The sequence below is a fragment of the Nonomuraea monospora genome (assembly GCF_039531895.1).
Taxonomy (GTDB): domain Bacteria; phylum Actinomycetota; class Actinomycetes; order Streptosporangiales; family Streptosporangiaceae; genus Nonomuraea; species Nonomuraea monospora.
In genome coordinates, this window is record NZ_BAAAQX010000009.1 from 1 (window position 1) to 110166 (window position 110166).

114 protein-coding genes, 2 tRNA genes and 1 pseudogene (1 of these 117 only partly in view) are annotated in these 110166 nt (G+C 70.7%); 54 read left to right on the forward strand and 63 right to left on the reverse strand.

The annotated features are described in order from the left end of the window. The first annotated feature begins 208 nt into the window (after positions 1-208). Positions 209-673 carry an SAM-dependent methyltransferase gene (locus ABD331_RS19125; protein ID WP_344476527.1) on the forward strand — a complete coding sequence of 155 codons (465 nt, stop codon included), beginning with the start codon at positions 209-211 and terminating at the stop codon, positions 671-673. A gap of 54 nt (positions 674-727) precedes the next feature. Here ABD331_RS19125 and ABD331_RS19130 read toward each other — a convergent pair whose 3' ends face one another. The 4 genes from ABD331_RS19130 to ABD331_RS19145 all read right to left on the reverse strand — a co-directional run bounded on the left by ABD331_RS19130 (position 728) and on the right by ABD331_RS19145 (position 5750). Next, complete coding sequence (locus ABD331_RS19130) at positions 728-1357, reverse strand: carboxymuconolactone decarboxylase family protein (protein WP_344476529.1); 630 nt, start codon at positions 1355-1357, stop codon at positions 728-730. Next, entirely contained in the window at positions 1354-1980 is a 627-nt protein-coding gene (locus ABD331_RS19135) for an HXXEE domain-containing protein (RefSeq protein ID WP_344476531.1), read from the reverse strand. Before ABD331_RS19135 ends, ABD331_RS19130 begins: the two co-directional genes overlap by 4 nt. 76 nt (positions 1981-2056) lie before the next feature. After that, the gene (locus tag ABD331_RS19140) at positions 2057-4831 is read right to left on the reverse strand and encodes an ATP-binding protein (protein ID WP_344476533.1); all 2775 of its coding nucleotides are present in this window, start codon (positions 4829-4831) and stop codon (positions 2057-2059) included. A gap of 28 nt (positions 4832-4859) precedes the next feature. Further along, a complete protein-coding gene (locus ABD331_RS19145; protein ID WP_344476535.1) occupies positions 4860-5750 on the reverse strand; it encodes an alpha/beta hydrolase in 891 nt (296 codons plus the stop codon). A gap of 83 nt (positions 5751-5833) precedes the next feature. Between ABD331_RS19145 and ABD331_RS19150 the strand changes: the two genes are divergently transcribed. Next, positions 5834-6538 carry a TetR family transcriptional regulator gene (locus tag ABD331_RS19150; RefSeq protein ID WP_344476537.1) on the forward strand — a complete coding sequence of 235 codons (705 nt, stop codon included), beginning with the start codon at positions 5834-5836 and terminating at the stop codon, positions 6536-6538. A gap of 4 nt (positions 6539-6542) precedes the next feature. Here the strand turns inward: ABD331_RS19150 and ABD331_RS19155 are convergent, their stop codons facing one another. Together ABD331_RS19155 and ABD331_RS19160 are read right to left on the reverse strand one after the other, a co-directional pair. Then, on the reverse strand, positions 6543-7304 hold the full coding sequence (locus tag ABD331_RS19155) for a class I SAM-dependent methyltransferase (RefSeq protein ID WP_344476539.1): 762 nt from the start codon (positions 7302-7304) through the stop codon (positions 6543-6545). Between the two features lie 12 nt (positions 7305-7316). Next, positions 7317-7913 (reverse strand): TetR/AcrR family transcriptional regulator, encoded by a 597-nt coding sequence (locus tag ABD331_RS19160; RefSeq protein ID WP_344476540.1) that lies wholly within the window; start codon positions 7911-7913, stop codon positions 7317-7319. Positions 7914-7995: 82 nt separating this feature from the next. Between ABD331_RS19160 and ABD331_RS19165 the strand changes: the two genes are divergently transcribed. Then, positions 7996-9156 (forward strand): DUF418 domain-containing protein, encoded by a 1161-nt coding sequence (locus ABD331_RS19165; RefSeq protein WP_344476542.1) that lies wholly within the window; start codon positions 7996-7998, stop codon positions 9154-9156. Positions 9157-9412: 256 nt separating this feature from the next. Here ABD331_RS19165 and ABD331_RS19170 read toward each other — a convergent pair whose 3' ends face one another. Next, positions 9413-10039 (reverse strand): FMN-binding negative transcriptional regulator, encoded by a 627-nt coding sequence (locus tag ABD331_RS19170; protein ID WP_344476544.1) that lies wholly within the window; start codon positions 10037-10039, stop codon positions 9413-9415. Between the two features lie 35 nt (positions 10040-10074). Here ABD331_RS19170 and ABD331_RS19175 point away from each other — a divergent pair, with 35 nt between their 5' ends. Further along, positions 10075-11403 carry an aminotransferase class I/II-fold pyridoxal phosphate-dependent enzyme gene (locus ABD331_RS19175; RefSeq protein ID WP_344476546.1) on the forward strand — a complete coding sequence of 443 codons (1329 nt, stop codon included), beginning with the start codon at positions 10075-10077 and terminating at the stop codon, positions 11401-11403. A gap of 134 nt (positions 11404-11537) precedes the next feature. Here the strand turns inward: ABD331_RS19175 and ABD331_RS19180 are convergent, their stop codons facing one another. The 4 genes from ABD331_RS19180 to ABD331_RS19195 form a co-directional block, all read right to left on the reverse strand. Next, positions 11538-12707, reverse strand: coding sequence for a Dyp-type peroxidase (locus ABD331_RS19180; RefSeq protein ID WP_344476548.1), 1170 nt, complete (start codon positions 12705-12707; stop codon positions 11538-11540). Next, on the reverse strand, positions 12704-13225 hold the full coding sequence (locus ABD331_RS19185) for a copper chaperone PCu(A)C (RefSeq protein ID WP_344476550.1): 522 nt from the start codon (positions 13223-13225) through the stop codon (positions 12704-12706). The genes ABD331_RS19180 and ABD331_RS19185 overlap by 4 nt, the downstream gene beginning before the upstream one ends. A gap of 100 nt (positions 13226-13325) precedes the next feature. Next, a complete protein-coding gene (locus tag ABD331_RS19190; protein ID WP_344476552.1) occupies positions 13326-13865 on the reverse strand; it encodes an MFS transporter in 540 nt (179 codons plus the stop codon). 112 nt (positions 13866-13977) lie between these two features. Next, a complete protein-coding gene (locus ABD331_RS19195; protein ID WP_344476554.1) occupies positions 13978-15666 on the reverse strand; it encodes an MFS transporter in 1689 nt (562 codons plus the stop codon). A 131-nt stretch (positions 15667-15797) separates the two neighbouring features. On the opposite strand from ABD331_RS19195, the gene ABD331_RS19200 reads away from it, so the two are divergent. Next, positions 15798-16514, forward strand: a complete 717-nt coding sequence (locus tag ABD331_RS19200; protein WP_344476556.1) for a hypothetical protein — start codon at positions 15798-15800, stop codon at positions 16512-16514. On the opposite strand, the gene ABD331_RS19205 is transcribed toward ABD331_RS19200, so the two are convergent. The 3 genes from ABD331_RS19205 to ABD331_RS19215 form a co-directional block, all read right to left on the reverse strand. Continuing rightward, on the reverse strand, positions 16511-19090 hold the full coding sequence (locus ABD331_RS19205) for a LuxR C-terminal-related transcriptional regulator (RefSeq protein ID WP_344476558.1): 2580 nt from the start codon (positions 19088-19090) through the stop codon (positions 16511-16513). The genes ABD331_RS19200 and ABD331_RS19205 overlap by 4 nt on opposite strands. Positions 19091-19142: 52 nt before the next feature. Further along, positions 19143-19304, reverse strand: a complete 162-nt coding sequence (locus ABD331_RS19210; protein ID WP_187415129.1) for a hypothetical protein — start codon at positions 19302-19304, stop codon at positions 19143-19145. Positions 19305-19401: 97 nt separating this feature from the next. Next, on the reverse strand, positions 19402-22599 hold the full coding sequence (locus ABD331_RS19215; protein WP_344476562.1) for an AfsR/SARP family transcriptional regulator: 3198 nt from the start codon (positions 22597-22599) through the stop codon (positions 19402-19404). A gap of 108 nt (positions 22600-22707) precedes the next feature. Between ABD331_RS19215 and ABD331_RS19220 the strand changes: the two genes are divergently transcribed. Next, the gene (locus ABD331_RS19220) at positions 22708-23226 is read left to right on the forward strand and encodes a universal stress protein (protein ID WP_222871934.1); all 519 of its coding nucleotides are present in this window, start codon (positions 22708-22710) and stop codon (positions 23224-23226) included. Here ABD331_RS19220 and pdxR read toward each other — a convergent pair. Then, positions 23182-24570 (reverse strand): MocR-like pyridoxine biosynthesis transcription factor PdxR, encoded by a 1389-nt coding sequence (pdxR, locus tag ABD331_RS19225; RefSeq protein WP_344476566.1) that lies wholly within the window; start codon positions 24568-24570, stop codon positions 23182-23184. The genes ABD331_RS19220 and pdxR overlap by 45 nt on opposite strands. Before the next feature lie 67 nt (positions 24571-24637). On the opposite strand from pdxR, the gene ABD331_RS19230 reads away from it, so the two are divergent. Next, a complete protein-coding gene (locus tag ABD331_RS19230; RefSeq protein ID WP_344476568.1) occupies positions 24638-25969 on the forward strand; it encodes an MFS transporter in 1332 nt (443 codons plus the stop codon). Here the strand turns inward: ABD331_RS19230 and ABD331_RS19235 are convergent. From ABD331_RS19235 to ABD331_RS19245, 3 genes are read right to left on the reverse strand one after another with little or no spacing between them, the layout of a single operon-like run. Further along, positions 25919-28309, reverse strand: coding sequence for a heavy metal translocating P-type ATPase (locus ABD331_RS19235; RefSeq protein WP_344476570.1), 2391 nt, complete (start codon positions 28307-28309; stop codon positions 25919-25921). The two genes, ABD331_RS19230 and ABD331_RS19235, sit on opposite strands and share 51 nt — an antisense overlap. A gap of 31 nt (positions 28310-28340) precedes the next feature. Beyond that, positions 28341-29333: a hypothetical protein gene (locus tag ABD331_RS19240; RefSeq protein WP_344476572.1), complete on the reverse strand. Its 993-nt coding sequence runs from the start codon at positions 29331-29333 to the stop codon at positions 28341-28343. Continuing rightward, complete coding sequence (locus tag ABD331_RS19245) at positions 29330-29551, reverse strand: heavy-metal-associated domain-containing protein (protein WP_344476574.1); 222 nt, start codon at positions 29549-29551, stop codon at positions 29330-29332. Before ABD331_RS19245 ends, ABD331_RS19240 begins: the two co-directional genes overlap by 4 nt. Before the next feature lie 461 nt (positions 29552-30012). Between ABD331_RS19245 and ABD331_RS19250 the strand changes: the two genes are divergently transcribed. The 3 genes from ABD331_RS19250 to ABD331_RS19260 all read left to right on the forward strand — a co-directional run bounded on the left by ABD331_RS19250 (position 30013) and on the right by ABD331_RS19260 (position 30964). Continuing rightward, positions 30013-30132, forward strand: a complete 120-nt coding sequence (locus tag ABD331_RS19250; protein WP_020542320.1) for a DLW-39 family protein — start codon at positions 30013-30015, stop codon at positions 30130-30132. Between the two features lie 15 nt (positions 30133-30147). Continuing rightward, complete coding sequence (locus ABD331_RS19255; protein ID WP_344476575.1) at positions 30148-30876, forward strand: HAD-IA family hydrolase; 729 nt, start codon at positions 30148-30150, stop codon at positions 30874-30876. 15 nt (positions 30877-30891) lie between these two features. Continuing rightward, a tRNA-Ala gene (locus tag ABD331_RS19260) sits at positions 30892-30964 on the forward strand. Positions 30965-31014: 50 nt separating this feature from the next. Here the strand turns inward: ABD331_RS19260 and ABD331_RS19265 are convergent. The 10 genes from ABD331_RS19265 to ABD331_RS19310 all read right to left on the reverse strand — a co-directional run bounded on the left by ABD331_RS19265 (position 31015) and on the right by ABD331_RS19310 (position 38077). Next, positions 31015-32214 carry a tyrosine-type recombinase/integrase gene (locus ABD331_RS19265; protein WP_344476576.1) on the reverse strand — a complete coding sequence of 400 codons (1200 nt, stop codon included), beginning with the start codon at positions 32212-32214 and terminating at the stop codon, positions 31015-31017. Then, a complete protein-coding gene (locus tag ABD331_RS19270) occupies positions 32214-32441 on the reverse strand; it encodes an excisionase family DNA-binding protein (protein WP_344476577.1) in 228 nt (75 codons plus the stop codon). Before ABD331_RS19270 ends, ABD331_RS19265 begins: the two co-directional genes overlap by 1 nt. Then, the gene (locus ABD331_RS19275; RefSeq protein WP_344476578.1) at positions 32438-34003 is read right to left on the reverse strand and encodes a replication initiator; all 1566 of its coding nucleotides are present in this window, start codon (positions 34001-34003) and stop codon (positions 32438-32440) included. The genes ABD331_RS19270 and ABD331_RS19275 overlap by 4 nt, the downstream gene beginning before the upstream one ends. A gap of 17 nt (positions 34004-34020) precedes the next feature. Next, positions 34021-34179 (reverse strand): hypothetical protein, encoded by a 159-nt coding sequence (locus ABD331_RS19280; protein WP_344476581.1) that lies wholly within the window; start codon positions 34177-34179, stop codon positions 34021-34023. Further along, positions 34176-35606 (reverse strand): FtsK/SpoIIIE domain-containing protein, encoded by a 1431-nt coding sequence (locus ABD331_RS19285; protein WP_344476583.1) that lies wholly within the window; start codon positions 35604-35606, stop codon positions 34176-34178. The genes ABD331_RS19280 and ABD331_RS19285 overlap by 4 nt, the downstream gene beginning before the upstream one ends. Before the next feature lie 89 nt (positions 35607-35695). Beyond that, a complete protein-coding gene (locus tag ABD331_RS19290) occupies positions 35696-35995 on the reverse strand; it encodes a hypothetical protein (RefSeq protein ID WP_344476585.1) in 300 nt (99 codons plus the stop codon). Beyond that, on the reverse strand, positions 35992-36270 hold the full coding sequence (locus tag ABD331_RS19295; protein ID WP_344476587.1) for a hypothetical protein: 279 nt from the start codon (positions 36268-36270) through the stop codon (positions 35992-35994). The genes ABD331_RS19290 and ABD331_RS19295 overlap by 4 nt, the downstream gene beginning before the upstream one ends. Then, positions 36270-36686 carry a plasmid replication, integration and excision activator gene (locus ABD331_RS19300; RefSeq protein ID WP_344476589.1) on the reverse strand — a complete coding sequence of 139 codons (417 nt, stop codon included), beginning with the start codon at positions 36684-36686 and terminating at the stop codon, positions 36270-36272. Before ABD331_RS19300 ends, ABD331_RS19295 begins: the two co-directional genes overlap by 1 nt. Before the next feature lie 110 nt (positions 36687-36796). Next, a complete protein-coding gene (locus ABD331_RS19305) occupies positions 36797-37528 on the reverse strand; it encodes a GntR family transcriptional regulator (protein WP_344476590.1) in 732 nt (243 codons plus the stop codon). Positions 37529-37786: 258 nt separating this feature from the next. After that, positions 37787-38077: a hypothetical protein gene (locus ABD331_RS19310; protein WP_344476591.1), complete on the reverse strand. Its 291-nt coding sequence runs from the start codon at positions 38075-38077 to the stop codon at positions 37787-37789. Positions 38078-38423: 346 nt separating this feature from the next. On the opposite strand from ABD331_RS19310, the gene ABD331_RS19315 reads away from it, so the two are divergent. From ABD331_RS19315 to ABD331_RS19330, 4 genes are all read left to right on the forward strand, one after another. Beyond that, a complete protein-coding gene (locus ABD331_RS19315; RefSeq protein ID WP_344476592.1) occupies positions 38424-39827 on the forward strand; it encodes an XRE family transcriptional regulator in 1404 nt (467 codons plus the stop codon). Next, entirely contained in the window at positions 39824-40366 is a 543-nt protein-coding gene (locus ABD331_RS19320) for a flavoprotein (protein ID WP_344476595.1), read from the forward strand. The genes ABD331_RS19315 and ABD331_RS19320 overlap by 4 nt, the downstream gene beginning before the upstream one ends. A 926-nt stretch (positions 40367-41292) precedes the next feature. Then, positions 41293-41706: a hypothetical protein gene (locus ABD331_RS19325; protein WP_344476597.1), complete on the forward strand. Its 414-nt coding sequence runs from the start codon at positions 41293-41295 to the stop codon at positions 41704-41706. 137 nt (positions 41707-41843) lie between these two features. Continuing rightward, positions 41844-43349 (forward strand): ATP-binding protein, encoded by a 1506-nt coding sequence (locus ABD331_RS19330; protein WP_344476599.1) that lies wholly within the window; start codon positions 41844-41846, stop codon positions 43347-43349. A 259-nt stretch (positions 43350-43608) separates the two neighbouring features. On the opposite strand, the gene ABD331_RS19335 is transcribed toward ABD331_RS19330, so the two are convergent. The 3 genes from ABD331_RS19335 to ABD331_RS19345 all read right to left on the reverse strand — a co-directional run bounded on the left by ABD331_RS19335 (position 43609) and on the right by ABD331_RS19345 (position 45639). After that, positions 43609-44019, reverse strand: coding sequence for a type II toxin-antitoxin system VapC family toxin (locus ABD331_RS19335; RefSeq protein ID WP_344476601.1), 411 nt, complete (start codon positions 44017-44019; stop codon positions 43609-43611). After that, positions 44016-44336 (reverse strand): type II toxin-antitoxin system Phd/YefM family antitoxin, encoded by a 321-nt coding sequence (locus tag ABD331_RS19340; protein WP_344476603.1) that lies wholly within the window; start codon positions 44334-44336, stop codon positions 44016-44018. The genes ABD331_RS19335 and ABD331_RS19340 overlap by 4 nt, the downstream gene beginning before the upstream one ends. Before the next feature lie 739 nt (positions 44337-45075). Continuing rightward, positions 45076-45639 carry a GNAT family N-acetyltransferase gene (locus tag ABD331_RS19345; protein WP_344476604.1) on the reverse strand — a complete coding sequence of 188 codons (564 nt, stop codon included), beginning with the start codon at positions 45637-45639 and terminating at the stop codon, positions 45076-45078. Positions 45640-45846: 207 nt separating this feature from the next. Between ABD331_RS19345 and ABD331_RS19350 the strand changes: the two genes are divergently transcribed. Further along, positions 45847-46161: a helix-turn-helix domain-containing protein gene (locus ABD331_RS19350; protein ID WP_344477212.1), complete on the forward strand. Its 315-nt coding sequence runs from the start codon at positions 45847-45849 to the stop codon at positions 46159-46161. A 188-nt stretch (positions 46162-46349) separates the two neighbouring features. Here ABD331_RS19350 and ABD331_RS19355 read toward each other — a convergent pair whose 3' ends face one another. Further along, a complete protein-coding gene (locus tag ABD331_RS19355; RefSeq protein ID WP_344476606.1) occupies positions 46350-47297 on the reverse strand; it encodes an ADP-ribosylglycohydrolase family protein in 948 nt (315 codons plus the stop codon). A 141-nt stretch (positions 47298-47438) separates the two neighbouring features. Between ABD331_RS19355 and ABD331_RS19360 the strand changes: the two genes are divergently transcribed. Then, a complete protein-coding gene (locus tag ABD331_RS19360) occupies positions 47439-47942 on the forward strand; it encodes a hypothetical protein (RefSeq protein ID WP_344476608.1) in 504 nt (167 codons plus the stop codon). Between the two features lie 206 nt (positions 47943-48148). Here the strand turns inward: ABD331_RS19360 and ABD331_RS60970 are convergent. Next, positions 48149-48214: pseudogene (locus tag ABD331_RS60970) on the reverse strand (hypothetical protein); the annotation flags it as partial. A 344-nt stretch (positions 48215-48558) separates the two neighbouring features. On the opposite strand from ABD331_RS60970, the gene ABD331_RS19365 reads away from it, so the two are divergent. Next, on the forward strand, positions 48559-49989 hold the full coding sequence (locus tag ABD331_RS19365; RefSeq protein WP_344476610.1) for a M20/M25/M40 family metallo-hydrolase: 1431 nt from the start codon (positions 48559-48561) through the stop codon (positions 49987-49989). Between the two features lie 1834 nt (positions 49990-51823). Then, positions 51824-52363 (forward strand): DUF1062 domain-containing protein, encoded by a 540-nt coding sequence (locus tag ABD331_RS19370; RefSeq protein ID WP_344476612.1) that lies wholly within the window; start codon positions 51824-51826, stop codon positions 52361-52363. A gap of 259 nt (positions 52364-52622) precedes the next feature. Here the strand turns inward: ABD331_RS19370 and ABD331_RS19375 are convergent, their stop codons facing one another. After that, positions 52623-52790, reverse strand: a complete 168-nt coding sequence (locus ABD331_RS19375; RefSeq protein WP_344476614.1) for a hypothetical protein — start codon at positions 52788-52790, stop codon at positions 52623-52625. A 136-nt stretch (positions 52791-52926) separates the two neighbouring features. On the opposite strand from ABD331_RS19375, the gene ABD331_RS19380 reads away from it, so the two are divergent. Beyond that, entirely contained in the window at positions 52927-53514 is a 588-nt protein-coding gene (locus tag ABD331_RS19380; protein ID WP_344476616.1) for an RNA polymerase sigma factor, read from the forward strand. Continuing rightward, the gene (locus ABD331_RS19385) at positions 53511-54692 is read left to right on the forward strand and encodes a CU044_5270 family protein (RefSeq protein WP_344476618.1); all 1182 of its coding nucleotides are present in this window, start codon (positions 53511-53513) and stop codon (positions 54690-54692) included. Before ABD331_RS19380 ends, ABD331_RS19385 begins: the two co-directional genes overlap by 4 nt. Before the next feature lie 73 nt (positions 54693-54765). Here the strand turns inward: ABD331_RS19385 and ABD331_RS19390 are convergent, their stop codons facing one another. The 3 genes from ABD331_RS19390 to ABD331_RS19400 all read right to left on the reverse strand — a co-directional run bounded on the left by ABD331_RS19390 (position 54766) and on the right by ABD331_RS19400 (position 56446). Beyond that, the gene (locus ABD331_RS19390) at positions 54766-55161 is read right to left on the reverse strand and encodes a hypothetical protein (protein WP_344476620.1); all 396 of its coding nucleotides are present in this window, start codon (positions 55159-55161) and stop codon (positions 54766-54768) included. A 106-nt stretch (positions 55162-55267) separates the two neighbouring features. After that, positions 55268-56002 carry an isocitrate lyase/PEP mutase family protein gene (locus ABD331_RS19395; protein WP_344476622.1) on the reverse strand — a complete coding sequence of 245 codons (735 nt, stop codon included), beginning with the start codon at positions 56000-56002 and terminating at the stop codon, positions 55268-55270. Positions 56003-56089: 87 nt separating this feature from the next. Further along, positions 56090-56446: a hypothetical protein gene (locus ABD331_RS19400; protein WP_344476624.1), complete on the reverse strand. Its 357-nt coding sequence runs from the start codon at positions 56444-56446 to the stop codon at positions 56090-56092. A gap of 57 nt (positions 56447-56503) precedes the next feature. Between ABD331_RS19400 and ABD331_RS19405 the strand changes: the two genes are divergently transcribed. Then, the gene (locus ABD331_RS19405; RefSeq protein WP_344476626.1) at positions 56504-57055 is read left to right on the forward strand and encodes a GNAT family N-acetyltransferase; all 552 of its coding nucleotides are present in this window, start codon (positions 56504-56506) and stop codon (positions 57053-57055) included. Here ABD331_RS19405 and ABD331_RS19410 read toward each other — a convergent pair. Beyond that, the gene (locus ABD331_RS19410) at positions 57024-57317 is read right to left on the reverse strand and encodes a hypothetical protein (protein ID WP_344476628.1); all 294 of its coding nucleotides are present in this window, start codon (positions 57315-57317) and stop codon (positions 57024-57026) included. The genes ABD331_RS19405 and ABD331_RS19410 overlap by 32 nt on opposite strands. 713 nt (positions 57318-58030) lie before the next feature. On the opposite strand from ABD331_RS19410, the gene ABD331_RS19415 reads away from it, so the two are divergent. The 6 genes from ABD331_RS19415 (at position 58031) to ABD331_RS19440 (ending at position 64034) form a co-directional block, all read left to right on the forward strand. Continuing rightward, positions 58031-58456, forward strand: a complete 426-nt coding sequence (locus ABD331_RS19415; protein WP_344476630.1) for a hypothetical protein — start codon at positions 58031-58033, stop codon at positions 58454-58456. Positions 58457-58534: 78 nt separating this feature from the next. Then, positions 58535-59593, forward strand: coding sequence for a hypothetical protein (locus tag ABD331_RS19420; RefSeq protein ID WP_344476632.1), 1059 nt, complete (start codon positions 58535-58537; stop codon positions 59591-59593). Between the two features lie 98 nt (positions 59594-59691). Then, positions 59692-60393 carry a vWA domain-containing protein gene (locus tag ABD331_RS19425; RefSeq protein WP_187415050.1) on the forward strand — a complete coding sequence of 234 codons (702 nt, stop codon included), beginning with the start codon at positions 59692-59694 and terminating at the stop codon, positions 60391-60393. Between the two features lie 83 nt (positions 60394-60476). Further along, positions 60477-61676, forward strand: a complete 1200-nt coding sequence (locus ABD331_RS19430) for a protein phosphatase 2C domain-containing protein (RefSeq protein WP_344476635.1) — start codon at positions 60477-60479, stop codon at positions 61674-61676. 21 nt (positions 61677-61697) lie between these two features. Then, on the forward strand, positions 61698-62843 hold the full coding sequence (locus ABD331_RS19435) for a hypothetical protein (protein WP_344476637.1): 1146 nt from the start codon (positions 61698-61700) through the stop codon (positions 62841-62843). Further along, positions 62844-64034 (forward strand): FHA domain-containing serine/threonine-protein kinase, encoded by a 1191-nt coding sequence (locus tag ABD331_RS19440; protein WP_344476639.1) that lies wholly within the window; start codon positions 62844-62846, stop codon positions 64032-64034. Between the two features lie 246 nt (positions 64035-64280). Here the strand turns inward: ABD331_RS19440 and ABD331_RS19445 are convergent, their stop codons facing one another. After that, the gene (locus ABD331_RS19445) at positions 64281-65777 is read right to left on the reverse strand and encodes a type 1 periplasmic-binding domain-containing protein (RefSeq protein ID WP_344476641.1); all 1497 of its coding nucleotides are present in this window, start codon (positions 65775-65777) and stop codon (positions 64281-64283) included. A gap of 178 nt (positions 65778-65955) precedes the next feature. On the opposite strand from ABD331_RS19445, the gene ABD331_RS19450 reads away from it, so the two are divergent. Continuing rightward, entirely contained in the window at positions 65956-66588 is a 633-nt protein-coding gene (locus ABD331_RS19450; protein ID WP_344476642.1) for a hypothetical protein, read from the forward strand. Between the two features lie 20 nt (positions 66589-66608). After that, positions 66609-67052 carry a GNAT family N-acetyltransferase gene (locus ABD331_RS19455; RefSeq protein WP_344476644.1) on the forward strand — a complete coding sequence of 148 codons (444 nt, stop codon included), beginning with the start codon at positions 66609-66611 and terminating at the stop codon, positions 67050-67052. Here ABD331_RS19455 and sigJ read toward each other — a convergent pair. Then, entirely contained in the window at positions 67042-67935 is an 894-nt protein-coding gene (gene sigJ, locus ABD331_RS19460) for an RNA polymerase sigma factor SigJ (RefSeq protein WP_344476646.1), read from the reverse strand. The genes ABD331_RS19455 and sigJ overlap by 11 nt on opposite strands. 136 nt (positions 67936-68071) lie before the next feature. Here sigJ and wrbA point away from each other — a divergent pair, with 136 nt between their 5' ends. After that, a complete protein-coding gene (wrbA, locus tag ABD331_RS19465; RefSeq protein ID WP_344476648.1) occupies positions 68072-68680 on the forward strand; it encodes an NAD(P)H:quinone oxidoreductase in 609 nt (202 codons plus the stop codon). Here the strand turns inward: wrbA and ABD331_RS19470 are convergent. After that, positions 68677-69183 carry a nuclear transport factor 2 family protein gene (locus tag ABD331_RS19470; RefSeq protein WP_344476650.1) on the reverse strand — a complete coding sequence of 169 codons (507 nt, stop codon included), beginning with the start codon at positions 69181-69183 and terminating at the stop codon, positions 68677-68679. The two genes, wrbA and ABD331_RS19470, sit on opposite strands and share 4 nt — an antisense overlap. Positions 69184-69249: 66 nt before the next feature. Here ABD331_RS19470 and ABD331_RS19475 point away from each other — a divergent pair, with 66 nt between their 5' ends. Continuing rightward, positions 69250-69666 carry a MarR family winged helix-turn-helix transcriptional regulator gene (locus tag ABD331_RS19475; protein ID WP_344476652.1) on the forward strand — a complete coding sequence of 139 codons (417 nt, stop codon included), beginning with the start codon at positions 69250-69252 and terminating at the stop codon, positions 69664-69666. An 18-nt stretch (positions 69667-69684) separates the two neighbouring features. Then, on the forward strand, positions 69685-70647 hold the full coding sequence (locus ABD331_RS19480) for a TAXI family TRAP transporter solute-binding subunit (RefSeq protein ID WP_344476654.1): 963 nt from the start codon (positions 69685-69687) through the stop codon (positions 70645-70647). Here the strand turns inward: ABD331_RS19480 and ABD331_RS19485 are convergent. Beyond that, the gene (locus tag ABD331_RS19485; RefSeq protein ID WP_344476655.1) at positions 70644-72089 is read right to left on the reverse strand and encodes a sensor histidine kinase; all 1446 of its coding nucleotides are present in this window, start codon (positions 72087-72089) and stop codon (positions 70644-70646) included. The two genes, ABD331_RS19480 and ABD331_RS19485, sit on opposite strands and share 4 nt — an antisense overlap. A 6-nt stretch (positions 72090-72095) precedes the next feature. Then, a complete protein-coding gene (locus ABD331_RS19490; protein WP_344476657.1) occupies positions 72096-72779 on the reverse strand; it encodes a response regulator transcription factor in 684 nt (227 codons plus the stop codon). A 172-nt stretch (positions 72780-72951) separates the two neighbouring features. Here ABD331_RS19490 and ABD331_RS19495 point away from each other — a divergent pair, with 172 nt between their 5' ends. From ABD331_RS19495 to ABD331_RS19505, 3 genes are read left to right on the forward strand one after another with little or no spacing between them, the layout of a single operon-like run. Then, positions 72952-73989: a tripartite tricarboxylate transporter substrate-binding protein gene (locus tag ABD331_RS19495; protein WP_344476658.1), complete on the forward strand. Its 1038-nt coding sequence runs from the start codon at positions 72952-72954 to the stop codon at positions 73987-73989. A 1-nt stretch (position 73990) separates the two neighbouring features. Beyond that, a complete protein-coding gene (locus ABD331_RS19500) occupies positions 73991-74452 on the forward strand; it encodes a tripartite tricarboxylate transporter TctB family protein (protein WP_344476660.1) in 462 nt (153 codons plus the stop codon). Between the two features lie 23 nt (positions 74453-74475). Continuing rightward, complete coding sequence (locus ABD331_RS19505; protein WP_344476662.1) at positions 74476-75981, forward strand: tripartite tricarboxylate transporter permease; 1506 nt, start codon at positions 74476-74478, stop codon at positions 75979-75981. Positions 75982-76022: 41 nt separating this feature from the next. Here the strand turns inward: ABD331_RS19505 and katG are convergent, their stop codons facing one another. Together katG and ABD331_RS19515 are read right to left on the reverse strand one after the other, a co-directional pair. Beyond that, positions 76023-78257, reverse strand: coding sequence for a catalase/peroxidase HPI (katG, locus tag ABD331_RS19510; RefSeq protein ID WP_344476665.1), 2235 nt, complete (start codon positions 78255-78257; stop codon positions 76023-76025). 32 nt (positions 78258-78289) lie between these two features. Further along, positions 78290-78721, reverse strand: coding sequence for a Fur family transcriptional regulator (locus ABD331_RS19515; RefSeq protein WP_344476667.1), 432 nt, complete (start codon positions 78719-78721; stop codon positions 78290-78292). A gap of 82 nt (positions 78722-78803) precedes the next feature. On the opposite strand from ABD331_RS19515, the gene ABD331_RS19520 reads away from it, so the two are divergent. Both ABD331_RS19520 and ABD331_RS19525 read left to right on the forward strand, forming a co-directional pair. After that, a complete protein-coding gene (locus ABD331_RS19520) occupies positions 78804-79829 on the forward strand; it encodes a protein kinase family protein (RefSeq protein WP_344476670.1) in 1026 nt (341 codons plus the stop codon). Between the two features lie 115 nt (positions 79830-79944). Then, positions 79945-80154: a hypothetical protein gene (locus ABD331_RS19525; protein ID WP_344476672.1), complete on the forward strand. Its 210-nt coding sequence runs from the start codon at positions 79945-79947 to the stop codon at positions 80152-80154. 24 nt (positions 80155-80178) lie between these two features. On the opposite strand, the gene ABD331_RS19530 is transcribed toward ABD331_RS19525, so the two are convergent. Then, positions 80179-80757 carry a TetR family transcriptional regulator gene (locus tag ABD331_RS19530; protein WP_344476674.1) on the reverse strand — a complete coding sequence of 193 codons (579 nt, stop codon included), beginning with the start codon at positions 80755-80757 and terminating at the stop codon, positions 80179-80181. An 87-nt stretch (positions 80758-80844) separates the two neighbouring features. Between ABD331_RS19530 and ABD331_RS19535 the strand changes: the two genes are divergently transcribed. The 3 genes from ABD331_RS19535 (at position 80845) to ABD331_RS19545 (ending at position 82798) form a co-directional block, all read left to right on the forward strand. Next, positions 80845-81480: an NAD(P)-dependent oxidoreductase gene (locus ABD331_RS19535; RefSeq protein ID WP_344476675.1), complete on the forward strand. Its 636-nt coding sequence runs from the start codon at positions 80845-80847 to the stop codon at positions 81478-81480. A gap of 2 nt (positions 81481-81482) precedes the next feature. Next, entirely contained in the window at positions 81483-82271 is a 789-nt protein-coding gene (locus ABD331_RS19540) for an SGNH/GDSL hydrolase family protein (RefSeq protein ID WP_344476677.1), read from the forward strand. Between the two features lie 89 nt (positions 82272-82360). After that, positions 82361-82798 carry a protein-tyrosine phosphatase family protein gene (locus ABD331_RS19545; protein ID WP_344476679.1) on the forward strand — a complete coding sequence of 146 codons (438 nt, stop codon included), beginning with the start codon at positions 82361-82363 and terminating at the stop codon, positions 82796-82798. 7 nt (positions 82799-82805) lie between these two features. Here the strand turns inward: ABD331_RS19545 and ABD331_RS19550 are convergent, their stop codons facing one another. The 3 genes from ABD331_RS19550 to ABD331_RS19560 are packed head-to-tail and all read right to left on the reverse strand — an operon-like array spanning position 82806 to position 84785. Beyond that, positions 82806-83072, reverse strand: coding sequence for a hypothetical protein (locus ABD331_RS19550; protein WP_344476681.1), 267 nt, complete (start codon positions 83070-83072; stop codon positions 82806-82808). Then, the gene (locus ABD331_RS19555) at positions 83072-83404 is read right to left on the reverse strand and encodes an ArsR/SmtB family transcription factor (RefSeq protein ID WP_344476682.1); all 333 of its coding nucleotides are present in this window, start codon (positions 83402-83404) and stop codon (positions 83072-83074) included. Before ABD331_RS19555 ends, ABD331_RS19550 begins: the two co-directional genes overlap by 1 nt. 52 nt (positions 83405-83456) lie before the next feature. Further along, positions 83457-84785, reverse strand: coding sequence for a hypothetical protein (locus tag ABD331_RS19560; RefSeq protein ID WP_344476683.1), 1329 nt, complete (start codon positions 84783-84785; stop codon positions 83457-83459). Positions 84786-84936: 151 nt separating this feature from the next. Between ABD331_RS19560 and ABD331_RS19565 the strand changes: the two genes are divergently transcribed. From ABD331_RS19565 to ABD331_RS19585, 5 genes are all read left to right on the forward strand, one after another. Then, on the forward strand, positions 84937-86739 hold the full coding sequence (locus ABD331_RS19565; RefSeq protein ID WP_344476685.1) for a flavin-containing monooxygenase: 1803 nt from the start codon (positions 84937-84939) through the stop codon (positions 86737-86739). 13 nt (positions 86740-86752) lie between these two features. Further along, the gene (locus tag ABD331_RS19570) at positions 86753-87196 is read left to right on the forward strand and encodes a hypothetical protein (protein WP_344476687.1); all 444 of its coding nucleotides are present in this window, start codon (positions 86753-86755) and stop codon (positions 87194-87196) included. 40 nt (positions 87197-87236) lie between these two features. Next, entirely contained in the window at positions 87237-87743 is a 507-nt protein-coding gene (locus ABD331_RS19575; protein ID WP_344476688.1) for a hypothetical protein, read from the forward strand. A gap of 62 nt (positions 87744-87805) precedes the next feature. After that, a complete protein-coding gene (locus ABD331_RS19580) occupies positions 87806-88969 on the forward strand; it encodes a sensor histidine kinase (protein ID WP_344476689.1) in 1164 nt (387 codons plus the stop codon). A 16-nt stretch (positions 88970-88985) separates the two neighbouring features. Then, complete coding sequence (locus ABD331_RS19585; protein ID WP_344476691.1) at positions 88986-89627, forward strand: response regulator transcription factor; 642 nt, start codon at positions 88986-88988, stop codon at positions 89625-89627. A gap of 19 nt (positions 89628-89646) precedes the next feature. On the opposite strand, the gene ABD331_RS19590 is transcribed toward ABD331_RS19585, so the two are convergent. After that, on the reverse strand, positions 89647-90078 hold the full coding sequence (locus tag ABD331_RS19590; RefSeq protein ID WP_344476693.1) for a VOC family protein: 432 nt from the start codon (positions 90076-90078) through the stop codon (positions 89647-89649). A gap of 30 nt (positions 90079-90108) precedes the next feature. Between ABD331_RS19590 and ABD331_RS19595 the strand changes: the two genes are divergently transcribed. Then, entirely contained in the window at positions 90109-90903 is a 795-nt protein-coding gene (locus ABD331_RS19595; protein WP_344476695.1) for an MBL fold metallo-hydrolase, read from the forward strand. Between the two features lie 10 nt (positions 90904-90913). Further along, positions 90914-91879, forward strand: a complete 966-nt coding sequence (locus tag ABD331_RS19600; RefSeq protein WP_344476697.1) for a GNAT family N-acetyltransferase — start codon at positions 90914-90916, stop codon at positions 91877-91879. Here the strand turns inward: ABD331_RS19600 and ABD331_RS19605 are convergent. Both ABD331_RS19605 and ABD331_RS19610 read right to left on the reverse strand, forming a co-directional pair. Next, positions 91823-93178, reverse strand: a complete 1356-nt coding sequence (locus ABD331_RS19605) for a sensor histidine kinase (protein ID WP_344476698.1) — start codon at positions 93176-93178, stop codon at positions 91823-91825. The two genes, ABD331_RS19600 and ABD331_RS19605, sit on opposite strands and share 57 nt — an antisense overlap. A gap of 92 nt (positions 93179-93270) precedes the next feature. Further along, positions 93271-93942 (reverse strand): response regulator transcription factor, encoded by a 672-nt coding sequence (locus ABD331_RS19610; protein ID WP_344476700.1) that lies wholly within the window; start codon positions 93940-93942, stop codon positions 93271-93273. A 123-nt stretch (positions 93943-94065) separates the two neighbouring features. On the opposite strand from ABD331_RS19610, the gene ABD331_RS19615 reads away from it, so the two are divergent. After that, positions 94066-94671: a hypothetical protein gene (locus tag ABD331_RS19615; RefSeq protein WP_344476702.1), complete on the forward strand. Its 606-nt coding sequence runs from the start codon at positions 94066-94068 to the stop codon at positions 94669-94671. 7 nt (positions 94672-94678) lie between these two features. On the opposite strand, the gene ABD331_RS19620 is transcribed toward ABD331_RS19615, so the two are convergent. Both ABD331_RS19620 and ABD331_RS19625 read right to left on the reverse strand, forming a co-directional pair. Further along, positions 94679-95755, reverse strand: a complete 1077-nt coding sequence (locus ABD331_RS19620; protein WP_344476704.1) for an Rv3169 family protein — start codon at positions 95753-95755, stop codon at positions 94679-94681. A gap of 117 nt (positions 95756-95872) precedes the next feature. Then, entirely contained in the window at positions 95873-96310 is a 438-nt protein-coding gene (locus ABD331_RS19625; RefSeq protein ID WP_344476706.1) for a hypothetical protein, read from the reverse strand. A 222-nt stretch (positions 96311-96532) separates the two neighbouring features. Here ABD331_RS19625 and ABD331_RS19630 point away from each other — a divergent pair, with 222 nt between their 5' ends. After that, on the forward strand, positions 96533-97069 hold the full coding sequence (locus tag ABD331_RS19630; protein WP_344476708.1) for a peptidylprolyl isomerase: 537 nt from the start codon (positions 96533-96535) through the stop codon (positions 97067-97069). Between the two features lie 633 nt (positions 97070-97702). After that, complete coding sequence (locus ABD331_RS19635; RefSeq protein WP_344476710.1) at positions 97703-98569, forward strand: rhomboid family intramembrane serine protease; 867 nt, start codon at positions 97703-97705, stop codon at positions 98567-98569. A 34-nt stretch (positions 98570-98603) separates the two neighbouring features. Here ABD331_RS19635 and ABD331_RS19640 read toward each other — a convergent pair whose 3' ends face one another. Then, a complete protein-coding gene (locus ABD331_RS19640; RefSeq protein ID WP_148442372.1) occupies positions 98604-98849 on the reverse strand; it encodes a cell division protein CrgA in 246 nt (81 codons plus the stop codon). Between the two features lie 144 nt (positions 98850-98993). Between ABD331_RS19640 and ABD331_RS19645 the strand changes: the two genes are divergently transcribed. Genes ABD331_RS19645 through ABD331_RS19655 form a run of 3 tightly spaced genes read left to right on the forward strand, consistent with a single transcriptional unit; the run spans position 98994 to position 100331 of the window. Then, positions 98994-99602, forward strand: a complete 609-nt coding sequence (locus ABD331_RS19645; protein ID WP_344476712.1) for a class E sortase — start codon at positions 98994-98996, stop codon at positions 99600-99602. Between the two features lies 1 nt (position 99603). Then, a complete protein-coding gene (locus ABD331_RS19650; protein ID WP_344476714.1) occupies positions 99604-99762 on the forward strand; it encodes a hypothetical protein in 159 nt (52 codons plus the stop codon). After that, positions 99759-100331, forward strand: a complete 573-nt coding sequence (locus ABD331_RS19655) for an anthranilate synthase component II (protein WP_344476716.1) — start codon at positions 99759-99761, stop codon at positions 100329-100331. The genes ABD331_RS19650 and ABD331_RS19655 overlap by 4 nt, the downstream gene beginning before the upstream one ends. 153 nt (positions 100332-100484) lie before the next feature. On the opposite strand, the gene pknB is transcribed toward ABD331_RS19655, so the two are convergent. The 7 genes from pknB to ABD331_RS19690 all read right to left on the reverse strand — a co-directional run bounded on the left by pknB (position 100485) and on the right by ABD331_RS19690 (position 109198). Beyond that, on the reverse strand, positions 100485-102341 hold the full coding sequence (gene pknB, locus ABD331_RS19660; protein ID WP_344476718.1) for a Stk1 family PASTA domain-containing Ser/Thr kinase: 1857 nt from the start codon (positions 102339-102341) through the stop codon (positions 100485-100487). Positions 102342-102424: 83 nt separating this feature from the next. Then, complete coding sequence (locus ABD331_RS19665) at positions 102425-103792, reverse strand: serine/threonine-protein kinase (protein ID WP_344476720.1); 1368 nt, start codon at positions 103790-103792, stop codon at positions 102425-102427. 21 nt (positions 103793-103813) lie between these two features. After that, positions 103814-105277 carry a peptidoglycan D,D-transpeptidase FtsI family protein gene (locus ABD331_RS19670; RefSeq protein WP_344476722.1) on the reverse strand — a complete coding sequence of 488 codons (1464 nt, stop codon included), beginning with the start codon at positions 105275-105277 and terminating at the stop codon, positions 103814-103816. Beyond that, positions 105274-106662, reverse strand: a complete 1389-nt coding sequence (locus tag ABD331_RS19675; protein ID WP_344476723.1) for an FtsW/RodA/SpoVE family cell cycle protein — start codon at positions 106660-106662, stop codon at positions 105274-105276. Before ABD331_RS19675 ends, ABD331_RS19670 begins: the two co-directional genes overlap by 4 nt. Next, positions 106663-107973 (reverse strand): Stp1/IreP family PP2C-type Ser/Thr phosphatase, encoded by a 1311-nt coding sequence (locus ABD331_RS19680; RefSeq protein WP_344476726.1) that lies wholly within the window; start codon positions 107971-107973, stop codon positions 106663-106665. Continuing rightward, complete coding sequence (locus ABD331_RS19685) at positions 107970-108440, reverse strand: FHA domain-containing protein FhaB/FipA (protein WP_344476728.1); 471 nt, start codon at positions 108438-108440, stop codon at positions 107970-107972. Before ABD331_RS19685 ends, ABD331_RS19680 begins: the two co-directional genes overlap by 4 nt. Positions 108441-108457: 17 nt before the next feature. Further along, positions 108458-109198, reverse strand: coding sequence for an FHA domain-containing protein (locus tag ABD331_RS19690; protein WP_080044004.1), 741 nt, complete (start codon positions 109196-109198; stop codon positions 108458-108460). Between the two features lie 200 nt (positions 109199-109398). Here ABD331_RS19690 and ABD331_RS19695 point away from each other — a divergent pair. Further along, positions 109399-109481: transfer RNA gene (locus ABD331_RS19695), tRNA-Leu, on the forward strand. Between the two features lie 232 nt (positions 109482-109713). Here the strand turns inward: ABD331_RS19695 and ABD331_RS19700 are convergent. After that, positions 109714-110166 carry the 3' end of a hemolysin family protein gene (locus tag ABD331_RS19700; RefSeq protein WP_344476733.1) on the reverse strand. The gene runs 552 nt beyond the window's last position, so the window shows 453 of its 1005 coding nt (coding positions 553-1005); the start codon falls outside the window, past its right edge; the stop codon is at positions 109714-109716.

Here is a 110166-nt window from a genome sequence, read left to right on the forward strand (position 1 = left end):
GTTCATCAAGATCCTGGCCCTGACCGCGGCCATCTGGCACAACGGCCAGACTCATCAACCCGTCAACCGATCGCTGACCGCCTATGACCACTGATTTCGCCGGGACCCCTTGGACTCATCCATCTAGAACTTCAGTTGCCCGACTGATTCCGTACGTCCGATCGGGCCGTACCTTCGTGATCAGCCGAGTACACCTGGAGGAAATGCCGTGCAGAGCATCACCTTGCAGCCCGTGGGACACGTCGTCGGCGGCCGGGCCGAGGCGGTCGACGACGATTGGGACGCCGAGCAGGCCGTGATCCGCATCGACGGAACACGTCTCGGGCCGGACACGCTCGCCGGGCTGGATGACTTCTCGCATCTGGAGGTGGTGTTCCAGTTCCATCTCGTGGATCCGTCCAAGATCACCACCTCCGCTCGTCACCCGCGCGACAACCCCGACTGGCCCAAGGTGGGCATCTTCGCCCAGCGCGGGAAGAACCGTCCGAATCTGCTGGGTGTCTCCCGCTGCCGGCTGGTCGCCGTAGAGGGGCTCAACATCCATGTACGCGGCCTGGACGCCATCGACGGCAGCCCCGTGCTGGACGTCAAGCCGTACATGGCCGAGTTCGGCCCGCAGGGTGAGACGGCGCAGCCGGAGTGGGCGACCGAGCTGATGCGTGCCTACTACTGAGACAAGAGCTGATGCGTGCCTGCTACTGAGGCAAGACAGACCGTCGCCCGCTGCTCACAGGCTCATGGCGCGGGCGGCGGCCCAGGCTCGTGGGAGGCCGCAGACGGCGACGCCGCGCAGCAGGTCGCGGAGGGTGTCGTCGGTGGCGCCGGCTGAGCGGGCGACCTCCGCGTGGAGGCGCAGGGAGTGGTCGAGGGTCTGGTAGAAGACGTCCACGACCAGGCAGGCGAGTGCCCGCTCGCGGACGGTGAGGTGCGGGCGGGCCCAGCGCTGGGCCAGTTGGTCCTCGGTGAAGACGGCCAGGCCGAGGTCGGTTTTCTCCAGGTCGCGTACGGCGCGTGCCAGCGCTCCGGTGAGCAGGGCCGGCTCGACCGGGTTGTCGTCGCGAGCCGGAGGGAGCCCGAGGTCGGTCAGGCGCTGGAAGGCGCCGATGAGGGCGGGGTAGCCGACGTACGGGGCCAGGTGGCGGTAGAGCTCGCGGATGGATTCCGGGTCCACCCCGTGCTCCAGGGCCGCCTGGACGTGCGTGGCCGGGTGCGGGTGGCACAGGTCGGCGGTCAGGCCGATGAAGGCCTTCTCGCGGGTGGTGAGGTGGGGCAGGGCCCAGAGGTGGTGGCCCGCGCCGGTGGCGAGCCGGGCGAAGACGGGGTCGAGCGCGGTGAGGGCGTCGGCGGGCCGGGTCATCGGGTGCTCCGTTCCGGGCCGGCCGAGAGGGACGCGGCCGATGGCGGCTGCTGCTCGGCGGCCTTGAGGTGGCGGTTCTCCTGGACGAGGAAGTAGATGAGCAGGCCGCTCATGACGAGGTGGCCGCCGGCGGTGTAGAGGCCGGGGAAGTAGCCGCCCTTGATGACCGGGAAGACGAAGTGGGCGATGCCGTTCAGCAGGCCGGCGCCCAGGGCGTACCACCACAGGAAGAAGTTGGACACCCGGATCCGGTAGAGCGCGCCCGCGCCGGCGAAGAAGTAGAGCGAGCCGAAACCGAAGACGAAGACCAGCAGGAACTCGTTCATCGGCCAGTCGCGGGGCGAGTCGAACAGCTCGACGATCTCGTGGGGGAAGCCGCCGGTGTACTCCTCGGCCATGTGGACGAGCTGGAAGCCGACCGCGCACAGGTAGACGGCGATCACCTTGCGGGACTTCACCGGGCGCGCGTAGCTGAAGGTCATCCACCCGCTCCAGGCCAGGACGCTGGCCACGACGAGGACGAGGGCGCCCTGGAGGGGCAGCGTGAGCAGGGCCCAGGCGCAGAAGGCGACGGCGAGGACCGCCATGACGGTCGCTGAGTAGGGCTCAGGTCGTTTGGTCATGGCTGGAACCGTAGGAAGAGCGCCCAGGTGGCCGCCTCCGTCACGCGACTGAAGCCCTGACCGAAGTGGTGGCCGGTCAGTCGCCGAGCGGAAGCCGGGCCAGCTCGGCGCGTGCCGTGACGCCGAGCTTCGGGAACGCCTTGTACAGGTGGGAGGCCACCGTGCGCGGGCTCAGGAAGAGCTGGGCGCCGATCTCGCGGTTGGACGCGCCGGTGACGGCCAGCCGTACCACCTGCAGCTCCTGCGGCGTCAGGACGGCCAGCGGATCCCCCGCGCGGGCCGACTCCGGCAGGGAGTAGCCGGCGGCGCGCAGCTCGGCGGACGCGCGGGCGGACCAGGGGGCCGCGCCGAGCCGGTCGAAAGCCTCCAGGGCGGCCTGGAGCTGCGTACGCGCCTCGGTGCGGCGCCGGTTGCGGCGCAGCCACTCGCCGTACACCAGGCGGGTGCGTGCCTCGTCGAAGGGGTGCCGGTCCTCGGCGTGCAGGGCCAGCGCCCGCTCGTACAGCGCTCCGGCCTCGCTGTCAGACGGCAGCGCGCCGGCCTCGCTGTCGGACGCCAGCATGGCTCGGATCCGGTGCAGGACGGCGTTCGAGCCGGCGCGGCCCGTGGCCTCGACCCACTCCGTGAAGCGCGGCAGCCGGTCGCGCACCCGCCGCGGGTCGCCCGTCCTGATGGCGGCTTCCGCGTAGTCCGGCCAGGAGTAGCGCCACAGGAACGCGTGCCTGGTGGGGCCGGTCATCGACCGCTCCAACCGTTCGAGCACCGCCTCGTAGCGGCCCAGGCTGAAGTCGAGCATCCCGCGCGCGCACTCGGCCCAGCAGGCCGCCGGCATCCAGCGGCGGTGTTCGACGTCGCGGATCGCCTGCTCCGCCATCGCCGCGCACTCCTCCTCCGCTCCGGCGACCGCCGCCAGCCACGCGCGTACGCCCGCGAGGTAGCCGCGCCACATCGGCTGGCCGACGTCGGCGGCCAGGCTCAGCCCCGCCGTCGCCGTGGCCCGCGCGGACGGGTGCAGGCCGCTGAGCGCCTGGACGACGGCGAGGAGCGTCATGGCCTGCGGCATGCGCCCCAGCCGCCCCACCGCCCTGCACTCCGCGACGAGCGCGGTCGCGTCGTCGAGCATGCCGTCGTTGTCGGCGCGGCCCATACCCTGGAAGGTGACGAGGAAGCGCAGCTCGGGCGGCAGGGCGCCGGTCTGCTCCGGCGTCAGGTAGACGAGCCTGGTCGCTTCGTCGCCCTCCAGGATCAGGCTGAAGGCCAGGTTGATCGTACGCACCACGGCGGGCAGCCCGTCGCCGTCCGGGCAGAGCTCCACGGTGCGGCGGGCCAGCGCGAGCTGGTCGGGGTGGGCGGCGCCGGCCCAGGCGTAGTAGCCCGCCATGCCCAGCAGCGACAACCTCGTGGGCAGGTCGTCGGTCGCCTCGATCCCTTCGTGCAGCAGCCGTACGGCCTGCAGCGGCCGGCCCGCCTCCACCTCCAGCTTCGCCCGCACACAGATCAGCTCGGCCAGCGCGGGGCCCTTCAGCGCCATCGCCTCCGCCCTGTGCCGCGCCCGGTCCACCAGCTCCCCCGCGCGCTGCCACAGGCCCGCCTCGGCGGCGGCGTCGGCGGCGGCGGTCCACCGGCGAACCGCCTGGCCGGGGTCGGCGGACAACTCGGCCGCGCGAGCGTAGGCCGCCGACACCGCCGCCTGCCCGCCGCGCTGCCGCGCCCGCAGCGCCAGGCCCTCCAACTGCCCGGCCACCTGCTCGTCGGCCTGGAGGGTGACGGCGGCCAGGTGCCAGGCGCGCCGGTCGTCCTCCGTCGCCTCGGACAGCGCGCGGTGCGCGGCCATCCGGGCGGCGATGTCGCAGGCCAGCAGCACCGCGGTACGCACCAGCGGGTGACGGAAGGCGACGCCGTCCAGGCCCACCCGGATCAGGCCCGCTCGTTCGGCCGGGGCGAAGTCGGCCAGTGAGGCGCCGAGTTCGCCGATCGCGCCGGCGATGACGTCCAGCTCGTCGTGGTGGTCGAGGGCCGCTATGAGGAGGCAGGAGCGGGTGGCGGCGGGCAGCGCCGAGACGCGGTCGCGGAAGCCGGTGAGTACGCGGTCGGTGGCGGGGCGGGCCGTGCCGACGGTGAACGACAAGGGGGTGAGGGCGCCCTTGCGTTGCTCGGGGGTGAGCATCCGGGGCAGCTCGATCAGTGCGAGCGGGTTGCCTCCTGCCTCCGCGACGAGCTGATCGCGGACGGCGGGGGGCAGGTCGGCCGCCTGGTCGTCGAGGAGGCGGCGGGCCGCTTCGGGGTCGAGCTCGCCCAGCCGCAGCTCGGGCAGGCCTCGCGCCGGGAAACCGGCGAGCCCCGGCCCGGGTTGCCCTTGTGCGGGGAACTCGGCCTCTCTGGCGGCGAACAGGATGACGACGGGCTCGGCGTGCAGGCGGCGCGCCGCGAACAGCAGCGCGTCGGCCGACTCGCCGTCCAGCCACTGGGCGTCGTCCACCAGGCACACCACCGGGCCGGACACCGACAGCTCCACCAGCAGGCTGAGCGTCGCGAGCCCGACGAGGAAGCGGTCTCCCCCGGTGGCGCCGCCGAGGCCGAGCGCGCCGCGCAACGCCTCCGCCTGCTGCGGGGGCAACGCCTCGGCGTGTTCGAGCACCGGGCGCAGCAGCAGGTGCAGGGCGGCGAACGGCAGGTCGGACTCGGACTCGACGCCGGTCACACGCAGGACCCGCGCGCACGCCCGCACCCCCGAGAACTCCAGGAGGGCCGACTTGCCGATGCCCGCCTCTCCCCGCACGACCAACGCGCCCGACTGGCCCTCCAGCAGCTCCTCGATGACGGACAGCTCCGCTTGACGCCCGTACAGCATGACACTCCAGCAAGTGATCGAGATCTGGTTAGCGCAGCGCCCGGCGGAAGAACGCGATCTGGTCGGCGACGACGTGTTCGCGCAGCTCGGGGTCGGTGTAGAAGCTGAAGTGGGTGCCGGGGTAGACGCGCAGCTCGCCCTGGGGCGCCCGGTCGGCGAGCTCCCGCGTACGCTCCAGCGGGGTCTCCCGGTCGTCCTCGGCGGCGCAGACCAGCAGCGGGCAGGTGAGGCGGGCGGCGGCCTCGGCGGGGCGGTAGCGCATCATGCCGAGCAGCGCGCGCGGCGCGACGCTGTTGCGCCAGAGGGTCGCGGAGTCGCCGCCGGCCAGGGTGCTGATGTGCTGCTCGGCCTCGTCCGTGGCGGTGACGGCCGGCTCGCCCGGGTGCCCCACCATGGGGATGTAGTACGGGCTCAGCCCGAGCCTGCCGCGCACCGCGTCCCAGACGATGGCGGCCAGCAGTCGCGCGGTGCGGGCGGCACTGCGGCCCTCCACCCGCTTCGGGAACCCGTTGAACGGGATCTGCGCCGACACCGCCGCGATCCCCGGGTCACCGGCGGCCACGACGACGACGTGGGCGCCGCCGAGCGAGTTGCCCCACAGCAGGACGCGGCCGGGATCGACGCGCTCGTGCGCGCGGGCGAAGGCGACGGCGGCCCGGAGGTCCGCACGCTGGTCGGCGAGGTCGGGTAACTGGCGGGGCTCGCCGTCGCTCTCGCCGAAGCTCCGGTAGTCGAACACCAGCGCGCCGATCCCCTCGGCGGCGAACCGCTCCGCGTAGGGGACCAGCCGGTCCATCGTCCCGCTGAAGCCGTGGGCCAGCACCACGCAGGGCGCCCGGCCGGATCCGGCGGGCAGGTGGAGCCGTCCGGCGACGCGCACTCCTGCGACGTCGAACGACACCTTGGTCTGCTCGGACATACGGATCCCCCAACAGAGCCGTAGACTGACTGACTGCCGGTCAGCACTCTAGCCTCGGAACTGACCGCCGGTAAAGGAGATTGATGACCCCCCAGCGGATCCTGTCGGCCGCGCGGGCCCTGTTCGCCGTCCACGGTTACCGGGCGACGTCCATGCAGTCCATCGCCGACCAGGTGGGCATCACCAAGGCCGCCCTCTACTACCACTTCGACTCCAAGGAGGAGATCCTCCACCAGCTCACGCTGCCCCTGCTCGACGAGCTGGAGGGCGCGCTGGCGGAGGCCGAGGCGGAGGGCGGCCCCGAGGAGGTGCGGTGGCGGGCGATCGAGGGGTACGTGGAGGTGCACCTGCGCCATCGGCAGACGCTCACCATGCTGGTCAAGGACATGACGCTGCTGGTGCAGGCGCCGGTGGGCGACCGGTTCCGCGCGGCGATCGCCCTGGCGAACAACCTGGTGGCGGGGCCGGGGAGCGGTCTGGAGGAGCGGGTGCGGGCCTGCCAGGTGGTGGCGGGGCTGGCCGATCCGGTGGTGCTCTTCCGTGACGTCCCGGCGGACGTGCTCAAGGAGCACATCCTGGCCGGGGCGCGGGCGCTGCTGGGGGAGCCGCTGGGTGCGGGTCGTGCGCGGGGTCCGGCGCGGGGGCGCAAGGGCGGACGGCCGGCCGCGTTGACGAAGGAGCAGGTCGCGCGGGTACGGGAGATGCACGCGGCCGGGCGTGGGGCCGACGAGATCGCGGCGGCGTTCGGGGTTTCCAGGGCGACGGTTTATCGCGGTATCAAAAACTAATGTCTCAGAATGGTTTTGAGACGCGCCGGGCGAGGGTGAGTTCGGTGACGAAGGTCATGTCCACGCCGTCGCCCAGCACCGAGCCCAGCTCCGCCAGCATCGGCTCGCGGCGCTCGGCGGGCAGGATCCGGTAGGCGGAGATGGTGCGGACCAGGTCGAGGTAGCGGGCCGCGTCGTACCACTCCGTCCAGGAGTAGGAGCGCTCGTCGAGGTCGGTGAAGCGCGGGTCGTCGGCGAGCAGGTGGCGGCTCTCCTCGTTCCTGACCGGCGTGTCCTGGTGCAGGCTGGCGCTGCTGACGCCGTGGCGGTGGTCCACCTCGGCGAGGGCGGCCCGCAGGGCGGGGTCGGTGACGAGGTAGTGGTTCCAGAAGAGCGCCAGCGCGCCGGACGGGGCCAGCGCGGCGTGGGCGAGGTCCCAGCGGCGTTCGGGGTCCACCCAGTGCCAGGCCTGGGCGGAGTAGAGCAGGGCGAAGGGCCGGTCAGGGGTGTAGTCCTCAAAAATCCCGATTTCTACGCGTACGCCGGGGCAGTTCGCCGACAGGGCCGCCGCCATCCTCGCGTCGGGCTCGACGCAGGTCAGATCCAGGTCGCGGGCGGCGAAGACCGCCGTGGCCTTGCCCGTGCCCGCCCCCACCTCCAGCACCGGGCCGTCGGGGGCGTACTCTAGGACCTCGGTGACGAGCCGGTCGGGGTAGCCGGGCCTGGCCGACTCGTACAGGTCGACCGCCTGGCCGAACACGACACTTCGCTCACGGTCCACAGCCATGGCGCGATTCAATCACGGCCCGGGACGCAGCCCGATCGCGGGCAGGATCGCCTGGTCGACGATGGCCGCCAGGTAGTCGTCGGACGGGGCGCCGGCGTCGATGAGGTGCTTGGTGACGAGGGCCTCGCCGATGTCGGCCACGACCGGGGTGAGCAGGGCGGCGGGGAAGTGGCCGCGGTCGGCGTAGTACTGCAGCACGGTACGGGTGAACGTGCCGCCGCGGCTGGCGAAGACCCGCTCGAACAGGGCCTCCGACATCAGTGCCACGCTCTTCGGGTCGGTGAGGATGGCCGACACGGCGCGGCCCGCCGGGCTGAAGGCCCACTCCACCATGAGCCGCAGGGAGCGGATGAGGTCGCCGCGCAGGTCGGTGGCGCCCGGCGTGGGCTCCTCGACGGGGTGCTGATGGTAGAGCGCGTCGAGCAGCACCTCGATCGGGTCCGACCAGCGGCGGTAGAGCGTGCTGCGGGGGGTGGCCGCGCGGCGGGCGATGCCGTCCATGGTGAGGCGTCCTGCGCCGACCGCCACCACCTCTTCGAGCGCGGCGTCGTGGATGGCCTTGATCAGCTCGTCGCCCCGTCGGCGTGTCCGGGTGGTCCGCTCGTTCATGTCCGCCCCTTGTTTAGCTACGCCAGTGTATTTTAGCGTGGACGTTAGCTACACTCGTGTATCTAGATTTGAGGGGACAGCCATGTCCATCGCTCCACCGGTTCCCGTCCAGGGGGCCACTCCCGTCGCCGGGCGCGCGCTCGCCCCCGACCTCGCGCGGGGGCTGATGCTGCTGCTCATCGCGCTGGCGCACGCGCACATGTACCTGTCGGGCCACGAGGCGGGCTTCCGCGGGTACGCGCTCGACGCCGGCCCGCTCGACCGGCTGGTCGCCGGGGTGCAGATCCTGCTCGTGGACGGGCGCGCGCTGCCCATGTTCGCCGCCCTGTTCGGCTACGGCCTGGTGCAGCTCGCCAACCGGCAACTCGCCACCGGACGGAGCTGGCCGCAGGTGCGCGCAGTGCTGCGCCGGCGCAGCCTGTGGCTGCTGGCCTTCGGGTTCTGCCACGCGCTGCTGCTGTTCTTCGGGGACATCCTCGGGGCGTACGGGCTGATCGGGCTGGTGCTCGTCGGGTTCGTCAGGAGGCAGGACCGGGCGGTGCTGCGCGCGGCCGTCGTCGGGCTGGTGCTGCACGTCGTGGTGCTGTTCGGGTTCGGGCTGCTGACGATCTCCGCGCCCAAGGGGGACACGCCCGCGGCGATGGCCGATCCCGTCGAGGCGCTGGTCATGCGGCTCATCGGATGGTCCGGGATGACGCCCACCTACTTCGCCGCGAGCGTGGTGCCCGCGTTCCTGTTCGGCGTGTGGGCGGCGCGGCGCCGCCTGCTGGAGGAGCCCGCGGCGCACCGGCCGCTGCTCGTGCGCGTCGCCGTCGTGGGGACTGTGTTGTCCCTGGCCGGCGGGGTGCCGCTGGCGCTGATCGACGTCCAGGTTTGGGGGGTGCCGGATCTGGCCGCGGTGTCGGCGTACGCGCTGCACAGCGTGACCGGCATCGCCGGCGGGCTCGCGTACGCGGCGATCATCGGGCTGCTCGCCGCGCGGGCGCCGTCCGGGCCCGTCGTGAGGGCGCTCACCGCGTGCGGGCAGTGGTCGCTGACCTGTTATCTGCTCCAGTCGGTGATCTTCGTGGCAATCTTCGCGCCGTACGCCGGAGGGCTCGGCACCCGCGTCGGCGACGCGGCGGCGTCCGGCGTCGCCGTGGTGGCCTGGCTCGCCACCGTGGCGCTCGCGGCGCTGCTCGCCCCGCGCCGGGGCCCGGCGGAAGCAGCGCTGCGACGCCTCACCTACGGGCGCCGGGGATGAGTTCATCCACAGGCTGTGGGCCCGGGTTCGCAGCCTGTTGATGAAGGTTCTTCCGTAACGCGACGGCGGCCCTGGGAGGTGTGGTATGGGCCCCGGGTGAGTGCTCCCTATATGGCGCTGACCAGGGTGAATGCCTGCGGGTGGAGGGTGCGGCGAGTGGTGTGGTCTCTGCCATGGGCGGGGCCTGCGCGGGTGTGGATCGCCACAGAGTTATCCACAGGTTGTGGGCGTTGTCCACAGGTTGTGAATCAGCGCTTCACGGCGCTGTGGCGCGGCGCCTGCGTTGCTGGTTCAGGGCGCCGGCGTCGCCCGGCAGGTCGCGCTCCGCCAGACCGCGCGCGACGCGTTCGTGCAACTCGGCCTGCCGGTGGTCGTCGTACTTGAACTTGGCCCGCACCTCCGCCACCCGCAGCCGCAGCCCCCTGATCGCCGACAGGTTCCTGTGGTACGGTCCCGCGTCGGCGGCCACCTCACCGTGGTCGCCCGCGGGCTGGTGGTGGGCGAGCTGGCGGCGCAGGATCTCGGCCTTGCCCTCCCTGTCGTCCACGATCTCCGCCTGGCACACGAGCTGAACGGCCGCGTAGTAGCTGGTCGGCACGCCGGTCACGGGGGAGTCGGAGCGCCAGGACGTCGGGATGTAGGCGTAGTCGTCGTGCACGCTCACCACCACCGCCGGGTTCGCCTCCAGCGCCGCCCAGATCGGGTTGGGCCGGGCCAGGTGGAGCAGCACCTCGGCGTCCCCGTCGTAGAGGAAGTGGGTGGGGACCACCACGGGCGCCGCGCCGTCCACGCCGTTGACCGCGAGCTGGCCGAAGTCGCGGGTACGCAGCCAGCCCCGCCACTCGTCGTCGTCCCTGGCGGCGTCCCACGGATGGATGAGCACACTTACCACCTTTGTGTTAGTACATAATATCTTTTGTGCTAGAAAAGTACACGATCGCAGGTGGCACGGCCAGCGAGATCGCGGCGGGCGTCGAGGTCGCCGTGTCCGAAGGGCGGCTCCCGCCAGGGGCGACGCTGCCGCCGGTACGCGAGGTGGCCGCGCAGGCGGGCGTCAGCCCTGGGACGGCGGCGGCGGCGTACCGGATGTTGCGCGAGCGCGGCGTCATCGAGACCGCCGGGCGGCGGGGGACCAGGGTCAGGCCGCGCCCGGCCAGCACGTTCCGGGAGGAGATCAGGATCGAGGTGCCGCCGGGCGTGCGCGACCTGGCCAAGGGCAACCCCGACCCCCGGCTGCTGCCGCCGCTGCACGACGCGCTCGCCGCCGCCGCCAGGGCGCACGCGGAACGGCCCGCCATGTACGGCACCGGCGACGACGACGAGCTGCTGTCCCTGGCCGGGCAGCGGCTGCGGGCCGACGGCGTGCCGGCCGCGCCGCTGGCGATCACGTCCGGCACCCTCGACGCCGTCGAACGCGTGCTCACCGCCCACCTGCGCCCCGGCGACGCCATCGCCGTCGAGGACCCGGGCTGGACGGCGCTGCTCGACCTGGTCGCCGTCCTCGGGCTGCGGCCGGTGCCGATGCGGCTCGACGACGAGGGGCCACTGCCCGACGAGCTGGGACGGGCGCTGCGGGCCGGCGTCCGGGCCGTGGTGATCACCGCCCGCGCGCAGAACCCGACCGGTGCCGCCGTCTCCGCCACCCGGGCCGGTGAGCTGCGGGAACTGCTCGCGCGGCACCCCGAGGTGCTGCTGATCGAGGACGACCACGGCTCCGGGTTCGTGGAGCTGCCGCTGTATCCGCTGGCCGGCGTCACCACCCGCTGGATCCTCGTCCGCTCCACGGCCAAGTCGCTCGGCCCCGACCTGCGGCTCGCCCCCGTCACCGGCGACCCGGTCACGCTCGACCGGCTCCGCGGGCGGCAGCGGCTGGCCGCCGGATGGGTCAGCCACCTGCTGCAACACGCCGTCGCCCACCTCTGGCGGACGAACGCCGTGGACACGCCCGCCGTCGCGGCTTCGTACGCGCGGCGCAGGGACGGGCTGGTGGCGGCGCTGGCCGTACGCGGCATTCCCGCGTACGGCCGCAGCGGGCTGAACGTGTGGATCCCCGTCGCCGACGAGGCCACCGCCATCACCCGGCTGCTGTCACGAGGCTGGGCCTGCGCGCCGGGCGCCCGCAACCGCCTGGGCTCGCCGCCCGCGCTGCGCCTGACCGTCTCCTCCCTCGATCCGCCGGAGATCGAGCCGCTCGCCGCCGACCTCGCCGCCGCCTTGCGCCCGGCGGCAAGCGGCCGGTACGGCTGACCTCGGCCTCGCGTTGCGCCCGGCGGCGAGCGGCCGGTACGGCTGACCTCGGCCCCGTGTCGCGCCCGGCCGATTCGGCCGATCCCGGCCCCCGGCCGCTCGGCGGCGAGCGGCCGGGACGGCCTTTCCTCAGGTCAGCCCAGCAACCCCTCCCCGATCCAGCCGCCGGGCGCGCACCCCGGCGGCACGGCGAAGACGGCCGACCCGATGTGCGTGACCCACTCGTTGAGCAGGTCACCCTCGGCCAGCATGCGCTGCACCGGCACGAACTGCGCCGCCACGTCCGCCTGGTAGGAGGCGAACAGCAGCCCCGAGTCTGACTCGCCCTCGGGAGACAGCCCCTCGTCGTAGTTGTACGGCCGCCGCAACAACCGCAGCGCAGGATCGGCCACGTGGGCCCGCCTGATGTGGGCGAACTCGGGAATCACCGGAAACCCGAGCCGGTTCTTGCGGGCGTAATCAGGCGGGTCGGTCTCGGCCGAGCCCGTGAGCGGCGCCCCGTCGCCGAGCTTGCGCCCGATCGTGAACTCCCTGGCCACCCGGTCGGCCGCGTCCCACGTCTCCAGCTTCATCCGGATCCTGCGCAACACCATGGTGGTGCCGCCGCGCAGCGGACCCGCGCCGATCCACACGGCCCTGTCCAGGTCGGTGGCGTTCACCGTGCCCTCGATCTGGCCCATCAGGTTGCGCCGGTTCGTGCTGCGGAAGCCGCGCTGGGTCCACCGGACGCGGGCGAAGGAGCGCGTGTCCTTCACGATCATCCGTACGGCGTGCGCGACCGTCACGGTGTCATCCGCGCACACCTGGACCAGCAGGTCTCCCCCGCTCCACCGCTTCTCCAGCCGGTCCGTCGAGAACGCCGGCAGCGCACGCACCGGCGAGTCCACCCCGGCCGCCGCGAACAGCCCCGGCCCGAACCCGAACGTGATCGTGAGCCGAGCCGGGTTCGCGGCCAGCTCGGGCTCGGTGTCGGCGAGCGCGGGGCGTCCCTGGGTGAGGCGGGCGGCGTCGTCGGTGAGGAGCTGGAGCAGGCGGACGATCGCCTCCCTGCGGGTGCCCTTCAGCAGGTCGAAGCCGAGGAACACGGCGTGGGCCTGCGGTGCCGTGGCCACGCCCGCCTGGTGCGCGCCGTGAAAGGGCTCGACGGCGGTGCCGGTCGCGGTGCCGGACGCGGCCCCGGTCACGGTGGCGGGCGCGGTGGCGTCGGCGACGGCAGTGGCGGCGGCGGCCTTGGCGGCGGGAGTGGCCAGGGCGCCGGTTACCGTGGCGACTCCCCCGGTGAGGAGCCCTCTGCGGGTGATCACTTGTGCCCCGGCTGGTAGTCCTCCTCGCCACCGGCGAAGTCCTTGCCGATGGCGGTGAACTGTAGCGGCTCGCCGTCCTTCACCTGAAGCGTGAACGCGATCCTGGCCCCGGGCTTCACCTCCTCGGTGACGCCCATCAGCATGATGTGGTCACCGCCGGGCTGAAGCTCGTGGGTGCCGCGGGCGGGCACGACGAACCCGCCCTCCTTGGGCCGCATGACCATCTTGCCGCCGTCCTCGACCACCTCGTGCAGCTCGATGACCGGGGACAGCGGCGAGGTGCCGGACGTGATCGTCACCGGCGCGCCGGTGTTGTTGACCAGCGTGCCGAACGCGGCGGTCATCCCCTCCTTGGTGGTCTTCACCCACGGGTCGGTGATGGTCAGCGCGGCGGTCGTGGCCGCCGCACTCGCGGTGGCGCTGGTGGTGGCCGCGGGCTCGGGGGAGGCGGCGGAGCCGCCGCAGGCGGTGAGTGTCACGACGGCGGACGCGAGCACGAGGGCATGGCGAACGTACATGGTGGTGTGTTCCTGTTCTCCGCCCGGCATGCCGAAGCAGCCCCTGCCGGGCGGCGGGGTCGTCTGAAGAGGGAGAACGTCTCGCCCGGCCTTCAGGAGGTCAGGCGGCGGCCACCCGAGGCGGGCCTCTCCCGCTGACGACGTGCCGCAGCACGGCCGAGCGCAGCATGGGCGGCTCGGTCGTGCACAGGGGTGTGGAGAAAGGAGTGGGGGTGAGCAGCGGCAGCCGGATGACCAGCAGCCGGACGGCGAGCCTGCGCAGCAGCGCCCAGAGCGCGGCCTCGCCCCGTGCCAGCCACAGCGCGGTCATCCCGACCGCCCAGCCGTGGGCGGCCAGCATGCCCAGGTCCGGCACCAGGCCCGCATGGAGGTGGCCGGTCAGCGCGTGGGGAGAGGCGGTGTGGGAGAGGGAGAACAGCAGGTGCAGGATCACCTGTAAGCCGGTGAGCAGCGGCAGGATCGCCGCGAACGACCGCTCGCGGCCCGACAGCGGGTACGCCGCCGCGAACGCAAGCGCCAGGGCCGCCGCCATGGCGGGCATCGGCACGGACGCGCCGCCGAGCACGTGCGCCGCCACGCCCAGCCCGAGGCACACGACGGCGAACACCGCGGTGCGGGCGAGACGTAACGGCGGCGCCATGCGCCTAGCATTCCACGCCACCCCGCCGGTCGGCACACCTGATCGTGCTCGCCATGAGCGGCCGGCTCGCCGGAGCGTGTTCGCTTGAGCGGCCGGCTCGCCGGAGCGTGCTTCACGTGAAACGCTGAGCCGTGCGCCTCTCGCGCTTCGCACGGTGAGCCGGTGCGCGGGTCGCCGAGTGGGCCAGCACGCCCAGCGACGCCACGATCAGCACCGTGACCCCGGCCTGCGCCGCCGCCTGCCACCCGCCGTCCAGCGCCGCGAAGAACACCGCGCCGGTGAGCGTGCCGCCCAGCACTCCCCCGGCCTCCTGCACCGTCCCGAGTACCCCGGCCGCGGCGGCCGAGCGCTCAGGACGTACGGAGGCCAGGACGGAGGAGAGCAGCGGCGACATCAGCAGCCCCATCCCGGCGCCCGTCACCAGCAGCGCCACCCCCACCTGCAGCGGCCCGGCACCCATTGCGTGATACATCAGCGCCAGCCCGGCGACCAGCACCGGTGCCCCGAGCCGGCCGCGCGGGCGCAGCAGCGAGGCGGCGAAGAAGCCGGCGTTCAGGGCGGTGCACACGGTGGCGGCGGCGAGCGGGGTGAGCCCGAGGCCGTCCTGGAGGTGGAGGGCGAGCACGAACGACAGCCCCGCCGACGTGCCGAACAGCAGGCCCACCGCCACCAACCCCCAGGCGAACCCCTTCTCCCTGAAGACCGCCAGGTCCAGCAGCGGCACCCGCCCGTCGGCCACGAGGCGGCGCTGCCGTCGTACGAACGCGCCCAGCAGCAGGGGCGCGGCGGCCAGGCACGCCCATGCCCAGCCCGGCCACCCCTGCTCCCGGCCCTCGGCGAGCGGCAGCACCACGGCCACCAGCCCGGCCATGACGAGCACCGCCCCGCCGAGGTCGAGGTCGTGGGGGAGCCGAGCCCGAGCCCGACCCCGAGCGGCGCGGGAACGCGGAGCAGGCGTGGCGCGCGGAGGCGGAGCGGATGCGGTGCGGGAAGGCGAAGCCGGAGTGGTGTGAGGAGGTGGAGCGGGCGTGGCGCGGGAAGGCCGGGCTGGTGCGGTGCGGGGGAGCGGCGGCGAGGTGGCGGTGCGGGGGAGCGGCGGCGAGGTGGTGCTGTGGGGGAGCGGCGGCGAGGTGGCGGTGCGGGGAAGCGGCGGCGAGGTGGTGGTGCGGGGGTGCGGTGAGGTGGTGCGGGAGAGCTTGGCAGAGGTGGCGTAGGGGAGCGGCGTCGGGGCGAGGGCGGGGCGGGGGAGCAGGCGGCCGGTCAGGGCGAGGGCGGTCAGGCAGATCGGGACGTTGACCAGGAAGCAGGCCCGCCACCCCAGCCCCATCGGATCGACGGCCACCACCATCCCCCCGATCACCTGCCCGCTCAACCCGGCCAGCCCGACGGCGGTGCCGTACCAGCCGAAGGCCCTGGCGCGATCGTCTCCCTGGTAGAGCCGCCCGAGCAGGGCGAGGACCTGCGGTGCGAGCAGTGCGGCGGCGACGCCCTGCCCGACCCTGGCCGCCACCAGCGTCGCCGGGCCGCCGGCGAGCCCGCACCCGGCCGAGGCGAGCGTGAACAGCGCCAGCCCCGCGGCGAACGTCCGCCGGTGCCCGTACAGGTCGCCGAGCCGCCCGGAGACGATGAGCCCCGCCGCGTACGCCAGCCCGTACCCGGCGATGACGAGTTGCACGGCGGCGTCGCCTGCGCCGAGGTCGGCGCGGATGGCGGGCACGGCCAGGTTCGCGACGTAGAAGTCGAGCGTGGTCACGAACACCGCGGCCAGCAGCACGGGCAGGGCGGCCCAACGCGTGGACATGTGACTCCAGGGGAGGGAGAGGGACAGGCGGTGAAAGAACACCGCCGGACGCCGGACGGTTGACCCCACCCTCGGACCGGCCCGTTACGATTCCCTGCGGATCCGCTACGGACCACCCCATAATCAACCCGATGCCGAAATTTCAGGACCTGTCGGAATTTGCGGCGGCCATCGCCCCGGTCATCGGCGCAGCCCACGTCAACGTGCACGCCTCGGCCGCCAGAGCCGTCGCCCACCTCGCCGAGACGTCAGGCGTGACCCCGGGCCTGCTCTCCGACCTGCGCTTCACCCTCCCCCTGCGCCCCCTGACCCGCGATCACCTGGCCGTCATCGACCGGTACGGCACCGCGCCCGCCCGCGAGCGCGACCTCCAGGAGCACCTGCGCCAGCACACCCTCACCGAGGACGACGGGACGCTGCGGCTGACGGGCAAGGGCCTGGAGTTCGTCCACAGGCTGTACGAGGTACACGCCGCCACGGCCGATCGCGTCTGGGCGGCCCACGACGTGCCGGGCCTGGCCGCGCTCGCGGCCCGGGTGCTCGACGCGGCCGAGCGGCTGCCGGGCGGGGCGCTGGAGCTGGTGGCGCCGCCGTACGAGCCGGAAGCGGCGACGCCCGGCCTGCTGCTGTTCAACCGGCTCGCCGTGGTCCGCTACCACCGCGCCGACGCGCACGCCGCGGCCTGGCGGGCGGCGGGCCTGTCCGTGTCCGAGATCGTCGTCCTGCCGGACGGCCCGCTGCGCGACGGGATCGAGACGGAGACGAACCTGCGGGCCGCCGCGCCGTACCGCGTCCTGACAGACCTGGAGCGCGAGGCACTCTATGACGGGCTCATGAAACTGGTCTAAGGCGACTCCAGCAGGCGGCCTGCCTGCGTGCGGTCGTTGACGCCCAGCTTGTCGTAGGCCGCCTGCAGATGGTTGGCCGCCGTCCGCCTGGACAGCGTCAGCCGGTCGGCGATCTCCCTGTTCGTCAGCCCGGCGGCGGCGAGCTGCAGGATCTCCCGCTGCCGCGGCGTCAGCTCCGGCGTGACCAGCTCGACCAACGCGGGCGTCGAGACGCCCGTGCAGAGCCTGGCCAGCGCGCCCGCCCGCGCCCGCGCGCTCCTGGCCAGCCGCCCGCGCCCCGCGTCGTGGTGGGCGTTCGCCTCGTGCGCGGTGGCCTCGGCCGCGTACAGCACCATGCCGAGCCGCTCGTACTCCTGCGCGACCGCCCGCAGCCCGGCCGCGTCGCCCAGGGACAGCTCGTGCCGGATCAGCACCCGCACCAGCGGCCCGTCCACCTCCCCGGCCAGCTCGCCCAGCCCGGGGGAGCGCTCGCCGAGCCGCACCAGGTCGTGCAGCGCGAACATCAGGTTGCCGCGCAGCTCGTGGCGCCGCGCGTGCGTGGCGGCCTCCCGGCACAGCCGCACGGCCTCGTCGAGGTCGCCGCCCGCCGCCGCCACCCACACCGCCGCGTGCAGCACGTGCTGGCGGGTGAAGGCCCAGCGGGCGGTCAGCTTCTCGGCCTCGGCCAGCGACTCCCTGGCCTCGTCGAGCCGGCCGAGCAGCGCCAGCGCGTGCGCCTGCTCCGCCGCCAGCCGCCCCAGGTACGGCTCCCCGGCGGGCACCCTGGCCATGTCCTCCCTGCACCAGCGGACCGCCTCCTCGGCGTCGCCGCGCAGCCGGGCCGCCATCGCCCGGTAGGCGCCGTACCCGGTCACCGACATCTCGGCTGTGGGCAGCCGCATGGCGTGCTCGGCCGTCCGCGCCGCCTCCGCCAGCCTCCCGGAGAACGTCCGGGCCGCGCACTGCGCTTCCAGGAACGTGGGCAGCGCGTGCGGTGCGAGGTCCCGCCACTCGTCGACGGTGGCCATCGTCCGCTCCGCCACGGCCAGCGCGCGTTCCGTGCGGCCCGCGTACGCGTCCACCCACGCCTCCAGGCACGCCGCGTGCGCCGCGCCGCGCAGGCTGCCCGGCGTGCACGCCCTGGCCAGGGCCAGCGAGCGCGCCGCGCCGGTCATCCGGCCGGCGAAGCAGTCGGTGACGGCGCGGTAGACGTGCGCCTCCTGCCGCCACACCGGGTCGGTGAGCGTCGCGACGGCTGTGTCGAGCACGTGGCACGCTTCTGCGTCCGCGCCGGCCCAGGCCAGGTTCACGGCGAGGCTGCAGGCGTGCTGGGCGCGCTCGCTCTCGGTCACGGCGTCGCGTGCCACCTGCCGCAGCGCGGTCACCGCGGAGCCGGCGTCGCCGAGCACCATGAGCACCTCGCCGAGCACCGAGACCGCCGCCACGCCCGCTCCGGCGTCGATCGCGGCCCTGGCCAGCCGCGCGGCCAGCCGGGGGTCATGTCTGCCCCAGGCCAGCTTGGCGGCCGAGGTCAGCATGGCGGGGTCGGTGACCGAGCCACTGTCCAGCCGCCACACGGCGGCGCGCAGCTCGTCCTCGCGCCGCCGCAGCCCCGTGGCCTCCAGCGCCTCGGCCAGCATGCGCAGCCGCCGCCTGGCCCGCAGCGTGCCGCAGTCGCCGCGCACCACCTCGCCGTAGAGCGGATGGCCCAGGCCGAGCTGGTCGCGCCGGCCGTCGCCCACGGTCACGATCAGGCCGCGCGACTCGACGCGTTCGACCGCGCCCGCCGAGGTCAGCTCGACCAGCGGCGCGGCACCCAGCGGCTCGCCGAACGCCACCAGCTCCAGCACCTCGCGCTCGTCCTCGTCGAGGTGGCCGATCCGGTCGCCGACCAGCTCGCGCAGCCGGGTCGTCATGGACAGCTCGCCGCGCCAGCGCCACACCCCGTCCCGCTCGGCCAGGCAGCCGGATTCGCGTCCCGCGAGCACGACCTCGCGCAGGTAGAGCACGTTGCCCTCGCTGACCCCTGCCAGATGCTGTACGGTCTGCGCCGCGACCTCCCCGCCGAGCGCCCCCGCGAGCACCTCGCCCACCTCGGCCACCGTCAGCGGCGGCAGCTCGACGCGCGGCAGCAGCTCGTCCTTCCACAACGCGACCACCGGATCAGGCTGCGGCTCCCCCGACCTGACCGTCACCAGCAGCCGCGCCTCGCCCTTGGCGGCCAGATAGTGCACCAACGCCGCCGACGCCGGGTCCAGCCGGTGCGCGTCGTCCACGCTGACCAGCAGCTCCGCGCCGCGGGCCCGGCCGCGCAGGTGGCGCGCGGCCCACCGCAGCAGGTTCTCGCCGCTGCGCGGCGGACCCGTCAGCACGTGCGCGAACGCGCCGAACGGGATCATCGACGCGGTCTCCGTGCCCAGCGCGCGCACGATCGCGTACCCCTGCTGACCGGCCAGTACGTGCGCCGCCAGCCTGCTCTTGCCGACCCCGGCCGCGCCGGAGATCATCATGCCGGAACCCGACCGCAGCGCCTCGCGCACGGCCGCCAGCGGCCCCCCTCGCCCGACGAACGGCCAACCGCTCCCCTGCTCGCTCATCGTGCCTCCCCTCTCGTGCACCCATCGTGACCACCTGGGGTTCGCGGGAGGTTCAGGCGGGATCGCGCTTCAGCCCGGCGGCGGCACGCAGCAGCTCGATGACGGCTTCCGAGCCGCTGAACGGCACCGGTTCGCCCCCTACCTCTTCGAGCAGGCCGCGGAGCTGGCCGTCCGCCTGCTCGGGCTCGACGAGCCGGACGATCACCGTTCTCATCTGAGCACGATCTCCCCGGACGGTTCAGGTACGGTTCAGGCCGTCTCCGGTTCGCGCATCGGCTCAGGCAGGAAAGGGCGCGGGCTTCACCTTCAGCTCAGGCCGGGTAGGGCGCCGGCTCGACTTCCAGCTCGCGCATCAGCTCGGCGTAGAGGCGGTAGCGCCTGCGGGCGTCTCCCCTGCGCCCGGCCAGGTCGAGGACGCGGACCAGGCCGAGGTGGGCCCGCTCGTCGTAGCGGTCGCGCTCCAGCAGCCGCAGCCAGTAGCGGGCGGCCTCGTCGTAGCGGCGGTCGCCGGCCCGCGCCGTGGCGAGCCTGGCCGCCGCCTGCACGTACGCCAGCCTGAGCTGCTCGCGCAGGCCCACCGCCCAGTCCGCGTACGGGTCCTCCTCGCAGAACTCGCCGCCGTACGCGCTCTCGGCCGCCGCCCACCGGGCCAGCGCCTCGGCCTGCCTGCCCGCCTGCTCCAGCCGGGACGCCTGGGCCGCCAGCTCCAGGAACGTCTCGACGTCCACCTCGACGCCGGACAGCTCCAGCCGCAACGCGCCCTCGTCCGACACCACGAACTCGTCGGCGGGCCAGGCGTGCTCCGGGTCCAGCACGGCACGCAGCGTGGACACCATGACGTTCAGCCGCCGCAGCCCGACCGCCTCGCCCTCCTGCTCCGGCCAGAGGATCTCCACCAGCCGCTCCCTGCCGATCGCGCCGCCCCGGCGGCTGACCAGGATCTTCAGCAGGTCGCGGGCCTTGCGCGACTGCCACGCCGTGCGCGGGACGGGCACCGAGCCGCGCAGCACCCGGAACGTTCCCATCGTCTCGATCACGAGCTTCGCCCCGCGCGGGGGACCGGCGCGGGCCACCAGGGCGTCGATCAGGTCGTCGAGCGCCCGGCAGCCGATCGCGTGCATGCGCTCACGCACGCCGGCGGCCACCTCGCCGCCGGTCGCCGGGTCGGCCAGTGCGGCCCTGACCAGCTCGGCCCTGGCCCGGCCGATCGGGTCGCCGACAGCCGCCCACCTGCGCACGGCCTCGTCGGCGAGTTTGGCGTCGCCGTCCAGCCGGGCGCGCAGCTCCGCGACGGCGGCCAGCGCGGCGTGGTCCCTGCGGTCGTTCGCCGCCGGCTCGGCCTCGTCGAGCAGCGTCCTGGCGCGCCCTGGCTCGCCCGCGGCCAGTGCCACCCGGGCTGCCGCGACCCTGGCGGACACCCCGGAGATGCCGTCCACGTGCCGCAACGCCCGCACCGCGATCTTCGTGGCCTCCTCCGGGTCGTCGGCGGCCAGCAGCTCGGCGAGCCCATTGAGCGCCTGCGACAGCGCCTGCACCTCGCCCGACGGCTCCGCCCGCGCGATGACCTGCCGGTAGAGGGCCGCCGCCGCCCTACGGTCGCCGCGCAGGGCGTGCACGGCGGCCAGCCGGTTCAGCCCGGCGCCGGTCAGCCCGGAGCCCATCGCCTCCCACCTGGCCGCCGCGTCCGCCGCCTCGGCCGCCGCCTCCTCCAGCCGGCCCAGGCCGATCAGGGCCTTGGCGCGGTTGGCGACGTTCAGCGCGGCGAACGGGGCGAACGCCACCAGGTCCGACAGCCGGCCGGCGATCTCCGTCTCCGCCAGCGCCTCCGCGTACGCGGCCTCGTCCAGATGACGGGAGGCCCGGTTGGCGTGGATGCGGATGAGCTGCACCAGGTCGCCGGCCCGCTCGGCGTAGGACAGGGCGCGCAGGTAGTAGGCGTCGTTGGCGCGGCGGTCGCCGTCGAGTGCGGCCAGCATGGCCAGGACGGTGTTCGCCATGGCCAGCGCGCTCGCGTCGCCCAGGCTCATGGCCTGCTCCAGCGCCCGGTCCGCCAGCTCGGCGCAGGCCGCGCGGTCGCCCTTCAGCCAGTGCACCGAGGCCATGGACGCGGCGCACATGGCGGCGTCGGCGGGCGGCAGGCCGTGGGCGTGGCCCCGCTCGTACATGGGCAGCGCCCGGTCGAGGTCGCCGCGCATGTGGTCGATGAAGGCCAGCCGCCTGGCCACGGACGCGTCGAACCCCGGCCCCTCGGCGGCCTCGGCGAGCAGCACGCGGGCGCGGGTCCAGTGGCCGCGGTTCTGCTCGGCGATGCCCGCCAGCTTGAGCATCGGCGGGGCGCGCCTGGCAGGCTCGGGTAACAGCTCCAGCGCGGCGAGCACGTCGCCGCGCTCGGCCAGCGCCGCGCCGTGCCCGTCGAGCAGCGTGGCCGCCAGCGCCGGATGGGCGGTCGCGACTGCGGCGCGCAGGGCCAGCTCGGGGCGGTCGTGCGCGACGTACCAGCGGGCGGCGACGGCCGCCACGTCGTGCGCCTCGTGCCGGTCCAGCGGCAGGTTCCTGGCCAGTACGGTGCCGGCCGTCGAGGTGAGCCGGTGGCCGTCGGGCTCCGGCTCGAGGAACAGGCCGCGGGCGGCGAGCGCGTCCAGGGTGTCGGGAGGCGCGCCGAGCGTGGCCGCCAGGCCCGGCGTGAGCACCGGCAGGACGGTGGCCGCGCGCAGCAGCTCGCGCATGGCCGCGGGCAGGTCCTTGAACGCGGCCAGCGTGAGGCGTTCGAGCGTGGCCGAGTTCGCCGCCAGACCGGCCACGGTGCCGCGCCAGGTGGCCGGGTCGCCGCGGGCCAGCGCGTCGAGCGCCGCCTGCACCGCCGCGGGCCAGCCGCCGCACGTGCGGTGCAGCTCGGCGGCGATGCCCGCGCCCGCCTCGCCCAGCAGGTCGCGGACCCAGGCGGCGGTCTCGTCAGGCGTCAGCGCGAGGTCGGTGGCGTCGAGGTCGAGCACCTCGTGGTCCTGGCGCAGCCGGGCGGTCGGGAACGGCAGCGGCGCCCGCGACGCCGTCACCAGGTGCAGGTGCCGGGGCGCCGCGCGGACCAGCGTCTCCACGTACCGGACGGGGCCGGGCGCCCCCGCGATGGCCTCGATGCCGTCGAAGATCAGCACCAGCCCGCGCCGCGACCGCGTGACCAGCGCCTCCGTCAGCGCGCCCGCCAGCGCCGCCGCCTTGGACAGCTCGTCCGCGTCGGGGCCGAGCGGCGCCGCCGCAGCCGTCACCAGGTCGGCGGGCAGGTCGGGCATTTTCGCCGACAGCGCCGCGGCCACCGCGCCCGCCAGCGTCGGCAGGTCGCGGTCGGCGGGCCCGAGCCGGTGCAGCACCGCGCCCACCGCCGGGCCCCAGCCGGCCAGCGCCGTGGACTTGCCGTAGCCCGTGGTGGCGACCAGGCAGGTGAGCCTGTGTGTCAGCGCCCCGTCGAGCCGCCGGTCGAGGGCGGGACGGGGGCGCACCCACCCGCGCTCCACCCCCGCATGCTATGCCCGCATTCGGACGGGACTCCAGAGTTCGCAAATTGCCACCTCCCGGTAACCAGCGTGGTGGCGCACTATGGTCGTACTTCGACAGGAGGCACCGTGGAACAGGATCTGCCCGGCGGTGCGCGGCTGATCGTCGGTGTGGACGAGTCCCCGGCCGCGCGCTGGGCGCTGGCCTGGGCCATCGGCGCGGCCAGGCTGCACCGGATGGCTCTGGTGGCTGTGCACGTCAGCCGCGCGCCCGTCCACCCCTTTCCCGAGGCGCTGCCCGTACAGCACGCCGTCAGGGCGGGCGAGGAGGCGCGCTGCACCGAGGTGATCACCAGCGTGTTCGAGGACGTCGCCGGCGGGGTGCCCGACGACGTGCGGACGTTCGTGGTGGGCCGGGTCGGCGACCCCGGCTACCACCTCGTCGACCTGGCCAGGGAAGGCGACCTGCTGGTGCTCGGGCGGGGCCGCCGCGGCCTGCTCAGCCGCATCTTCCTGCCCTCGACCAGCATGTACTGCGCGCGGCACGCCCGCACGACCGTCGTGATCGTGCAGCAGCCGTCGCCGCCCGACGACCCCGAGCTGTCAGGGGAGCGCAGCCGCCGGTTCTGGACCCGCCGACATCCGTGATCTGAGCAGGCGCAGCCCCTCGGGGACGGCATCTGTGCCGATCGCGCCGTACCCCAGCACCAGGCCACGCTGCGGTGGGTCCTGGCCGCAGTACGCCTCCAGCGCCTCGACCGCGAGGCCGGGCGCAGGACGTACGGACGCGCCCAGCGCGCACAGGTGCAGGCCCGCCGTGGACGGCACCAGCCGCACGCGCTCGTCGGCGGCCAGCGCCTCGGCGATCAGCGCGTGCCTGGCCGCGTACTCGCGGGTGGCCTTCCTGATGTGCCTGGCCAGCAATCCCTCGTCGATGAAGCGGGCCAGCGCCGCCTGCGTCGGCAGCTCGCCGTGCCAGTCGGACAGGTACCTGGCCGCCGTCAGCGCCGGCGCCAGCGAGGCCGGGGCCACCAGGAAGCCCAGCCTGAGCATGGGGAGCAGGGTCTTCGAGAACGAGCCCACGTAGATCACCCGCCCCGCCCTGTCGAGGCTCTGCAGCGGCTCCAGCGGGCGCTCGCCGAACCTGAACTCGCTGTCGTAGTCGTCCTCGATCACCACCGCCCGCCGGCGCTCCGCCCAGGCCAGCAGGGCGGCGCGACGGGCCAGCGACATGGGCGTGCCCAGCGGGAACTGGTGCGACGGCGTCACGTACACGAGTTTGGCGGCCCGGGGGATCGCTGCCACGTCGATGCCCTCCGCGTCCACCGGCACACCGGCGACCCGGGCGCCGAGCGAGCGGAACAGCAGGCGGGCCGGGGGATAGCCCGGCTCCTCGACGGCCACGACGGCGCCCGGCTCGATCAGGACACGGCCGATCAGGTCGAGCGCCTGCTGGGCGCCGTTGGTGATCAGCACGTCGCCCGCGCCCGCGTGGACCGAGCGGCTCAGGCCGATGTGGCGGGAGATCGCCTCGCGCAGCGGCTCGTGCCCGGCGGGGTCGCCGTAGCCGGCCGCGCTCGTCCGCAGCTCGCGGGCGACCAAGCGGCGCCAGGTCTCCATGGGGAACAGGCGGGCGTCGGGGATGCCGACGCGGAAGTCGTACCTGGCCGGGGCCATCCTGCTTGGAGGCGTCAGATCGTCCCAGACCGGGCGCGGGCGGACCACGCCGCGCGGCGCGGCCCTGCCCCTGACCTGCGCTCCCGACACGAACGTGCCCGCACCCGCCCGGCCCACCAGGAAGCCGTCGGCGACCAGGCGGTCGTAGGCGAGGGCGACCGTGTTCCTGGAGAGGTCGAGGCGGCGGGCCAGCTCCCTGGTCGGGGGGAGCCGCTCGCCCTCCCTGAGCCGGCCGTCGAGTATCGCGTCGAGGAGTTGCCGGTAGACCTGTGCGGCCAGGTCACGGCGGCCGTCGAGGCTGATGTGCACGTCCATCTTGGCCCAATCAACTCGCCGGAAATTGGAGCTTATCTCGGGACAAATGCGGATTCATCATGAGTGCATGACCGAACGGATGTCTCTCGGCGTGGACCGAGGCCGCCACCCGGCTGAATGCGGGCGAAGCCTGGCACTTGCGCAGCTGGTCAGCTCCATCGGGGACGGCGTCTACCTCGTCACCTCCGCGTTCTACTTCGCCGGCATCGTCGGGCTGTCGGCCACCGAGATCGGCCTCGGCCTCACGCTTGGCTGGGCCGTCGGCTCGGTGGCCGGCGTGCCGCTCGGCCACCTCGCCGACCGGCGCGGGCCGCGCGGCGTCGCGGTGCTGCTCGCCGTCGCCACCGCCGTCGCGGTCAGCGGCTTCCTGTTCGCCCGCTCGTTCGCCGCGTTCGCGCTGGTGGCCTGCCTGTACGGCACCGCGCAGACCGGGCTGTCCGCCGCCCGCCAGGCCCTGCTCGCCGCCCTCGTCCCGCCCGCCTCCCGGACGCGCGTACGGGCGACGCTCCAGGCCACCCTGAACGCAGGGCTGGCCGCCGGGGCTGCGCTGGGCGGGCTCGCGCTGCACCTCGGCACCCGCGAGGGGTACCTGGCGGTGTTCGTGCTCGACGCGCTCACCTTCCTCGGCGCCGCCGTCCTGCTGCTCCGGCTGCCCGCCGTACGTCCCGCGCCCGCTCCGGCCGGGCCCCGGCTGGCCGTCCTGCGCGATCGGCCCTACGCGCTCGTGACGTTGATCAACGCGGTGATGCTGTTCTACATGCCGCTGCTGAGCGTCGTCGTGCCGCTGTGGGTGGCCTCGCGTACCGACGCGCCCACCTGGGTGGTGTCCGTGCTGCTGCTGGTGAACACCGGTGGGGTGGTGATCTTCCAGGTGCGGGTGGCCGGGCGGGTCCGGGGACTGCGGGACGCCAAGACGGCGATGCGGCAGGCCGGGGTGTTGATGTTGCTGGCCTGTGGGGTGTTCGCGCTCAGCTCGTACGGGTGGGGGTTCCTGTTGGCGGGGGCGGCGTTGCTCGTTACGGGGGAGATGCTGCTGGCGTCGGGATCATGGGAAATCGGTTTCTCGTTGGCGCCCGATGAGCGTCAGGGGCAATATCAGGCCTTCTTCGGCACCGGGGTGGCGGTGGCCAGGATGCTGGGGCCGGTCGTGCTGACCACGCTCGTGCTCGGTGGGGGGACGGTGGGGTGGCTGGTGGTGGGCGCCATGTTCATGACGGCGGGCGTTGTGATGGCGCCGGCCGTCAACTGGGCCTGTGGCTCCCGTTCGGCCCCTGCTTCACGTCCGGCTCCCGCTTCACGTCCGGCTCCCGCTTCACGTTCGGCCCGGGTTTCACGTTCGGTCTGTGTTTCACGTGAAGCGGCGCAGGCGCAGGCTATTGCTGACCACGAACACGCTTGAGAACGCCATCGCCGCACCTGCGATCATCGGGTTCAGCAGCCCCAGCGCGGCCAACGGCAGGGCGGCCACGTTGTAGGCGAACGCCCAGAACAGATTCCCCTTGATCGTCGATAGCGTGCGCCGCGACAACCGGATCGCCTCGGCCGCCACCCGCAGATCCCCCCGCACCAGCGTCAGGTCGCTCGCCTCGATGGCGGCGTCCGTGCCGGTGCCCATCGCCAGCCCCAGGTCCGCCTGAGCCAGCGCGGCAGCGTCGTTGACCCCGTCACCGACCATCGCCACCACCTTGCCCTCGGCCTGCAGCCGCTTGACCACCTCCACCTTGTCAGCGGGCAGCACCTCGGCGATCACCTCATCGATGCCCACCTCCTTGGCGACGGTCTCGGCCACCGCCTGGTTGTCGCCGGTCAGCAGCACCGGCGCCAGGCCCAGCGCGCGCAGCCGTTCGATCGCCTCACGGCTGGTCGGCTTGACCACATCGGCCACCACCAGCACCGCCCGCGCCTTACCGTCCCAGCCCACCGCCACCGCGGTACGTCCCTGCTCCTGCGCGGCCGTCAGCGCTTGCTCCAGCTCGGCGGGCAGGTGCTGGGACCACTCGGCCAGCAGCCGAGGGCGGCCGACCAGCACCGCATGCCCGTCCACCACACCCTGCACGCCCAGCCCCTCGACGTTGGCGAAGTCCTCCACCCCCGGCAGGCTCTCCACCCCCGCCAGGCTCTCGCCCCCGGCCTCCGCATCGGCCTGCGCGCCGGCCCCAGCACCGGCCCCCGCATCGGCTCCCGCGCCAGCCTGCGCACCAGCCTCCGCAGTAGCCTTCACGCCAGCTCCCGTGCCAGTCTCCACGCCAGCCTGCGCACCAGTCTGCGTGCCGGTCTGTGCGCGGGCTTCGCGGGCAATTGCCCGGCCGATCGGGTGCTCCGAGGCCTGCTCCAACGCCCCGGCCAGCCGCAACACCTGTCCGCGCTCTTCCCCGGCGGCCAGATGCGCGCCGATCACGCTCATCCGGCCCTCGGCCACCGTGCCGGTCTTGTCCAGCACGATCGTGTCGATCCGCCGCGTCGACTCCAGCACCTCCGGCCCCTTGATCAAAATGCCCAGCTGCGCACCCCGCCCGGTCCCCACCAGCAACGCGGTCGGCGTAGCCAGTCCCAACGCACACGGGCACGCGATGATCAGCACCGCCACCGCCGCGGTGAACGCCGCCCCCACCCCGCCCCCGCTACCCAGCCAGAACCCCAGCGTGCCCACCGCCAACGCGATCACGATCGGCACGAACACCCCGGAAATCCGGTCGGCCAGCCGCTGCACCTGCGCCTTGCCGGTCTGCGCCTCCTCCACCAGCCGCGCCATCTGCGCCAACTGCGTGTCCGCGCCGACCCGGCTGGCCCGCACCACCAACCGGCCGCCCGCGTTCACCGTCGCCCCGGTCACCGCATCCCCCGGCCGCACCTCCACCGGCACCGACTCACCCGTCAGCAACGAGGCGTCCACCGCCGAGGACCCTTCCACCACCACCCCATCAGTGGCGATCTTCTCCCCCGGCCGCACCACGAACCGATCACCCACCGCCAGCCGATCGACCGGCATCCGCCGGCCATCGGCCAGCTCCACTTCCCGCGCGCCCAGCTCCATCAACGCCCGCAACGCAGCCCCGGCCCGCCGCTTGGACCGCGCCTCGAAATACCGGCCGGCCAGGATGAACGCGGTCACCGCCGCCGCCGTCTCCAGATAGATGTTGCCCGCCCCGTCACTGCGCTCGATGCTCAGCACGAACGGATGCGTCATGCCGGGCGTGCCCGCCGTGCCGAAGAACAACGCCCACACCGACCAGCCCAGCGCGGCCAGCGTGCTCACCGAGATCAACGTGTCCATGGTGGCCGCACCGTGACGCAGATTCGTCCACGCCGCCCGATGAAACGGCCAGCCCGCGTACGCCACCACCGGCGCCGCCAGCGTCAGCGAAAACCACTGCCAGTTCGTGAACTGCAGCGCCGGCACCATCGCCATCGCCACCACCGGCACCGACAGCACCACCGCTACGATCAGCCGCTGCCGCAACTGATCGGCGGGCTCCTCCTCAGGCGCGGGCGTCTGCGGGACGGCGGCGGGCAGCTCGGCCGTGTACCCGGCCTTCTCCACCTCCGCCACCAACTGCTCCGGCTCGATCCCGTCCGGGAAGGTGACCTGCGCCTTCTCCGTCGCGTAGTTGACCGTCGCCGTCACACCGTCCAGCTTGTTCAGCTTGCGCTCGATCCGATTCGCGCAGGACGCGCACGTCATGCCGCCGATCGTGAGCTCGACAGCTCTGTCCTCGGTGGTTCCGCCCAGGGAAGACATCACCTCTCCTTTCTTCGCGCGGGCTCGTTCGTCAGTGGCTGTGGTCGTGGGTGGCGGAGGGGGCGTGCCCGTCCGACAGGGTGGCCGTGGCGGTGAAGCTCGCCGTACGGACCTTGCCCTCATGCTTGAAGTCGAGGAACAGGCGGTAGTCGCCGCGGCTGGGCGCCTCCGCGTAGAACGTGATCTCGGGGCCGGCCTTCTCGCTCTCCTCCGGGTGTACGTGCAGGTACGCGAGGTCCCCTGCCCGCAGGGCCACCAGATGACCGTACGCCCCAAGGTAGGGCTCCAGGTCGGTGACCGGCTCTCCGTCCTTGCTGACCGTCAGCGTGAGCTTGCTCGACTGCCCAGGGACCAGGTCGCCGGCCAGGTTGACCGTGTAGTCGTCCACCGCCGCCGTACGGCTGACGTGGGGCAGCGGCTCGGGCCGGTAGTCGCCCGCGGCCTGCAGATCGGCGCCGAGCGTGAGCTTCTCGCCGCCCGTGGGGGCGAAGTCGGCGAACGCCCGGTACGCGCCCGCCTTGGGCACCGTCAGCTTGACCGACCAGGTGCCGTCGGGGGTCATCTCGGGGTGCAGGTGCTGGAAGCTCGTCAGGTCGCGGGAGGCCACGATGAAGTGCAGCTTCTTGTCGTGCTCGACCTGGTAGCCGGTGACCGGCTTGCCGTCGGGGCCGATCACGGTGAACTTGAAGTCGGTGGGAACGCCGGTCGTGATCGAGGTGATCGGGTTGAGTGTGTAGCCGTCCTGCGACACTTGGAGCCCCCCGGGGGTATTGCTGGTCTGCTGCTTCTGCTCGGACTGGCCGTCGCCCGCATGGCCCTCAGGCTGGGCGGCGTGGCCTGCATGCGTGTCGGGCTGGCCGTCTCCCGCATGAGCCTCGGTCTGGCCGTCTCCCGTACGGGCATCGGGCGGGGCTGCGACCGTACCCGCGGAGGTTGGGTTCACCACCTTGCCCACACCCAGGGCGCCGCCGAAGACGACGGCCAGGCCGAGGGCGTACGAGCCGAGCTTGGCGGCCGTGTTCATGATCGATCCGCCAGTTCGTATCCGGCCTCCTCGACCGCCGCGGCGATCTTCGCCCGGTCGACGGGAACTTCGCTGCCGACGGTCAGCAGGCCGGTGGCCAGGTCCACCTCGACGTTCGTGACGCCGGCGACCTCACCGACCTCCTCCTTGACGGAGCTCACGCAGTGGCCGCAGGTCATGCCGTTGACGGTGTAGGTGGCGCTGGTGGTGCCGCTCATCGCTGTCTCCCTGTGGCTGTGTCGCGCGCTTCGTTCCGCTGTCTCTAGTCTCTGCCTCGAGTTAAACACCTTACCCCCCTAGGGTATCAGGACCCAATTGCCATGAGATTCGGGTCACGTTTCTCTCGTCTCTTCTGGATACGGATGACCCGCGCCTGACGACGCCCCGCCACCCCTCCACATCCTGTACCCCCTGGGGGTATCGGCAACATGATGTACCCCCTCGGGGTATGTCAACTCCGGCTCGATCCCCCTCCACCAACCTCCCAGCATGGGCCGGGTGGCGTGCGCATCCAGGCTGGATATTTGGCATGATCGAGCTGTTGTCCCAGATGGGCCACACATTCGGCCCATCTGGTCTGTGCACAACACAGGGACCGCAGCCATACCTTGCTAGGCTGCTTGTCAACCGTTGGGTCTCACCCCGGCAGGTGAGACCGTCGAAGAAGTGGGGTCACACCGTGAAGAAGCTGCTCGTTCTGGCGCTGATCGCCCTCGGGGGGTTGCTGATCTGGCGTAAGGTGCAGGCCGACCGCGCAGAGCTCGATCTCTGGACCGAGGCGACCGGTAGCGAGAACTAACCGACCGGCGAGGCGATGAGTGACGTCGTCCCCATCAAGCTGGCGTGCCTGGACCTGGCAGGCACCACAGTCGGTGACATCGCCATGGTCGAGCGCGCCTTCGCCGAGGCGATCGCGACCCAGGGCATAGTGCCCGGGACCGGAGCGTACGCGCGTGCCATGGTTCACGTGCACCGGTCCCGGGGCTGCCCCAAGATCGATGTCTTCCGTGGGATCTTCCCCGGCAACGAGGCCCAGGCCCAGGCGGCGAACCTGACGTTCGAGCGCTCCTACGAGGGAGCGCTGGAGCGGGCAGGTCTCGTCCCCGTGCCCGGAGTCCTGGAGGTCCTCGACAAGCTCCGCGGCACCGGCATCAAGCTCGCCCTGATCACCGGCTTCAGCCGTACCACCCTGAGCCGCGTCCTGAGCGTCCTGGGCTGGCACGACAAGATCGACCTGGCCATCTCCCCCGAAGACGCCGGCGGCCGCGGCCGCCCCTGGCCCGACATGGTCCTCCACGCCGTACTCCGGCTGGGGGTCCCCGACGTACGCCAGGTAGCCGTCATCGGCGACTCGGAGAGCGACATGCTCTGCGGGAAACGGGCGGGAGCCTCGATCGTGGCGGGCGTCATGACGGGCGTTCACAGCCGAGAACGCCTCCTGAAGGGCGGCGCCACCCACATCCTCGACTCGATCGCCGACTTCCCGAACCTGATTCTGAGCGATGACCTTGGTACGACGCAGGTAGCTTCCTCCGCCCGGTAAGCTATCTTCGTCGAAGGGGCCTTAGCTCAGTTGGCAGAGCGCCTGCTTTGCAAGCAGGAAGTCAGGAGTTCGAATCTCCTAGGCTCCACGCATACAAAAGCCCAGGTCATCGGCCTGGGCTTTTGATCTTCCTGAGGGCTATTTTTCGTCCCGTGCCCGTTGCGTGCCCGATGGGCCGTCGAGTGCCCCGCGAGCCAGCTTGTTGAGCTTCTGCGCCACCTCGCGTTGCCGCTCGTCGGTGGAGTGCTGGTAGATCATCGCGGCGCGGGTGCTGGCGTGCCCCATGCGGGTCATCAGATCCCGGATGGACGCGCCCGCGTTGGCAGCGAGCGTGTTGCCCGTGTGTCGCAGGTCGTGAAAGTGGATCTTCGGCACGCCTGCGTCCTTGAGCGCCTTGCCCCAGACACGCCGGTTGAAGTTGGTATTGCGAATCGGACCATCGTCGGGACCGGCGAACACCAACCCCTCTGGCCCGTCCTGGGTGAAGTCCTTCACATGCGCCCGTAGCTCGTCGATGATCAGGTCAGGGATCACCACGGTTCGTTTCCCGGCTCTCGACTTGGGCGGTGTGAAGATCAGCCCTTTCCCCGTGATCTGGATCAACTGGCGATCCACCCGGACGGTTCCCGCGTCCAGGTCGAGATCCTGACGCTGGAGTCCGGTGATCTCGCCCCATCGCAAGCTGGCGAACGTCCCCAGTAGGACGAGGGCCCTGTACCGGTGCTCGATCACCTCCACGATCCGATAGACCTGAGCCACCGTGAGCACCGGACGCTCGGGGGACTCCTCCTGACCAGCGCCCTTGATCCGGCAGGGGTTCCGCTTGATGGCCTGGTCATCGACAGCCGTCGTGAGAACCGCTTTCAGGAGCCGGTACGCTTTGGCGACCGTGACCGCGCTGACGCCCTGGTCGAGGAGCTGCTTCCGCCAGCGCCGCACGTGCGGTTCCTTGATCTCGGCGAGGGATCTGTCCTCGAAAGTGGGGCCGAGGTGCTTACGAAGGAGGTAGCCGTACAGCTCGACGGTTCGAGGACGCAGGCCGGGGCGTTCGGCGATCCAGTCCCGCGCGTACTTGCCGAAAGCGATCTTCCCGGCGTCGGGGTCGATCCACTCGTCTTCCAGGATTCGAGCCTCGATCCTGGTCAGCCAGACCTCAGCGTCGGTCTTGGTGGCGAAGGTCTCCGGGGCAGGGCGGTCCACACCGTCAGGCCCGGCGTACCGAGCCTGGAACCGGCCGGACGGCAGTTGCCGGACGCGTCCGAAGCGCCGCTTCTGAGGCTTCCTCTTACGGGTGCGGCGCGGTTCTTCCTCAGGTGTGGCGAGTGCGGTCCTGACCATTACGCGGCCCTCCTACGGCGTCTGGTGATCGGCTCGACGAGCCCAGCGGCGATGAACGCCTCAAGGGCGGCTTCCGGGATGCGGACGTTACGTCCGACGTGCACGAAGGCGATCCTCCGTTCCTCGATCAGGCGTCGAGGGAAGCGGATCGAGGTGTTCAGCCGTTCGGCGGCCTCTTCCACGGTGAGTAACCGGCCCCGAGCCCAGTCGGGGAGCACAGAGGTCATGCTGCCCTCCCCGTGTTCTCGGTTGCCGAAAGAACCAGGCCATCCGCCTGCGCCTGGAGTTCGGCCATGTGAGCGCGCCAGCGTTGTCGTTCGGCCACCGCGCGGAGGAGCCGCACGGCCAGCGGGGGGACGTTGGCGTCGCCGGCCGGGACGGGCTTCCAGAGGTAGCGGTGGGGGTCGGTGGGTTCGTCGGTCTGGCCGAGGGCTTCCAGGACCCAGGTGCGGCGGTCCTGCTTGTGTTCGGCCAGGGTCTTGTTCGACCACTTGCGGGAGACCAGGACGCGCCTGCCCGCGTAGCCGAGGTGATCGGGCTTGTGGGCCTTGCCCCGGCACCGGCCGGGGAGCATGCCGGGTTTGGCGTTCTTCGGTTGGATGCCGTAGCGCAGCCAGTTGGCGCAGGTGGGCGAGCAGGGCTCGAACCGCAGGGCCGCCGCCAGCCGTTCGGCGTGCTCTCGCTGCGTCGGCTGGTCGGGGTCGAGGCTGTCACCGAGGGACTTGGTCAGGTACTTGGACAGGTAGCGGATGCACTGGTCAGCGTCCGGGGTGCCTGACAGCACGCCTTGCACGTTGACCTGATCGCCGAAGCGGACGACGTGCAGCGGTTCGGCCGTCTCGTCGAGGGCCTGGTCCCAGCTCCGGAGCACTTCCCCGGTGCAGGGGTCGAGGTAGCCCGCACCGTTGTCCCAGACGGGCAGGTGTTCGCCGTCGAACAGGACCTCGTCAGCCGCAGGCCACCACACCTGGTGGTAGGTGGCCGCCGCTATCTGCCGGATCTCGGCGCGGGGCAGGGTGCCCCGGACAGCCATGTGCAGATGCGGGGCCAGCCGCTTCTGTGGTTCGACGGTGGCGAAGTACTGCACGTCGTAGCCCGCGACGCGGCGTAGGTTCTGCACGAAGCGATCCACCAGCTTGGAGAAGTGCAGCGCGTCCCGAGCCGCCCGCCGGTAGTCGTAGGAGTCCGGATCGACGGGCACGCCGTCGCGGATCTTGCCGTAGGACGGCAGGGTCAGCGTGACGAACAGTGAGGGCCGGTAGACCTTGCCGTCCGAGCTGGTGAAGGTCCGTCCCAGGGTGGTGTTCGTCATCTTGCGCCGGGGCAGGTCCGGGGCGTCCTGCCGCCGTCTGGTCGAGCGGTTGCGCTTGGACGTCGCCCTGGCCAGCACGTTGCCGCGCATCCCGGCCGCGTTGATCTCCGCGTCGAGACCGATGATGACCGCGTCGAGGTCGGTGGTGTCCTGGCCGGCCCGCTCGGCGGTGTCGCGCTGGGCTTGCGCGTCGGCCCGGAACTCGATCAGCCAGCGTTGTTCCTCGTTGGGTTCGCTGGGCGTGGTGATCGGTTCGGCGTCCAGGTGCCAGCCTTCCCGGCACTGGGCGACCCGCAGGTGTCGGTTCCGTCTGGCGCACGGGGGACACAGGGTCTCCAGGGTGGCACCGCACGGCACGTCGATGATGTCGGTCTGTCCGGTGTGGGTGTCGAGCCGCTTGAGCGCGACGGGCCGGACGCATACCCCGTGCTGGATAGCGACCTGTTCGGCCACCTCACGGGCCAGGGGTCGCGACATCCGTAATGCGCGAGGTGTCATCGACCGTCCTCCTCGTCGATCTCGGGGAACAGGAGCGCCGACTGTCCGCACTCGCGGCACTCGACCACGGCCCGCGCCTGGTCGAGCCACAGGGCGTTGAGGGTCAGGCAGGAGGCGCAGCGCAGCCCGTCCAGGAAGTGGGCCAGGGCCGTCATCGCGTCTCACCGCCCGCCGGGGCGTACGCCTTGACCATGGCGTGTATGTCGGCGTCCGAGACGTACGCCGCGCGCACCCGTACGGGTTCCGGGGAGGTCTCCAGCCGGACGTAGCCGACGCCCGCGCCCAGGAGAGGATCCGGGGAAATCTGATCGGCAAGTGCGCCCCGCTCACGGGCACCGTCACCGAGGACCATGTCCACCTGTTCGGACTCGTCGAGCCGTAGCGCGATCTTGTCGGGGAACAGGTTGCGGATGTTCATGACCTCCTTGCGAGGGTCCTGGAGAGCGGCCAGCACGCCGAGGCCGACCGCACGGCCCTGCGTGGTCAGGGTGGCCAGGGCAGCGGAGATGCGTCGTTTCAGGTCCCGGTCGGCCTGGTAGGCGGTCAGGAACGCGACCTCATCGACGATCACCAGGACGAACGGATCTTGGACGGTGGGTGTGTGCGAGCGCTGGTTGCCGCCGAACCTGTCGGCGCGTTCCTGCATGACCGTGACGGCCTGTTCCAACAGCTCCGCGCACTCCTCTGGGGTGGCCGCGTACCGAGGGTCGAACAGGGCGCGACCGAACGACAGCTCCATGAGCTTCGGATCCAGCGCCCACAGCTCGACCAGGCCAGCCCGCACGGCCGGGAGCAGCCCGCGAATCGTTGACCAGATGATCGAGCCCTTGCCCGCCCCGGTAGCACCGGCCACCAGCTCGTGCGTGCCGTGCACGTTGAGTAGCCAGGGCGACCCGTCCTCTTGGACGCCGATCTCGACCGGCCCCACGGTGGGCGCGTCCGGGATCGGGATCGCTGGCAGGGGTGTGGCCAGCGGATCGCGCCGAGGGAAGGTCAGCACCAGCCGACCCGCCTTGACGACCGAGACGCGGCAGGACGACGCGCCGAACCCGTGCGCCAGGTGTTCGATGCGGTCGGCCCAGTCCTTGACGGCCTGCCCGTCCAGCATGCGCACAGTGACCTGGTCGGCCCACGCCGTACAGGTGACCTTGAGGAGCCGAGGCAGGTAATCACGGCCACGCAGGTGCCTGCCGAGCCCAGAGACGATCATGACCGGTTGCCAGTGGCGACGGTAGACCCAGACGAGCCGCCACCAGGCGAGCAGCCGCCGACCGACGAGCCGTATGAAGGAGGCACGATCGACCAGCGCCCAGGCGATGAAGCCCGAGGGCATGGGAGCGGACAGCAGCAGGGCGACGCGCCAGCCGTACACGCCGAGCAGCACGGACGGTACGGCCAGCACCGTCATGGCGATGGGGTGTCGCCACGCGTTGCGGATCAGGCTCATCACCAGCCGACAGGTCAGGATGAGGATGGTGAGGATGGCAGGAGTGGTGACGACGGCCGGACGGAACACGACCGCCGTGTCAGGAGTCGTGGTGACCAGGTTGCGCGCCTCGTCACCGGGAAGCCGCTTGAACATAAGCTTGGTGCCTCTCGTGATTGCGGAATCAGGGGAGAACCGGAGGGGCCGCCGGAAGTAGCCGCTTCTGGCGGCCCCGCTTACGTGGCTCAGGCCGCCGCGTCAGTGGCCTGGTCGGTGTGCAGTCGCTCGCAGTCGGCGAGGTAGCGAGCGGCGGCGTTGAAGATCTCGCGAGCGGTGGACAGGTCGGCGTCGGTGACCGGCCCGGCCCCGGTGGTGGAGATGTGCACGTTGGCCTCGCGGGAGCTGAACTCCAGGTACGGACGGGGGTTGCCGACCAGCGTCCCCGCGTTGACCCGCAGCCCGGAGATGTAGAACGAGACGCCGACGTGTGGCGTGGAGTCCGGCCGCAGCGACATCGTGACGTAGGTGTACGGCTGGTCGTTCACTGCTCGGTCACCGCCGTCCCGGACGGAATGCCCCGGTAGAACATCCGCTCCACCGACGTGGCGAATCGGGCCGCCTGCTCGGCGAGCTGACGGGCGAACTCCACGTCATCCGCCGTGACGCGCGTGGGTGCGGAGGTGGTGACCAGCACCGACGTGGTACCGAAGTCGAGCAGGAGCACCGGCGTGCGCAGCCGGTACGGGCGGTTCTCGGCCCGGGCACCGGCCGAGGTGTTGAGGTTGATCACGCTCGTGGGCCGCTTGTTCCGGTTGCTCATCACGCGGCGTCCTCTCGGCTCGTGGCGGCGTGCCGGGTGGCCGGACGGGGCGTTCGCATCTCCCGCGCCCTGATCGAGTACGCCAGGCGTCCCTGCTGGTTGACGTACGGTGTGACGGTCATGCCGTCGAACTCCACCGGAGTGAACGGCAGCCCGGACATCGCCGCCGGAGGCACCGGCCGGATCGCGGAGACGATCTTGACCGCGACCGTCTTCTGCGACGCCTTGACGGTGGGGTCGGCGTCCATGACCGCGATCTGCCAGACCGGCTCACTGGTCTGCTTGTCGCGAGCCTGAACCTCCCGGCCGCTCGTGGAGGCGTCGAAGTCGCGTACCGGCTCGACCTCGCCCACGGCGTAGCACCCGGCGGGGAAGACCTGTTGGAAGGCGACGGGGATCGGACCTTGTAAGGCCATGTTGTTCCTCCTGTCGAGTGATAGGCACTTAACCTATCAAGTAGTTCGACAATAAAGAGAGCCCGCTTGATAGGTCAAGTGCCTATGCGGGCTCTCTAGGGAATACTCTGCTAACCGATTGGATAGGCGTCCTCCAGCTCATGCCGATCCGCAGGCAGCAGTACCTCGACCAGCGCCAGCGGACGCCCCGACGCATCGCGCACTACTCCGAAGACCACCAGCAGAGGCACGTTCTTCGGCATGCCGAGCTGCTTGGTCTCGGCAGTGGTCGGCATCCGGGCGATGATCTGCTCAACGACATGATCGAAGCGCACGCCCTTGCGCGCATGCAGATGCTCGCGCAGTCCTTGAGACAGAGGGCCGGCACTGGTCAGGTCGGTGCCCTGTGACAGCTCCGAGGGCAGCCAGAGTGACACGACCTCTGTCGGCTCACCGTCCCGTGTGATCAGCCTTCTACGCAGGAACGCCCTACTCTTGGCGGGCAGATCGAGCAGCGCCGTCACCCGATTGGGCGCGGTGACCGCGCCGGTTTCGATCACCTCGCCATCCGTGTCGGTCTCAGGGGCCATGAGGTACGCCTGGCCCGGCCGGGTTCGTTCCGCCGACGCGAGCGCCGGACGACCACGCACAAAGCGCCCCTTGCCCTGCTGGGACTCGATCCATCCCTGCTCGCGCAGGACGCGCAGCGCGGCGACCACGGTCGGCCGGGATACCCCGAACTCCTGGATCAGTTGGTTCTCACTGGGAAGGAGCGACCCCGGAGGGTAGGTTCCCGACTCGATTCGCCGTTGAAGGTTCTGCACAAGCTGTGCGTACTTCGGCGGCACGGACTCTAGTGACATGACGACCGTCCTGCACCCAACAGGTTGATTGACTAAGTGGAGCCTAGAGCGCCCCACCACCCGCTGTCCATGGGTTCGCCATGTACCGTCCCCGGAAAAGGGAAGACCCCGGCAGACAGTCACGGGCGGTGGGCGCTTCGGACCTGGGGACCGCCCGGAATGGACGAAGTGCTGTCTGCCGGGGAGCTGAGACGCGACAAGGCGGGAAAGGCCCTCCAAGGCTCTCCTACCGGAGATTGCCACCTCGCCGCGCCCGTCCTAGCGGCCGCGCTGGCTCACGACCGCGACCAGTGCCAACGCAGCACCTTGGAGATCATGCACAGGGTGCCGCTGGTGATTGTTGTCCCACGCATAGAAGGTCCCGGCGTACTCGATCACCACCCAGACGGGCAGCCCCGGCTCGGGACGAGGGACCATCAACGTACTGTCGTTCTCACGCAACTCAGCCCGCACTCCGAGGCCCACAAGTTGATCCCGTAGTTGCACCAGCTTTCGGGCATTCTCCTGTTGCCTGATGATCTCGGGCATCACCTGCATGATCGAATTCACTCCCCGCTCCCTTCGGCCTGGCCGTCTCCGAGGCAATCGAGACACACCTGTTCGCCACCCATCACCGACTCGATGTCCTCATCAGCCACGAGCAGTGCACGCCGCGAGGCATGTAACTTCACTCCGCGTCCCCGACATGCCGAGCACGGTCGGGCCTCGCTGGTCTCGTCTGGCCGGATCACCGTCGCCATCTCCTCGCCCATTCGGCATACCTCGTGATCGAGGAAAGCCGCCTGACGTACCTTGTTGGTTGATGGCAAGTCCACCGGCAAAGCCGCTCAACGGGACCCTCTAACTCGGCCCCCCAATTGCCCCCTTTTCGATCCCTCATCGGAAAGCAGCCACCATGACAAAGCCGACACCGAATGCGCAGCTCCGGACATGGCGTGAAGAAGCGGAACTGACGCGCACGGAATTGGCGAGATTGATCAATCTCAGCGACAACGGTGTCAAACATGGACTGACCTGCGACGAAGAACGCATCCGACGCTGGGAGGCAGGGGAAGTCAGGTGGCCGCACGAGCCGTACAGGCTCGCGATCAGGGAAGTCACGCGCCAGAACCTCGATGAACTGGGCTTCGTCCGCACCCGGAGAAATCGCGCCGCCGGGGCACGGGCCCCCCTCCCTATCGCTGACCAGGTTGCTAACCTCGCAAATGAGACACGTCCCGTAGATCTCACCGCGCTGAGGGAGGACGAGAACGACGTGCGACGCCGGGAATTCGTCGGACTTACCGGAGCTGCATTATTCAATGCCGTTCTTGGACCATCGGAAGGCGTGACGGACATGGGCGGCAGCCCCGTCGAGCACCTGGCCGCCGTCCTCGTAGATCATTCGGTACCGGCGGACGGCCCGGTTAACCTCGCGTCCCTCACCGCCGCAGTGACCACGGCCAAGCAGGACTACCAAGCCTGCCGATACGCCCAGGTGACCACCAACCTGCCGGACCTGCTGCGCACGCTGCGCACCGCCAGTACCGTCCTGGACGGAGACGCCCGGCTACGAGCCCAGGCCCTCGCTGCCGAGGCGTACCACGTCGCCGCCTCGATCCTGCTCAAGCAGGAGGACAAGGGGTTGGCCTGGCTCGCGGCCGACCGCAGCGTCCAAGCGGCCCACGCCAGTCAGAGCCCGCTCATGATCGGCTCAAGCGCCCGCATCATCACCCACGCCCTCATGGACGGTGGCCACCACACCGCCGCCACCGACACCGCCCGCACGGCAGCCATCCGCATGGACGCCGACCTCACCGATCCGTCCCCCGACGAACTGTCCATCTACGGCTCACTCCTGCTCCGGGGAGCCGTCGCCGCCGCCCACAGCGGCAACCGCCACAACATCGCTGAACTGCTCGACGAAGCCGCCGAGGCAGGCAGGCGACTCGGCCATGAAGGCAACCACCGGTGGACCGCGTTCGGCCCGAACAACGTCCTGTGCCACCGCGTGAACATCGCCCTGCGACTCGGCGACGCGGGCACCGCCATCGACCACGCCCGGCAGGTCGAGATCGACCAGCTACCGATCAACGAGCGCAAGGCCACCCTTCTGCTCGACACCTCCCGCGCGTTCCTCATGCGCGACCAGCACGACAAGGCCCTGCACATCCTGCGGGCCGCCGGCGACCTGGCCCCCGAGGAGATCACCGGCCGCGCCGCAGCACACCGTTTGGTCCGTGACATCCTGGCGACGGCACCGATCAGCGTGCGCCGCGAAGCCCGCGAATACGCCGCGTCCCTGGGAGTCAGCGCGTGACCCACCCCGGCAAGGTCCTGTACATCATCGTGTGCGCCGCCGGACCAGCCGGAGACGTCGGCCGCCTCGTCACCCTGGCCCAGGACGACGGGTGGACCGTCCAGCTCATCGCCACCCCACCCGCGCTGAACTTCATCGACGTACCCCAGCTCGAACAGCAGACCGGCCGCCCCGTCCGCAGCCAGTACCGCAACCCAGGCGAACCCCGATCCCCCCATGCAGACGCCATCATCATCGCGCCCGCGACCTACAACACGATCAACAAATTCGCCCAGGGCATCGCCGACACCTACGCCCTGGGCATCCTCTCCGAGGCCCCAGGACTCGGCATCCCCGTCGTGATCCTGCCGTTCGTCAACAGCGCCCTGGCCTCCCGCGCACCCTTCCGCCGCAGTGTTGAGGACCTACGCGCCGAAGGCATCCGCGTCCTGCTCGGCCCCGGCCAGTTCGAGCCTCACCTGCCGAGTTCCGGAGGCGACCGCATCGCCAGTTATCCGTGGAAGCGGGCACTCGCAGAGCTTGCCGAATTGGGCCTATAAGGATCAAGGGGCGGCGCTCCGCGCCGCCGCGCGGCCCGAGGCCGCACGCGCTGCGCGTGCGGCCTGGGGGCCGTTCTCGCGCGCCGACCTCGGGCCGCGCGATCGCGAGACCCACTCTCGCTGCTACTTGCGGCCCCAGCGAGACAGAGCCCGAACAATCGCCGGAAGATCTTCCGGACGAGCACGACGGATGGCATAAACGCCGAGGATGAGCCAGACGCTCAAGAAGCCAATTACTCCTGCTAGGGCACCGGTAGGCAGCCAGGATACGAATCCGGGCACAGCAAACCACACCTCTCTGACTGGGTGTGGTTCACCCGAGGTAGCGGTAGGTGGGCGGCGCTTGGCCCTTCGCACCGGGCGAACGTTCACAAGGATGTGGAGTTAGTGTCCGATGAAGCGTCGGCTCCACTCTAACCCGGCTCGAAGTAAAGCAGCCTCCGGCGGGGACACTCCGGCTCCGGGATGATCGTCTCAACCACTACCAGTCGTAGGTGGCTGAGGTGGAACCCTGATCATCCCGTCCGCCATCGACCCGGGACAAGCCGAGCAGACCAGGGCCACGGGTACCAGATCGTTCGTCCGGTGGGGCGCTCCATCTGGTACCCGTGGCCCTGGCCCGCTTCCCCTACGGGCGGGCCGACGGCAGACGGGATGATCAGGCAGCAGGGCGTGCGCGTACGCGCAGGGACAAGCGTGCCCGTGGCGTGCCCGATCGGACGGGAAACAGCGGGGAACGGCGGGTGGTCACGGGGTACGCGGTCGTTGCCCTGAGCAGCATCAACGCAGATCACACAAGATCGTCGTAGCTATTTGCAAGCAGGAAGTCAGGAGTTCGAATCTCCTAGGCTCCACCAGCTAAAACACCCCGTCACTGATCATGTGACGGGGTGTTCGTGCCATTAACGTGCCATTAGTCAGCAGGGATGAGCACGCTGGCGCTGACCTCGCTCAGGAAATCTTCTGAGGCCACCTTGCGGACGTGGTGGACCAGAACATCGTCAAACGCCATGGCAAGCTCCGCGCTCGTCAAGGTCGCCCGCTCGCTGCTGGCCATCATCTGGCATCTCCTCGCGGACCGTGCGACCTTCCATGGCCTGGGATGGGACTACCACCTCAACCGGCTGGACACCGGCAAGAAGATCCGCAACCACGTCCGCCGGCTCGAAGCTCTCGGACTCACCGTCATCTTGACCAAGCCGCTGACCTATACCGATCCCCGACTCGCCATCCTGCGTCGGGGTCCGCTGTCGCGCTGGCTCAGGTGGCTATTTTCCGGTCAGAGCGCCGGAAATGCGATGACTTTGCTCAGTGCGACAGTGCCGACCGGAAGCAGCTAACCTTTCAGGCTCCTTGGTCATCGCCCTGGTCACAGCGTGATTGCGATGTCGGTGTTCGATCCGGAGACATGGAGTGCGACGGTTTTCGTCGAAGTAGGATTAGACGTACTCCGTCGTGGTCGGCTTATGGAGGTCGGATGAGGAAGAGCCCGCTCAGCAAGCCGGACGACGTGGTCGACCGGGGCCGGGAGTGGAGTCTGCTGGCGGACTTTCTTACCGACCCGGATCCCGCGATGCGGCTCGGCATCGTGTCGGGGCGTCGACGGCACGGCAAGTCCTACCTTTTGCAGGCGCTGTCCGAGCAGGTCGGCGGCTTGTATGTGACGGCGGTCCGGGAGGAGGGACGGCTGCCGGCGATCCGACGGTTCAGCGATGCGGTCGCCATCCATGCTGGTCTGAGCCCGGGGAGTCTGCGTCTGACCGACTGGCGTGATGTTCTATCCAACGCGCTTGATGTGACGGCTCGTTCGCTGCATCCGCTTCTGGTGATTGATGAGTTGCCGTATCTGCTTCAGCACTCGCCTGAGATCCCGGGGCTGCTTCAGCAGCTCTACGACGAGCGCCAACGCGGTGCACGGACGGATGTCGGCCCCGGGCCGCGGCTGATCCTGTGCGGTTCCGCGATGAGCGTTATGCACGAACTGCTCTCGGGTACCAAGCCGCTGCGCGGCCGTGCCGTGGTCGATTTGCGCCTAGGCGCCTTCGACTACCGAGACAGCCGGGCTTTCTGGCAGATCGAGGACCTGTCCACCGCACTGAAGGTCCACGCGGTTCTCGGCGGGGCTCCCGGGTACCGGCCGGTGGCGGCCCGGCCGCACCCGAACGACGGCTTCGACATCTGGCTCACCCGCACCCTGCTTGACCCGGGCCGAGCAGTATACTCGCGGACCGAGACCGAGTACCTACTGCGTGAGGACCCGCGGATCACGCAGCACACCCTGTACTACGACATCCTCACCGCGATCGCCCAGGGTGCCACCACTCCCAGCAAGATCGGCGCGGCGCTCGAACGCCCGCGCAACGCCGTCGCCCACCCGCTGGGCGTCCTGGAGTCCACCGGCTACGTCCGGCGCGAGCAGGACGTCCTGCGCGTCCGGCACCCGGTCATCACGCTCGCTGACCCGGTCATCCGCTTCAACCAGCTGATCACCATGCCGCAGGCCACCGCAGTGGAGCAGGGATTTGCCGAGCAGGTGTGGCAGCAAGCCTCTCCGACCTTCAACTCCAAGATCCTCGGCCCGCACTTCGAAGATCTCGCCCGTGACTTCACCCGCCGCTACGCCCACATTCTGCTTCCCGGCGGGCTTCTGGGTCCGGTCGGCACCACCGAGGTCGCCGACCCCGCAGCCCGTACGAAGCACGAGATCGATGTCATCGCCCTGGCTGCGGGCGAGCGCCCGCAGGCCCCACGGGCGAGGATCGCGCTCCTGGGTGAGGCTAAGGCAACCGTCGCCCGCCGGGGGACCGGCGACCTGGAGCGCCTGGAGCGAATCCGCGGCCTGCTCACCGATCAGGGGTACGACACCACGGGTACCACACTGGCCCTGTACTCCCTGCACGGCTTCTACCCCGACCTGACCGAGCAGGCCGCCCGCCGCGACGACCTCCTTCTGGTCGACCTGCCTACCCTCTACGGGAGCTGATGGGGGTCATGAAGGGCCGTCCGGGGGCTATGTACAGCAGCAGGTACAGCAACATCGGCTTACGTGATCACACGCCATCAGCCTGTACCTGCCGCCTGACCAGAACGAATGCCTCTCCACGGGGTGATGGGCTCCCATTTGCAAGCAGGAAGTCAGGAGTTCGAATCTCCTAGGCTCCACTGCACGTAGAAGGCCACTTCCTATGATCGGGAAGTGGCCTTTTCCATCTTGCACGGCTGCCACAAGGCCCCTATGGAATTCACTGGGGGCGAGTGACCGGAACTACCGTAATCAGGTGGTCCAGACCCTTGAAATCCCTAGGGTTGCAGGTGTACAGGGGGAGCCGGTTCGCGATCGCCACACAGGCAATCATCAGATCTGCAGTGCGGGGGCGTGGTTTGCGCCCTGAGGCGATGACGGCCGTCCACAACTGGCCGTACTCGCGGGCTGCGGTGTCGTCGAAGGGGAGTGGATCGAATTCGGCTTCGGCGGTCTGCAGGATCTTCATCCGCTGGGCGAGTTCCTGCGGCCCTGTCGCCACCAAGACGCCGACCGAGAGCTCCGCGGTGGTGATGGCACTGATCATCATCTCATCGGGGAGCTCGTCGGGATTGATGCCAGCGCGCAGGATGAGGATGTTGGTGTCGAGCAGGCCCAGGGCATGGGTCATCCCTCGTCCTCCGCGAACTCGCGTCTACCGTATGCGCGATCGTAGGGGTCGTAGAGATCGTCATTGACGTGGCGGTCCATGTCCTGGCGATATTCACGATCGTCTAGTCGTGGCATGCCACACGACACGGCGGCGAACTCCGCGCGCGATACAGCCCGGCGCCGGCGGCGGAGCGGGACCAGATCACCGATGTGATGGCCATTACGGGTAACGGCGTACCGCTCCCCACGTTCCAGTCCATCCATGATCTCCGCTGACCGATTGCGCAGGTCGCGTTGAGATATCTCGTGGGAGTGGTCAGGCTCGGGAGTGCTCACACCTTAAGTCTACTGCGTTGTGCCATTCGGTGCTACCTCGTAGCACACCAGCGCGCTCTCAAGCCCGAAGGGGCCATAGCGGGTGGGGAGCGACCGGATGCGGGGCGAGACCGCTTCCCGGGGCGACGCGGAGGTTGCTGTACAGCAGAGAAGTACAGCAACGGGGCCGCGCTGATGCTCACCCTGACGTCCTTCAGCACATGCCTGAGCAGGACCGAAGCCTCTCCGGGGCGTGACCGCCTCCCGTTGCAAGCAGGAAGTCAGGAGTTCGAATCTCCTAGGCTCCACCATCGAAGGGCGCGGGTAGGTGGGCCACAGCTCACCCACCCGTTGCCCATCCGGGTGGCTGCCTGTTGTGACCCGCCCCGAACGGTCCTCGCTATCGCTCGGGCTGTGCTTCCTGTGCGCGCCTTCGGCGCGCGAAAAGGTCTTCGCGGGGCGCTTCGCGCAAGGGAGCTCAGACGCTCTCATCCAGGCGCCTCCGGCGCACCCCCCGCGCCTACGGCGCCCTGGTCTCCCATCCTTGCCCAGTTACCACGCGTGTTGACAGATGCCCGACCCAGATCGTCGTTGCGCTCGGCAAGGAACCATCAGCCGCGATCGCGAGCACGGTCCGTCTGCATCCAACCGACGTACCCGCGTACCTCGCCATCAGGGCTGGGCATCCCAGCCCGAACCTGTGAGCCGTGACCAGGCCCGGCACGTAGACTTACACCACGAACTACCGCGTGAGGTCATCCTAAGGAGCCGTCGTCGTGAGCTCGATGGCAGCGAAGTCAGCACGGGTGATCTCGTGGACTGCGACAGGTTGCCCGTGCGCAGGCACGACGGTCTCAATCCCGAACCGCATACCGATCTTGTCCATGACTCGCTTTGAGCGAAGGTTGTCGACATGCCGGATGCTGACGACACGATCGAGGCCACAGTCGATGAACCCGAATCGCAGCACTGCTCCAGCGGCCTCCGTGGCGTAGCCGGCACCCCAATGCTGGCGACTCAGACGCCACCCGATCTCCACCGCAGGAAGAATCTCGGGAAGAAAGGTCGGCACAGTCAGTGCCACCCACCCGGCGAACTGGCCAGTTTCCCGCACGATCACGGAAAGCATGCCGAAGCCACGCTCTTCCCATTCTCGTTGAGCGTGGGCGATCCCAGCCGCAGTTCGATCGCGGTCCAGAGGCAACGTCGACCCGTCGCCGATGTAGCGCATGACCTCCGGATCTGCGTTCATCGTGGCGAGCGGATCGATATCGTCTTCGTTTGGGCTACGCAGGAGCAGCCGCTCGGTCGTCAGCGAGATCATCGGCCGATTCTCTCAGCTGGTGTGATGAACACTGCAGTGGAGCGGCCCTTCAGCGAAGGTTCTGTTGCAAGCAGGAACCCAGGAATCTGCTGGTCGCGGGTGACAAGACAGGCGATGGGCTGCCTGGTATGCGAAGGCAGTCCCGCTCGCCGAGCAGCACTACGAGATCTACCTCAAGGAACGGCAAGCGAAAGAGGGCAGATTGTGATGGGGTATGTGCGTTGGAAGGACATTCGTGCCAAGCATGTCGAACGTGCCGGCGGTGAGGAAGCCATCGAGGCAGGCAAGCAGGAATTCCTCGCCAAGGCGCGAGGGCGTCGGCTTGCTGAGATTCGCCGGAGTCGCGGGCTGACCCAGCAGGCCCTCGCACAGCGCATGGGGGTCACCAGGGGCCGCATTTCGCAGATCGAGCAAGGCAGGATTTCCGGGCAGGACGTGCTTGCCCAGTACGCCACTGCTCTGGGCGGTCGACTCCATCAATCCATCTACTTCGACGACGGTGACATCTCTGCCATCGCTTGAGGCGGCGCGAGACCTCATCTCGTCTTCCTGCGGCCTGAAGATTCTCCGCGGTGAGGCGCGGGCGGTTTGCCTCGAGCGGTCCGAGCACAAGCAGTTGTTGCCTTCTACGAGAATCCTCATCGGCAGCCCCAGGGTGTGGCACGGGCGTTGGCGGCGGAAGATTCTGGCACCCGCCTCGGCTGGTTCCTTCATCCCTCCGCATGCGGAGGTTCTACGAGGTCACGGGAGAGGGCGTGAAGTTCGGGCAGGCGCAGGGTTCGGCCGCCGCTTCCCGGTAGTGGGACGTGCAGAAGCTCAGTCCAGTCGGCAGGAATGGCCAACGGCCCGTACACGGCTCCTGCCAGGCCGCCCGTGACTGCGGCGACGGTGTCGGTGTCTCCGCCCAGGTCGATCGCGGCGCGGAGGGCGTTCTCGTAGCTGTGGGTGGTGCGCAGGGCCCACACGGCTGAGCCGAGGCAAGGCCAGACAGCGCCGTTGAACTCGGTGGCCTGGCTGGGATGCCATGCGGGGTCGAGGACGGTGGCGTAGCGCTGGCGGTGGTCGGGATGGACGGTGGCGAGGGTCTGGGGAAGCTCATCCAAGGGGTTTGTGCCGTTCAGGGCGATACGGATCAGGTCGTGGAAGATCGCGGTGCCTTCCCAGGCTGCCGGGTCGCCGTGGGTGAGGGCGGTGATGCGCCGGGCGGCGTCCATGGTGGCCTGGCGGCCGGCGTGGGCGAAGTACACCGCTGATGGGGTGGCGCGCATCAGGGCGCCGTTTCCCGCGGCTCGGAGGCTGCTGCGGTAGTGGGCGGTGGCGGCCTGGTTCCAGGGCAGGCCGCGGGTCAGTACGTCTTCGGTTTGCAGACCGATGTCTTTGGGGTCGTCGGCCGCCCAGCGCTGGAAGCGGGCGAAGACGTCCGGCAGGTCCAGGCCGCCGCGTTCGAGCAGTGATTCGGCTATGTGGACGGCCATTTGCGTGTCGTCGGTGGCCTCTCCGGCGTCCCAGCCGCCGCCTCCGGCCATCTCGCCGCCCGCGCCCGGTACCGGGAAGCGCGAGGAGAACGCGCCTGCTGGGCCGAACTCGAACGGAGCTCCCAGCGCGTCGCCCACGGCCGAGCCGACGATCGCGCCGATGGCACGCTGCGCAAGATTCACATCAGCAGGCTAGAAGTTCGGCAGCGAGATGCGGCGACATTGCTCTACCTGTTCGCGAGCAGAAAGTGTCAGGCGCTTCGCGAGGGAGAGCACACGCAACCGAGGTAGCACAGCACGAGCGAATCCACGATCATGCTGTACGTGGCGATGCTCCGGTTGCTGGCGATCGGCCTTCTCAGCGGTGTCATTGCAGTGCCGCTGTTGTGGCTGCAACAAGGCGACGGCTTCGAGTACGCACGGCTCGCAGCTCTGATGGCATTCGTACTCGGCCAGTTCCTCACCGTGCCTGTCGGGTTGGTGGTGGGCTGCGTCCTTGCCGCCACGGGATCGTGGACGCATACCCCTGGCTACGTTCTGGGTACGATCACGACCGTGTTCGGAGCGATCGTCGCCACGCAGGCCTGGGCCACGATGAACTGGGTCGATGGAGAATCGGCCAGGCTTGGTGATTCGGATGTCGAGTCCTTGACGATGTTCCTTGCCTTCTTCTCCGGTGTGGCCACGACCCTGGTCGGTGTGGCCATCGTCTCGTTTCGATGGGCTGGCTACGATTCGCAAGCTGCTCCGGTGCGGCAACGGGGTCCGCGTAGGTACGGCCGGGCCAGACGTCGGCCTTTGTCCGATGTCAAAGACCCTTCCCCGTAGTCAGTCTGTGATTGATCGGGCGGCGGTCGGCTGCAGGCCCGGACCGGCGAAGCAGTACGCCACCGCTTGGCGGTATTAAAGGTAGGCGGTGAGGCTAAGGCTGGCATCGGAGCCCGAGAACAGATCATCGATGCCTACTTCTATGTGGTCGTCATCAGTCGGCACAGGTCAGGAGTTGGACTGGCCAGGCTGAGCCGTGCGGGGGATCAGCCGTTCGTCATCGGTTGCCGCGGGTCCGCTCCGGCGGCGACCAGGCTGCGGGCGTTGTCAGGACGGTTGTTGAAGACGGCTTCCCAGAGGGCGGTACGCCCCCGTGTTCAGCGTCGTCGACACGCCGGGCTTGTCCAGCGACCACCTCGGGTGGCGGCGGCATGCAGCGGCCGTCCGTGGAAGGACACGCCCGTGTTGGGATCGGCGTCCGCGTCGAGCTGGGCGCGGATCAAACCGAGGTTCGTCCAGCCGTCCCAGCTGATTCCGGACCATCCGGTTCCAACAACGACGACCATGACACTCCTGGGATCTGTTTATGACAGCCGATACGGGGCCGGCAGCTTCTGGCTGGGCCGTCATGCCCGCCGTACATGAGAGGCGCGGCAATTGCGCCAGTATTACCGGCATGGACCATCAGAAACTCCGCGAGTCGATCAGTGAGGCCTGGGCGACGGACGTGCTGCCCAGCCTCTCCGGGTTGATCGAGATTCCTGCCGTGTCGTCCGCCTACGACGCCGCTTGGGAGGAGCACGGTCATCTGCTGGCCGCCGTCGAGCACGTGCGGGGCTGGGTGGCGTCGCGGGGCCTGCCCGACGCGCGATGCGACGTCCTGCGGCTCGACGGCCGCGCCCCGCTTCTGTTCGTGGACGTGCCCGCGACGCCGGGCGCGGCGGCGACGGGGACCGTTCTGCTGTACGGGCACCTCGACAAGCAGCCACCGCTCGGTGACTGGTCGGAGGGCCTGGGCCCGTGGCAAGCGGTGATCCGCGACGACCGGCTCTACGGCCGTGGTGCCGCCGATGACGGGTACTCGGGCTACGCCGCCACGACCGCGCTTGAGGCCGTACGCGGGGCAGGCGGCGAACACGCCCGGGCGGTCCTGCTGCTGGAGACCGGCGAGGAGTCCGGCAGCCCGGACCTGCCCGCGTACCTGGAACATCTCGCCGACCGGCTCGGCGAGGTGTCGCTGGTGGTCTGCCTGGACGGGGGCGGCGGAGACTACGAGCGGCTATGGCTGACCTCCAGCCTGCGCGGCGCGGTGCAGGCAACCGTCACGGTGCGCGTCCTTGAGACGGGCGTCCACTCCGGGCTCGGCAGCGGCATCGTGCCAAGTTCGTTCCGTGTCATGCGTCAGCTGCTCGACCGGGTGGAGGATCCGGAGACCGGCGAGGTCAAGGTGGCCGAGATGGTGGTGCCCATCCCGGAGGAACGGCGCGCGGAGGCGGCGCAGCTGGTCGCGTCGCATCCGGAGGTCGCCGTACCCCGGATCCCGCTGCTGCCGGGCATGAGGCGAGCCTCCGACGACTACGTCGAACTCGTCCTCAACAACACCTGGCGGCCGACCTTGTCCGTGACCGGGGCAGGCGGGCTCCCGGACCCCGCGGTGGCGGGCGCCGTGCTGCGGGCCTGGACGTCCTTCCGGCTGAGCTTCCGCCTGCCTCCCTCGGCCGACGCCGAGGCGGCGCGGGTCGCGCTGGAGACGATCCTCACGACCGACGTGCCGTACGGTGCGCAGGTCGAGGTCGGCGACTTCATGGTCCTGAACGGCTGGTACGCGCCGACGCCGGCCCCCTGGTTGGCCTCGGCGTTGCGGCAGGTCGGTGAGCACGTGTTCGGGAAGCCGTGCCAGAGCATGGGCATCGGCGGCGGGATCCCGTTCATGGAGATGCTTGGCAGGCGGTATCCGCGGGCGCAGTTCGTCGTCACGGGCGCTCTCGGGACAGACTCGAACGCGCACGTGCCGGACGAATGGCTGCATATCCCGTTCGCCGTGCAGGTGACCGAAGCGGTTGCGCACCTCCTCGACGCGCACGCACGCGAGGGCGGGCCTGCCTGACCTGATCCGTCATGAGGACTCCCGGGTCTGTGCGGTGCTGTCCGGGCTGGGCGACCGCGTCATCACAGGAGGGGCCGGCAAGTTTGGCGTTCACACACCGGTGTACTGCGGACGAGTCACCGGCACGACGGTGAGCAGGTGGTCAAGGCCCTTGAAGTCCTTGGGATTGCAGGTGAACAGAGGGAGCCGGTTGGCGATCGCCACGCAGGCGATCATGAGATCCGCCTTGCGGGGGGCGGCGTGTGGCCTGAGGCGTAGCACGCGTCGCCCAGCAGGGCTGCAGGTTCCCAGACCGTGCCCGACTTCCTCTTGCTCGGCTTCCGCGCGTGAGTGGGGGGTGCAACACATTGGTGTGGGCATCGCCGGCGGGTCCCCTGACCCTCCTCTGTGATCAAGCTGCTCAGCCGATACGCCGTACGGCGTCGGTGACCTTGCCGTTCTTCAGCTCGGCGGACAGCTTGAACGAGCGTGACTCCAAGCCGGTTCGGTGTTCTCGCCGTGCGTGACGACACGCAGCGGACGGTTCTCGTCGTCGACGGGCGGGAACAGCAGGTCGGGTGGGTACTCCAGGATTTGGTCGCGGGCGCGTCCGACGGCTTCGGGGTGGACGGGCGGAGTTTTCGTACGAACGCGTCCACCACCTCGTCGGCCGGCCCCAGGAGCGTGCCGCTGTTCACAGGTCGGTGTCGGCCAGGCCGGTGGTGCCGCGGATCTCCCGGGGCTCGCCCTGACGAGGGCGCCAGTGAGAAGCTGCGTGTCGGCCACTCCGTTGGCTGCTCTGAGCAGCTCGGCATCCGACAAACCGTGGCCCAGTACGGCGAACGACTCGAAGTTCTCGTCCGACCTCGACGGCCAGGACGCGAATCGATCTCATTCAGGTCTTGACGCGATCTTGCGCGTGCGGGTTCTGCGGGGCGCCGAAGGGCTTGGGCTCAATCGCGTTCGAAGTGCGGGAAGCCCCGGAGCCAGCGAGGGACGGGGCGGAGGCAGGGGTGTCCGCCGGGGCATCGGATGATACGCGTCGGGGTGTCGGTCCTGCGGGTTCGTTCTCTCTGGCCGCCGATCTCATGCCGTTGCGGACGTACGGCGTAAGGATGCTGTTCGACGGCCGCGGCAGGTCTGCGGGCTGGGGCCTGCCGAACGTGCTTCTTCCGCGCGACGACGAACCGCTTCGGCCGAGGAACTGGTCGCGTAGCCGTGACGGGCGGCGCCTGTGCCACGGGTATGGAAGGAACCAGGGAAACAGCAGGAGCGGGTGGGGAGGTGGCGGGTCGCGCGTGGGCGGCGGGCGTAGGCGCGGCGGCGGCGGTTTGGGTGTGAGCGGTAGGCGGACGGTCCAGGTGGAGGGCTTGGCCGGCGGAGTAGCCGAGGCCGGCGCTGACCCCCACGGCCACGGCGAACGCGACCACGATGCCGATCGGCTTGGAGGCTCGCCGGGGGTCGGACGGTGCACTACGGATATGCGCGGACGGTGGACAATCACACATCTTCGCCCCCGAGATCTTGAGCTCCTCACGGAGTGATCACAAAGTGCTGTTGATGCGTGCGTTTCCGTGCACGTCCCCCATCAACCCTGCCTTGAACAGGTCCATACGGAACATGCGACAGCCACCCCACCACGACAAAAACGGGTGGATCTTGCGGTCGGCGGTTGCCTAGATTGGGCGCCGACCCCTACGTGAGGACTTCGCGCGCATGACGCCGCCTGCTCTCTAGACCTGACTTTCTCAGCGCATCCGTCACCGCCGACGGCAACGACGACAACGCCGCCGGCGCTGTTTTCCGTGCTTTCGTCAGGTCTTCAAGAGAGATCATGTCTTCACATCCTCATATCGTGCTGCCCTGGGTGGTGCGGCGCACCCGCATGCCCCTGCTCACCATCCGGTGCGTGGACTGCCCTTCCGAGCGCGCCACCATCGGCGACGGCAAGTTCCGCGTCAACTGCAACGGCAAACTGCTCGGCATCTGGCTGCTGGTCAACTGCGCTTCCTGCGGCAGGACCAGCAAGCTCAGCGTTCACGACCGGGTCCCGGTCCGGTCACTGCCCGCCGGGCGGCTGGCCGGGTACTGGGCTGATTCGCCGTCCCTGGTCGAGGAGACGCTTTTCGACCCGCTGTTCGCGCGCCGGAACCGGTTCGCGCTCGACTGGGAGGGGCGCTGGGAACTGCATGCGCCTCTGATTCCTGAGGAGGATTCATGCGTCAGAATCGCGGTCACCTTCGACGATCCCGTGCCCGTCCGGCCTGAATGGCTCATCGCGCACGGGCTGGGGATCAGCCGTGGCGAAATCGCCCGGAGAGTCAGGACCGATGTCCCGATCAATCGCAGGACGAAGCAGGGGTTCTCGTTCGTCCTGATGGAGCCGGTGTCATAGGGCGTTCATCAGAAGGTCTCAGGCTCCGATCAGAAGGGAGGAGTCGCCGAGAGCTGGGTAGCAGGCTCACGCCTGATCGTTCTTCGAGCTGCCTGAGTTCTGATTCTCTGGCCGAAGAACAAGCACTGCGACGGTGGTGGTCGGGGTCAAGGGCCGCCGGATCTTCCGCCGGGAAGAATCCAGACCATGCGTACACGGTGCTCAGGGCGCGGTCGGGTGGGCGAGATATCGCCCACCCGTCGCAGCTCGCGACAATGAGTCACGGCTTCAACGCGATGGCATGCACGGCCTCTTCGAGCTTCTCCAACCCTCGCCTGAGAACCTCGGTCTGATGCAAGGTCGCCCACACCTGTGCCGTGGCCACGTCGCCCTTCTGCAGCGCCTTGCGAGCTTCGGTCTCGTAGTCGGTCTTCCCGATCGGCTCCATCGGCTCCTCCTCGTGGCTGACGTACGAACCACTGCCCCAAGGAGGGCAGAAGTTCACCCGCATGGACCGTGAAGAGAAAACGGGGGATCGCCGAACCAGTGGTGTTCCGATGGAGAAGCCTGAAAGGCCGGCATGCATGACAGCTCCCCCCAGAGATTCTGCGCCTCCCGGCGAGGACACCGACGCGCAGGTGATCGAGGCGTCGCGGCGCGATCCCGACCGCTTCGGCGCCGTCTTCGACCGCTACTTCGCGGCCATCCACCGCTTCGTCCACCTGCGTCTGGGCGAGTCGGCGGCGGACGATCTCGCTGCGGAGACCTTTCTGCGCGCCTTCCGCAGCCGTGACCGGTTCGACCTCACCTGCCGCAGTGCCCGCCCCTGGTTGTACGGCATCGCCGCCAACCTGGTCGCCGAGCATCATCGCGCCGAAGCGCGCCGGTACCGGGCGCTGGCCAGGAGCGCCGGCACGGCGGAGATCGCCAGTCACGACGAACGGGTGGTGCAGCGGGTCTCGGCGGCGGTCATGCAGCCGCGGCTGGCGGCGGGCCTGGCCCGGCTGTCGGCCGGGGACAGGGACGTCCTGCTGCTGGTCGCCTGTGCCCAGCTCAGCTACGAGGAGGTGGCCGAGGCTCTCGGCATACCGCAGGGAACGGTGGGATCGCGTCTCAACCGCGCCCGCAGGAAGCTCCGCAAGGTCATCGGTCCCGCCGGGGAGGCGCTGTGACGAACGAACTCGAAGCGATCAGGGATCACTACGACAGCCTGCCGGAGCCCACGCCCGAGGTGGTGGCGCACGCGCGGGCACTGCTCGCCGAAGAGGCCGGTCAGCGGACAGGCGGGCCACGCCACGAAGAGGGTGGCTGGCGGCGAACCAGGCTACGGACCGAAGACGGTGGCTGGGGGCGGACCAGGCCACGGACCGAAGAGGGTGGCTGGGGGCGGACCAGGTCACGACGGCGATCTCGCGGCGGCCGGTGGGCGGTGCGGGCCGGCGTGGCGGTGGGGCTGGCGGCGGCGGTGACGGCGGGGCTGGTGCTGGTGCGCGCCGGCGACGACCCCGTCCCGTTCGGGACGTCTCCCGCCAGCGCCGCCGAGTTGCTCCGGCACGCCGCCTCGGCTGCCGCACGGGAGGAGGTACGGCCGGGTCCGGGGCAGTTCGTCTACGTCGAGCAGAAGGACGTCACGTTCGCCTCCGGCTCCCAGAGCGAGTACAACCAGGACGTACATCGCGAGGTGTGGATGCCGGGCGGGGACGCGGACAAGGCGCTGACGCGCTCGACGTACGGACAGATCAAGGTCATCAGCGGCGGGCAGCCCGAGCACGTGCAGGCTCCGGGAACGGTGGAGTACCAGCGTGCGGGACAGTGCCGTGAGAGCCCGCTGAGCAGGCCGATCCCGACCGACGGCCTTCCCGCCGACCCTGACCGGCTGCTGGCGCAGATCCAGCGCGACGCGCAGACGTTCGTCGAAGCGGACCAGCGCAGGCGAGGAGAGACGAACCTCAGCCAGAACGAGATCCACATGCGGGTGCAGAAGGTCATCGGGAGCTCGTTGCTGAGACTGGCGCAGAACCCGCTCACCTCCGCCACGACCAGGGCGACGGTGTTCGGCGCGATGTCGAAGATGCCGACGGTGACCGTCGTCCCGGAGCTCACGGACCCTGCCGGGCGGCGCGGGGTGGGCGCGTCGATCAAGTTCGAGAGCCCTGGCGGTTGGGAGCGCGGGGAGCTGATCTTCGAGCCGACGACCTACCGGTTCCTCGGCTACCGGAGCTGGATCGGGCTGCAGGAAGGGGGACGGGTCAGGGAGATTCCCGGTGGCAGTACGGCGGTGCTGTCGGTGAAGGTCGTCGACTCCGCGCCGGAGGTTCCGAAGGACGCGGGGAAGCCGTTGTTCTGCTGACCTGGGCCTTGCTCGTCACGGGCCATCGGGACAAGCCCGTGACGAGCTGAGGCGGCGTAGGTCGGCATGATGGTCAGGCGGCGTCGAGGGCCTCGGTGATCTTGCGGGCCATCTCCGCCAGGGTGGGGCTGTTCTGCTGCTGGACGCCGGCCTCGATGGCGACCAGGACGGTCCGGCGGAAGTTGCCGGCCTCGGCCGGGTCCTGCTGCTTGAGCAGGCTCATGGACGCGGTCAGCGCCGGCAGCACCTGGTCGGCGAGGTCGGCGGTGCTCTTGCCGTACTTGACGCCCTTGGGCGCCTTGGCCAGCACGTGCCCGACCAGACCGGTGGCGGAGGTCAGGGCGATGGAGCCCTGCGTGGCGACCTTGTGAGCCGAGCCGGCGGCCCCGGCGGCGGACATCAGCGAGACGGCGCCCCAGGCGGCGGTGCGGAGGGTGAGCTTGTGCTGGTCGGTGAGGGTGATCGACATGGTGGCGGTGCTCCTTCGAAGCGGTTGCGAACTTTCGATGTCCCAACCTTCGCCGACCGCTCTGATACCGGGCCGTCGCCGTCCTGACGCGCCCGCTGACACCGCCTCAGCCGGTGTAGGGGTCCTGTCCGGAACGGATCCGGCCGGCCATGGACTTGAGCGCGTCCAGCGCCGTCAGGTAGGTCATCGGGCCGAACGAGACGCGCGCCACGCCGAGCGCGGCCAGCCTGCCCAGGTCCATGCCGGGCAGGCAGGTGACGTTGACCGGCCCGGGGATGGCCTTGACCAGCCCGGCCACCACCTCCTCCGAGGGCGCCATGATGGGGAACACGCAGTCGGCGCCCGCCTCCAGATAGCGGCGGCCCCGCTCGGCGACCTCCTCCACCGACGGGGAACCGGTCAGGAACAGGTCGATCCTGGCGTTGATCACCAGGTCGGGGCTCGCGGCCCGCAGCGCCGCGATGCGGGCGGCCTGGGTGTCCGTGTCGAGCAGGGTGCCCGTGCGGTGGTCGATCTCCTCGATGTTGAAGCCGCCCGCTTTGATGGTGGTGAGCCGCTCGACCAGCTCCTCCGGGGGGAGGCCGTAGCCGCTTTCCGCGTCCACGGTCACCGGGACGTCCACTGCACGGATGATCTTGGCTGCGATGTCCAGCATCTCGTCGACGGGTGCGCCCTCGTGGTCGTCGTACCCCAGCATGGCGGCGATGGACGCGCTGGCCGTCGCCAGGGCGGGGTAACCGGCCTCGGCCACGATGGTGGCGGAGGCGACGTCCCAGACGTTGGGGAGGATCAGCGGGGTGCCGGGCTTGTGCAGGTCGCGGAGCAGGGCCGTGTTCGTCATGGGTGGTTCCTTGTCGTCCGTGGTGGTTGGTTCCACCGGGTACGACGGAGGACGGCCTCGCTACGTGACAGGAGCCGCCTCGCGCGATCAGTAGCTGTCGCTCCAGCGGTACCAGGGGCCCTGGACGTGTTCGAAGGCCGAGGTGACCGCCGGCTCTGAGTCGTCGATCGGCGCGCGTTCAGGGCTCCAGACGTAACCGTAGGGGTCCACGCTGGGGCCGTTCTCACCCACCTGGAAATAGACGCGGTCGCCCGCGCGATGGACGGACTGGAACTCGGCCTCCCCGATCTTCCACGACCGGCCCGGCAGGTCGTCCTCCGGGCCGATCGTCCGGGCGAACCGCTCCATCTCGGTCAAGGAACGCAGGACGCGCTGCTCCGTGCCGAACCCGCAGGACGTGAGCAGCACGGTCAGCGCGACGCAGGCGGCCGTCGGTAATCTCATGTCCCGATTGTCGACCTGATCAAGGGCGCGAACAGCGCATATGCGAATCTCTACGCCATGCACATCAGACCCGGCACCAAGGATGACGCCGAGCAGATCGCCGAGCTGCACACCCGTAGCTGGCTGACCGCCTACGCCGAGATCATGCCCGCCAGTTACCTGAACGCCTCCCTGCTCGACGAGCGCAAGGCCATGTGGAGCGCCCGGCTGGCCGCCGAGACCGGGGACGCGGGTCACGGCCGCTGCGCGTTCGTCGCCGTCGAGGGCGGTGCCGTGGTGGGGTTCGCGTATCTCGGCGTGGAGGGCGACGGGCGGGTCCTGCTCGACAACCTGCACGTCCAGCCGGAGCGTAAGCAGGCGGGCATCGGGAGGCGGCTGGTTTGCCACGCTTTCGGCTGGGCCGCCGAGCGGCATCCTGGGAGGACGGTTTACCTGGAGGTGTTGCGTGACAATGCCGCCGCGATCGGGTTCTACCGGCGTCTCGGCGGTCAGCCCACCAGGGAGTTCGTGGAACGGTTCCCGGCTGGGTTCAAGCTGCCTGTGGTCGAGTACGCGTGGGGGGCTGATCTCGTCCGGCTCATCGGGGGAGGTGATCGGCTGGCGTCCTGAGAGTCAGCTTCGTGAGCGCGGCCATCTCCGCTGGAGGATCGACCACCGGATGGACGATGATCTCGTCGATTCCGGCTTGCTCCAGGACGGTGAGGCGGGCGAGGAGTTCGTCCCGCGTCGCGTTCTTCAGCGCCGATTTGTGCGGCGAAGGCGGGGCATCGGCGGCGAAGGTGAGTAGTGACATGACTATGTGGCCGGTCGCGCCACGGGTGGCGGCGCCGTAACGGTCCTCGCCGTTGGCGAGCACGTGCAGGGCGGTCATGAGGTAGGAGTTGGCGTTCCGAGGTGCGGGGGTGGCTTGGTCGAGGGTGTTCCGGGGTGCGGGGCGGCTCGGCGGCGGGCCTGGTGGAGGGCGTTCCGGGGTGCGGGGGTGGCTTGGTCGAGGGCGTTGCGTGGCGCGGGGGCGGCTTGGTGGCGGGCCTGATCGAGGACGGGCCTGGTGGAGGGCGTGCCAGGCGGACGGGCTGAGCGGGCCGAACGACATGAGCCCGGTGCCGAGGCGACCCGCGACGGCGGCGGCCTTGGGGCCGGTCGTGGCCACCAGGAAGTCGATGGGGTCGGGTGGTGTTCACGTGCGGCCCGGAGTGCAGGGGCCGGATGTCGCGGACGCGGTCACCCTCGCGGATGCGGTCATCCTCGCGGTACTCGGTGGCCCGCCCGGCGTACAGGGACTGGAGCGCGGCGGTGAACGCTTCGAGCTCGGTGGTCGTGCCCGGCGGCAACCCGAGCGTGCGGCGGGCGGTGTTGCCCGTGCCGGCACCGCAGATGACGCGCGGCCGGGCTCGAGGGCGTTCAGGCTGGTGAAGCCGCACGCGGCGGCGGGCAGCGACCGCAGCGCAGTGCCGCGACCACGAGGCCTGTGCGCATGACGCCTCCTTGAGAAATCGATATCCGGCCCGCACCCGTCAGCGGCACATACCTGCGGCATACCGCTGCCTCCAAGAATGTGATCGCAGACCTACGGGAGGGAACATCATGAAGATCCTGCGTAATCTGGCCGTCGTCGCGGCCATGGGCGTGGCTGCGACGGTCACGGCGACGCCCGCGATGGCGTCCGCCGCCGCCGAGGGGTACCTCGTCACGCGCTGCGCGAACGGCAGCTACAGCATCGAGGTCCGGGTCCACTACCTCACGACGGGCACCAACCACGTGTTCAACCAGGTGTCCTGGAAGATCGCAGGCAACGTCGGCGGCCAGAACACCGTCCGCTACCACTTCATCCAGGACGCCGCAACGGACCAGGTGTTCAAGGTCATCAACTACACGGGCGGCAAGACGGGCACGCGGAACATCTCGGTGACGAGGCCGAAGTCGCACCAGGTGTACGTGAAGCTCGGCGCCCGGTTCGACACGAGCGCCTCCAGCGACCCGGGGTGCACGTCCCAGACCCGCGGCATCTAGCGCGGACCGGATCGGGGGCGGGGGAATGTCGGTGCCGCAGGGCATGCTGGGTCTCCCCGGTGACATGGAGGAAACCCGTTGGCCCGCCTGCTGCGCCACCTCGAAGAAGAGCTCTACGTACAGGGCGGGCTCGCCTTGTACGGTGGCACCGACTGCCCGGAGTTCCGCGACCGGGAGTCGGAGGCCGACTACTACACGGCCGCCATCCGCCTGGAGGCCTGGGACGCCGAGCCGCCGCACTCCGCCCGCGAGGCAGGGGACGCCGAGCCGCCGTACTCAGGCCACGAGGCCGGGGACGCTGAGCTGCCGCACTCCAGCCGCGAGGCTGCGGACGCTGAGCCGCCAGACCCCGGCCCCGGCTGGCGGCTTGTCGGGCGGCAGGAGTTCACGGCCGAGACCGGCGTGATCCAGCTGGGCGTGACGGACGACACGGGCCATGACTTCCTGATCGGCCCGCCCTTCTTCGCGTACGGGGTGACCGCGCACGTCGGCGACCCGGACGTCACACAGTGGCTGTTCCGGTTCTGGCCGGTCCGCGACGCCTTCGACCCGACCGTGCACCTGAGGCCGAGGGACGCGGGGGAGCCTCGCCAGGTGCCCGTCCCCGTGACGGCGGCCGGGCAGTGGGCCACCATGCGTCCGGGGGCGTTACGACTGAGGGAGTGGACGGGGTTCTTCGGCCACGACGCGGGCCCGATCGCCGGCGCGTTGAACCCCGATTACGCGTCCACCTTCCTGATCCCGGACGACGAGGTCGATCTGCGGGGTAAACGCGCGGGCGGCACGTACCGGATGTGGCGCTGGGAGTGGGAGACGGCCGACGGCAGGCCGCACGACGGCAACCTGCTAACGGCGAGGGTCGTGCACCTGCGCGACCCGCACGGCTCCCGCCTGCTGGCCTCCGGCATCGTGACGGTGCTCGGCATGGAGGGGACGCGCTACCTCGTCCGCGACGCCGAGCCGCACGAGGCCGCGCGGGTGCTGTGCTCCGAAGAGACGTGGGCGGGCGCCGTACCAACCCGGTCGGACGCCGAGGAGCCCCGGTCGGACGCCGAGGAGCCCCGGTCGGACGCCGAGGAGCCCCGGCCGGACTCCGAGGAGCCCCGGCCGGACTCCGAGGAGCCCCGGCTGGGCTGAGGTGAGCGAGGCGACCTGGGGTGGGCTTATCGGGCAGGGATGTGCGAATGCCCCCGAACCTTGCCAAGACCAGCAATCCCCATCAGGATGAAAAGCCGATGAGATCGGCCAACGGGCGCCCGCGCGCCTTCCCCTTCTACATCGTCTGCGACGTCTCGCATTCGATGCACACCGCCCGCGAGGACGGTCGGCCCACCCCGTTCGAGGTGCTGTCCAACTGCGTGGGCGAGTTACTGTTCGAGCTGGAGGCGGGTGATCCTGGCGTCAGCGAGGCGGCGCACGTCGCCGTCGTGTCCTTCTCGGACAGGGTCGATCTGGTGCTGCCGCTGACCAGGCCGTGCGACGCGATCAGGGTCCCGGCGCTGCGGCCCGGCAGGCAGACGGACTACCTGGTGGTCTTCAGCGAGCTGGTGAAGATCCTGCAGAAGGACCACAGGAAGCTGTCCAAGCAGTTCGACGTGCGGGCGCCGGTCGTCTTCTTCATCACGGACGGCGAGCCGTACGTCGGCAAGACCCTCCAGGACGTCGAGGTGTGGGGGCCGGCGCGCGATCGGCTGGCGAGCCTGCAGCCGGCGCCGTACATCGTGGCGCTCGGGTTCGGGTCGGTGCGGGAGGAGACGCTGCGGCGGGTGGCGTCCACGCTCAGGGGCGAGGTGCTGGCCTTCGCGGGCGAGGTCGCGACGGGGGCGGCGACGGTGCTGCACGGCATCGCGCAGGCCGTCTCCGACAGCATCAGCGCCTCCGTCAACAGGAACACGGCGGTGCTGCGCGGGCCCGACGGGATGCGGCAACTGAGATGATCAAAGCGGCGCTGGCGGGGTTGCTCCTGGTCATCGGGTTGGGGCCGGTGGAGGTGCGCTCTGGCCCAGCGCCGGAGCCGACGGTGGAGTCCCGCGATGAGCCGGACCTGACGGTGAAGGCCCGTTATGAGCCGAACCTGATGGTAAAAGCCCGCGATGAGCCGGGCCTGATGGTGAACGCCCGCGATGAGCCGAACCTGATGGTGAAGGCCCATGATGAGCGGGAGCCGATGGTCGAGGTCCGTAAGCGGCCCATGGTGGTCGAGGCCCGCGATGAACCGGAGCCGACGGTGACGGTGACCGTGACGCCGGGTGCGCGGCAGAGCGGGTCGGGGTCGGGCTGGCCGTGGTGGATCCTGTCCTGCCTGGTCGGCGGCGGCGCCGTCCTGCTGGGCCAGTTGTTGCTCGGCCGCAGAGCACCCCGCCCGGCGACCGACGACAGAACGCCGCTCGGCCCCCTCCCGCAACCGCTGCCCGTGCTGCTCGCCGGCGGCGCGGACTCGCGCGCCCCGGGCGTCGCGCTCGACGGCGGCATGCTCGCGCAGACCACGGTACGCGCCGTGAGCCTGCGCGGCCGCCGCCACGGCTACCGCGGCGAGCCGCTGCAGGACGCCTACGCGGTACGGCTGAGCGCCGACGGCCGATGGGTGATCGCGGCGGTGGCCGACGGGCTGGGCAGCACCCTGCACGCCGAGCACGCCGCCTCCGTGGCGGTGCGCGCGGCCACGAACCTGTCGCTGACGCCCGACCTCGGCTGGCACGCGGCGTTCGCGACGATCGCGGGCGAGGTCATGCGCGCCACCGCCAGGCTCGGCGGCCAGCGCTTCGGCAGGCACGGCACGAGGGCGGCGGCGGATCCGCCCGCCACGACGCTGACGATCGGGGTGGTCCCCGCGGACGGCAGGCGCGGGATCGCCGCCTGCGCGGCCATCGGCGACTCGCCCGCCCTGTGGCTGCACGACGGGATGTGGACGGAGATCTTTCCCCCGGTGGGGCAGCGTCCGGGAAACGTCACGTCCGCCCTGCCCGATGATCTCGGTGAGCTGCGTGAGCGGCAGATCGATTGGGGGCCGGGTGATGTGCTCGTCCTGTGCAGCGACGGGTTCGGAACGGCCATGGGCGGCGGCGGCAGCGTGCTCGCCCAGCGGCTGGTCACCGCGTGGAGCTCGCCGCCCGAGCTGCGCAGCTTCCTGCGGGACGTGGACTTCCAGCTTTCGACCTACGACGACGACCGGACCGTTCTGGCGTTGTGGGCGGGCCGCCACGACACGGCCGTCCTGTGACGGGGGCGCGGCGGCAGCGGCATGAACCCCCCAGACGTGGTCGATGAAGCGGATCTGACGTTCCCCGCGGACGCCGACGGCTACCACCTGCGCCCCGGCGGCCAGGCCAGGAGCCTGGTGTTGTGCGAGGTGGGCGAGGTTCCCGGCAGGTTCCTGTTCAAGCGGTACGACGAGGAGACGCTGGCGGGGCTGGACGAGGAGGCGCTGCTCGCCATGGTGCGCTGGCGGCGAGAGCTGTCCCGGCAGGATCGGGCGACGCTCGACCGGCGGTGCGCGTGGCCGGTGTCGGTGGTCCGGCAGGGCGAGGTCACGGGCGAGGTCACGGGCGGGGAAGCGGGCGAGGTCACGGGCGAGGTCACGGGCGGGGAGGCGGGCGAGGTCACGGGCGGGGAAGCGGGCAGGGAAGCGGGTAGGGTCACGGGCATCCTGATCAGGCCCGCTCCCGAGCGGATGTTCATCGAGCTGCGTGACCGGCGGGTGCCGCGGCATCTCGACGAGCTGACCCGCTCGCCCGAGCGGGTGAACGCGCTGCGCGACCACTACGGCACCCGCTACTACGAGCCGCCGTACAAGCTGGCCGTGCTCGGCAGGCTGCTCGCGACGGTGCAGTGGCTGCACGAGCAGGGGTACGTGGTGGGCGACCTGCAGTTGCGCAACGCGGTCTTCACCGTCGATCCGGCGCCCGCGGTCTACCTGCTGGACTGCGACTCCTGCCTCCGGGTCGGCGGTCGAGGCGCCCTGCCCGAGGTCGATCCCGAGCAGTGGAAGCTCCCCCGTGAGGGGGCGTTCACCCTGGAGTCGGACTACTACAAGCTCGCCTGGGCCGTCGTGCGGTGCCTCCAGGAGAGCGCGGAGACGTGGTCGCTGGACGAGGTCGCGCTGGCCAGGGTCCTGCCGGCGCGGCACCGCCGGCTGATCAGCCAGTGCGTGGACGGCGCCCCGGAGTCGGTGGACGTCGAGCGCTGGCGGGCGGCGGGCGAGTCGTGGCGCTGGCTCGTCACTCCTGAGCGCATCTACGTCGAGACCGACTCCGACCTGCGCGTGGCGTGGCGGCGGGGCAGGTCCGCGGTGGGGGACGGCTCGCGCGTCCGGCACGGCGGGGTCGTGGTGCTGCTCGTCGTCCTGGCGGCGATCGCCGTCGTCGCCCTGGTCACGTGGGGAGTCTGAATGAACACCGGCGAGCCACGGCGGATCGGGCCCTACGAGGTGCTCGGCCGCCTCGGCGTCGGCGGACAGGGCACGGTCTACCTGGCGCGGGGCGAGGCGGGCCGGGTCGCGATCAAGGTCATTCACGCGCAGGGGGCGGCCGATCCGAGGGCGCGCAGGAGGTTCGCGGACGAGGTGGCCATCGCGTCGCGGGTGCCCAGGGCGTACACGGCGATGATCATCGAGGCGGCCACCGACGGCCACCAGCCGTACATCGTCAGCGAGTACGTGGAGGGCCCGTCACTGCAGGAGCTGGTCGAGACGCACGGGCCGCTGTCGGGGGCCGCGCTCGAACGCCTGGCCACCTACACGGCCACCGCACTGGCGGCGATCCACGGCGCGGGGGTCGTGCACCGCGACCTCAAGCCCGCCAACGTGATCATCGGGCCTGACGGGCCGCGCGTGGTGGACTTCGGCATCGCGCGGGCCCTGGAGGCGACCACCGCGGTGACCACGCCCGTCGGCACCCCCGCCTACCTCGCGCCGGAGCAGGTGGCGGGGGCGGAAGCCGACGTGGGGCCGCCCGTGGACGTGCACGCGTGGGCGGCCACCGTGTACTTCGCGGCGACGGGCAAGGCGCTGTTCGCGGGGAGCAACGTGGCGTTCATCATCAACCGCGTGCTGAACGAGACGCCCGACGTGCGGGTGATCGCTGAGCCGCTGCGGTCGCTCATCGCCGGCTGTCTCGACAAGGACCCGGCGCGCCGGCCCACCAGCATGGACCTGCTGAGCCGCCTCGTGGGCTACCAGTCGGCGAACTCGCAGGCGACGGTGCCGCGCACGGTGATCCTGCCGGCCACCCTCGGAACGCTGAAGGAGACCACCACGCTGGGCAGCGGGCCCGCGTCCGACATCGTGATCAGCGGCGCGGGGATCGCCCCTGCGCACGCCACCGTCCGGAAGGTGAGCACGGGTTACCGGCTGCACGACCACAGCGGCGGGCTGGGGACGTTCATCGACGGCAGGCCCGTGCTCTACGCCACCCTGCGGCCTGGCGAGCGGTTCAGGATCGGCCCTGTGGTGCTGCGCCTCACGGAGGCGGGGGAGGTGGAGCGGGTGCGGCTCGGCGGGATGTCCGCCGCCCGCTGGTGGCTGCTGCTCGTCCTCGCCGCGGTGGTGGTGCTGGCGGTGATCGTCGCGATCACGGGATGAACGCGGTCGCGGAGGGCGCACGTCATGAGATGGCGCACGTCACGAGATGGCGCACGTCACGAGATGGCGCACGTCACGAGATGGCGCACGTCACGAGATGGCGCACGTCACGAGATGGCGCACGTCACGAGATGGCGCACGTCACGAGATGGCGTGCGTCCTGAAATGGCGTGCGTCGCGGGATGGCGCGCGTCATGGGACGGGCGCACGTCTTGGGAGGGGCGCGCGTCATGGGACGGGTGCGCGTCACGGGATGGTGACGGGTGCGGGGACGGTGACGTTCACCCGTTCGCCGGTCTTGGAGTCGAGGGTGAACGCGCCGCTGGCGCCGCGGATGACGTTGGTGCCGGTGAACAGGTAGAGCTGCCCGCGCACCGCCGCCGCCGAGGGCAGGCTGAGCTGGGACGGGTCCACGCCGATCGCGGCCTTCTGCACGGCGGTGGCGGCGGCGGTCACAGCGTCGTACGACAGGATCGCCAGCCCGCTGCCCAGGTGAGCCGCAGGGAACTTCACCCCGTGGTGCGGCGCCACGAACTCGTCGCGGAAGTCGCGGTAGAGCTGGCGGTGCGGGTTGGCCTCGTTGTCGAGCCTGTTGGGGTCGGCGAGCGGCACGAACAGCACCTTGATCGGCGCTTCGGGGTCGTGCAGCGACGGGTCGTTCGGATCCTGGTCCTGGGCGTCGTCGCCGGTGACCACGGTGATGGGGGTGGACCGGCAGGGCCGGCTGCGCAGCAGCTTGAGGAACGTGGGCATGAACGCCTGACGGCCCGCGTAGAAGATCATGTCGGTCTTGGTGCCGCAGATCGTGTCGCTGATCGTCCGCAGCAGTGAGGGGCCGCCGCGCGGGTCGAAGGGGAAGCTCAGCCCGGACTTGTCGACGTACGGCTTGAGCCCGAGCTTCGGGTCGAGGAACGCGTCCTTGAGCGAGCGGGCGTACAGGTCCTTGGTGCCCTGCGGGGTCACGTCCGCCCACATCAGGGCCGCGGCGCCGGTCACCTTCTTCTTCTTGAACTCCTCGGAGATGGCGGCGAGCTGGCCTGACGTGCTGACGGCCGTGCGGGTGAGGCCGGGGATGGGCCCGGCGTCGTCGATCTCGCCGGTGGTGTTGAACCCGGCCGCGGTGATGAAGTCGGCGACCATCGGGATGCCCGGGTCCTTGGCCAGGGCGCGTGCCGCGTCGATGCTCTCCTGCTGGCTGGGGCCCATCCCGGTGACGGCGACGATCTGGCCGGGGCTGCCCGTCGCGCCCGTCGCGGCGTTGCGCCGCACCGCCTGCACGGTCGTCTGCCACTTGGAGCCGTCGTGCCCGGTGTTGGCCAGCAGCAGCCGGATCTTGGGGAAGGTCTCGGAGCGGTTGGCGCGGTACTGCCCGATGAACGCCCCTTCGAGCTGGTGCAGTGCCCGCTCGCCGACCAGGCCGCGCGGCCCTGCGCCCATCGGGGCCATGAGCGCGATCGCGCTGTGGTCCTTGCCCTGTGCGACCTGGCGGTTCTCGGCCGCGATGGCCTCCAGGATCGGCTGGTACTCCTTGCCCAGCACCATCGTGCCGTCGGCGGGGTCCATCAGGCCGACGCACTCGTCGTCGATCTCGACGACGTCAGCGCTGCGCGTCTCGCAACCGCCCCAGGGCCACCAGCCCTGCGTGTAGTTGACGAGCACGATGGTGGAGATCAGGACGGCCACCACGACGACGATCACTACCAGGCGCCGGTGGAAGAGCGTCCCGATCTGTCGTAAGAGCATCCATGCGCGCGCGGCGAGGGAAGGCGCCGGTGCCGGTTCGTCATGCATCTGGCGTTCCATCCCTAAGGCGGCGGCCTGTCAAACTCATCGTCATTAAAACGTGTTCATCGCCAGCCGGACAACATCCATGGTCGGGGCACATGGGGCAGAAGGTGACGTACTACAGCACAATCGAGGCATGGGAAACCCTCGGCAGCCCGGCCCCCGGGATTACCCCGGTGTGGTCGCCGTCCTGGTCGTGCTCCTGGCGGTCCTCCTGCCGGGCGGCCTGGCCCTCAGCGTCCACAGGTACCTGAACCCGGACACCGCGGTGACCCCGCCGCCGGTCACGGTCGCGGTCGCGAAGCCCACCCCCGGCAAGAAGAAGGACGCGCAGCTCACCGACGGCGAGTTCGGCGACTGGAACTTCCGCATGGGCAGCGTCGCGTTCAAGGCCAAGAGGGTGAGCGGCTGGACCTACGACTCCTGCGCCCCGGTCGACCGGCAGGGCGTGCTCGCCGGGAAGGGCTGCGACCAGGCCGTTCAACTCGCCTACTCGGCCTACAGCGGGCACCTGAAGGCGGTGCAGGTCATCATGGTCTTTCCCAGCGAGCAGGCCGCCAAGGACACGGCGGACTCCTCCCGGGCCGTGCAGTGGCGCAGGGACAAGCTGCTCAGCGAGTACGCCTACGGCAGGACCAGGTCGAGCGCGACGGGAAAGTTCGTCGTCTTCACGGCCGTCACCGCGGACAAGACGGCCCAGGCCAAGGCCGCGCAGTTCCACCAGTCCCTGCACGCGGACCACGTGAGTTACTTCCTGTTCCGTTCTTAAGTCCAGATAACATCGCGATCGTGGGAGATTGGGAGCTTCGTCCTGCTTCGTGGGCGGACGTCGAGAAGGTGGCGGAGCTGCGCGCCGTGGTGATGCGGCCCGACCTGGAACGGCTCGGCCGCTACGACGAGCACCGCGTTCGGCAGCGCTTGCGGGACTCCTTCGAGCCCGCCCACGCCTGGACGATCGAGGTGGGCGACGACTTCGCCGGCTGCGTCGCGCTGCGCCCGGCCGAGGGCGTGTACTGGCTGGAGCACTTCTTCCTGGACCCGCGGCTGCACGGCAGGGGCATCGGAACCGCCGTGCTGGGCAGGCTGCTGGAGCGCTGCGACCGTGAGGGGGCCGTGGTCAGGCTGAACGTGCTGCAGGGCAGCGCGGCCCGCCGCCTGTACGAGCGGCACGGGTTCACCGTCGAGGCCGAGGACCCGGTGGACGTCTTCATGGTGCGCGCCGTCACCTCGTAGTCCACGGGCGCAGCTTCTCCGGGTTGAGCACCGCCCAGACGTGCTTGATCCGCCCGCCGGCGATGTCGAACGCGAGCACCGACACGGCGACGCCGTCCAGCTCGGCGACCAGCCCCGGCTGGCCGTTGACGGTGCGCTCCACCAGCCGCATGCCGGACCGGGCGTCCATGCGGTCGGCGAAGAAGCGCGCGATCGGCTCGGCGCCCGTGACGGGGCGCAGCACGGCCGTGACCAGGCCGCCGCCGTCGCCGGTCGCGGTGGCCTCGGGGTCGAGGATGGCGATCAGGGCGTCGATGTCCTTGCCCTCCCACGCCCGCTTGAAGGCCCTGACCACGCCGGCCTGCTGGGCGGCGGGCGCCGGGGGAACACGGGAGTCGCGGATGCGGCGGCGGGCCGAGGTGGCGAGCTGGCGGCAGGCCGCGGGGGTGCGGCCGACGATCTCGGCCACCTCGGCGAACGGGTAGCGGAACACGTCGTGCAGGATGAACGCCACCCGCTCGGCCGGCGTCATCGACTCCAGCACCACGAGGAAGGCCATGTTGACCGACTCGTCGAGGGTGACCCGGTCGGCCGGGTCGTCGGTCGCCGGCTGCGGGCGCTCGGGCAGCGGCTCGGGGATCCACTCGCCCACGTAGCGCTCACGCCGGACGCGGGCCGAGCGCAGCAGGTCGAGGCAGACGCGGCCGGCGACCTTCGTCAGCCAGGCGGCGGGCGAGTCGATGGCGTCCTGCTCCGGCCTGGACATGGCGTACCAGCGGGCGTACGTCTCCTGCACCACGTCCTCGGCGTCGGCCAGCGAGCCGAGCAGCCGGTAGGCGAGGTTGAGCAGATGCCGCCGCTCGCTCATGATCGCGCTCAGTCCCGGGTCGGGTCGGTTGCCCATCTGTCGCTGACTCCTTCGTTCGTCGCGGCCTCACCCCATCCGACGAGACAGCGGCCCGCACTGTGAGGCCGCCGCCTCACATTGTGCGCGGCCGTCTCGTCGTACCGGCGAACCGAACCCGAGAAGGGACCTGACCATGGAACCCGTCAACGTCGCGATCATTTACTACAGTGCCACGGGCACCGTGCACGCGCTGGCGCGGGCCGCCGCCGAGGGCGCGGAGAAGGCCGGCGCGGACGTGCGGCTGCGCAAGGTCGCCGAGCCTGCCCCGCCGGAGGTGGTCGGCTCCAGGCCGGAGTGGGCCCAGCACGTACGGGACACCGCCGACGTGCCCGAGGCCGGTCTCGACGACCTGTCGTGGGCCGACGCGGTGCTGTTCGGCACGCCCACCCGCTTCGGGAACCCGGCGAGCCCGCTGCGGGTGTTCATGGAGAGCGCCGGCCCGCTGTGGTTCCAGGGCAAGCTGGCGGACAAGGTGTACTCGGCGTTCACCGCCTCCAACACCGCGCACGGCGGGCAGGAGTCGACCATCCTGGCGCTGGCCAACACGTTCTACCACTGGGGCGGCATCATCGTGCCGCCCGGTTACACCGACCCCGTCCAGTTCCAGTCGGGCAACCCGTACGGCACCTCCCACGTGGCCGGTGACGGGCCGCCCAGTGACGTGATCCTGCAAGCGGCCCGCCACCAGGGGCGTCGCGTGGCCGAGACGGCCGCCTCGTTCAAAGCCGGTCGCGCGGCCTAGGCTCCCGCTGCCGCCGCCCGGTTCCGGGCGGCGGCCTGCGCGACCGCGCCGGTGTTGCCGTCGGACCAGGCGACGTGCTGGACGAGCCGCTCGATGCGCCAGCCGTCCGGCGTGCGCAGCAGGTGGTTGGTGTACGAGCCGCGCAGCAGGTAGAAGTCGCCGCCCTCGGCGCCTTCGAGGAGGTGCTGCGCGTACATGTACGAGTGGCAGACCGCCCGGTCGGGGTCGTCGTCGTCGAACTCGACGACGTGGTTGGGGCTGAGGTGCTGGGTGGCGGTGAAGCCGTCGAGCGCCTCGCGGACCCCTCGGACGATCTCCTGCCTGGGGAAACTGCCTTTCCGGCTGCCCAGCTCCGAGTAGTCGACGAACACGGGGTCGGTGAAGCAGGCCGCGAACGACTCCCAGTCGCGGCGGTCGACGCTGGTCGCGTACCTGGTGACCTGTTCGACGATCTGGACGCGGTCTTCGAGGCGACGGATGCGGGCTTCGAGTGTCATCTGCATTGGCCCAACCATACGAACTGAGATGATCCGAAGCAAGACGATATGAGGCGGGATAGTATTGGTCTCATGCCTGAAGAGGACCTGACCTGGCTGGCCCACCGCGCCGCCGAGGCGCTCAAGGGGGCCTTCAACGAGGTGTCCCGCGCGGCCGGCCTCGCCGACCTGCGTGACTGGCTCGTTCTCGCCCTGGTCAGCGACGGCTCACAGCGCACCCAGTTGGAGATCGCCCGCGAGCTGGACATCGACAAGACGACGCTGGTGGCCATCATCGACCGCCTGGAGCGGGACGGGCTGATCGTCCGCAACGTCTCAGAACGCGACCGCCGCGTCCGCATCCCGGCGGCCACCCCGAAGGGCGTCGAGGTGAAGAACCAGGTCGCCGTCGCCCGCGACGCGGCCATCAGCGCACGCCTGGCCGCCATCCCCGCCGACGAGCACGCCCGTTTCCACAGCATGTTGTGGAGCATCGTCGAAGGCCCCTGAGGTCCGTATCATCTCGGCATGGCCGTGCCCCACCTCAGCCGCCGGGCGCTGATCCTGGCCGCGGGCGGGTTGCTCGCCGGCTGCTCACGGCGGCCCGAGATCGACCCGGTCCGGTTACGGCTGGCCACCGGGCCGGCGGGCGCGGTGTACCGGCGCATCGGCGGCTCGCTGGCCGAGCACATCACCCAGCAGGTGCCGGGCGCGACGGTGACCACCGTCCCGAGCGGCGCGTCCACCGACAACATCAGGATGTTGCGGGCGGGCGAGGTGCATCTCGGGCTGACCAGCCTGGACGCGCTGATCACGACGGACGGCCGCGCGCCGGACGGCCTGTCGGCGGTCTGCCGCCTGTACGACAGCCACCTGCATCTCGTGGTCATGGCCGGTTCGGCGATCGACGGCTTCCGCGACCTGAGGGGCAGGCGCGTCTCCCTCGGCGCCCATGACTCGGGCACCGAGTTCACTTCGCTGCGCATTCTGGAGCTGGGCCGGATCAGGGCCACGATCCGCTACCTCAGCCAGGCGGAGTCGGCGGCGGCCCTGCGTGACGGCGCGATCGACGCGATGTTCTCCCTGACCGGCGTCCCGACCCCGGCCATCACCGACCTGGCGCAGCGGCATCCCGTCCGGCTGATCCCGCTGGACGAGCAGGCGGACGCGCTCTTCACGGCCTTCCCCGGCCCCTACGCCCCCGCCATGATCCCCGCGACGGCCTACGCCGGGGTCCCGGCCACCCGCACGGTCGCGGTGCCGAACGTGCTGCTCGCCCGCAACGACCTGCCCGACGACCTGGTGTACGCCATCACCGACACGATCTTCACGCATACCGGCACGATCACTTCGGGCAGCCGCGACGACACCGCGGCCGTGCCCGACGCCGTGCCCGAGGCGTGGCAGATCAACGTGCGGACGGGCATCGCCACCTCGTCGATCCCGCTGCATCCCGGCGCGGCGGCCTGGTTCCGTACGCGCAAGCGCTAATCCCCCGGCTCCTGGGGGGCGACCGGCAGCGCGACCACGGCGGCGAACCCGTGGCCGGAACCGTCCGGGCGCGGCAGGCCCTCCTCCAGCCGCAGCTCGCCCCCGGCCGCCCCGACCAGGTCGGCGCAGATCGCCAGGCCGAGCCCGGTGCCCGGCACGTTCTGGTGGCGTGGCGAGCGCCAGAACCGGCGCAACGCCTGCGCCCGCTCGGCCTCGTCCAGCCCCTGCCCGTCGTCCCGGACGGCGATCACCACCACACCATCGGCGCCGACGCGGGAATCGGCGGTGACTCCGGAGCCGGCCGCGACGCGGGCGCTCACCTCCACCACCCGCGCCTCCGACAGCCGCAAGGCGTTGCTGACCAGCTCGTCCAGGATGCTCCCCAGCCCGCCCGTGGGCTCCAGCACCCGCAACCCGGGCGGCACCTGCACGGCCAGCGTCTGCCCGGCCGTCGCGGTCAGCGCCCGCCACCGATCCACCCGGGTGGCCAGCACCGCGTCCAGATCCACCGGCGAGGTCGTCCTGATGCTCTCCATCCGCGCGCTGGCCTGCAGCGAGTTCAGCAGCCGCTGCATGGCCTTCACCTCGTCCACGGCCACCTCGTACACCTGCCGCCCGCCCCCTGCGAGGTGCGGCTCCAGCGTCTCCACGGCGAGCCGGAGGCTGGTCAGCGGGTTGCGCAACTGGTGCGAGGCGTCGGAGACGAAGGCCCGCTGCCGCTGTACGGCGTTCTCCACCGCGTCCATCATCGTGTTGAACGACCCGGCGAGCCGCCGCAGCTCGACAGGGCCCGCCTCGGCGTCCGCCCGGATCGTCAGGTCGCCCTGCGAGATGCGGGAGCTGGCCGCGTCCAGCTCGCGCACCGGGCGCAGCACCCACGCCGACACCGGCCAGGCGACGGCGACCAGCGCGATGAGCGGCAGCAGCCCGAGCGCGGCGAGCTGAGCCCACTGCAGCAGGACGCGGGAGCGGGTCTTCGACAGGTCGGAGATGGTCACGACGGCGCCGACGACCTCGCTGTCCCGGCCGACGGGCTCGGCGACCACGAGCGCGGAGGCGTCCCACGGCACCCATTCGCCCGACGGCTCGGAACGGGTTCCGGCGAGCGCGGCGGTGACGATCCTGGGCAGCGCGGGCTCGGCGCGGGCCGCCTCCTGGTAGGCGGCGGCCGGTCCGAGCAGCACCGTGCCGGACGTGTCGATCACCGCGGCGGGGATGCCGTAGAGGTCGTGGTAGCGGGTCAGCTCCTGCTGGAGCGCCTCGGTGCGGCCGGTGGACAGCGCGGTCTCGGCCAGCGAGGCGAACCTGCCGACGTCGCCCAGCCGGTCCACGTACGTCTCCTGCATCTCCCGCTCGGCCAGGGTGACGCTGTGCGGCACCCCGAGCGCCGCGACGAGCAGCACCGCGAGCGGCACCAGGACGACGAGCAGGCGGCGGCGCACGGCGGGTCAGCCGATCAGCTCCGGCTGGCCGGCCTGGAGCCGATAGCCGACCCCGTGGATCGTGCGGATGGGCACGGACGGCCCGAGCTTGTTGCGCAGCGCCGCGATGTGCGTGTCGAGGGTGCGGCTGGAGGACTCCCAGGTCGCGCCCCAGATCTGGTCGAGGATGACGTCGCGGCTGACCACGTTCGGGGCGCGGCGGGCCAGCAGCAGGAGCAGCTCGAACTCCTTGCGCGTCAGCGTCACGGGCGCGCCCTCGACCGTGACCTCGCGGGTGCCGACGACGATCCGCATCGGGCCGAGGACGAGCGGCTCGTCAGGATGGCTGAGCGAGCGGGCCACGCGGGTGCGCCGCAGCACGGCGTCGATCCTGGCCAGCAGCTCGGGGATGCCGAACGGCTTGACGATGTAGTCGTCGGCGCCGGCGCGCAGGCCGCGTACCCGCTCGTGCTCCTCCGAGCGCGCCGTCACGGCGATGACGGCCGTCTCCGGCCGGTCGCGCAGCTTGCGGATCACGTCGAGGCCGTCGCCGTCGGGCAGGCCGAGATCGACGAGGACCACATCGGACGGGGCGGCGCGCACCGCCTCCGCGGCGGTGGCGACGCGGTGGACCTCGAAGCCCGCCTGGACCAGAACGGTCACCAGACCCCGCGCCACGCGGTCGTCATCCTCGATGATGGTGATCCGCATACCGGCGGATTGTACGGCGCGATCGGCGCTTGTGTTAGCCCTGGACTTCTTGGGATTCTTCTGACATCCAGCGCATTCCTTGGGATTTCTCTGACACCATCCGCGTCCCTCCCGGCCGAGACTGAGGCCGCGCGCACTCACCACGGGCATGCGCTGACGAGGAGGTCGCCCTATGAGAACGACCAGCACGTACCGGGCCGCCGCCCGGATGATCGCCGCGATCGGCGCCGCATCGCTCGTCGCCGCGTGCTCGGGCAACGGCGGCACCACCACCGCCACCGGAGGCGCCACGGGCGGCGGGGCCGCCTACCCGGACAAGAACATCACGTTCGTCGTGCCGTTCAGCGCGGGCGGCCCGACCGACACCGTCACCCGCATGATCGCCGAGCCGATGGCCGCCAAGCTCGGCGGCAAGATCGTCGTCCAGAACGTCGAGGGCGCGGGCGGCACCGTCGGCGCGGGGGAGGTCGCGCGGGCCGACCCCGACGGCTACACCGTGCTCATGCACCACATCGGCATGTCCACCGCGCCCGCACTCTACGCGGACCTCGGCTACAAGCCGCTGGAGGACTTCCAGACGGTCGGGCTCGTCACCGAGGTGCCGATGACCGTCGTCGCCCGCAAGGACTTCGAGCCCAAGACGCTCCAGGAGCTCGTCACCTACGTCAAGGCGAACGCCGCCAAGGTCACCCTGGCCAACGCCGGCATCGGCGCCGCCTCCCACCTGTGCGGCCTGCTGTTCCAGACCGCGGCAGGCGTCAAGCTCCAGGAGGTGCCGTACGAGGGCACCGGGCCCGCGCTGACCGACCTCGTCGGCGGCCAGGTCGACTTCATGTGCGACCAGACGACCAACACCAGCGGCCAGATCACCGCGGGCGAGGTCAAGGCGTACGCGGTCACCACGCCGGAGCGGGTCAAGAGCCTGCCCGACCTGCCCACCACCACCGAGGCCGGGCTGCCGCAGCTCCAGGTCAGCGTCTGGCACGGCCTGTACGTGCCCAAGGGCACCCCGCAGGACGTCGTGGCGAAGCTGACCGAGGCGCTCAAGACGGCGCTCGCCGACCAGAAGGTCATCGACCAGATGGCCAAGCTGGGCACCGCGCCCGTCCCCGCCGAGGACGCCACCCCCGCGGCGCACACCGCCAAACTCCAGGAACAGATCGGCACCTGGGGCAAGGTGATCGCCGACGCCGGGGTCAAGGCCGGCTGAGGTGAAGCACCGCCGATCCTTCCCCGACGTCCTCGCCGGAGCCGTCTTCGTCCTGATCGGCGGCGCGTTCGCGGTGGGGTCGCTCGGCTACGAGCTGGGCACCCCGCTGCGGATGGGCCCCGGAGCCTTCCCCCTGCTGATGGGCGCGATCGTGGCCGCGCTGGGGCTGGCGATCGTCGTCAAGGGGCTCGTCGCCGGAGAGGTGATCGCGTTCGGGCCCGTCCCGTGGCGGGCGGTCGCCGTCATCGTGCTCGCGCTGATCTTCTTCGGGTTCACCGTACGCGGCCTCGGGTTCGTCCCCGCCTCGGCGGTGACCGCCCTGCTCACGACGCTGGCCAGCTCCCGCGTCCGCCCGCTCACGGCGCTGGCCGTCGCGGCAGGGCTCACCGTGGCCGCCACGCTCATCTTCGTCGTCGGACTCCAGCTACGGATCCCGCTGGTGGGCCCGTGGCTGGGGTTCTGACGCCGCACCCGGATTGAGAGGGCATGGAACTTCTCGACAACCTCGCACTGGGCTTCTCGACCGCCCTCCTCGTCCAGAACGTCCTCTACTGCTTCGTGGGCGTGCTGCTCGGCACGGCCGTCGGGGTGCTGCCCGGCATCGGGCCGACGGCCACGGTCGCCATGCTGCTGCCGATCACGTTCAGCTTCGAGCCGGTGACGGCGTTGATCATGCTGGCGGGCATCTACTACGGCGCCCAGTACGGCGGCTCCACCACCGCCATCCTGATCAACCTGCCGGGGGAGTCGTCCGCGGCGGTCACCGCCCTCGACGGCCACGAGATGGCCCGCCAGGGCCGCGCGGGCGCCGCGCTCGCCACCGCCGCGATCGGCTCCTTCGTCGCCGGCACGATCGCCACCGTCGCCCTGGCCGTCGCCGCCCCGCCCCTGGCCAGGGTCGCGCTGCGGTTCGGCGCCGCCGAATATTTCTCGCTCGTGCTGCTCGGCCTGATCGTGTCCATCGCGCTGGCCCGCGGAACCGCGCTCAAGGCCCTCGCCATGATCGCGCTCGGCGTCCTGTTCGGCACCGTCGGCCAGGACATCTACACCGGCACCCCCAGATTCGTCTTCGAGCAGCGCGAGCTGTACGGCGGCATCGACTTCGTGTCGGTCGCCGTCGGCATGTTCGGCGTGGCCGAGATCCTGCGCAACCTCGAGAACGAGCAGACCCGCACCGCGATCGTCGGCCGCGTCAAGAACCTCTGGCCCACCCCCGAGGACCGGCGCAGGATCGTCGGCCCCATCCTCCGCGGCACCGGCCTCGGCGCCGCGCTCGGCGTCCTGCCCGGCGGCGGGCACGTGCTCGCCTCGTTCACCTCCTACGCCGTCGAGAAGCGCCTGTCCAAGCGGCGGCACGAGTTCGGGCACGGCGCCATCGAAGGCGTCGCAGGGCCCGAGTCCGCCAACAACGCCGCCGCCCAGACGTCGTTCATCCCGCTCCTCACCCTCGGCCTGCCCGCCCACCCCGTCATGGCGCTGATGGTCGGCGCGTTCATCGTGCACGGCATCACCCCGGGGCCGAACGTCCTCACCGACGAGCCGGAGCTGTTCTGGGGGCTGATCGCGTCGATGTGGATCGGGAACGTGCTGCTGGTGCTGCTGAACCTGCCGCTGATCGGGATCTGGGTGCGGATGCTGCACATCCCCTACCAGGTGCTGTTCCCGATGATCATCCTGTTCGCGGCCATCGGGACGTACTCGCTGTCGTTCAACGGCTTCGACGTCTACGCGATCGTCTTCTTCGGCGTCCTCGGGTACGTGCTGATCAAGTGCGGGTGCGAACCCGCGCCGCTGCTGCTCGGGTTCGTGCTCGGGCCGTTGCTGGAGGAGAACCTGCGGCGGGCGCTCATCATCTCCCGTGGGGACGCGACCGTCTTCCTGACCCGGCCCATCTCCGCGGCCCTCCTGCTGCTGGCCGCGACGGCGCTCGTGGTCACCGTCCTGCCGGCGATCCGCAGGCGGCGGGAGGCGGTGTTCACCGAGGACGAGTGAGCCGACGGCCGGCCCTCGCCGAGGACCGGCCGGTGGGGAGATCAGACCAGGTCGAACCGGTCGGAGTTCATGACCTTGGCCCAGGCCGCCACGAAGTCCCGCACGAACTTCTCCTTCGCGTCGTCGCTCGCGTACACCTCGGCCAGCGCCCGCAGCTCCGAGTTGGAGCCGAACACCAGGTCAGCCCGCGTGCCGGTCCACTTGACCGCGCCGGTGGCGGCGTCGCGCCCCTCGAACGTGGTCTGGTCCTGCGACGTGGCCGTCCAGGTGGTGCCCAGGTCGAGGAGGTTGACGAAGAAGTCGTTGGTCAGCGTCCCCGGGGTGGGGGTGAAGACGCCGAGCTGGGTCTGCTGATGGTTCGCGCCGAGCACGCGCAGGCCGCCGACGAGGACGGTCAGCTCGGGCGCGGACAGGTTCAGCAGGTTCGCCTTGTCGAGCAGCAGGAACTCGGCCGGGAGGCGGTTGCCCTTGCCGAGGTAGTTGCGGAAGCCGTCGGCGGTGGGCTCCAGCGCGGCGAACGACTCGACGTCCGTCTGGTCCTGCGCGGCGTCCACGCGGCCCGGCGTGAACGGCACCTCGACCTCGAAGCCGGCGGCCCGGGCCGCCTTCTCCACGGCGACGCCGCCGGCGAGCACGATCAGGTCGGCGAGCGAGACCTGCTTGCCGGCCTGGGCGGAGCCGTTGAAGGCCTTCTGGATGCCTTCGAGGGTGCCGAGCGTGGTGGCGAGGCGGTCGGGGTCGTTGACCTCCCAGCCGATCTGCGGCTGCAGGCGGACGCGGGCGCCGTTGGCGCCGCCGCGCCTGTCGCTGTCGCGGTAGGACGAGGCGGACGCCCACGCGGCGGAGACGAGCTGCGAGACCGACAGGCCGGAGGCCAGGATCTGGCTCTTGAGGGTGGCGACGTCGCCGGCGTCGATCAGCTCGTACGTGCGCGCGGGCAGCGGGTCCTGCCAGATCAGCACCTCGTCGGGCACCTCCGGGCCGAGGTAGCGCACGATGGGGCCCATGTCGCGGTGGGTCAGCTTGTACCAGGCCTTGGCGAAGGCGTCCGCGAACTCCTGGGGGTTGTCGCGGAAGCGGCGCGAGATCTGGTCGTAGATCGGGTCGACGCGCAGCGAGAGGTCGGTGGTGAGCATCGTCGGCGCGTGCCGCTTGGCCGGGTCGTGGGCGTCGGGGACGGTGCCCGCGCCCGCGCCGTCCTTCGGCCGCCACTGGTTGGCGCCGGCGGGGCTCTGGAACAGCTCCCACTCGTACCCGTAGAGGATCTCGAAGAAGCTGTTGTCCCAGGTGATCGGGGTGTTGGTCCAGATGCCCTCAAGGCCGCTGGTGATGGCGTCGCCGCCCTTGCCTGTGCCGAAGGTGCTGCGCCAGCCGAGGCCCTGCTCCTCCAGCGTGGCGGCCTCGGGGTCGGCGCCGACGTGGTCGGCCGCGCCCGCGCCGTGGGTCTTGCCGAAGGTGTGGCCGCCCGCGATGAGGGCGACGGTCTCCTCGTCGTTCATGGCCATGCGGCGGAACGTCTCGCGGATGTCCCTGGCGGCGGCGAGCGGGTCGGGGTTGCCGTTCGGGCCCTCCGGGTTGACGTAGATGAGGCCCATCTGGACGGCGCCCAGCGGGTTCTCCAGCTCACGGTCGCCGGTGTAGCGCTCGTCGCCGAGCCAGGTGGTCTCGGGGCCCCAGTAGACGTCCTCCTCGGCCTCCCAGACGTCCTCGCGCCCGCCCGCGAACCCGAACGTCTCGAAGCCCATCGTCTCCAGCGCCACGTTCCCGGCGAGGATCATGAGGTCGGCCCAGGACAGGTTGCGGCCGTACTTCTTCTTGACCGGCCACAGCAGGCGACGGGCCTTGTCCAGGTTGGCGTTGTCGGGCCAGCTGTTGAGCGGCGCGAAGCGCTGCTGGCCGGCGCCGGCGCCGCCGCGGCCGTCGCTGATCCGGTACGTGCCCGCGCTGTGCCAGGCCATCCGGATGATGAGCGGCCCGTAGTGCCCGAAGTCGGCCGGCCACCAGTCCTGGGAGGTGGTCAGCACCTCGGCGATGTCCCGCTTGACGGCCGGGAGGTCGAGGCTGAGGAACGCCTCGCGGTAGTCGAAGCCGTCGCCGTAGGGGCGGGCCACGGCGGGGTTCTTGGCGAGGATCCTCAGGTTGAGCCGCTCCGGCCACCACTGACGGTTGCCGCCACCCTGGGTGGGGTGCGCGGCGCGCGTGTGCGCGACCGGGCAGCCGGCGCCTTCGCCGCCTGCCTTCGGGTCTGTGACGATCGCGTCATGGTTCTCGGTCATCGGGAGTCCTTCCAGGACTTGGGTTCGGCCGCTCAAGGAGTGGCGGAGCAGGCGGGGCATCGGCCCCAGTAGATGACCTCGGCCTCGTCGATGGTGAAGCCGTGGTCGTCCGCGGCGTGCAGGCATGGGGCATGACCGACCGCGCAGTCGACGTCGGCGACCGCGCCGCACGACCGGCACACGATGTGGTGGTGGTTGTCGCCCACGCGCCCTTCGAAACGGGCCGGGCTGCCCGCCGGCTCGATGCGGCGTACGAGGCCCGCGGCGGTGAGGGCGTGGAGGGCTTCGTACACGGCTTGCAGGGAGACGTGACCCACGCGATCGCGTACTCCGGTGGCGATCGCCTCGACGTCGAGGTGGTCACCGTGCCGGACGGTCTCGAGCAGCGCGACGCGGGCGGCGGTCACCCGCAGACCGGCGCCGCGCAGCTCCTCGGCGGGTGTCGGAGTCCTGGGTGCGGTCATGGCGCCACAACCTACAACCACAAACACGAGCCATACAAGATAATGAAAAGCCCCAGTTTTGTTGTTGTGTCAGGCTTTACCCATGCCGCATCAGGACCGGGCTCGCCTGGTGGCCTACGACGCCGTGTCCACCCGCCTGGCCATGCTGAGCGACCGCGAACTGGCCGGGCTGGTGGCCGGGGCCGAGCCGAGAGGGGCGGGCATCGGCGGGCGGTCGGCGGAGCTGGAGGTGGCGGGCGTCCGCGTGTTCGTCAAGCGGGTCCCCCTCACCGACCTGGAGGTGCGTCCCGAGCACGTGCGCTCGACGGCCAACGTCTTCGGCCTGCCGATGTTCTACCAGTACGGGGTCGGCTCGGCCGGGTTCGGCGCGTGGCGGGAGCTGGCGGCGCACGTGATGACCACCAACTGGGTGCTGACCGGCGCGTATCCCGGGTTCCCGCTGCTGCACCACTGGCGGGTGATCCCCGACCACCCTCCGGAGGGGTTCGCCGACGAGTTCGGCGGCATCGACGGGGCGGTGGCCCACTGGGAGGGGTCCGAGGCCGTGCGCGGGCGGCTGGAGGCGATCGCCGGCTCGTCGCTCAGCCTGGTCCTGTTCCTGGAGCACCTGCCGGGGACGCTGGCCGCCTGGCTGGCGGAGCACCGGGCGGGCGAGCCGTACCCGTGGCTCGAACGGGCGCTCGCCCGCGGCACCGGCTTCCTCGGCTCACAGGGGTTCGTGCACTTCGACGCCCACTTCATGAACCTGCTCACCGACGGGAGCGAGGTCTACTTCGCCGATCTGGGCCTGGCGCTGAGCACGCGGTTCACGCTGTCCGGCGAGGAGTCCCGCTTCCTGGCCGACCACCTCTCCTACGACCGGCACTACACCACCAGCCATCTTCTGCGCCATCACCTGCCGGGCGGCACGCGGGGGCCGGAGGAGCACGCCGCGTTCCTGCGTGAGTGGACGGCGGGCGGCGTCCCGCGCGAGCACGTACCCGCAGGCGTCGCCGGGGTGCTCGACCGGCACGCCGCGACGGCTCTCGTCTTCGACGAGTTCTTCGGGCGGCTGGTGAGCACCAGCAAGAAGACGCCCTACCCGCGAGCGGCGCTCGACCGGGCGTGACGGCGGGTCAACCTGCCTGCCACAGCGTCGACAGCACCAAGGTCGCGCCCAGAAAGCCGGGTCAGCAAGTAGGCTGTCTACATGTAGGCCGTCTACATGAGAGGAGCCCCTTCTGATGAGTGCGGAACAGGCAGGCGGATCGACGATGCGGGCGGTGCGGCTCATCATCCTCCTCATCGCCGGGATCGTCGTCGGGAACGTGCTGGTCACCCTGCTGATGACCCGCGACACCGGCCTCGGCGTGGACGAGCTCATCGCCTTCGCCGGAGGCGCGGCGCTCGGGCTGCTGGTCGAGTTCGGCTTGTTGCGGCGGTCCGGACGCTGAGCCGCTGACGGGGCGACCGCTCTGTCACGTTCTTTCGAGGGCTTCGAGCAGCGTGCGGACGAACGCGGCCGCCGCCTCCTCGTCGTCCGCGTAACCGGCCTGCGACATGTGCCCGAGGAACGCGTACTGGAAGCAGGCCCCGAGCAGCAGCCCGGCGGCGGCCCGCACGTCCGCCCCGGCGCGCACCCGTCCGGCGGCCTGCTCGGCGCGCAGGTAGGCGGCCAGCGCCTCGTTCGCCTTGTGCGGCCCGGCGCCCTGCTCCGCCAGCTCGCGCTTGTGGGCGGTCAGGGTGGCCGGATCGGCGAACATCGAGGCGAACATGGGGAAGCCGCCGCGGTAGAGGTCGATGGCCGCCCTGGCCACGGCGGTGAGGCTGTCCACCAGGCCGTCACCGCCGCGCAGCGCGTCGGCGAGCGGGGCGAAGCCGGGTGAACGTTCGCGCATGACGGCCACCATCAGGTCGGCCTTGCTGGGGAAGTGCTTGTAGAGGGCCGCCTCGGTGAAGCCGGCGGCCCGCGCGATCTGGCGCGTGGTCACGTTGGCCAGGCCCTGTTCGGCCATGACGGTGGCCGCCGCGTCGAGGATCACGTCTCTGGTGCCCATGCTCGCCCTCTCCTGTTGACATGGTGAGTAAACGCTCACTAGCCTGCGTCACGTGGTTAGTGAGCGTTTACCAACCAAGGAGTCTAGATGAAGATCACCGTATTCGGCGCGACGGGCGGCACCGGACGGCACGTCGTGGAGCAGGCACTCGACGCCGGGCACCACGTCACCGCCGTCGTCCGCGACCCCGCCGCCCGCCTTCCCCGCTCAGGCGACCCCCGCCTCGACCCGGTGATCGCCGACGTCATGCGGCCCGGCGCCATCGAGGCCTGCGTGAGCGGCAGGGACGCCGTCGTCTCCGCGCTCGGCCCGCGCGGCCGGGGCGGCGGACAGGTGTGCGCCCAGGGCGCGCAGTCGATCATCACCGCCATGCGCGCCACCGGCGCCCGCCGCCTGATCGTCGTCACCGCCAGCGGTCACGTCGTGGACGAGGGCGACGACCTGCTCAACCGGGCCCTGGTCAAGCCGCTGCTGCGGCGCTTCCTGCGCGAGGGCTTCGCCGACTTCGCCCGTACCGAGGAGCTCGTCCGCGCCAGCGGGCTGGACTGGACGATCATGCGACCGCCACGCCTCACGGACGGGGCCCGCCGCCCGTACCGGACCGCTCTCGACCGGAACGTGCGCGGCGGCATCACCATCGCCAGGGCCGACCTCGCGCACGCCGTCCTGGCAGCCCTCGACGACCCGGCCACCGCCGGGCACACCATCTCCCTGGGGTACTGACCGTGAAGAGACCGATCATCATCACCCTCAGCCTGGTGCTCGCCGCCGCGCTCTGCGCCGCCGGGACCGTCGCCTACCTCACCTTCCTGCGCCCGGCCGACAACCCGCCCGCCGACGCCTGCGCCGCCGAGGGCGCCCGGCCACGCGTCGTGGCCGCCGGGGCGAGCATGACGCAGGGGTCGCTCGGCGCCGACTGGGTGGGCTCGCTGCGCGCCGCGTTCCCCGCCTACGAGTTCGTGAACGCGGGCAGCAACGGCAACACCACCGCCGACCTGCTGGAGCGCGTGGACAGCGACATCGTGGCCTGCCGTCCCGCCGCGGTGACGCTGCTGATCGGCACCAACGACGTGCGCAACTCCGTCCCGCTGGACGACTACCGCGCCAACCTGCGGGCCATCGTGGACCGGGTCAAGAGCGGCACCGGCGCGCGCGTCGCCCTGATGTCCCTGCCTCCGCTCGGCGAGAACCTGGACGCCCCGATCAACCGCACCCTGACCGGCTACAACGCCGCCGTCAAGGACGTCGCCGCGCAGACCGGGTCCGACTACCTGCCGCTGCACGAGCGCATGGCCGACGTGCTCCGGCACGGCGCCCGGACCTCGTACGGCTTCAGCTTCCCGCTCGCCTTCACCGTCGCGGCCCAGCACTACCTGCTGCGGCGCACGTGGGACGAGATCGCCCGGTCGGGGGGCAGGGAGCTGCTGGTGGACCACGTGCACCTGACCGACCGGGGCGGCGCCATCGTCACGGAGCTGGCGAGCGGCTGGCTGACCGGCCTCGCGAAGGCCTGATCCAGAGGCCCGCCCAGCCTTGCCAAGCGGTCTCAGCCCGTAGCGGAAGCCCGCTCCGGCCCGCGCCTGCCCTGGCTACGCTCGGCCTCATGATCGAGACCTGGGACCCCGCAGCAGCAGGGGTGCTGCGCCTGCCGTCGGGCCGCCTCGTCCGCGGCAGAGGCCTGAGCCGCCCGCTCCCTGAAGGCCCTGAGCCCGCCTTCGCCCTCTACTGCCTCGGCAAGGAGCCCCCGGGTGTCGCCTGGGAGCACCGCTGGATCCGCTGGCCCGACTTCTGGCTCCCGTCCGACCGCGACGCCATGGCCAGGGCGCTGCGCGAGGCGTGGGGCCGCGCGGAGACCGAGCGGGTCGAGGTGGCGTGCGCCGGCGGCAAGGGCCGCACCGGCACCGCGCTGGCCTGCCTGGCCGTGCTCGACGGCGTCCCCGCCGCCGGCGCGGTGGCCTACGTGCGCGAGCACTACGACCGGCACGCGGTCGAGACGCCCTGGCAGCGCCGCTTCGTCGCCCGCTTCAAGGCGGCCTCCTGAAGAGGGATCACTCCACCGTCCGCAGGATCCGCTCGATCGACTCCGTACGGGAGCGCAGCTCCGCCAGCTCGGCGGCCATGCGCTCCTGCGTCTCCACCGTGCTCCGCGCGAGCTGCTCGAACCGCTGCACCAGCTCCTGTAACGCCTCCGCCGCGTCGGCCTGCCGCCTCGACTTGCGGGACTCGAACATCCCCACGGTGAACACGCTGATCAGGAATGTGACGAGGATCAGCACCCCGAGGAAGAAGATCACCTCGGGCCAGGTGTACGACATCAGGAGCCCTCCTCGGGGTCCGGCCTCGTGAGTGTCCTGGCCGCTTCGGCCAGCGTCGACGCGGTGAGGTGCAGGCTGAAGTCCGTGACCTCGTAGTACTTCATGGCTTTGCCGTCGTCCGACAGCTCCAGGCTGCCGGCGATCAGCCCGGCCGCCTCCAGCCGGCGCAGGTGCATGTGCAGCAGGGGGCGGCTCACGCCGATCACGCGGGCCAGGTGGCTGACGTAGTCGCGCCCGGCGGCGAGCTGGGCGATGATGCGCACCCGCAGCGGGTTGGCCAGCGCGGCGAGCATCTCGACCAGGTCGTCACCCGTCGGCCCGGCCTCCGTCATAGCTTCCCATCACCTGTAAGCATCACCTTACGGGGCACCGTAACACAGCGGATCAGGCCACTTTGACCGGTTCCCGCTCCCGCGCGGGCGCGGCCCGGTCCTGCTTGACCAGGGTCAGCCCGGCCGCCAGGCAGATGAGCGGGATGGCCGGGATCACGTACCGCACGTCGAAGGCCGCCAGGAACGGCGGCGAGGCGATCAGCGCGAGCGCGGCCAGGCCGGGCAGCAGCGCGTCCCACCGCCGCCTGACCAGCGCCGCCGCCAGCGTCGCGACCAGGGCGAGCGTGAGCAGCGGGAACGGCACGTACCCGAAGCGCTGGTAGGCGCGCAGCCAGCCGGCGAACGGCTCGACCACCCGGGTCGCCGCGGGCCCCGCCTCGTAGGACTCGGCCACGCCGCGCACCGACTCGCTGATCGGCCGTTCCGAGGCGGGCAGCTTGTACGGCGTCTTCTCGTCCACCGCCGTGCGCTCCCAGCGCAGCAGTTGCTTGAGGTCGGTCGCGACCGCCCCCAGGTAGGCGCCCGGCTGGGCGAGGATGGCCTGCCTGGCGAACTCCCCGGCGAGCTGGTTGCGGTTGGCGGTGCCCGGCACCTTGAGCAGCGGCGAGAAGCTCTCCCACAGCCAGTGCGGCGGGTAGGGCCGCTGCTCGACCGGCATGCCGGGGCAGAGCACGGCCAGCCGCTCGGACGGCTTGATGACCTCGCAGTCGGCGAAGCTCATGGTCCTGGACCACAGGAAGTTCCCGTCGGCCTCGGTGAGGCCGAACTTGCCCTTCTCCACCTTCATCCAGGTCGCGTACGCGCCGAGCGGGAGCGCCCCGGCCACCAGTAGCGCCACCAGGGGCCGCCAGCCGTACCGCCTGACCAGCAGGTACGCGGCGGTCAGGATCAGCAGCGGCAGCCCGACGGTCCTGGTGATCCCGGCCAGGCCCAGCAGCAGCCCGCCCACGGCGGCCGTGGCAGGGGTGACGCGCCAGACGATGAGCGCGACGGCCGCGGCGACGAGCACGATGAAGACGGCGTCCGCCATGATCATGTGCTCCAGCAGGAGCAGGAACTCGTCGTAGAGCAGCGGCGTGACCAGCAGCGTCGCGCCCCAGCCGGGCAGGCCGCGGCGGCGCAGCAGCGCGTACAGGGCGACGGCGAGCCCGAGCACGAGCAGGTGCTGCAGGACTGTGACGAGGGTGAGGCTGTGCGCGGGGCGCAGCAGCGCCAGCAGCAGGGAGTAGCCGGAGGGGCGCGCGGTGCCCGGCGCCAGCTCCTCCTTCAGGAAGGCGAAGGAGTCGCCGTAGAAGAGGATCGCGGGCGGGAAGCCGAGCACCGTGAGCACCCGTAGCCCGATCGCCGGCAGCATGGCGATGACCAGTGCGCGATGGGCCAAGACAGATCCACTTCCTCGTGCGTCCGAGACCCCACCATAGTGGACATCCCGGTCAGTGAGCAGGGATCCCGCAGGCGTGGCCTCTTGTCGGCGCCATTACCGAATGACATTCTGGAATTAGGTCCGTCGTCGCCTCCCGCGGAGGACATTCATGACCGTCGACAAGGAAGCCCTGCGCCGCAAGTACCGCGAAGAACGGGACAAGCGGCTGCGCCCGGACGGCAACGATCAGTACCTCCGGCTCACCGGCCGCTTCGCCCACTACCTCGACGACCCCTACACCCCGATGATGGAGCGTGCCCCGAAGACCGACCACGTGACGGTCGCGTTCGTCGGCGGCGGCTTCGCCGGGCTCGTCACCGGCGCCCGCCTCAGGGAGGCCGGGGTCGAGGACGTGCGCATCGTGGAGAAGGGCGGCGACTTCGGCGGCACCTGGTACTGGAACCGCTACCCCGGCGCGCAGTGCGACACGGCCTCCTTCGTCTACATGCCGCTGCTCGAAGAGACCGGCCACATGCCGACCGAGAAGTACGCGCACGCGCCCGAGATCCTGGAGCACTGCCGCCGCATCGGCAAGCACTACGGCCTGTACGACAACGCCCTCTTCCACACCGAGGTCACCGACCTGACCTGGGACGAGACCCGCTCCCGCTGGCTGATCAGAACCAACCGCGGCGACGCGTTCACCGCCCAGTTCGTCGCCATGGGCATCGGCCCGCTGCACGTGCCCAAGCTGCCCGGCATCCCCGGCATCGACGACTTCCGCGGCCACGCCTTCCACACCAGCCGCTGGGACTACGCGTACACGGGCGGCGACCCCTCCGGCGCGCCCATGGACCGGCTGGCCGACAAGCGGGTGGCCATCATCGGCACCGGCGCCACCGCCGTCCAGTGCGTGCCGCATCTGGCGCGCGCCTGCCGCGAGCTGTACGTCTTCCAGCGCACCCCCTCCTCCGTGGACGTGCGCGACAACCGCCCGACCGACCCCGGCTGGTTCGCCACCATCGCCACCCCTGGCTGGCAGCAGCGCTGGCTGGAGAACTTCACGGCCAACCAGACCGGCGCCCCGGCCGAGGAGGACCTGGTCATGGACGGCTGGACCGACCTGTCCCGCCGGTTCCGCGCCAAGATCGAGCACCTGCGGCCCGAGGAGCTGACGCAGGAGAACATGCTGGCCGCCTTCGAGGACTCCGACTTCGAGAAGATGGCGGAGATCCGCGCCCGCGTGGACGCCGTCGTCGAGGACCCGGAGACGGCGCAGGCACTCAAGGCCTGGTACCGCCAGCTCTGCAAGCGCCCCTGCTTCCACGACGAGTACCTCCAGGCGTTCAACGAGCCCGGCACCCACCTGGTGGACACCGGCGGCAAGGGCGTCGAGCGCATCACCCGGAAGGGCGTGGTGGTGGCGGGCCGGGAGTACGAGGTGGACTGCGTCATCTACGCCTCGGGCTTCGAGGTCGGCACCGACTACACCCGCCGTGCCGGCTACGACCTGACCGGCCGCGGCGGCCTCCGGCTGTCGGAGCACTGGGCCGACGGCATGCGCACGCTGCACGGCGTGCACGTGCACGGCTTCCCCAACGCCTTCCTCGTCCAGCCGACGCAGGGCGCCAACCTCATCTCCAACATCCCGCACAACCTGACGGAGGCGGGCAGGACGATTGCCGTCACCGTCAGGCACGCGCTCGACCACGGGTACGCCGAGGTCGAGCCCACCGCGGAGGCCGAGGACGGCTGGGTGGAGTTCCTCCTGTCGGGCACGGGCCGGCTGCTCGGCTCCCAGGAGTGCACGCCCGGCTACTACAACAACGAGGGCCAGGACCCCGGCAGGAAGAGCTGGCTCGGCGTCGGCCACCCGCACGGGGCGATGGCGTACTTCGCCTTCATCGACGGCTGGCGCGAGTCGGGCACGTTCGACGGCCTGGACTTCCGCCGCGGCGGCCAAGATCGGTAGCCTTCGTCCCACCATGAGCTACGACCTGTACTTCTACCGCCGCGACCCCGGCCAGTCCTGGGACGACGCGCTGACGGCGGCCGCGAGTGCCCTGCAACCCGACCCGACGGCCTGGGACGGCGTCGTGACCGGCGTCCGCGACCTGCTCGGCGAGGTGAACATCGTCGCCTACCCGCCGAACTGGGAGCTGGACCACGACGGCACCGGCATCTGCGTGAACCACTGGGAGGGCGGCTGGGAGATGAGCGTGCCCTACCGGACCCACGGCGAGGCGGCCAGGCAGGTCGTCGGCCTGCTGTACGAGGTGGCGTCCGTGGTGGAGCGCGAGTCCGGGTTCGAGTGCTTCGACCCGCAGCTCGGGCTGCCGAAGGCGCAGGTCACGGACCCGGGAGCGGCGGTGCCGACGTTCGACGCGGTGGCCGGCCAGTACGGGCGGCGGGACGCGGCACGCGCCTGACCCCGGCGTGCGACAAGCGTGTCCGTAGGGTATGCGTTGCGTGGGCGCGGCGATCAAACGGGGTAAACCCTGCAATGTGACTCATGGAAGCCGGAAACCCCTGCGCGAAGGCGACGGCGGCCCTTATGTACGGGTACAGGTCCGCTATTACGGTCGGCTCGGCGTGCCCGTGGGCATCTTCGCCGCCTGTCACCACCTCCGCCGCGCCGGTCGGCTCACGCCGGAGGACGACGAACTGTTCACGACGGTGGACAACTGGTTCATCGCGCGGTTGCCGTACCCGCCCTTCTACGCGGACGGCAACACCATCCGCGCCGTCCCCTGGTTCAAGCCCGACGCGGCCCGCCTCATCGCCGAACTGGCGCCACTGGAAAGTCTGCTGCGCCGCTACGACGTTCCGTACGACGTCGTGCGCTCGCCCGACCCCGGCACGATCATCTACGAGGACGATTTCCAGATCGGAGTCCTGCCCTACGTCCGCCGGCCAGAGGAGAGCCGGCCGCAGACGCCGGCGGTCTCCGGAGGCGCGAACGTACCCTTCGGGTAACCCGCCCAAAGGTGGACCTAGCACTACTGACCGCCCCTGACCTCGGCCGATACCGTCAGAACGTGCTCAACAGGACCGCGCTCGAAGCCCTGACCCGGCGCCCCCTGCCGTTCCTGGCCTCCGCGTGGCCGTGGCGCGGCGCGGCGTACCTGGCGGCCAGTGCCGTCCCCGGCGTGGCCGCGGGGCTCACCGTCGCGGCCGCCGCCGGCGGCACGCTCGTCAATCCGGCGCTGGGCGTCGTCGCGGGCCTGGCCGCACTCGCCCTGGCGGCGGTGCTCGTCGCGCCCTTCGAGCGGCTGCGGCTGCGCCTGGTGGACGCGGCGCCCGTGCCGCGCCCGCCGGACCGGCGCAGGCGCGAGGCGGGGCTGGCGGTCATGACGCTGCTCGCGCTGTGGTGGATCGACCTGGTCATGCTGTCGTTCACGATCGGCGGCCCGCTGGTGCTGGCGCTGTCCCCGGTGCTGCAGCCCGCGCTGGCGCCGATCGTCGGCGTGCTGTCCACCGTGGCGGGCGTCCTGCTGCTGCCCGTGGCCGCGTACACGATCACCGCCTGGGCGGGCGCGCGCGGCGCGATGGCCCGCGCCATCCTGGCGCCCGCCCAGTCCGAGCTCAGCGAGGTGCTGCGGTCGCGGGCCCGGCTGGTGGACGCGTTCGAGCTGGAACGCCGCAGGATCGAGCGGGACCTGCACGACGGTGCGCAGCAGCGGCTGGTGGCGCTGTCCATGTCGCTCGGCATCGCAGGGCTTGACCTGCCTCCCGACTCGGAGGCCGCCCGCCTGGTCCGGCAGGCGCACGGCGAGGCCAAGCAGGCGCTGGCCGAGCTGCGCGAGCTGATCAGAGGCGTGCACTCCCAGGTGCTCACCGACCGGGGGCTGGCCGCGGCCGTTCAGGACGTGGCCGGGCGCTCGGCCGTGCCCGTGGACGTGGCGGTGGACCTGCCCGGCCGGCTGCCCGCCCCCGTCGAGGTGACCGCCTACTACGTGGTCAGCGAGGCCCTGGCGAACCTCGCCAAGCACAGCGGCGCCACCAGAGGATCCGTCACCGGCCGGGTCGAGCGCGGCACGCTCGTCGTCGAGGTGCGCGACGACGGCGCGGGCGGTGCCGACCCCGGGCGGGGGACGGGGCTGACGGGGCTGGCCGACAGGCTGGCCGTGGTCGAGGGCAAGCTGTCCCTGTCGAGCCCGCCCGGCGGCCCGACCCGCCTGCGGGCGGAGATCCCGTGTTGAACGACAAGGAGAAACCGTGCGCGTGGTGATCGCCGAGGACGCCGTCCTGCTCCGCGAGGGCCTGGCCGGGCTGCTCGAACGCTTCGGCCACACCGTCGTCGCCTCCGTCGGCGACGCGCCCGCCCTGATCGAGGCGGTCGCCGAGCACCGCCCCGAGGCCGTGGTGACCGACGTGCGCATGCCGCCCGGCTTCACCGACGAGGGCCTGCGCGCCGCGCTGGAGCTGCGCGCCGGCGACCCCGGGCTGGCGGTGCTGGTGCTCAGCCAGTACGTCGAGCAGACGTACGCGGCCGAGCTGCTGGAGTCCGGCGGCGGCGCGGGCGTCGGCTACCTGCTGAAGGACCGCATCGGCGACGTGCGCGAGTTCGTCGAGGCCCTCGACCGGGTCGCCGGCGGCGGCACGGTCGTGGACCCCGAGGTGGTGCGCCAGCTCCTGCGACGCCGCCGCGACCTCCTGGCCAGGCTCACCCCGCGCGAGCAGGAGGTGCTCGGCCTGATCGCCGAGGGGCGCACGAACGCGTCGATCGCCAAGGAGCTGTTCGTCACCGAGGCGGCCGTGGCCAAGCACATCGCCAACATCTTCACCAAGCTCGACCTGCCGCCCGCCGCCGACGGCCACCGCCGGGTGCTCGCCGTGCTGACGTACCTGAACGGCTGACACCCGCCTCGACGGCCGATCAGGACACGCAGAACTCGTTGCCCTCCGGGTCGGCGAGCGTGACCCACCAGTTCGGCCCCTGACGGCCTCTGTGCAGCTCCTTGGCGCCCTTGGCGGTCAGCCGCGCGACCTCCGCCTCGATGTTGCCCGCCCCCACCCGGATGTCGAGATGCTGGCGGTTCTTGCCCGACTTGGGCTCGGGTACGAGCTGGAACAGCACGCGCGGAGCACGTTCGAGGCCGTCGGGATGCCTGATGGCCGCGCCCGCCCGCCACACGAGCGCGCCGTTGTGCGTGGTCGTGTCGTCCTCGCGGGCGTGCCCCTTCTCGATCAGCTCCTTGATGACCGCCTCGTCCTGCGCCTCGACCTGCCAGCCGAGCGCGTCGGCCCACCAGTCGGCAAGGGGGTGCGGGTCGCCCGAGTCGATGACGACCTGGAAGTCATATGACATGCATCAATCCTAAAAGTATGGTTCGTTGGCATGAGCAAGCAGTGGCAGGAGGTGGGCGACCGGGTTTACGTCCGGCGTCACCGGTCCTACGACATGAACGTCGGCCTGGTCGTGGGCGACGGCCACTGCCTCGTGCTGGACACCCGGGCCTCGCACCGGGAGGCCGCCGACCTGATCGACGCCATCAGGACGATCACCGCCTTCCCGTGGACGGTCGTCAACAGCCACTCCCACTTCGACCACTACTTCGGCAACGCGCTGTTCGGCGGCGCCGAGATCTGGGGCCACGCCAGGTGCGCCGAGGAGATCGAGACAGACGGCGAGGCGACCAGGGCCCGCCTGATCGAGCGCAACCCCGAGCGGCGCGAGGAGCTGGAGGAGGTGGCGATCGTGCCGCCCGACCACACGTTCACCGTCACGGCCAGCCTGGACATCGGCGGCCGGATGGTGCACCTGCGGCACTTCGGGCTCGGGCACAGCAGCAACGACGTGGTGGCGCACGTGCCCGACGCGGGCGTGGTGTTCGCCGGTGACCTGGTGGAGGAGGGGGCGCCGCCCTCGTTCGCGAGCTCCTACCCGCTCGACTGGCCCGGCACCGTGGCGGCGATGCTCAACGAGATGCCCGAGCCGGTGATCGTGCCGGGGCACGGCGCGGTGGTCGACCGGTCGTACGCGCTGGCGCAGCACGACGAGCTGGCCCTGGTGGCCGAGCTGGCCAAGCGGGCGCACGTGGAGGGGCTGCGCGACGTGATCAGATCGTTCCCCTACCCGGAGGACGTGTCCCGCCAGGCGATCTCCCGCGCCTTCCTGCAGCTCGACGCCTAGGCTCTGACCCATGCGATGGGGACCGCTGACCCACGAGGACGCGCCCCTGCTGGCCGGGTTCTGGGCAGCGGCCGGCACCGGGCAGAGCTACACCCTGGACGACGTCCGCGAGCAGCTCTCCCACCACCTGATCGACCTGGCCGAGGGCACCCTGGCGGCCAGGGACGGCGACCGGATCGCGGCCGTCGGCTACCTGCCGGTCAGGCAGTCGGCGGAGGGCGGCTCGCACCTCATGCGCCTGTGGGGCGGCGTACACCCGGCCTATCGCGGGCAGGGCCACGGCAGGCGGATCCTCGACTGGGCGATCGCGGCGGCCCCCCGGCTCAGCGAGAAGGCGTTCCCCGGCGTGCCCGTGGAGATCCTGATCGTCGGCGGCGAGGACGACCGGCGCCTGGCCGCCCTCGCGCGGGCGACGGGGTTCGCCGCGGTGCGCACGTTCGCCGAGATGACGCGGAGCCTGCCGGACGACCTGCCCCCGCTCAGCCTGCCCGAGGGGATCGCCGTCGCGACCTGGTCGCCGGAGCTGGACGACGAGGCCCGCCGCGTCCGCAACGAGTCGTTCCGCGACCACTGGGGCACCGTGCCGCACACCCGCGAGAGCTGGTCCGGCCACCTGACCGGGTCGCACAACTTCCGCCCCGAATCCTCCTTCCTGGCCCTGGCGGGCGACCGCGCCGTGGGCGTGCTCATGACGCACGCGCGCGGGCCGCACACGGCGTGGATCCAGGTCGTGGGCACGCTGAGGGAGTGGCGCGGCAGGGGCGTGGCGGGCGCGCTGATCGCGCACGCCCTGGCGGCCTTCGCCCGTCAGGGCTACCTGAGCGCCGGGCTGGGCGTGGATCTCGGCAACCCCACCGGGGCCGTCCGCGTGTACACGCGCTCCGGCTTCACGATCACCCGGCGCGACACGAACTACGTCCTACACCTGGTGCAGGGGGAAACGCGCGACGAAGCCACGGTCGCCGTACACGAGTGAACCCTCGTGCAGGAGCGCGATGTCCCGCGCGATCGGCAGCCCCAGCCCCGCGCCGCCCGCGTCCCTGGCCCGCGCCTCGTCCAGCCGGGTGAAACGGCCGAACACCGCCTCCCGCTGCTCCTGCGGGATCCCCGGCCCGTCGTCCGACACCTCCAGCACCGCCTCCTCGTCCTCGGCGGCCACCCGCACCCGCACGGTCGAGGCGGCGTGCCGGACCGCGTTGTCGGCCAGGTTCGTCACCAGGCGGTCCAGGTGCGCGCTCGACCCCCGCAGCACCACGTCGGGCTCCACGTCCAGCTCCACCCGCACCTCAGGCCGCCGCCTGGCCCGCAGCGCCGCCTCGGCGGCCACCTGGCCCAGGTCCAGCTCGGCCGCGCGCAGCGGCTCGCCCGCGTCCAGCTTGGCCAGCATGAGCAGGTCGGCGGCCAGCGACTGCAGCCGCTCGACGTCGGCCAGCGCCTCCCTGGTCAGCTCGCTGGGCTCGGCCAGCTCCAGCCTCGCCCGCAGGGTCGCGATCGGGCTGCGCAGCTCGTGCGCGGCGTCGGCGACGAACCGCTTGTGCCGCTCCACCGCCGTCTCCAGCCGGTCGAGCGTGCCGTTCACGGTGGTCGCCAGCGCAGCGATCTCGTCCTTCGAGCTCGGTACGGGCACCCGCTGGCCCAGGTCGCGGGCCGTGATGTCGGCCACCTTCGCCCTGATCGCCGCCACGGGGGCGAGCGCCCTGCCCACCGACAGCCAGGTCATCCCGGCCACCACCACCAGCAGCGCAGGGACGCCGGGCAGCAGCGTCTGGTACAGCGTGCCCAGCGCCTGCTGCACGGTGTTCAGAGAGACCCTGGCCAGCACCGTGGCGGGCCCGGCCGCGGTGGCCACCTCGACGCCGGCGACCGCGTACTCGCCGGGCGAGGCCCACCCCTCGGCCGCGGCGACCTTCTTCTTGGTGATCAGCAGGTCGGGGTCGGCCAGCCGCACCACCTTGCCGTCGCTCAGCCGCACCTCGCCTTCCTTGCCCTGCATGAGGTCGTCCTTGCCCTGTTCGAGGGGGACGGTCTTCGCGGGCGTCGGCGCCGCCTCGGGCCCGTCGGCCCGCTTCACCTCCAGCGTCTCCGCGTACGGGGCCACCGCCGTGGCCTTCTTGACGGCCTCGGCGTCGGCGCTGCTCACCAGGCTGCCGCGCAGCGCCAGCACCAGGATCAGCGCCGCCAGCCCCAGCGCCAGCGCCACCACGAGGGTGGCTGCCGCCGTCGCCCGCACCCGCACGGACGACAGCCCCGCCACCGCCCCCTCCCACCGCCTCACGCTCTGGCCTGCTCCCGCTCTGGCCCGCGCACGCTTCGGCCCGCGCACGCTTTGGCCCACTCCCGCCTTGGCCTGCTCACGCTTCGGCCCGCTCACGCCGCCTCCAGCCGGTACCCGGCGCCGCGGACCGTCATCAGCGTCGTCCTGCCGAACGGCACGTCGATCTTGCGGCGCAGCGCGCTGATGTACACCTCGACGATGTTCGGATCGCCGTCGTAGGAGAAGTCCCAAGCCTGAGCCAGCAGCTCGCTCTTGGAGACCACCTCCCCGGCCCGGCGCGCCAGCGCGTGCAGTACCGCGAACTCCTTCGGCGTGAGCTGGATCCCCGCCTCGCCCCTGCGGCACCGCAGCCCCGCCGGGTCGAGCACGAGGTCCCCGACGCTGATGGACACCGGCCGCTCACGCCCGCCCCGCCGCACCAGCGCGCGTAGCCTGGCCAGCAGCACCACGTACGAGAAGGGCTTGGCCAGATAGTCGTCGGCCCCGTTGTCCAGGGCCTCGGCCTCGTCGTAGATGCCGTCCTTGGCGGTGAGCATCATGATCGGCGTCCAGTCGCCGGCCTCGCGCAGCCTGGAGCAGATGGCGTAGCCGTTCAGCCTGGGCAGCATCACGTCCAGGACGATCACGTCGTAGGCGTTCTCGGTGGCCATCCACAGCCCGTCGCGCCCGTCGTGGGCCACGTCCACCGCGAAGCCCTCGCCCGCCAGCCCGCCCTTGACCAGGCCGGCCAGCCGCTCCTCGTCCTCCACCAGTAACACTCGCACGCCGTCCAGGGTGCCTCAGGAGACCTAAAGCCAACCTGAAGATCATTTAGGTGCTCTTCAGGATCGCTTCAGGATCGGGCGGCCATCCTCGGGGCGACAGGTCGTACCCAGTGAGGAGAATCCATGTTCAAGCGTCGTCTCGCGGTGCTCGGCACGGTCGCCGTGCTCGCCGTCACCGGCCTGGCCGGCTCCGCCATGGCCGACGAGCCCACCCCGCCCGCCGGCACGAAGGTGACCTGCACGACGTCCGACGGCAAGACCGTCGAGCTGGCTCCGGCGCTGCCCGCCAAGGAGGGCAAGGCGGGCGTCGTGGTGGGGCCTGACGGCAAGGTGACGCGCGTCGGGCCGGGCGAGAAGGTGAAGGTCGAGAAGCTGCCCGACGGGGGTGTGGCGGTGAAGAAGGAGCCGCTGTCGCCCGAGGAGCTCGAGAAGTTCGGCAAGGTCAAGGAGCTCTCGCCCGAGGAGGCGGAGAAACTGGCCAAGCTCTCGCCCGAGGAGGCCGCGAAGCTCCCCAAGATCAAGAAGCTCTCGCCCGAAGAGGCTGAGAAGCTGGGCGAGGCTCGGCAGCTCTCGCCGGAAGAGATCGAGAAGTTCGCCAAGACGGAGGAGCTGACCTCGGCCGACGCCGAGACCGCGGTGCCCGCCCTGCCGACGAAGCCGGGCGAGGAGGCGGCCTCGCCCGGGCTCAAGTCCGACATCAAGATCATCTGCAAGAAGCCCGCGGAGTAGGCCGCCGTCATTCGGGGAACGACGGGTGCGGCCCCAGCGCCCAGTACTCGAACAGCCCGTGACCCACGAGCCCGTCGTACTCGAACCGTCCGACGGCGTCCACCAGGCCCCACATCCTGGCGGCGTCGTCGGGCAGCCGGTACGTCACGCCCTGCACGACCGGCCCTGCGCCCTGGTACATCCCGTGACGCCACTCCTGCTCCAGCCCGTAGCCGGTGCCGACCATGAGATGCACGGGCAACAGCGGCGTGCAGCGCACCTCGAACGGCTTGCCGCCGGGCGGCGCGAACGCGATCACGGCCTCGACGACGTCGCGGGTGCCGGGGGCGTAGACCGGGCGGTACTCCGGCCTGCCGAGGTACTCCTCCTCGCGGCCGTCGGGCCACACGCGCACGGCCTCCTCCAGCAGCCGCCTGCCCCGCTCGTCCTCCTGGACGATGCAGAGGATGGCGTGGTCGTCGAAGCGCATCGGCGCGTACAGCCAGTAGAACGTGCCGGCGTTCTTGGTCATGATGCCGGGCGGCTCGGGCTCGCCGACGGGCCTGATGCCCCACGACCGGTCCCTGGTGCCCATCCAGCGGTCGGGCGTGACGGGGATCTCCGTCTCCCCGATCGTGATGGCGCCGCTCCAGCGGCCGGTCTGCGCCATCCGTACCGAGTCGAAGACCACCCGCTCCTGCCAGCGCAGGAAGTGCCGCGGCTCCAGCACGGCGGGGATCGTGCCCTCCCACAGGAGGTCGAAGGCCAGGCCGTGCTCGTTCGGCTCCAGGACGACCCTGAGCCGCTTGAGCCCCTCGACCACCTCGACCCGGAACGGGCCCACCCGCGTGTCCATCCGGTCGGCGCCCAGCTCGCGCGAGGCGCGTACGACGCGGTGCAGCTCGGGGGTGCGGACGCAGGCGAAGGCGTCGGTGACGCCGAGGTTGGGGTACTGGCCGAGACCGATGATCAGCATGAGGTCGTCGGAGGCGGCGTGGCAGTTGAAGTAGTAGCGGTCGTAGAAGTTGCGGTCTCCGGTGGTCACGTGCCGCATGACCTGGGGGGCCTGGTGCACGGGGTAGTCGTCGAGCGGTGACAGCGCCATGCCGGGTTTGTAACAAGCGCTTGCTCGTACGTCAACGGGCGCCTTACGGACGCGCACACCAGCGCGCCCCCGTGACAACTTTCGTCACGGGGGCGCGCTACCGGCGTGCCGGGGCGGTCACGACATCCTGCGTGACGCCTCATCCGCCTTGTCCGACACATTGGCCGCCATGCGGTCCGTGGACTCGGATGCCCTGTCTGCCTTCTCATTGACCCAGCGTGAGGCATCGGAGGCGGAGTCCTTCATGTGCTCGGTCCACTGCTGAGCGTTGCGGCGATAGAACATGTATCCAATCGTTCCCACCGCTAGGCCGGACAGCAGAACGAGCATCGGCCACCGCCGCGACCGCGACGGCGTGGGGTCGATTCGCCTGGCCGCGTTGGTCAGCATGAGACTGACCTTCGGTGCGAACTGCTCCTCGAACCCGTGCGCCGCGGACTCAATCCGTGGCGCCGCCCAGTATCGGGCGTCTTCGATCCGGTGGGCGGCGGCCACCTTGGCCTGGTCCGCCATGGGTTGCATGCGCCGGCCGGTTCGTACGGCCTGATCCTTCATGCGACCCACCCACGTGGCCGGCACTTCTATGGCCACGCGGCGTCTTCTCATTCTCAGGGACACGACAACCTCCCCTGTCGTTGGGGCCCCGCAGCCTGACCTGCCCCGGACAAGGCGGCTCAATCATCGCCGTCCATGGGAGGATGGCTCCGAAGGCCGTACGGCCATAAATCTCAAAACACCACAAAACCAACCCTGTGCATAGAGGGGGGCAGCTGTCTCGTGGCTGAGAAGCTGATCGCAAACCTGCAGACCAACCGCGGCAATATCAAGGTAGAACTCTTCCCGACAAAGGCGCCGAAGACGGTCCGCAACTTCGTGGAGCTGGCAGAAGGCACCCGCGAATGGACCCACCCGGGCACCGGCGAGAAGAGCACCGGCCGCTACTACGACGGCACGATCTTCCACCGGGTGATCTCCGGCTTCATGATCCAGGGAGGTGACCCGCTCGGCCAGGGCATCGGCGGCCCGGGCTACGAGTTCGACGACGAGATCCACCCGGACCTCTACTTCAACCGCCCCTACCTGCTCGCCATGGCCAACGCCGGCGTCCGCGCCGGCAAGGGCACCAACGGCTCGCAGTTCTTCGTCACGGTCGTGCCGACGCCGCACCTCAACGGCAAGCACACGATCTTCGGCGAGGTCGTCGAGGGTCAGGAGGTGGTCGACGCCATCGCCAAGACCCGCACCGACCGCCGCGACCGTCCGGAGGACGACGTCATCCTGGAGTCGGTCACCATCGACCGCGTCCAGGCCTGACGGCCGGCCGCCTGACGGCTCGCACGCCGCCCGCCCCGCCCCCGCTCACCCGGGGGCGCCGGGCCCACCCCTCTACGCGCACTTGCGGCCCTCACGCCGCTCGAGCGCCCCCAGACAGGGCTTCGTGCTTCCCCGCCGCCCCTAACACGGCCTGTGCGCTCCCATCGCGCCGCCTCACGCGCTTCCACGCGTTCCACGCGCTGCGCCATGCGCCCTCTACGCGCGCTGCGCCATGCGCTTCCACGCGTCCCACGCGGCGTCCGCGCCTCTACGCGCGCCGCGCTTCAGGCGCCGAACGTGCGCCGCACCCCGCGTGCCTCCGCGCCACACACAGCGTCCGCGCTTCCACACCCGCGCTGCGTCCCACGCCCGCCGCGCCTGCGCTGCGCCCGGCACGCCCCGCGCCCGGCACGCCCCGCGCCCCGCGCCCGGCACGCCCCGCGCCCCGCGCCCCGCGCCCGCGCTGCGTCCCACGCCCGCCGCGCCTGCGCTGCGCCTCGGACGCCCCGCGCCTCACGTGCGCTTCGACGCGTTGTGCTCCAGGCGCCTCTGCGCCGGGCTGGGCCGCACGCGCGCCGTCCCCCGCACACCAGCCCCAACGCGGCACGTCCCCGCAAGCCTTAGGCTTCGGTCATGACCAGCCAGCCGCCGAGCCCGCCCCCGCAGCCCGAGCAGCCCGCTGAGGCGGTGCCCACGTGCTACCGGCACCCCGACAGGGAGACCTGGGTACGTTGCCAGCGTTGCGACCGCCCCATCTGCCCCGACTGCATGCGCGATGCCGCCGTGGGCTTCCAGTGCCCCGAGTGTGTGGCGGAGGGCAACAAGGGCATCCGACAGGCCAAGTCCACGTTCGGCGGCGGCGTCGTCCGCACCCCGTTCGTGACGTACACGCTGCTCGTGGCCAACGTGCTGATCTTCGGCGCGCAGTACCTGATCGGCGACGAGATCACGGGCGAGCTGGCGATGTGGCCGGCCGGCGTGGCCGTGTACGGCGAGTACTACCGCCTGATCACGGCGGCGTTCGTGCACGGCGGCGTCTTCCACATCCTGTTCAACTGCTGGGCGCTGTTCGTGGTCGGCCCGTACCTGGAGCGTGCCTTCGGCCACGTCCGCTATGCCGCGCTCTACCTGATCAGCGCGATCGGCGGCTCGGTGCTCGGCCTGTGGCTCGACCCGCTGGGCCAGCCCACGGTGGGCGCGTCAGGGGCGATCTTCGGCCTGTTCGGCGCGGTGTTCGTGGTGGGCCGCAAGCTCAACATGGACGTGCGCGGCATGGCCGTGCTCATCGCGCTGAACCTGGCCATCACGTTCCTGGTGCCGGGCATCAGCTGGACGGGTCACGTCGGCGGCCTGATCACCGGTTCCCTGCTGGCGGGGGCGCTCGCCTACGCCCCCAAGAACAACAGAGCCCTCTGGCAGGTGCTGGCGATCGTGGCGATGCTGGTGCTCCTGGCCGTGCTCGTGCTGGTCAGGACGCAGGCGATTCTCGCCCTGCTCTGACTTCCCCAGGCTGTGGAAAAGGCTGTGGAAAGAACTAACGCCAGCGGGTGGAAAGAACCACACCGAAGATGATGAAAACAAACCCGATCAGCAGGTTCCAGTTCTGGAGGTCGCTGAAGAACGGCGCCTGCGGTGCGACGTAGTAGATCGCGATCCACAGGATGCCGATGATCCAAGCGGCGACCATCGTGGGGGCCAGCCAGCGCGGGCTGACCTTGACCTGCTGAGACCTCTGCGGCGGCGTGTAAACCGCCTTCTTGCGAGCCTTGGACTTGGGCACTGGATAACTCCTGCTGAGGGCCTGGGCATCCGGATCGTCCACAGGCTCTTCGTTTAGCGTAGTTGAAGCGTGCCCCAGGATAGTCGCCACGCGCACGTCATGGCGATCCCCGGTGTCCGGATCGTGGCCGAATAACCTGATCGCATGCGGGCCACGCTCCGGGCCGTGGGGGAGCTCAGCATCACCGCGGGCCTGATCCTCATGCTGTTCTGCGCCTACCTGCTCTGGGGCACGGGCGCTTACACCCAGAGCCAGCAGTCGCTGCTCAGGAGCGAGCTGGCGGCCGAGAAGCCGCGTCCGCGGCAGGTGCTGCCTGGTCAGGCGCTCGCGATGCTGCGCATCCCGAGGCTGGGCCGCGACTACCAGTACGCCGTGGTCGAGGGCGTGGCGGCCGACCAGCTCAAGAAGGGGCCCGGCCACTATCCCGACAGCGCCATGCCGGGCCAGGTCGGCAACTTCGTGCTGTCGGGCCACCGCACCACGTACGCGGCCCCGTTCAACGAGATCGACGAGCTCGAACGCGACGACGAGATCGTGGTCGAGACCCCCGAGGCCCGCCACACCTACCGCGTGACCTCGCAGGACATCGTCAAGCCCGACGAGATCGAGGTGCTCGCCCCCGTGCCGGGCAAGCCGGACATCCGCCCCATCCGCGCCTTCATCACGCTGTCCACCTGCCATCCCGAGTATTCGGCCGCCGAGCGCCTCATTGTCTACGGCGTGCTGAAGGGGAGCGAACCCCGCGAGGAGTGACATGTACGCCTGGCTCTGGCGCAAGCTGCCCGGCCGTCCCGCCGCCCGCGTGCTGACGGCCGTCGCGCTGGCCGCCGCCGCGGGGGCCGTACTCTGGTACGCGGTGTTCCCGCTTCTGGAGCCCGTGGTGACGCTGGACGAGGTGACCGTAAGGAAATGACGCGCGTGCTGGTCGTGGACAACCACGACAGCTTCGTCCACACGATCGTGCAGTACCTGCGCGAGCTGGGCGCCGACTGCGACGTCCGGCCGCGCGACGAGGTACGCGTGCACGACGCCGACGGCTTCGACGGCGTGCTCGTCAGCCCGGGCCCCGGCACCCCTGAGGCGGCCGGTGTGAGCGTCCCCCTGGTGCATCACGCGGCCGGGAGCGGCAAGCCGCTGCTCGGCGTCTGTCTCGGCCACCAGGCCATCGCCGTGGCCTACGGCGCCACGGTGACCCGGGCGCCTGAGTTGTTTCACGGGCAGACGAGCGCCATCACGCACGACGGCAAGGGCGTGTTCGAGTCGCTGCCCTCACCCGTCCGCATGACCCGCTACCACTCGCTGGCCGTGCTGCCCGAGACCGTGCCGGCCGTGCTCGACGTGACCGCCCGCACCCAGGACGGCGTCGTCATGGGGCTGCGGCACCGCCGGGCGCCCGTCGAGGGCATCCAGTTCCACCCCGAGTCCGTGCTGTCGGAGCATGGTCATCGGCTGCTCGAAAATTGGTTGCGCGGAATCGTGTAACAAATGTCTCGCGCAGAGCGACGTACAAGTGAGCGTCCCCGCCGTTGCCCCCGAGCGGCGGGGGCGTTCTCTGTTTTCCCACGGACTTTCTCACGGACATGCTGAAGGGCCGCCCCCGGCCGGGGGCGGCCCTTCACCGCGTTCTATAGGGCCTCAGCCGCCGAGGCCGCCGCCGAGCCCGTCGTCGCCGATCGGGTTGTCCTCGGTCGGCTCGTCGGACGGGAAGTCGTCCGTCGGCTCGTCGGACGGGAAGTCGTCGCTCGGCTGCTCCGTCGGGAACGAGTCGGTCGGCTGCTGCTCGGGGCCGGTGGACACCACGATCGTGATGGTCGTGCCCGAGGTGAACTTCTCCCCTTCGCCGGGGTTCTGCTGCACCACGGTGCCCTCGGGCGCCGCGTCGGCCTGCCGGACCACCTTGGCCTTGAAGCCCGCCCCGGTGAGCGCGGACTTGGCGTCGGCCTCGGTGAGGCCGATCACGCTGGGCACCTCGCTGAGCGCCTTCGGCACGAACAGGGTGACGGAGCCGCCCTCCTCGATCTCCGTGCCGGCCTTGGGGTCGGTGGCGACGACCGTGCCCTGCGGCTTGCTGGAGTTGCGCGTCTTGATGACGCCGCTCAGGCCCGCCTCGTCCAGGACCTTCTCGGCGTCCTCCTGGGACATGCCGACCAGGCCGTCCGGCACCTTGACCTTCTTGGGGCCGCTGGAGACGTACAGCTTGACCGCTGAGTCCTTCTCGACCTTGGTGCCGGCCTTCGGGTCCGTCCGGATGACGGCGTCCTTCTCGACCTCGGAGCTGGCCTCCTTGACCACCTCGACCTTGAGCCCGAGCGTGGTGAGCTGCTCCTCGGCGTAGGACTGCTCCTGCGAGGCCAGCTCGGGGATGGCGATCTGGGTGTCGGTGGGCGTGTTGCCGCCGCTGAACACCACGTAGCCGATGGTGATGAAGCCGCCGATGATGAGCAGCGGGATGATGATCCACAGCGCCGTCTTGAGCGCGTTGTTCCCGCTTGATGCCCTGCGCCGCCCGCCGCGACCGCCCTCGTCGTACTCGTACGGCGGGACCGCGGTGGTGCGCTGCGTGGCCGGGCCCTGCGCCGCCTGCGTGGCGGTCATCATGCGGGTGCCCTGCCCGAAGTTGCCCTGCATCGCCATCGTCTGGGCGTCGACCGGCATGCCGGACATCGCGCGCTGGATGTCGGCGCGCATCTCGCCCGCGTTCTGGTAGCGGTGCGCCGGGTCCTTCGCCATGGCCTTGAGCACGATGGCGTCGGCCCACGGCGGGATCTCCGGGTCGATCTGGGACGGCGGGATGGGGTCCTCGCGCACGTGCTGGTAGGCGATCGCCACCGGGGAGTCGCCGGTGAACGGCGGCTGGCCGGTCAGCAGCTCGTAGAGCAGGCAGCCGGTGGAGTAGATGTCGCTGCGCGCGTCGACCCGCTCGCCGCGCGCCTGCTCAGGCGACAGGTACTGGGCGGTGCCGATCACCTGGGCCGTCTGCGTCATCGTGGCCGCGGAGTCGGCCATCGCGCGGGCGATGCCGAAGTCCATCACCTTGACGTCGCCGGCGCGCGTGATCATCACGTTGGCCGGCTTGATGTCGCGGTGCACGATGCCGCCGCGGTGGCTGTAGTCGAGCGCCCGCAGGATGCCGTCGACCAGCTCCACGGCACGTTCGGGCAGCAGGCGCCGGTCCTGGCGCAGGAGGTCGCGCAGCGTCCTGCCGTCGACGTACTCCATCACGATGTACGGCACGGGGGTGCCGTCGGTGGTGTCCTCGCCGGTGTCGTAGACCGCGACGACGGCCGGGTGGTTAAGGGAGGCCGCCGACTGCGCCTCACGGCGGAACCGGGCCTGGAAGGTGTGATCGCGCGCGAGGTCGGAGCGGAGGGTCTTGATCGCGACTATGCGGTCCAGCCGGATGTCTCGGGCGCGATACACCTCGGCCATGCCGCCGCGCCCGACGACACCGTCGAGCTCGTAGCGACCGCCGAGTAGCCGAGGCTGAGTCATTTCCTGCACTGTCCCTTACCGTTCATCTTGGGTACCGGCCTGCTCGGGGGGCCGCCGGTGTCCATCATCGACCCCATGGCGCATCACGTCTCCTCCTTGGGCGGGTTCGTATCACCCGGGTCCGGCGAGGCGGTGGGTGTCGGAGTTGTCGGTGTAGTGGTGGGCGTCGGGGTCGTCGGGGTGGGTGTAGGGGTCCGGGTGGTGGTACGGGTCGGTTTCGGCGTCGGCTTCTTCGTGGGAGTAGCCGACTTGCTTACGGTAGCCGACGGCGAGGGTATAGGGTTCGTCGACTTCACCGGAACCACCGGCGGGCGCCGCGTCTTCGTCTTCGTCTTGGTCGGCCGCACCCGCTGCTGCGTGGGCGCCGATGTGGCAGGCGGTTGCGACGGCTCCGCCACCTCGGGCGCCGTGCGCGGCTGCTCCCGGTTGGCGAACGTCAGCGCGGTGAGCCCCACCGCGGCCACGCAGCCCGCCGCGGCCACCAGCGCCAGCGTCCTGGCGCCCCTGCGCCCGCCCCGCGACTGCTCCTGCACGGTGGTGGCCGGCGCGAGGTCGTCGGTGTCCCGCTGGTCCTCGGGGGCCGGCTCGCGGACGCGGAAGCCGCCCGGGTCGGTGAGCATGCTCAGCTCGGGCACGTGCTCGACGCCCGCCAGCGACTCGCGCAGCACGTACGCCCGGTCGGCCGCCTCCAGCGCGGAGCCGGGACGCTGCGCGGGCTCCTTGGCCAGCAGCGCCATGACCAGCTCCCGCACCGGCGCGGGCACGTCCACGCCGAGCGGCGGCGGCTGCTCGTTGAGGTGCTGCAGCGCGATCGCCACCTGGCTGTCGCCGCGGAACGGCGTGCGCCCCGTCAGGCACTCGTAGGCCACCACGCCCAGGGAGTACAGGTCGGTCGCGGGCGTGAGCGGGAAGCCCTGCGCCTGCTCGGGGCTGACGTACTGGGCCGTGCCGAGCACCGTGCCGGTCTGCGTGACCGGCGCGGCCTCCAGGGCGCGCGCGATGCCGAAGTCCGTCACCTTGATGGCGCCCTCGGGGGTGACCAGCAGGTTGCCCGGCTTGATGTCGCGGTGGATGATGCCCGCCGAGTGGGCGGCGTGCAGCGCCTTGGCCGTCTGGTGCACCACGTCGAGCGCCACCTCGGGCCCGATGGCCCCGTTGCGCGCCAGGATGGCCGACAGCGGCTCGCCGTGCACCAGCTCCATGACGAGGTAGGCCAGCTCGCTCTGCTCGCCGTAGTCGAAGATCTGCGCCACTCCGGGGTCCGCGAGCGCGGCCGTCAGCCGCGCCTCGTTGCGGAACCGCTCGCGGAAGGTGGGGTCGGCGTAGATGTGGCTGCGCAGGATCTTCACCGCCACCTCGCGCCCGAGCAGCTCGTCGCGGGCACGCCACACTTCTCCCATACCGCCCGTGGCGATGCGGGAGACCAGGAGGTAGCGGTTACGGAGCCGCATGACCCAGCAGGTTACCGTCAATCACTTGTTCAGCACCGCCTCCAGCACGGCCTTCGCGATCGGCGCGGCGGTGTGTCCGCCGGTCGCCTCCGCGCCGACGTTGGCCGCACCGGACTCGACGATGACCGCCAGGGCCACCTTCGGGTCGTCCGCGGGCGCGAAGGAGATGAACCAGGCGTGCGGCGGCGCGCCTGTCGCGGTCTCCGCGGTGCCTGTCTTACCCGCTACTTGGACGCCCGGGACCTGCGCCAGGTTGGCGGTGCCGTTGCTCACGACGCTCACCATCATCTCGCGCAGCTTCGCCGCCGTCTCGGAGCTGACCGCATCCGTCTTCAGCTCGTCGGGGTCGGCCTCCTCGATCGGGTCGCCCTTGGCGTCGGTGATCTTGTTGACCAGGTACGGCTTCATCACCGTGCCGTCGTTGGCGATGCCGGCCGCGATCATGGCCATCTGCAGCGGCGTCATCCGGTTGTCACGCTGCCCGATCGAGGCCATGGCCAGCGCGGCCTTGTCGTAGTCCTTGCCGAAGTCGCTCTGCGCGGCGGCCATCGGCACCGACACCGGCGTGCCCATGCCGAACTTCTCCGTCTGCTCCTTCATGGCCTCGAAGCCGAGCTCCATGCCCATCGAGGCGAAGGGGGTGTTGCAGGACTTCTCCAGCGCGTACACCAGCGTCACCTGGCCGCTGCCGCAGGCCGAGCCGCCGTAGTTGGGCAGGCTGATGTTCGTGTTGGGCAGCGGCAGCCGCTGCGGCGCCTCCACGTTCGTCTGCGGGCCGCGCGAGGAGTCGGCCTCCAGGTACGCCGCCATGGTCACGACCTTGAACGTCGAGCCGGGCGGGTACGTCTGCGAGATGGTGCGGTTGAGCAGCGGCTGGCTCTTGTCGGCGTCGAGCTGGTCGTACCTCTTGAAGACCGTGCCCTTGTCGGTGCCCGACAGCTCCGCCGGGTCGAAGGTGGGCAGCGAGACCATCGCCAGGATCGCCCCCGTCTTGGGGTCGAGCGCGATCACGGCGCCCCGCTTGCCGCTGCTGCGCAGCGCGTCGTAGGCGGCCTTCTGGGCCTTCGGGTTGATCGTCAGATCGACGCTGGCGCCCCTGGTGGGCTCGCCGGTGAACAGGTCGATGCTCCGCCGCAGCAGCAGGTCGGCGCTGGAGCCGTCGAGCAGCGCGTTCTCGCTGCGCTCGATCGCGCTCTCGCTCTCGGGCGAGAAGTAGCCCGTGACGTGCGCGTACAGCTTGCCGTCGGTGTACTTCCTGACGAACTTGAAGTCGCTGTCCTTCGTCTCGACGGACTGGGCCAGCACCTTGCCGCCGGCCGTGATGCGGCCGCGCTCGATGGCGTAGCGGTCGAAGTAGTTGCGGGTGTTGCGCGCGTCCGTCCGGTATTCCTCCGCCCGTACGGCCTGGAGGAAGTTCACATTGATCATCAGCAGCGCGAACATGGCCAGACACGCCACGGCCACGCGCTTGAGAGTGCCGTTCATCGCTGGAACACCTGCGTCAGTCCTTCGTTCTGGATCGCCTGGGGCGGGGGGCGTCTGGCGGCATCTGACGTTCGTACCAGCAGCGCGATAAGGATCCAGTTAGCCAGGAGTGCCGAGCCGCCCTGGGACATGAACGGCGTCACCAGGCCGGTCAGCGGGATGAGGTTCGTCACGCCCCCGACGATGATGAAGACCTGCCAGGCCAGGATGAAGGACAGGCCGCCCGCCAGCAGCTTGGAGAAGGGGTCGCGGGCCGCCAGGGAGGTGCGCAGGCCCCGCTGCACGATCAGCGCGTAGATCATCAGGATGGCCATCAGCCCGGTCAGGCCGAGCTCCTCGCCCATGGCGTTGAAGATGAAGTCGGAGAAGGCCAGCGGGATCAGGTCGGGGTGACCCTGGCCCAGGCCGGTGCCCAGGATGCCGCCGGCGCCCAGGCCGAACAGGCCCTGCATGATCTGGTAGCTGCCGCCGAACTCGCGGTCGTAGTACTCGCTGGAGCCCGGGTTGAGCCAGACGTCGAAGCGGTCGCCCACGTGCGAGAAGATCTGCCCGGCCAGGAACGCGCCGCCGACGAACAGCAGGATGCCGATGAGCACCCACGACGTGCGCTGCGTGGCGACGTACAGCATCACCACGAAGCCGCCGAACAGCAGCAGTGACGAGCCCAGGTCCTTCTGCAGCACCAGGACGCCGATCGCGACCGCCCAGGTGATGAGCACCGGGCCGAGGTCGCGCGCCCTGGGCAGGTCGATGAACAGCAGTCGCCGCCCGGCCAGCGCCAGCACGTCGCGCTTGGCGACCAGGTAGCCGGCGAAGAAGACGACCAGCGCGATCTTGGCGAACTCGGCCGGCTGGATGGTCGCCGAGCCGAACCCGATCCAGATCCGCGCGCCGTTGATCTCCTTGCCCAGCCCCGGCACCAGCGGCGAGACCAGCAGGATCACGCCCACCAGCCCGGCCGTGTACGTCAGCCGCTGCAACGTCCGGTGGTCACGCAGGACCAGCAGCGTCACGGTGAAGAGCACGACCCCGATGCCGGTCATGACGATCTGGTTGGTGGCGGAGGCGCCCCGCATGCCGATCAGGTCGGACTGCTCCAACCGGTAGATCATCACCAGGCCGAGGCCGTTGACCAGCGTCACCAGGGGCAGGATCAGCGGGTCGGCCCAGGGCGCGAACTTGGCCAGCACCAGGTAGGCGGCCAGCATCAGGCCGCCCAGGCTCAGCCCGTACGTCAGCATGCCGGCGGGGACCTGGCCGTCGATCGCCAGACCCACGTTGGCGTACGCGCCCATGATGATCAGCACCGCGAGCGCGAGCATGATCAGCTGCGCCCCGCGCCGTTTGGCCGGCATCGGGACGGGGGAGATCGCGACTTCGCTCATCTACTGCTGTTTCGTCTTCGTGGCGGTGGCGGATGGCGAAGGGGAGTCCGTGGGGGAACCGCTCGCCTCCGCGGTGGGCTCTTCCTTCGGCTCCGACTCGGAGAACTTCAAGCTGTTGATTTTCGTCACGCCCTCGGCTTCGGTGGTGACGGGGATGCCGCTCCTGATCAGCGCCTGGTCGGCCTCGGAAAGCTGGGAAAGCTGCTTGCCCGTGGGCTTGGAGACGTGGAAGAGCGGAAAAGGCCCCAGCTCCCTCTGGATCCCTTGGAACACGACCACCTCGTCGCCCCTTGCGCCGACGAAGAACTGGTCCTGAGTCCACTGATATCCAAAGTAACCGCCGACGCCGACGGCGACGATGCCTACGCCGAACACGGTGACCAGCACGGGCCACACGCGACGACGCCTGCCCGACCGCCGGGACGCCTGAGGGGCGTCCGGCTCATCGAACTCGTCGTCGGTGATCACCGGCTGGGGTGCGGTCACCGCGCTGGCTCGCCCCGGCGAGGCGTCCTGAGGACTACCGTGCAGCCTGGTCATGCCCGCGGCGCCCACCACGGCGGCCTCCGCGGGCACCTGCTGCCCATCGGTGATCTCCAGCACGTCGGCCAGCACGCACGTGATGTTGTCGGGCCCGCCCCCTCTGTTCGCCAGGTCGATGAGCTGGCGGACGACCTCTTCAGGATCGTCGATGTTGGTGAGCGTGGCGTGCAGCGTCTCGGCGCTCACCACGCCCGACAGGCCGTCGGAACACAGTAGGTAGCGATCGCCCACCTGCGCCTCGCGGAGCGTGAGGTCGGGATCGACCTCGCCGCTGCCGTCGAGCGCGCGCAGCAGGATCGAGCGCTGCGGATGCGTGGCCGCCTCTTCCGGCGTGATGCGCCCGTCGTCGACGAGCTGCTGCACCAGCGTGTGGTCATGCGTGATCTGGTAGAGCTCCCCGCGTCTGAGCAGGTAGGCGCGCGAGTCGCCCACGTGCACCAGGGCGACCTGGGTGCCGTTCCAGAGCATGGCCGTGAGAGTCGTGCCCATGCCTTTGAGGCTGGGATCCCGCCCCACCATCTCGTGCAGCTTGCGGTTGGCGTCGCGTACCGCTGCCTCGATGGCGTTGAGCAGGTCACCCCCCTGTTGGGCCTCTTCCAGAGAGGCCATGGCGGCGATGGCGACTGAGCTCGCCACCTCGCCGTGTGCGTGCCCGCCCATGCCGTCGGCGACAGCGAGCAGGCGGCCGCTAGCGTACGCCGAGTCCTCGTTCCCTTCGCGGAGGAGGCCGACGTCCGAGCGGGCGGCGTAGCGGAGTGCGATGGTCATTTGCGCAATTCAATGACTGTCTTGCCGACGCGGATCGGAACACCGAGCGGCACCGGGGTCGGGCGGGTGACTTTCGAGCGGTCGAGATACGTGCCGTTGGTGGACCCAAGATCTTCCACGATCCATTGACCGTCCTGAGGGAAGAGCCGGGCATGCCGGCTGGAAGCGTAGTCGTCGGTGACTACCAGCGTGGCGTCATTGGCCCGGCCAATGGTGATGGGCGTCTCCGTGAGGTCGATGGTGGTGCCTTGGAGTGGGCCACCGGTGACGATGAGCTGGCGTGGCTCGCCCTTCTTGCTCTTGGGCTTGGCCACGGGTTTGGCGACCTTCGCGGCCTTGCGTGCGACCGCGGGAGCCGTGCGTGAACCGAACAAGTCAGTCCGGATCACGCCGACTGCGGCAATGACGAAGAACCACAGCACCGCCAGGAAAGCGAGCCGGATCAGCAGCAGCGTGAGCTCGGACATGGACCGTCTGTCTACCCCTAATCGCGCCGGAACACCAGAGTCGTGCGCCCCAACGTCACTCGCGTGCCGTTCTGGAGCTCGATCCTGCGTACCGGCTGGCCATTGACGAAAGTGCCGTTCGTCGATCCGAGATCCACGAGAACCACTGTCTGGCCCTCGACGCGCAGCTCCGCATGGTGCCGCGACACTCCTGGATCGACGAGACGAAGATCGCAGTCGGTGCCCCTGCCGAGCAAGGTCACCGGTGTGGTGAGCTCGTAGGAGCGGTCGCCCTGCGGATCATCCTGGGTGGAGACGAGCAGCCGAGGCCGCCCGTTGAACGCGTGCGGCCTCGACGGAGGCAGGTCGCTCGCCGGCTGGCGGATCTCGTCCTGCTCGACCGTCGCGCCACGGATGACGCCCGATCTGATGCGGAACAGACCCACAGCCAGGTCGCCGGCGGTCTCGAAGCGCACCCGGACCGGTCCCACAAAGGAGTAGCCCTGTTCCTTGGCGTACTCCCTGGCGAGGTTGGCCAGTTCGTGGCTGATGCTGTCGGCGTAGACCTCAAGCCTCTCGCTGTCGGTCGTCGACAGCTCCACCACGAAGTCGTTGGGCACGAGCGTGCGACCTTGAGCGACGATCGCCGCACGCTCATCCATCTCCCGCTGAACCGCGCTGGCGACCTCGACCGGCTGAAGGTCAGATTTGAACGCCCGCGCAAAGGCTCCCTCCACCAGGCCTTCGAGCCTTCGCTCGAAGCGCTGAAGGACTCCCACCGGGTACCTCCCTTCCTCCGTGCATATGATCGCGGCCCCCGAGACGCTATCGGCGCCCGGTCTCCGCTCGTTCCACGTCACGGCCGCCCAGGCGCTCGTCGGCCCTCGCGCCCAGCTCCTCCGCTCCCGTGTCTTATGCGATCGTATCCGGGTTCAGTACCAGTGGCTGTTCCGTGCTAATGTTCTTTCCGCACCCACAAGGGCGGGTGGCGGAACGGCAGACGCGCACGGTTCAGGTCCGTGTGTCCGAAAGGACGTGAGGGTTCAAATCCCTCCTCGCCCACTCGGGGTCACCGATAAATCGGCAGACCCACATTGACGAAACAAGCCCCGGTTCGCAAGAGCCGGGGCTACTTCTTTGTCACGACCTTGTCAGTGAGGGCTGTACTCCGCATGGAGACCCTAGATGCCCTCACTTGCAGATCTCTTTCGAATGGCTTGAGTGATTTAGCTCACACTCTCGCGTGAGAGTGAAACGGGGGCGCGTCTCGTTCACGCGCCCCCGCACACCCGTTCTATGCCGCCCTGGTGTCGAGCAGCTCGCCCACCAGGTCGGTGAGGCTCACCATCCCGATGACGTCCTGGGCCGCGTTCGTCACCAGCGCCAGATGAGACCTGGCCTCCTGGAGCGCCGTGACGGCCTCGGGCACCTGAGTGGTGCACGCCAGCCTGGGCAGCGGCCTGACGAGGTCCGCCGCCGTGCACTCCGGCTTCAGCAGGGCCTCACGGACGTGCAGGGCGCCCTCCACGCCGTTCCTGCCCTCGACCAGGAGCCTCAGGTGGGCGCTGCCCGCCGCCGTGGCCCTGATCTGCGCGGCCGTCGCCGTCGCCGGGACCTTGACCGCCTGGTCGATGGGCACCATGAGGCGCTCGATGCCCTCGTCGTCCAGCCGCAGGGCCCTGGTGAGGAGATCGTGCTCCTCCCGGTCCAGCAGGCCCATCCGGCCCGACTCGCCCACCAGCATGGC

Bases quoted from the DNA above. Each gene is read 5' to 3' on its own strand.
- ABD331_RS19270 (WP_344476577.1), bottom strand. From the start codon at position 32,441: ATGACCTCTGTGCTCCCCGACTGGGCTCGGGGCCGGTTACTCACCGTG.
- ABD331_RS19515 (WP_344476667.1), bottom strand. From the start codon at position 78,721: ATGACCGCACCCAGGACTCCGACACCCGCCGAGGAGCTGCGCGGCGCC.
- ABD331_RS19345 (WP_344476604.1), bottom strand. From the start codon at position 45,639: ATGATCTCGCTGACGACCGAGCGGCTGCTCCTGCGTAGCCCAAACGAA.
- ABD331_RS19150 (WP_344476537.1), top strand. From the start codon at position 5,834: ATGACCCCCCAGCGGATCCTGTCGGCCGCGCGGGCCCTGTTCGCCGTC.
- ABD331_RS19445 (WP_344476641.1), bottom strand. From the start codon at position 65,777: ATGCTCTTACGACAGATCGGGACGCTCTTCCACCGGCGCCTGGTAGTG.
- ABD331_RS19590 (WP_344476693.1), bottom strand. From the start codon at position 90,078: ATGTCATATGACTTCCAGGTCGTCATCGACTCGGGCGACCCGCACCCC.
- ABD331_RS19210 (WP_187415129.1), bottom strand. From the start codon at position 19,304: ATGAGAACGGTGATCGTCCGGCTCGTCGAGCCCGAGCAGGCGGACGGC.
- ABD331_RS19570 (WP_344476687.1), top strand. From the start codon at position 86,753: ATGAGCTACGACCTGTACTTCTACCGCCGCGACCCCGGCCAGTCCTGG.
- ABD331_RS19670 (WP_344476722.1), bottom strand. From the start codon at position 105,277: ATGAACGGCACTCTCAAGCGCGTGGCCGTGGCGTGTCTGGCCATGTTC.
- ABD331_RS19555 (WP_344476682.1), bottom strand. From the start codon at position 83,404: ATGACGGAGGCCGGGCCGACGGGTGACGACCTGGTCGAGATGCTCGCC.
- ABD331_RS19325 (WP_344476597.1), top strand. From the start codon at position 41,293: ATGAGCACGCTGGCGCTGACCTCGCTCAGGAAATCTTCTGAGGCCACC.
- ABD331_RS19535 (WP_344476675.1), top strand. From the start codon at position 80,845: ATGAAGATCACCGTATTCGGCGCGACGGGCGGCACCGGACGGCACGTC.
- katG (WP_344476665.1), bottom strand. From the start codon at position 78,257: ATGACCGAGAACCATGACGCGATCGTCACAGACCCGAAGGCAGGCGGC.
- ABD331_RS19165 (WP_344476542.1), top strand. From the start codon at position 7,996: ATGTCCATCGCTCCACCGGTTCCCGTCCAGGGGGCCACTCCCGTCGCC.
- ABD331_RS19240 (WP_344476572.1), bottom strand. From the start codon at position 29,333: ATGAACACGGCCGCCAAGCTCGGCTCGTACGCCCTCGGCCTGGCCGTC.
- ABD331_RS19410 (WP_344476628.1), bottom strand. From the start codon at position 57,317: ATGACCGCCCTGCACGTGCTCGCCAACGGCGAGGACCGTTACGGCGCC.
- ABD331_RS19675 (WP_344476723.1), bottom strand. From the start codon at position 106,662: ATGAGCGAAGTCGCGATCTCCCCCGTCCCGATGCCGGCCAAACGGCGC.
- ABD331_RS19530 (WP_344476674.1), bottom strand. From the start codon at position 80,757: ATGGGCACCAGAGACGTGATCCTCGACGCGGCGGCCACCGTCATGGCC.
- ABD331_RS19255 (WP_344476575.1), top strand. From the start codon at position 30,148: ATGAGTGACGTCGTCCCCATCAAGCTGGCGTGCCTGGACCTGGCAGGC.
- ABD331_RS19235 (WP_344476570.1), bottom strand. From the start codon at position 28,309: ATGTCTTCCCTGGGCGGAACCACCGAGGACAGAGCTGTCGAGCTCACG.
- ABD331_RS19645 (WP_344476712.1), top strand. From the start codon at position 98,994: ATGCGGGCCACGCTCCGGGCCGTGGGGGAGCTCAGCATCACCGCGGGC.
- ABD331_RS19300 (WP_344476589.1), bottom strand. From the start codon at position 36,686: ATGGCCTTACAAGGTCCGATCCCCGTCGCCTTCCAACAGGTCTTCCCC.
- ABD331_RS19435 (WP_344476637.1), top strand. From the start codon at position 61,698: ATGAACCCCCCAGACGTGGTCGATGAAGCGGATCTGACGTTCCCCGCG.
- ABD331_RS19685 (WP_344476728.1), bottom strand. From the start codon at position 108,440: ATGTCCGAGCTCACGCTGCTGCTGATCCGGCTCGCTTTCCTGGCGGTG.
- ABD331_RS19395 (WP_344476622.1), bottom strand. From the start codon at position 56,002: ATGACGAACACGGCCCTGCTCCGCGACCTGCACAAGCCCGGCACCCCG.
- ABD331_RS19145 (WP_344476535.1), bottom strand. From the start codon at position 5,750: ATGTCCGAGCAGACCAAGGTGTCGTTCGACGTCGCAGGAGTGCGCGTC.
- ABD331_RS19470 (WP_344476650.1), bottom strand. From the start codon at position 69,183: ATGCAGATGACACTCGAAGCCCGCATCCGTCGCCTCGAAGACCGCGTC.
- ABD331_RS19350 (WP_344477212.1), top strand. From the start codon at position 45,847: ATGGGGTATGTGCGTTGGAAGGACATTCGTGCCAAGCATGTCGAACGT.
- ABD331_RS19205 (WP_344476558.1), bottom strand. From the start codon at position 19,090: ATGAGCGAGCAGGGGAGCGGTTGGCCGTTCGTCGGGCGAGGGGGGCCG.
- ABD331_RS19305 (WP_344476590.1), bottom strand. From the start codon at position 37,528: ATGTCACTAGAGTCCGTGCCGCCGAAGTACGCACAGCTTGTGCAGAAC.
- ABD331_RS19200 (WP_344476556.1), top strand. From the start codon at position 15,798: ATGCCGAAATTTCAGGACCTGTCGGAATTTGCGGCGGCCATCGCCCCG.
- ABD331_RS19425 (WP_187415050.1), top strand. From the start codon at position 59,692: ATGAGATCGGCCAACGGGCGCCCGCGCGCCTTCCCCTTCTACATCGTC.
- ABD331_RS19495 (WP_344476658.1), top strand. From the start codon at position 72,952: ATGAGAACGACCAGCACGTACCGGGCCGCCGCCCGGATGATCGCCGCG.
- ABD331_RS19490 (WP_344476657.1), bottom strand. From the start codon at position 72,779: ATGCGGATCACCATCATCGAGGATGACGACCGCGTGGCGCGGGGTCTG.
- ABD331_RS19195 (WP_344476554.1), bottom strand. From the start codon at position 15,666: ATGTCCACGCGTTGGGCCGCCCTGCCCGTGCTGCTGGCCGCGGTGTTC.
- pdxR (WP_344476566.1), bottom strand. From the start codon at position 24,570: ATGGACGTGCACATCAGCCTCGACGGCCGCCGTGACCTGGCCGCACAG.
- ABD331_RS19480 (WP_344476654.1), top strand. From the start codon at position 69,685: ATGGCCGTGCCCCACCTCAGCCGCCGGGCGCTGATCCTGGCCGCGGGC.
- ABD331_RS19635 (WP_344476710.1), top strand. From the start codon at position 97,703: ATGACCAGCCAGCCGCCGAGCCCGCCCCCGCAGCCCGAGCAGCCCGCT.
- ABD331_RS19545 (WP_344476679.1), top strand. From the start codon at position 82,361: ATGATCGAGACCTGGGACCCCGCAGCAGCAGGGGTGCTGCGCCTGCCG.
- ABD331_RS19160 (WP_344476540.1), bottom strand. From the start codon at position 7,913: ATGAACGAGCGGACCACCCGGACACGCCGACGGGGCGACGAGCTGATC.
- ABD331_RS19390 (WP_344476620.1), bottom strand. From the start codon at position 55,161: ATGTCGATCACCCTCACCGACCAGCACAAGCTCACCCTCCGCACCGCC.
- ABD331_RS19230 (WP_344476568.1), top strand. From the start codon at position 24,638: ATGACCGAACGGATGTCTCTCGGCGTGGACCGAGGCCGCCACCCGGCT.
- ABD331_RS19415 (WP_344476630.1), top strand. From the start codon at position 58,031: ATGAAGATCCTGCGTAATCTGGCCGTCGTCGCGGCCATGGGCGTGGCT.
- ABD331_RS19185 (WP_344476550.1), bottom strand. From the start codon at position 13,225: ATGTACGTTCGCCATGCCCTCGTGCTCGCGTCCGCCGTCGTGACACTC.
- ABD331_RS19315 (WP_344476592.1), top strand. From the start codon at position 38,424: ATGACAAAGCCGACACCGAATGCGCAGCTCCGGACATGGCGTGAAGAA.
- ABD331_RS19400 (WP_344476624.1), bottom strand. From the start codon at position 56,446: ATGAGATTACCGACGGCCGCCTGCGTCGCGCTGACCGTGCTGCTCACG.
- sigJ (WP_344476646.1), bottom strand. From the start codon at position 67,935: ATGGGCAACCGACCCGACCCGGGACTGAGCGCGATCATGAGCGAGCGG.
- ABD331_RS19565 (WP_344476685.1), top strand. From the start codon at position 84,937: ATGACCGTCGACAAGGAAGCCCTGCGCCGCAAGTACCGCGAAGAACGG.
- ABD331_RS19440 (WP_344476639.1), top strand. From the start codon at position 62,844: ATGAACACCGGCGAGCCACGGCGGATCGGGCCCTACGAGGTGCTCGGC.
- ABD331_RS19245 (WP_344476574.1), bottom strand. From the start codon at position 29,551: ATGAGCGGCACCACCAGCGCCACCTACACCGTCAACGGCATGACCTGC.
- ABD331_RS19335 (WP_344476601.1), bottom strand. From the start codon at position 44,019: ATGACCCATGCCCTGGGCCTGCTCGACACCAACATCCTCATCCTGCGC.
- ABD331_RS19130 (WP_344476529.1), bottom strand. From the start codon at position 1,357: ATGACCCGGCCCGCCGACGCCCTCACCGCGCTCGACCCCGTCTTCGCC.
- ABD331_RS19625 (WP_344476706.1), bottom strand. From the start codon at position 96,310: ATGAAGGATCAGGCCGTACGAACCGGCCGGCGCATGCAACCCATGGCG.
- ABD331_RS19680 (WP_344476726.1), bottom strand. From the start codon at position 107,973: ATGACCATCGCACTCCGCTACGCCGCCCGCTCGGACGTCGGCCTCCTC.
- ABD331_RS19330 (WP_344476599.1), top strand. From the start codon at position 41,844: ATGAGGAAGAGCCCGCTCAGCAAGCCGGACGACGTGGTCGACCGGGGC.
- ABD331_RS19450 (WP_344476642.1), top strand. From the start codon at position 65,956: ATGGGAAACCCTCGGCAGCCCGGCCCCCGGGATTACCCCGGTGTGGTC.
- ABD331_RS19140 (WP_344476533.1), bottom strand. From the start codon at position 4,831: ATGCTGTACGGGCGTCAAGCGGAGCTGTCCGTCATCGAGGAGCTGCTG.
- ABD331_RS19505 (WP_344476662.1), top strand. From the start codon at position 74,476: ATGGAACTTCTCGACAACCTCGCACTGGGCTTCTCGACCGCCCTCCTC.
- ABD331_RS19155 (WP_344476539.1), bottom strand. From the start codon at position 7,304: ATGGCTGTGGACCGTGAGCGAAGTGTCGTGTTCGGCCAGGCGGTCGAC.
- ABD331_RS19365 (WP_344476610.1), top strand. From the start codon at position 48,559: ATGGACCATCAGAAACTCCGCGAGTCGATCAGTGAGGCCTGGGCGACG.
- ABD331_RS19190 (WP_344476552.1), bottom strand. From the start codon at position 13,865: ATGGCGCCGCCGTTACGTCTCGCCCGCACCGCGGTGTTCGCCGTCGTG.
- ABD331_RS19595 (WP_344476695.1), top strand. From the start codon at position 90,109: ATGAGCAAGCAGTGGCAGGAGGTGGGCGACCGGGTTTACGTCCGGCGT.
- ABD331_RS19405 (WP_344476626.1), top strand. From the start codon at position 56,504: ATGCACATCAGACCCGGCACCAAGGATGACGCCGAGCAGATCGCCGAG.
- ABD331_RS19620 (WP_344476704.1), bottom strand. From the start codon at position 95,755: ATGGCGCTGTCACCGCTCGACGACTACCCCGTGCACCAGGCCCCCCAG.
- ABD331_RS19525 (WP_344476672.1), top strand. From the start codon at position 79,945: ATGAGTGCGGAACAGGCAGGCGGATCGACGATGCGGGCGGTGCGGCTC.
- ABD331_RS19135 (WP_344476531.1), bottom strand. From the start codon at position 1,980: ATGACCAAACGACCTGAGCCCTACTCAGCGACCGTCATGGCGGTCCTC.
- ABD331_RS19650 (WP_344476714.1), top strand. From the start codon at position 99,604: ATGTACGCCTGGCTCTGGCGCAAGCTGCCCGGCCGTCCCGCCGCCCGC.
- wrbA (WP_344476648.1), top strand. From the start codon at position 68,072: ATGGAACCCGTCAACGTCGCGATCATTTACTACAGTGCCACGGGCACC.
- pknB (WP_344476718.1), bottom strand. From the start codon at position 102,341: ATGACTCAGCCTCGGCTACTCGGCGGTCGCTACGAGCTCGACGGTGTC.
- ABD331_RS19615 (WP_344476702.1), top strand. From the start codon at position 94,066: ATGTTCAAGCGTCGTCTCGCGGTGCTCGGCACGGTCGCCGTGCTCGCC.
- ABD331_RS19295 (WP_344476587.1), bottom strand. From the start codon at position 36,270: ATGAGCAACCGGAACAAGCGGCCCACGAGCGTGATCAACCTCAACACC.
- ABD331_RS19475 (WP_344476652.1), top strand. From the start codon at position 69,250: ATGCCTGAAGAGGACCTGACCTGGCTGGCCCACCGCGCCGCCGAGGCG.
- ABD331_RS19375 (WP_344476614.1), bottom strand. From the start codon at position 52,790: ATGGAGCCGATCGGGAAGACCGACTACGAGACCGAAGCTCGCAAGGCG.
- ABD331_RS19665 (WP_344476720.1), bottom strand. From the start codon at position 103,792: ATGCGGCTCCGTAACCGCTACCTCCTGGTCTCCCGCATCGCCACGGGC.
- ABD331_RS19600 (WP_344476697.1), top strand. From the start codon at position 90,914: ATGCGATGGGGACCGCTGACCCACGAGGACGCGCCCCTGCTGGCCGGG.
- ABD331_RS19520 (WP_344476670.1), top strand. From the start codon at position 78,804: ATGCCGCATCAGGACCGGGCTCGCCTGGTGGCCTACGACGCCGTGTCC.
- ABD331_RS19265 (WP_344476576.1), bottom strand. From the start codon at position 32,214: ATGGTCAGGACCGCACTCGCCACACCTGAGGAAGAACCGCGCCGCACC.
- ABD331_RS19550 (WP_344476681.1), bottom strand. From the start codon at position 83,072: ATGTCGTACACCTGGCCCGAGGTGATCTTCTTCCTCGGGGTGCTGATC.
- ABD331_RS19285 (WP_344476583.1), bottom strand. From the start codon at position 35,606: ATGTTCAAGCGGCTTCCCGGTGACGAGGCGCGCAACCTGGTCACCACG.
- ABD331_RS19280 (WP_344476581.1), bottom strand. From the start codon at position 34,179: ATGACGGCCCTGGCCCACTTCCTGGACGGGCTGCGCTGCGCCTCCTGC.
- ABD331_RS19275 (WP_344476578.1), bottom strand. From the start codon at position 34,003: ATGTCGCGACCCCTGGCCCGTGAGGTGGCCGAACAGGTCGCTATCCAG.
- ABD331_RS19380 (WP_344476616.1), top strand. From the start codon at position 52,927: ATGACAGCTCCCCCCAGAGATTCTGCGCCTCCCGGCGAGGACACCGAC.
- ABD331_RS19655 (WP_344476716.1), top strand. From the start codon at position 99,759: ATGACGCGCGTGCTGGTCGTGGACAACCACGACAGCTTCGTCCACACG.